This is a genomic window from Acinetobacter sp. ANC 3781 (assembly GCF_004331285.1).
In the GTDB taxonomy this organism is placed as follows: Bacteria; Pseudomonadota; Gammaproteobacteria; order Pseudomonadales; family Moraxellaceae; genus Acinetobacter.
Genome location: NZ_SJOH01000007.1, coordinates 1 through 115,343 on the forward strand (window position 1 = coordinate 1; position 115,343 = coordinate 115,343).

113 protein-coding genes, 3 tRNA genes and 1 pseudogene (1 of these 117 running past the window's edge) are annotated in these 115,343 nt (G+C 39.7%); 40 read left to right on the top strand and 77 right to left on the bottom strand.

The window, feature by feature from the left end:
- From E0H89_RS06555 to E0H89_RS06565, 4 genes and pseudogenes are all read left to right on the top strand, one after another.
- On the top strand, positions 1–240 hold a 240-nt coding region (locus tag E0H89_RS06555), incomplete at its 5' end, for an FAD-dependent oxidoreductase (RefSeq protein WP_165494031.1).
- A 206-nt stretch (positions 241–446) separates the two neighbouring features.
- Positions 447–791 carry a hypothetical protein gene (locus tag E0H89_RS06560; protein WP_131215665.1) on the top strand — a complete coding sequence of 115 codons (345 nt, stop codon included), beginning with the start codon at positions 447–449 and terminating at the stop codon, positions 789–791.
- Positions 792–1,089: 298 nt separating this feature from the next.
- Positions 1,090–1,335 (top strand): annotated as a pseudogene (locus tag E0H89_RS16440) (VIT1/CCC1 transporter family protein); the annotation flags it as partial.
- Between the two features lie 132 nt (positions 1,336–1,467).
- Positions 1,468–2,679: a YeeE/YedE family protein gene (locus E0H89_RS06565; RefSeq protein WP_131215667.1), complete on the top strand. Its 1,212-nt coding sequence runs from the start codon at positions 1,468–1,470 to the stop codon at positions 2,677–2,679.
- A gap of 69 nt (positions 2,680–2,748) precedes the next feature.
- Here E0H89_RS06565 and E0H89_RS06570 read toward each other — a convergent pair whose 3' ends face one another.
- From E0H89_RS06570 to E0H89_RS06580, 3 genes are read right to left on the bottom strand one after another with little or no spacing between them, the layout of a single operon-like run.
- Positions 2,749–3,270, bottom strand: a complete 522-nt coding sequence (locus tag E0H89_RS06570; protein ID WP_424620653.1) for a putative periplasmic lipoprotein — start codon at positions 3,268–3,270, stop codon at positions 2,749–2,751.
- A gap of 53 nt (positions 3,271–3,323) precedes the next feature.
- On the bottom strand, positions 3,324–4,103 hold the full coding sequence (locus E0H89_RS06575; RefSeq protein ID WP_131215669.1) for a TIGR03915 family putative DNA repair protein: 780 nt from the start codon (positions 4,101–4,103) through the stop codon (positions 3,324–3,326).
- Complete coding sequence (locus E0H89_RS06580) at positions 4,103–5,362, bottom strand: putative DNA modification/repair radical SAM protein (RefSeq protein ID WP_131215671.1); 1,260 nt, start codon at positions 5,360–5,362, stop codon at positions 4,103–4,105. Before E0H89_RS06580 ends, E0H89_RS06575 begins: the two co-directional genes overlap by 1 nt.
- A 206-nt stretch (positions 5,363–5,568) precedes the next feature.
- Between E0H89_RS06580 and E0H89_RS06585 the strand changes: the two genes are divergently transcribed.
- Positions 5,569–6,612 carry an NAD(P)H-dependent flavin oxidoreductase gene (locus E0H89_RS06585; protein WP_131215673.1) on the top strand — a complete coding sequence of 348 codons (1,044 nt, stop codon included), beginning with the start codon at positions 5,569–5,571 and terminating at the stop codon, positions 6,610–6,612.
- Positions 6,613–6,696: 84 nt separating this feature from the next.
- On the opposite strand, the gene E0H89_RS06590 is transcribed toward E0H89_RS06585, so the two are convergent.
- Together E0H89_RS06590 and dusB are read right to left on the bottom strand one after the other, a co-directional pair.
- Positions 6,697–7,320 carry a hypothetical protein gene (locus E0H89_RS06590; RefSeq protein WP_131215675.1) on the bottom strand — a complete coding sequence of 208 codons (624 nt, stop codon included), beginning with the start codon at positions 7,318–7,320 and terminating at the stop codon, positions 6,697–6,699.
- Between the two features lie 278 nt (positions 7,321–7,598).
- The gene (dusB, locus tag E0H89_RS06595) at positions 7,599–8,621 is read right to left on the bottom strand and encodes a tRNA dihydrouridine synthase DusB (RefSeq protein ID WP_131215677.1); all 1,023 of its coding nucleotides are present in this window, start codon (positions 8,619–8,621) and stop codon (positions 7,599–7,601) included.
- A gap of 82 nt (positions 8,622–8,703) precedes the next feature.
- Here dusB and E0H89_RS06600 point away from each other — a divergent pair, with 82 nt between their 5' ends.
- The 3 genes from E0H89_RS06600 (at position 8,704) to E0H89_RS06610 (ending at position 10,924) form a co-directional block, all read left to right on the top strand.
- The gene (locus E0H89_RS06600; RefSeq protein WP_131215679.1) at positions 8,704–9,912 is read left to right on the top strand and encodes a DUF1615 family protein; all 1,209 of its coding nucleotides are present in this window, start codon (positions 8,704–8,706) and stop codon (positions 9,910–9,912) included.
- Complete coding sequence (locus E0H89_RS06605; protein ID WP_131215680.1) at positions 9,879–10,529, top strand: HAD-IB family hydrolase; 651 nt, start codon at positions 9,879–9,881, stop codon at positions 10,527–10,529. The genes E0H89_RS06600 and E0H89_RS06605 overlap by 34 nt, the downstream gene beginning before the upstream one ends.
- 191 nt (positions 10,530–10,720) lie before the next feature.
- On the top strand, positions 10,721–10,924 hold the full coding sequence (locus E0H89_RS06610; RefSeq protein ID WP_131215682.1) for a hypothetical protein: 204 nt from the start codon (positions 10,721–10,723) through the stop codon (positions 10,922–10,924).
- 42 nt (positions 10,925–10,966) lie between these two features.
- Here the strand turns inward: E0H89_RS06610 and E0H89_RS06615 are convergent, their stop codons facing one another.
- Positions 10,967–12,061, bottom strand: coding sequence for a fatty acid desaturase family protein (locus E0H89_RS06615; RefSeq protein ID WP_131215684.1), 1,095 nt, complete (start codon positions 12,059–12,061; stop codon positions 10,967–10,969).
- A 14-nt stretch (positions 12,062–12,075) separates the two neighbouring features.
- Positions 12,076–13,143 carry a ferredoxin reductase gene (locus tag E0H89_RS06620; RefSeq protein WP_131215686.1) on the bottom strand — a complete coding sequence of 356 codons (1,068 nt, stop codon included), beginning with the start codon at positions 13,141–13,143 and terminating at the stop codon, positions 12,076–12,078.
- A 139-nt stretch (positions 13,144–13,282) separates the two neighbouring features.
- Here E0H89_RS06620 and fabR point away from each other — a divergent pair, with 139 nt between their 5' ends.
- Positions 13,283–13,978 carry an HTH-type transcriptional repressor FabR gene (gene fabR, locus E0H89_RS06625; RefSeq protein ID WP_131215687.1) on the top strand — a complete coding sequence of 232 codons (696 nt, stop codon included), beginning with the start codon at positions 13,283–13,285 and terminating at the stop codon, positions 13,976–13,978.
- Positions 13,979–14,030: 52 nt separating this feature from the next.
- On the opposite strand, the gene E0H89_RS06630 is transcribed toward fabR, so the two are convergent.
- The 5 genes from E0H89_RS06630 to E0H89_RS06650 all read right to left on the bottom strand — a co-directional run bounded on the left by E0H89_RS06630 (position 14,031) and on the right by E0H89_RS06650 (position 19,902).
- Positions 14,031–14,858 (bottom strand): alpha/beta fold hydrolase, encoded by an 828-nt coding sequence (locus E0H89_RS06630; RefSeq protein ID WP_131215690.1) that lies wholly within the window; start codon positions 14,856–14,858, stop codon positions 14,031–14,033.
- Between the two features lie 157 nt (positions 14,859–15,015).
- Positions 15,016–15,282 carry a PAAR domain-containing protein gene (locus tag E0H89_RS06635; protein ID WP_131215692.1) on the bottom strand — a complete coding sequence of 89 codons (267 nt, stop codon included), beginning with the start codon at positions 15,280–15,282 and terminating at the stop codon, positions 15,016–15,018.
- A gap of 153 nt (positions 15,283–15,435) precedes the next feature.
- On the bottom strand, positions 15,436–18,273 hold the full coding sequence (rapA, locus tag E0H89_RS06640) for an RNA polymerase-associated protein RapA (protein WP_131215694.1): 2,838 nt from the start codon (positions 18,271–18,273) through the stop codon (positions 15,436–15,438).
- A gap of 144 nt (positions 18,274–18,417) precedes the next feature.
- Positions 18,418–19,062, bottom strand: coding sequence for an RluA family pseudouridine synthase (locus E0H89_RS06645; RefSeq protein WP_131215696.1), 645 nt, complete (start codon positions 19,060–19,062; stop codon positions 18,418–18,420).
- A gap of 129 nt (positions 19,063–19,191) precedes the next feature.
- A complete protein-coding gene (locus tag E0H89_RS06650) occupies positions 19,192–19,902 on the bottom strand; it encodes a phosphopantetheine-binding protein (RefSeq protein WP_131215698.1) in 711 nt (236 codons plus the stop codon).
- A gap of 164 nt (positions 19,903–20,066) precedes the next feature.
- Here E0H89_RS06650 and E0H89_RS06655 point away from each other — a divergent pair, with 164 nt between their 5' ends.
- Positions 20,067–20,684, top strand: coding sequence for a trimeric intracellular cation channel family protein (locus tag E0H89_RS06655; protein ID WP_131215700.1), 618 nt, complete (start codon positions 20,067–20,069; stop codon positions 20,682–20,684).
- Positions 20,685–21,037: 353 nt separating this feature from the next.
- On the opposite strand, the gene E0H89_RS06660 is transcribed toward E0H89_RS06655, so the two are convergent.
- From E0H89_RS06660 to E0H89_RS06675, 4 genes are all read right to left on the bottom strand, one after another.
- Complete coding sequence (locus tag E0H89_RS06660) at positions 21,038–21,457, bottom strand: GlcG/HbpS family heme-binding protein (protein WP_131215702.1); 420 nt, start codon at positions 21,455–21,457, stop codon at positions 21,038–21,040.
- Positions 21,458–21,534: 77 nt separating this feature from the next.
- Positions 21,535–22,836 (bottom strand): glutamate-1-semialdehyde 2,1-aminomutase, encoded by a 1,302-nt coding sequence (gene hemL, locus E0H89_RS06665; protein WP_131215704.1) that lies wholly within the window; start codon positions 22,834–22,836, stop codon positions 21,535–21,537.
- A 39-nt stretch (positions 22,837–22,875) separates the two neighbouring features.
- A complete protein-coding gene (gene thiE, locus E0H89_RS06670) occupies positions 22,876–23,496 on the bottom strand; it encodes a thiamine phosphate synthase (protein ID WP_131215706.1) in 621 nt (206 codons plus the stop codon).
- 579 nt (positions 23,497–24,075) lie between these two features.
- Positions 24,076–24,459, bottom strand: a complete 384-nt coding sequence (locus tag E0H89_RS06675) for an Mpo1-like protein (protein ID WP_131215708.1) — start codon at positions 24,457–24,459, stop codon at positions 24,076–24,078.
- Between the two features lie 272 nt (positions 24,460–24,731).
- Between E0H89_RS06675 and E0H89_RS06680 the strand changes: the two genes are divergently transcribed.
- Both E0H89_RS06680 and E0H89_RS06685 read left to right on the top strand, forming a co-directional pair.
- A complete protein-coding gene (locus E0H89_RS06680) occupies positions 24,732–26,192 on the top strand; it encodes a CYTH domain-containing protein (protein ID WP_131215710.1) in 1,461 nt (486 codons plus the stop codon).
- 172 nt (positions 26,193–26,364) lie between these two features.
- Positions 26,365–27,825, top strand: coding sequence for a CYTH and CHAD domain-containing protein (locus E0H89_RS06685; protein WP_131215712.1), 1,461 nt, complete (start codon positions 26,365–26,367; stop codon positions 27,823–27,825).
- Positions 27,826–27,858: 33 nt separating this feature from the next.
- Here the strand turns inward: E0H89_RS06685 and E0H89_RS06690 are convergent, their stop codons facing one another.
- Positions 27,859–28,491: a hypothetical protein gene (locus E0H89_RS06690; RefSeq protein WP_131215714.1), complete on the bottom strand. Its 633-nt coding sequence runs from the start codon at positions 28,489–28,491 to the stop codon at positions 27,859–27,861.
- A 108-nt stretch (positions 28,492–28,599) separates the two neighbouring features.
- Between E0H89_RS06690 and E0H89_RS06695 the strand changes: the two genes are divergently transcribed.
- Together E0H89_RS06695 and E0H89_RS06700 are read left to right on the top strand one after the other, a co-directional pair.
- Positions 28,600–28,995: a DUF3144 domain-containing protein gene (locus tag E0H89_RS06695; RefSeq protein WP_131215716.1), complete on the top strand. Its 396-nt coding sequence runs from the start codon at positions 28,600–28,602 to the stop codon at positions 28,993–28,995.
- Positions 28,996–29,119: 124 nt separating this feature from the next.
- On the top strand, positions 29,120–30,184 hold the full coding sequence (locus E0H89_RS06700) for an amidohydrolase family protein (RefSeq protein WP_131215718.1): 1,065 nt from the start codon (positions 29,120–29,122) through the stop codon (positions 30,182–30,184).
- Positions 30,185–30,525: 341 nt separating this feature from the next.
- On the opposite strand, the gene E0H89_RS06705 is transcribed toward E0H89_RS06700, so the two are convergent.
- Both E0H89_RS06705 and E0H89_RS06710 read right to left on the bottom strand, forming a co-directional pair.
- Positions 30,526–33,297, bottom strand: coding sequence for a M16 family metallopeptidase (locus E0H89_RS06705; protein ID WP_131215720.1), 2,772 nt, complete (start codon positions 33,295–33,297; stop codon positions 30,526–30,528).
- A gap of 138 nt (positions 33,298–33,435) precedes the next feature.
- Positions 33,436–34,257 carry a PhzF family phenazine biosynthesis protein gene (locus E0H89_RS06710; protein ID WP_131215722.1) on the bottom strand — a complete coding sequence of 274 codons (822 nt, stop codon included), beginning with the start codon at positions 34,255–34,257 and terminating at the stop codon, positions 33,436–33,438.
- A gap of 221 nt (positions 34,258–34,478) precedes the next feature.
- Here E0H89_RS06710 and gloB point away from each other — a divergent pair, with 221 nt between their 5' ends.
- Positions 34,479–35,210, top strand: coding sequence for a hydroxyacylglutathione hydrolase (gloB, locus tag E0H89_RS06715; protein WP_131215724.1), 732 nt, complete (start codon positions 34,479–34,481; stop codon positions 35,208–35,210).
- A gap of 24 nt (positions 35,211–35,234) precedes the next feature.
- Here the strand turns inward: gloB and E0H89_RS06720 are convergent, their stop codons facing one another.
- Positions 35,235–35,507: a hypothetical protein gene (locus E0H89_RS06720; RefSeq protein ID WP_131215726.1), complete on the bottom strand. Its 273-nt coding sequence runs from the start codon at positions 35,505–35,507 to the stop codon at positions 35,235–35,237.
- A 486-nt stretch (positions 35,508–35,993) separates the two neighbouring features.
- Between E0H89_RS06720 and E0H89_RS06725 the strand changes: the two genes are divergently transcribed.
- The gene (locus E0H89_RS06725) at positions 35,994–36,197 is read left to right on the top strand and encodes a hypothetical protein (protein ID WP_131215728.1); all 204 of its coding nucleotides are present in this window, start codon (positions 35,994–35,996) and stop codon (positions 36,195–36,197) included.
- 169 nt (positions 36,198–36,366) lie between these two features.
- On the opposite strand, the gene E0H89_RS06730 is transcribed toward E0H89_RS06725, so the two are convergent.
- From E0H89_RS06730 to E0H89_RS06750, 5 genes are all read right to left on the bottom strand, one after another.
- Positions 36,367–36,451, bottom strand: a tRNA-Leu gene (locus E0H89_RS06730).
- 40 nt (positions 36,452–36,491) lie between these two features.
- Positions 36,492–36,565 (bottom strand) — tRNA-Trp (locus tag E0H89_RS06735).
- Positions 36,566–36,598: 33 nt separating this feature from the next.
- Positions 36,599–36,683 (bottom strand) — tRNA-Leu (locus E0H89_RS06740).
- 107 nt (positions 36,684–36,790) lie between these two features.
- Positions 36,791–37,648: a protein kinase domain-containing protein gene (locus tag E0H89_RS06745; protein WP_131215729.1), complete on the bottom strand. Its 858-nt coding sequence runs from the start codon at positions 37,646–37,648 to the stop codon at positions 36,791–36,793.
- On the bottom strand, positions 37,608–39,119 hold the full coding sequence (locus tag E0H89_RS06750; RefSeq protein WP_131215731.1) for a DUF3336 domain-containing protein: 1,512 nt from the start codon (positions 39,117–39,119) through the stop codon (positions 37,608–37,610). Before E0H89_RS06750 ends, E0H89_RS06745 begins: the two co-directional genes overlap by 41 nt.
- A 186-nt stretch (positions 39,120–39,305) precedes the next feature.
- Between E0H89_RS06750 and E0H89_RS06755 the strand changes: the two genes are divergently transcribed.
- Both E0H89_RS06755 and E0H89_RS06760 read left to right on the top strand, forming a co-directional pair.
- Positions 39,306–40,178, top strand: coding sequence for an ATP-binding protein (locus E0H89_RS06755; protein WP_131215734.1), 873 nt, complete (start codon positions 39,306–39,308; stop codon positions 40,176–40,178).
- A 317-nt stretch (positions 40,179–40,495) separates the two neighbouring features.
- On the top strand, positions 40,496–41,062 hold the full coding sequence (locus E0H89_RS06760) for a DUF4385 domain-containing protein (protein ID WP_131215736.1): 567 nt from the start codon (positions 40,496–40,498) through the stop codon (positions 41,060–41,062).
- Positions 41,063–41,235: 173 nt separating this feature from the next.
- Here E0H89_RS06760 and E0H89_RS06765 read toward each other — a convergent pair whose 3' ends face one another.
- Both E0H89_RS06765 and tsaD read right to left on the bottom strand, forming a co-directional pair.
- Positions 41,236–42,186, bottom strand: coding sequence for a sensor domain-containing diguanylate cyclase (locus E0H89_RS06765; RefSeq protein ID WP_131215738.1), 951 nt, complete (start codon positions 42,184–42,186; stop codon positions 41,236–41,238).
- A gap of 186 nt (positions 42,187–42,372) precedes the next feature.
- Positions 42,373–43,389: a tRNA (adenosine(37)-N6)-threonylcarbamoyltransferase complex transferase subunit TsaD gene (gene tsaD, locus E0H89_RS06770; RefSeq protein ID WP_131215740.1), complete on the bottom strand. Its 1,017-nt coding sequence runs from the start codon at positions 43,387–43,389 to the stop codon at positions 42,373–42,375.
- Between the two features lie 145 nt (positions 43,390–43,534).
- Here tsaD and rpsU point away from each other — a divergent pair, with 145 nt between their 5' ends.
- Positions 43,535–43,750, top strand: coding sequence for a 30S ribosomal protein S21 (rpsU, locus tag E0H89_RS06775; protein WP_001136722.1), 216 nt, complete (start codon positions 43,535–43,537; stop codon positions 43,748–43,750).
- Between the two features lie 34 nt (positions 43,751–43,784).
- Positions 43,785–44,231 (top strand): GatB/YqeY domain-containing protein, encoded by a 447-nt coding sequence (locus E0H89_RS06780; RefSeq protein ID WP_131215742.1) that lies wholly within the window; start codon positions 43,785–43,787, stop codon positions 44,229–44,231.
- A 68-nt stretch (positions 44,232–44,299) separates the two neighbouring features.
- Here the strand turns inward: E0H89_RS06780 and E0H89_RS06785 are convergent, their stop codons facing one another.
- The 14 genes from E0H89_RS06785 to E0H89_RS06850 all read right to left on the bottom strand — a co-directional run bounded on the left by E0H89_RS06785 (position 44,300) and on the right by E0H89_RS06850 (position 57,526).
- Positions 44,300–44,662: a hypothetical protein gene (locus E0H89_RS06785; protein ID WP_131215956.1), complete on the bottom strand. Its 363-nt coding sequence runs from the start codon at positions 44,660–44,662 to the stop codon at positions 44,300–44,302.
- A gap of 88 nt (positions 44,663–44,750) precedes the next feature.
- Positions 44,751–45,113, bottom strand: a complete 363-nt coding sequence (locus E0H89_RS06790) for a GFA family protein (RefSeq protein ID WP_131215744.1) — start codon at positions 45,111–45,113, stop codon at positions 44,751–44,753.
- A gap of 46 nt (positions 45,114–45,159) precedes the next feature.
- Complete coding sequence (locus tag E0H89_RS06795; RefSeq protein WP_447053274.1) at positions 45,160–46,599, bottom strand: M48 family metalloprotease; 1,440 nt, start codon at positions 46,597–46,599, stop codon at positions 45,160–45,162.
- A gap of 86 nt (positions 46,600–46,685) precedes the next feature.
- A complete protein-coding gene (locus tag E0H89_RS06800) occupies positions 46,686–47,654 on the bottom strand; it encodes a 2-hydroxyacid dehydrogenase (RefSeq protein ID WP_131215748.1) in 969 nt (322 codons plus the stop codon).
- A complete protein-coding gene (locus tag E0H89_RS06805; RefSeq protein WP_131215750.1) occupies positions 47,651–48,319 on the bottom strand; it encodes a hypothetical protein in 669 nt (222 codons plus the stop codon). Before E0H89_RS06805 ends, E0H89_RS06800 begins: the two co-directional genes overlap by 4 nt.
- A 115-nt stretch (positions 48,320–48,434) precedes the next feature.
- Positions 48,435–50,285: a M48 family metalloprotease gene (locus E0H89_RS06810; protein WP_502698403.1), complete on the bottom strand. Its 1,851-nt coding sequence runs from the start codon at positions 50,283–50,285 to the stop codon at positions 48,435–48,437.
- A 129-nt stretch (positions 50,286–50,414) separates the two neighbouring features.
- A complete protein-coding gene (gene purF / locus E0H89_RS06815) occupies positions 50,415–51,953 on the bottom strand; it encodes an amidophosphoribosyltransferase (protein WP_131215754.1) in 1,539 nt (512 codons plus the stop codon).
- Positions 51,954–51,977: 24 nt separating this feature from the next.
- On the bottom strand, positions 51,978–52,565 hold the full coding sequence (locus E0H89_RS06820; RefSeq protein WP_131215756.1) for a CvpA family protein: 588 nt from the start codon (positions 52,563–52,565) through the stop codon (positions 51,978–51,980).
- Complete coding sequence (locus tag E0H89_RS06825; protein WP_131215758.1) at positions 52,562–53,572, bottom strand: quinone-dependent dihydroorotate dehydrogenase; 1,011 nt, start codon at positions 53,570–53,572, stop codon at positions 52,562–52,564. Before E0H89_RS06825 ends, E0H89_RS06820 begins: the two co-directional genes overlap by 4 nt.
- Positions 53,573–53,662: 90 nt before the next feature.
- The gene (locus E0H89_RS06830) at positions 53,663–54,142 is read right to left on the bottom strand and encodes a type II secretion system protein M (RefSeq protein ID WP_131215760.1); all 480 of its coding nucleotides are present in this window, start codon (positions 54,140–54,142) and stop codon (positions 53,663–53,665) included.
- The gene (gene gspL, locus E0H89_RS06835; protein ID WP_131215762.1) at positions 54,142–55,281 is read right to left on the bottom strand and encodes a type II secretion system protein GspL; all 1,140 of its coding nucleotides are present in this window, start codon (positions 55,279–55,281) and stop codon (positions 54,142–54,144) included. The genes E0H89_RS06830 and gspL overlap by 1 nt, the downstream gene beginning before the upstream one ends.
- Before the next feature lie 30 nt (positions 55,282–55,311).
- Positions 55,312–55,767, bottom strand: coding sequence for a phosphohistidine phosphatase SixA (sixA, locus tag E0H89_RS06840; RefSeq protein ID WP_131215764.1), 456 nt, complete (start codon positions 55,765–55,767; stop codon positions 55,312–55,314).
- Positions 55,768–55,843: 76 nt separating this feature from the next.
- A complete protein-coding gene (locus E0H89_RS06845) occupies positions 55,844–56,917 on the bottom strand; it encodes an NAD(P)H-dependent glycerol-3-phosphate dehydrogenase (protein ID WP_131215766.1) in 1,074 nt (357 codons plus the stop codon).
- Positions 56,918–56,950: 33 nt separating this feature from the next.
- Positions 56,951–57,526 carry a nitroreductase family protein gene (locus tag E0H89_RS06850; RefSeq protein WP_131215768.1) on the bottom strand — a complete coding sequence of 192 codons (576 nt, stop codon included), beginning with the start codon at positions 57,524–57,526 and terminating at the stop codon, positions 56,951–56,953.
- A gap of 222 nt (positions 57,527–57,748) precedes the next feature.
- Between E0H89_RS06850 and E0H89_RS06855 the strand changes: the two genes are divergently transcribed.
- Positions 57,749–58,129: a hypothetical protein gene (locus tag E0H89_RS06855; protein WP_131215770.1), complete on the top strand. Its 381-nt coding sequence runs from the start codon at positions 57,749–57,751 to the stop codon at positions 58,127–58,129.
- 121 nt (positions 58,130–58,250) lie between these two features.
- On the opposite strand, the gene rhlB is transcribed toward E0H89_RS06855, so the two are convergent.
- Entirely contained in the window at positions 58,251–59,402 is a 1,152-nt protein-coding gene (gene rhlB / locus E0H89_RS06860; protein WP_131215772.1) for an ATP-dependent RNA helicase RhlB, read from the bottom strand.
- A 98-nt stretch (positions 59,403–59,500) separates the two neighbouring features.
- Positions 59,501–59,713 carry a cold-shock protein gene (locus E0H89_RS06865; protein ID WP_004648643.1) on the bottom strand — a complete coding sequence of 71 codons (213 nt, stop codon included), beginning with the start codon at positions 59,711–59,713 and terminating at the stop codon, positions 59,501–59,503.
- Between the two features lie 382 nt (positions 59,714–60,095).
- Here E0H89_RS06865 and E0H89_RS06870 point away from each other — a divergent pair, with 382 nt between their 5' ends.
- The 5 genes from E0H89_RS06870 to E0H89_RS06890 all read left to right on the top strand — a co-directional run bounded on the left by E0H89_RS06870 (position 60,096) and on the right by E0H89_RS06890 (position 62,868).
- Positions 60,096–60,329, top strand: coding sequence for a sulfurtransferase TusA family protein (locus E0H89_RS06870; protein WP_131215774.1), 234 nt, complete (start codon positions 60,096–60,098; stop codon positions 60,327–60,329).
- Between the two features lie 136 nt (positions 60,330–60,465).
- Positions 60,466–61,335, top strand: a complete 870-nt coding sequence (rpoH, locus tag E0H89_RS06875) for an RNA polymerase sigma factor RpoH (protein WP_131215776.1) — start codon at positions 60,466–60,468, stop codon at positions 61,333–61,335.
- Positions 61,336–61,482: 147 nt separating this feature from the next.
- A complete protein-coding gene (locus tag E0H89_RS06880) occupies positions 61,483–61,848 on the top strand; it encodes a DUF423 domain-containing protein (RefSeq protein ID WP_131215778.1) in 366 nt (121 codons plus the stop codon).
- A gap of 24 nt (positions 61,849–61,872) precedes the next feature.
- Complete coding sequence (thiS, locus tag E0H89_RS06885) at positions 61,873–62,070, top strand: sulfur carrier protein ThiS (protein WP_131215780.1); 198 nt, start codon at positions 61,873–61,875, stop codon at positions 62,068–62,070.
- 12 nt (positions 62,071–62,082) lie between these two features.
- Complete coding sequence (locus E0H89_RS06890; RefSeq protein WP_131215783.1) at positions 62,083–62,868, top strand: thiazole synthase; 786 nt, start codon at positions 62,083–62,085, stop codon at positions 62,866–62,868.
- A 396-nt stretch (positions 62,869–63,264) separates the two neighbouring features.
- On the opposite strand, the gene E0H89_RS06895 is transcribed toward E0H89_RS06890, so the two are convergent.
- The 3 genes from E0H89_RS06895 to E0H89_RS06905 all read right to left on the bottom strand — a co-directional run bounded on the left by E0H89_RS06895 (position 63,265) and on the right by E0H89_RS06905 (position 64,993).
- Positions 63,265–63,585, bottom strand: a complete 321-nt coding sequence (locus E0H89_RS06895) for a putative quinol monooxygenase (protein ID WP_131215785.1) — start codon at positions 63,583–63,585, stop codon at positions 63,265–63,267.
- A 26-nt stretch (positions 63,586–63,611) separates the two neighbouring features.
- Complete coding sequence (locus E0H89_RS06900) at positions 63,612–64,193, bottom strand: NAD(P)H-dependent oxidoreductase (RefSeq protein ID WP_131215787.1); 582 nt, start codon at positions 64,191–64,193, stop codon at positions 63,612–63,614.
- A 188-nt stretch (positions 64,194–64,381) separates the two neighbouring features.
- The gene (locus E0H89_RS06905; RefSeq protein ID WP_131215789.1) at positions 64,382–64,993 is read right to left on the bottom strand and encodes a glutathione binding-like protein; all 612 of its coding nucleotides are present in this window, start codon (positions 64,991–64,993) and stop codon (positions 64,382–64,384) included.
- Positions 64,994–65,227: 234 nt separating this feature from the next.
- On the opposite strand from E0H89_RS06905, the gene E0H89_RS06910 reads away from it, so the two are divergent.
- The 3 genes from E0H89_RS06910 to trmB all read left to right on the top strand — a co-directional run bounded on the left by E0H89_RS06910 (position 65,228) and on the right by trmB (position 68,138).
- Positions 65,228–66,676: a SulP family inorganic anion transporter gene (locus E0H89_RS06910; RefSeq protein ID WP_131215958.1), complete on the top strand. Its 1,449-nt coding sequence runs from the start codon at positions 65,228–65,230 to the stop codon at positions 66,674–66,676.
- A gap of 94 nt (positions 66,677–66,770) precedes the next feature.
- Positions 66,771–67,199: an EamA family transporter gene (locus E0H89_RS06915; protein ID WP_131215791.1), complete on the top strand. Its 429-nt coding sequence runs from the start codon at positions 66,771–66,773 to the stop codon at positions 67,197–67,199.
- 222 nt (positions 67,200–67,421) lie between these two features.
- On the top strand, positions 67,422–68,138 hold the full coding sequence (trmB, locus tag E0H89_RS06920; protein ID WP_131215793.1) for a tRNA (guanosine(46)-N7)-methyltransferase TrmB: 717 nt from the start codon (positions 67,422–67,424) through the stop codon (positions 68,136–68,138).
- A 60-nt stretch (positions 68,139–68,198) separates the two neighbouring features.
- Here trmB and E0H89_RS06925 read toward each other — a convergent pair whose 3' ends face one another.
- From E0H89_RS06925 to E0H89_RS06950, 6 genes are all read right to left on the bottom strand, one after another.
- A complete protein-coding gene (locus E0H89_RS06925; protein ID WP_131215795.1) occupies positions 68,199–68,873 on the bottom strand; it encodes a class I SAM-dependent methyltransferase in 675 nt (224 codons plus the stop codon).
- 54 nt (positions 68,874–68,927) lie between these two features.
- Entirely contained in the window at positions 68,928–69,707 is a 780-nt protein-coding gene (locus tag E0H89_RS06930; RefSeq protein ID WP_131215797.1) for a Rossmann-like and DUF2520 domain-containing protein, read from the bottom strand.
- Positions 69,708–69,960: 253 nt separating this feature from the next.
- Complete coding sequence (locus E0H89_RS06935; protein ID WP_131215798.1) at positions 69,961–71,439, bottom strand: OmpA family protein; 1,479 nt, start codon at positions 71,437–71,439, stop codon at positions 69,961–69,963.
- Between the two features lie 163 nt (positions 71,440–71,602).
- Entirely contained in the window at positions 71,603–72,838 is a 1,236-nt protein-coding gene (locus E0H89_RS06940; protein ID WP_131215800.1) for a dihydroorotase, read from the bottom strand.
- A 9-nt stretch (positions 72,839–72,847) separates the two neighbouring features.
- The gene (locus tag E0H89_RS06945) at positions 72,848–73,864 is read right to left on the bottom strand and encodes an aspartate carbamoyltransferase catalytic subunit (protein ID WP_131215803.1); all 1,017 of its coding nucleotides are present in this window, start codon (positions 73,862–73,864) and stop codon (positions 72,848–72,850) included.
- Positions 73,865–74,096: 232 nt separating this feature from the next.
- Positions 74,097–74,441, bottom strand: coding sequence for a hypothetical protein (locus tag E0H89_RS06950; protein WP_131215805.1), 345 nt, complete (start codon positions 74,439–74,441; stop codon positions 74,097–74,099).
- Between the two features lie 231 nt (positions 74,442–74,672).
- Between E0H89_RS06950 and rlmKL the strand changes: the two genes are divergently transcribed.
- A complete protein-coding gene (rlmKL, locus tag E0H89_RS06955; RefSeq protein ID WP_131215808.1) occupies positions 74,673–76,877 on the top strand; it encodes a bifunctional 23S rRNA (guanine(2069)-N(7))-methyltransferase RlmK/23S rRNA (guanine(2445)-N(2))-methyltransferase RlmL in 2,205 nt (734 codons plus the stop codon).
- Between the two features lie 41 nt (positions 76,878–76,918).
- On the opposite strand, the gene E0H89_RS06960 is transcribed toward rlmKL, so the two are convergent.
- From E0H89_RS06960 to E0H89_RS06980, 6 genes are all read right to left on the bottom strand, one after another.
- Complete coding sequence (locus E0H89_RS06960) at positions 76,919–77,395, bottom strand: hypothetical protein (RefSeq protein ID WP_165494033.1); 477 nt, start codon at positions 77,393–77,395, stop codon at positions 76,919–76,921.
- Between the two features lie 158 nt (positions 77,396–77,553).
- Positions 77,554–78,831 (bottom strand): DUF945 family protein, encoded by a 1,278-nt coding sequence (locus tag E0H89_RS06965; RefSeq protein ID WP_165494034.1) that lies wholly within the window; start codon positions 78,829–78,831, stop codon positions 77,554–77,556.
- 477 nt (positions 78,832–79,308) lie between these two features.
- Positions 79,309–79,503 (bottom strand): hypothetical protein, encoded by a 195-nt coding sequence (locus E0H89_RS16445; RefSeq protein ID WP_165494035.1) that lies wholly within the window; start codon positions 79,501–79,503, stop codon positions 79,309–79,311.
- Between the two features lie 48 nt (positions 79,504–79,551).
- On the bottom strand, positions 79,552–79,761 hold the full coding sequence (locus tag E0H89_RS06970) for a hypothetical protein (RefSeq protein ID WP_131215816.1): 210 nt from the start codon (positions 79,759–79,761) through the stop codon (positions 79,552–79,554).
- A gap of 500 nt (positions 79,762–80,261) precedes the next feature.
- Positions 80,262–82,844, bottom strand: coding sequence for an ATP-dependent chaperone ClpB (gene clpB, locus E0H89_RS06975; RefSeq protein WP_131215819.1), 2,583 nt, complete (start codon positions 82,842–82,844; stop codon positions 80,262–80,264).
- Between the two features lie 489 nt (positions 82,845–83,333).
- Positions 83,334–83,756: an OsmC family protein gene (locus E0H89_RS06980; RefSeq protein ID WP_131215822.1), complete on the bottom strand. Its 423-nt coding sequence runs from the start codon at positions 83,754–83,756 to the stop codon at positions 83,334–83,336.
- Between the two features lie 146 nt (positions 83,757–83,902).
- Between E0H89_RS06980 and crp the strand changes: the two genes are divergently transcribed.
- Together crp and E0H89_RS06990 are read left to right on the top strand one after the other, a co-directional pair.
- Complete coding sequence (gene crp / locus E0H89_RS06985) at positions 83,903–84,607, top strand: cAMP-activated global transcriptional regulator CRP (protein WP_131215824.1); 705 nt, start codon at positions 83,903–83,905, stop codon at positions 84,605–84,607.
- Between the two features lie 191 nt (positions 84,608–84,798).
- Complete coding sequence (locus E0H89_RS06990; RefSeq protein ID WP_131215826.1) at positions 84,799–85,848, top strand: NADP(H)-dependent aldo-keto reductase; 1,050 nt, start codon at positions 84,799–84,801, stop codon at positions 85,846–85,848.
- 122 nt (positions 85,849–85,970) lie between these two features.
- Here E0H89_RS06990 and E0H89_RS06995 read toward each other — a convergent pair whose 3' ends face one another.
- From E0H89_RS06995 to E0H89_RS07025, 6 genes are all read right to left on the bottom strand, one after another.
- Positions 85,971–86,747 carry a M48 family metallopeptidase gene (locus tag E0H89_RS06995; RefSeq protein ID WP_131215828.1) on the bottom strand — a complete coding sequence of 259 codons (777 nt, stop codon included), beginning with the start codon at positions 86,745–86,747 and terminating at the stop codon, positions 85,971–85,973.
- A gap of 114 nt (positions 86,748–86,861) precedes the next feature.
- Complete coding sequence (locus E0H89_RS07000; protein ID WP_131215831.1) at positions 86,862–87,170, bottom strand: hypothetical protein; 309 nt, start codon at positions 87,168–87,170, stop codon at positions 86,862–86,864.
- Between the two features lie 366 nt (positions 87,171–87,536).
- The gene (locus tag E0H89_RS07005) at positions 87,537–88,856 is read right to left on the bottom strand and encodes an adenylosuccinate synthase (protein ID WP_131215833.1); all 1,320 of its coding nucleotides are present in this window, start codon (positions 88,854–88,856) and stop codon (positions 87,537–87,539) included.
- Positions 88,857–88,924: 68 nt separating this feature from the next.
- The gene (locus tag E0H89_RS07010; RefSeq protein WP_131215835.1) at positions 88,925–90,091 is read right to left on the bottom strand and encodes an ATP phosphoribosyltransferase regulatory subunit; all 1,167 of its coding nucleotides are present in this window, start codon (positions 90,089–90,091) and stop codon (positions 88,925–88,927) included.
- A 461-nt stretch (positions 90,092–90,552) separates the two neighbouring features.
- Positions 90,553–90,870: a hypothetical protein gene (locus E0H89_RS07020; RefSeq protein WP_165494036.1), complete on the bottom strand. Its 318-nt coding sequence runs from the start codon at positions 90,868–90,870 to the stop codon at positions 90,553–90,555.
- Positions 90,871–91,403: 533 nt separating this feature from the next.
- Positions 91,404–92,429 (bottom strand): type I glyceraldehyde-3-phosphate dehydrogenase, encoded by a 1,026-nt coding sequence (locus tag E0H89_RS07025; protein WP_131215837.1) that lies wholly within the window; start codon positions 92,427–92,429, stop codon positions 91,404–91,406.
- Between the two features lie 427 nt (positions 92,430–92,856).
- On the opposite strand from E0H89_RS07025, the gene alaS reads away from it, so the two are divergent.
- The 3 genes from alaS to csrA all read left to right on the top strand — a co-directional run bounded on the left by alaS (position 92,857) and on the right by csrA (position 97,409).
- Positions 92,857–95,550: an alanine--tRNA ligase gene (alaS, locus tag E0H89_RS07030; RefSeq protein WP_171459139.1), complete on the top strand. Its 2,694-nt coding sequence runs from the start codon at positions 92,857–92,859 to the stop codon at positions 95,548–95,550.
- A gap of 65 nt (positions 95,551–95,615) precedes the next feature.
- Complete coding sequence (locus E0H89_RS07035) at positions 95,616–96,896, top strand: aspartate kinase (RefSeq protein ID WP_131215840.1); 1,281 nt, start codon at positions 95,616–95,618, stop codon at positions 96,894–96,896.
- 249 nt (positions 96,897–97,145) lie between these two features.
- Positions 97,146–97,409, top strand: coding sequence for a carbon storage regulator CsrA (csrA, locus tag E0H89_RS07040; protein ID WP_067723263.1), 264 nt, complete (start codon positions 97,146–97,148; stop codon positions 97,407–97,409).
- 66 nt (positions 97,410–97,475) lie between these two features.
- On the opposite strand, the gene rnhB is transcribed toward csrA, so the two are convergent.
- Entirely contained in the window at positions 97,476–98,054 is a 579-nt protein-coding gene (gene rnhB / locus E0H89_RS07045) for a ribonuclease HII (RefSeq protein WP_131215842.1), read from the bottom strand.
- Positions 98,055–98,118: 64 nt separating this feature from the next.
- The gene (locus tag E0H89_RS07050; RefSeq protein WP_131215844.1) at positions 98,119–98,511 is read right to left on the bottom strand and encodes a hypothetical protein; all 393 of its coding nucleotides are present in this window, start codon (positions 98,509–98,511) and stop codon (positions 98,119–98,121) included.
- Positions 98,512–98,734: 223 nt separating this feature from the next.
- On the opposite strand from E0H89_RS07050, the gene E0H89_RS07055 reads away from it, so the two are divergent.
- On the top strand, positions 98,735–99,289 hold the full coding sequence (locus E0H89_RS07055; protein ID WP_131215846.1) for a cytochrome b: 555 nt from the start codon (positions 98,735–98,737) through the stop codon (positions 99,287–99,289).
- Positions 99,290–99,370: 81 nt separating this feature from the next.
- On the opposite strand, the gene E0H89_RS07060 is transcribed toward E0H89_RS07055, so the two are convergent.
- From E0H89_RS07060 to yaaA, 5 genes are all read right to left on the bottom strand, one after another.
- Positions 99,371–99,730 carry a hypothetical protein gene (locus tag E0H89_RS07060; RefSeq protein WP_250697847.1) on the bottom strand — a complete coding sequence of 120 codons (360 nt, stop codon included), beginning with the start codon at positions 99,728–99,730 and terminating at the stop codon, positions 99,371–99,373.
- A gap of 100 nt (positions 99,731–99,830) precedes the next feature.
- Positions 99,831–100,832, bottom strand: a complete 1,002-nt coding sequence (locus E0H89_RS07065; RefSeq protein WP_131215849.1) for an adenosine deaminase — start codon at positions 100,830–100,832, stop codon at positions 99,831–99,833.
- 80 nt (positions 100,833–100,912) lie between these two features.
- A complete protein-coding gene (locus E0H89_RS07070) occupies positions 100,913–102,235 on the bottom strand; it encodes an NCS2 family permease (RefSeq protein ID WP_131215851.1) in 1,323 nt (440 codons plus the stop codon).
- Positions 102,236–102,620: 385 nt separating this feature from the next.
- Positions 102,621–102,848: a hypothetical protein gene (locus E0H89_RS07075; RefSeq protein WP_131215853.1), complete on the bottom strand. Its 228-nt coding sequence runs from the start codon at positions 102,846–102,848 to the stop codon at positions 102,621–102,623.
- Between the two features lie 187 nt (positions 102,849–103,035).
- Entirely contained in the window at positions 103,036–103,818 is a 783-nt protein-coding gene (gene yaaA / locus E0H89_RS07080) for a peroxide stress protein YaaA (protein ID WP_131215855.1), read from the bottom strand.
- Between the two features lie 124 nt (positions 103,819–103,942).
- Between yaaA and E0H89_RS07085 the strand changes: the two genes are divergently transcribed.
- Both E0H89_RS07085 and E0H89_RS07090 read left to right on the top strand, forming a co-directional pair.
- Positions 103,943–104,572 carry an alpha/beta hydrolase gene (locus E0H89_RS07085; protein WP_131215857.1) on the top strand — a complete coding sequence of 210 codons (630 nt, stop codon included), beginning with the start codon at positions 103,943–103,945 and terminating at the stop codon, positions 104,570–104,572.
- Between the two features lie 369 nt (positions 104,573–104,941).
- The gene (locus tag E0H89_RS07090; protein WP_131215859.1) at positions 104,942–105,382 is read left to right on the top strand and encodes a DUF2147 domain-containing protein; all 441 of its coding nucleotides are present in this window, start codon (positions 104,942–104,944) and stop codon (positions 105,380–105,382) included.
- Between the two features lie 161 nt (positions 105,383–105,543).
- Here E0H89_RS07090 and E0H89_RS07095 read toward each other — a convergent pair whose 3' ends face one another.
- The 4 genes from E0H89_RS07095 to pheA all read right to left on the bottom strand — a co-directional run bounded on the left by E0H89_RS07095 (position 105,544) and on the right by pheA (position 110,576).
- A complete protein-coding gene (locus tag E0H89_RS07095; RefSeq protein WP_131215861.1) occupies positions 105,544–105,921 on the bottom strand; it encodes a hypothetical protein in 378 nt (125 codons plus the stop codon).
- Between the two features lie 109 nt (positions 105,922–106,030).
- Positions 106,031–108,277: a bifunctional prephenate dehydrogenase/3-phosphoshikimate 1-carboxyvinyltransferase gene (locus tag E0H89_RS07100; protein ID WP_131215863.1), complete on the bottom strand. Its 2,247-nt coding sequence runs from the start codon at positions 108,275–108,277 to the stop codon at positions 106,031–106,033.
- 3 nt (positions 108,278–108,280) lie between these two features.
- Positions 108,281–109,387 carry a histidinol-phosphate transaminase gene (hisC, locus tag E0H89_RS07105; RefSeq protein ID WP_131215865.1) on the bottom strand — a complete coding sequence of 369 codons (1,107 nt, stop codon included), beginning with the start codon at positions 109,385–109,387 and terminating at the stop codon, positions 108,281–108,283.
- A gap of 79 nt (positions 109,388–109,466) precedes the next feature.
- Positions 109,467–110,576: a prephenate dehydratase gene (pheA, locus tag E0H89_RS07110; protein WP_131215868.1), complete on the bottom strand. Its 1,110-nt coding sequence runs from the start codon at positions 110,574–110,576 to the stop codon at positions 109,467–109,469.
- A gap of 453 nt (positions 110,577–111,029) precedes the next feature.
- Between pheA and E0H89_RS07115 the strand changes: the two genes are divergently transcribed.
- Entirely contained in the window at positions 111,030–112,751 is a 1,722-nt protein-coding gene (locus E0H89_RS07115; RefSeq protein ID WP_131215870.1) for a long-chain-fatty-acid--CoA ligase, read from the top strand.
- A gap of 143 nt (positions 112,752–112,894) precedes the next feature.
- Positions 112,895–113,413 carry a type 1 glutamine amidotransferase domain-containing protein gene (locus tag E0H89_RS07120; protein ID WP_131215872.1) on the top strand — a complete coding sequence of 173 codons (519 nt, stop codon included), beginning with the start codon at positions 112,895–112,897 and terminating at the stop codon, positions 113,411–113,413.
- Between the two features lie 34 nt (positions 113,414–113,447).
- Here E0H89_RS07120 and E0H89_RS07125 read toward each other — a convergent pair whose 3' ends face one another.
- Both E0H89_RS07125 and E0H89_RS07130 read right to left on the bottom strand, forming a co-directional pair.
- The gene (locus E0H89_RS07125) at positions 113,448–114,590 is read right to left on the bottom strand and encodes an acyl-CoA dehydrogenase family protein (protein ID WP_131215874.1); all 1,143 of its coding nucleotides are present in this window, start codon (positions 114,588–114,590) and stop codon (positions 113,448–113,450) included.
- A gap of 152 nt (positions 114,591–114,742) precedes the next feature.
- Positions 114,743–115,343, bottom strand: the 3' portion of a protein-coding gene (locus E0H89_RS07130) for a dicarboxylate/amino acid:cation symporter (protein ID WP_131215876.1). The gene runs 743 nt beyond the window's last position; the window shows 601 of its 1,344 coding nt (coding positions 744–1,344); its start codon lies off the right edge, out of view — the gene reads right to left on this strand; the stop codon is at positions 114,743–114,745.

Below are 115,343 nucleotides of genomic sequence, written 5' to 3' on the forward strand. Positions count from 1 at the left end.
GCCGGGATCTTTGTACAGATCGGTTTGTTGCCGAATACGGATTTCCTGAAAGCGTCAAAAGTTGAACTGAGCAATCGTGGCGAGATCATGATTAACGATCGTAACGAAACCAATGTGAAGGGTGTCTTTGCTGCCGGTGACTGTACTACAGTACCGTACAAGCAGATCATCATTGCAACGGGTGAAGGCGCCAAAGCATCCCTGTCTGCTTTTGATTACATTATCCGTTCCGGGCAATAATGGCTTAATCCCAGTGATTAAATCTGTATAAAATGAACATGGGCTTATATCTATTCATAAATATAAGCCTTTTTTTTCACTCAATTTTTTTCACCAAACGTTACATTTAATTAACAATTTTCGAGCGTTATTTAAAAGATTTTTCGATTATATTCGCTTTATCCCATCTTTTCTTATGGGTAAAACAATTAGAAGGACAGATGAAAATGAATAAATTACTTGTTGCTTTAGGTCTTGCTGCTACTGTTGCTTTAGTTGGTTGTAACAAAGACAAGGCACCTGAGACAGGTGCAACGACTGGTGAACATTTAGAAGGTGCTGCTAATCAAGCAGGGCATGATATTTCTAATACGGCCTCTGAAGCAGCGAATGATACTGCAACAGCGATGGATAATGCAGCTGATGCCACTGCAGAAGCCGCAAATACTGCTGCTAACCGTGCCGAAAATGCTGCAGAAAATGCCAAAGAAGCTGCAAAAGATGCGACTGCAGCAACTGCCGGTGCTGTAGAAGATGGTGCTGCTCACGTTAAAGAAAAAGCCCAACAATAATTTAATTGAGTGAATAAAAAAGCTCCTTTTTAGGAGCTTTTTTATTTTTCAACAATCTTACTTTTAGCTTTCTACTTCTTATCGGGTTGAAGTGCCAATACTTTTAAGAGCATGTTACATGTCATATTCTCATCACTAAAAGAACTGACCTAAATCTATATTATGAGGCTTAAAGCCTGAACTTGCTTATGAAATTGCCTGACAATTAACAGCACAAGACGATTTGCAGCCCCATGCTCGAGATGAAATCGGCATTCATGCAAATACAGCTACAAATCCTTTATAAGCTGCGGGTTCCTCTGCCCTAGCTTTTTCACTCGGTGCATTATTCCCGATGTTATCAATCTTGATTAGCCCGGAACATTATGTGTCTACAGTACTAATGATTGGGGGTATTTTATCCTTGACTACATTAGAAACATTATCCGGTCATTTTGCAAATTCATCTAAAGTTAAGGGAAGTTTGCGTATCACAATTTGGGAAATTATTGCTACGGTTTTCGCTGTCTGTTTTGACTCACTGTTTAATGGGCAACCCGTTTAATCAATTTGTTTTACTGATATGTAAAATCAGTTATTCTCAATTAAATATCCTATAATCTATCCTTTTTAATAATATTAAGGGTGAAGAATCAATTAAAATATCCTGATTAATTTAGTCAGTTTTTATTCTCCCATGTCTGTTATCGCTGCAAAATCCAATCGATCAAATTTATCGATTTGGGTTGCTCTTTTTCTATTGCTGGTGGGTACACTCGGTGCCTATCAAGTAGTCGGGCTGAATCAAGCCTTGTTGTTCCTCGTTGGCGGTGCTTTAGGCATGACGCTATATCATGCCTCCTTTGGTTTTACTTCTAGCTGGCGTGTTTTTATTAAAGAACGTCGTGGTCGCGGCTTGCGTGCCCAAATGATCATGTTAGGTCTTGCGGTATTGCTGTTTTTCCCGGCCTTGGGCGCAGGTGAGCTGTTTGGCAATCCGGTTAAAGGTAATGTCAGCCCGGTTTCCATGTCCGTAATGATTGGTGCATTTATCTTTGGTATAGGCATGCAATTGGGTGGTGGCTGTGCTTCCGGTACGCTGTATACGGTGGGTGGCGGTAGTGCCCGCATGATCGTAACGCTGATTTTCTTCTGCCTCGGGTCTTTAATTGCAACGACACATTTGGATTGGTGGTTTAACCTGCCTCACCTTGAACCCATTTCTATAGTTTCAAGCTTGGGCGTTATTCCTGCGCTAATCGTCAGTTTTATCCTGTTTGCTGTGATTGCATTTGCCACCATGTATTTTGAGAAAAAACGTCATGGTTCACTTGAAGTCGAACCGATTACTGAAACTCAAGGTTTCAAACGTTTCCTACGTGGTCCATGGCCGTTGGTCTGGGGTGGGATTATTTTAACCTTGCTCAACTTTGCTACCTTAGCTTTAGCCGGTCGTCCTTGGGGTGTCACTTCTGCCCTTGCAGTTTGGGCAGCTAAATCTGCAAGTTTAATTGGTGTAGATGTGGCTTCTTGGGCCTATTGGCAACAACCGGGTAATGCCAAAGCTTTGTCGGAATCATTATGGTTCGATATTACCTCCATGATGAACTTCGGCATTATGCTAGGAGCATTATTGGCAGCCAGTCTGGCCGGTAAATTCGCGCCTAATTTGAACATTCCAAAACGCTCACTGATTGCTGCTGTAGTTGGCGGTTTACTATTAGGCTATGGGGCACGTTTGGCCTATGGCTGTAACATTGGGGCTTACTTCAGTGGTATTGCATCCGGCAGTTTACATGGCTGGTTATGGCTGATTTTCGCCTTTATCGGTAACAGCATTGGCGTCAAACTTCGCCCAATTTTCTTTCCCAGTGAACGTCCACAACCTGAAAAACTAACCGGTTGTTAATTTTAAAATGCTGAAATTAAAAAGCCCATCAAGTGATGGGCTTTTTAATACATTCTATTTTTTTAGGATTTAGTTTAAAGCTGCTTTCAAATTACAACCATAGCCCATAATTTCCTGAGCCTGACGATATGTGGTATAACGATTTAAAATAAAATCATAAAACTGGTCGGCATTTGCAAAACTTTTTTCCAAGTCTTTAGCTTGCATATTAGGTAATTGGACTTGCCCAATTAAACTCAGGTTTTGATTGCCCAAATGATACATCTCTGCAAAATATCCATTCATCATTTCACAATAGGCTTGTTTAACTGGTTTTAATGAAGTTCGGCTCACTGCATTCTGATCTAATGTCTTGAGTTGATTAGCATCCAATACCGACTGATCTGAAAAGGCAATATTATTGGTTTTTTTAAATGCCTGATAATTCTTAGATAACTGTTGATTTAAAGTCTCAAAGCGCTGCTGCAAGCTTGCCGCATCTTGAACTTTGTATTGTTGAGGATCAATCTGTGTTTTATACTGTTCAGAGCTTGAACAAGCTGAAAGTAATATAGTTGAAATCAATATCGTAAGAATTAACGGCTTCATCATTACTTGCCCAGTAGTCGCATTATACAACACAACATTATGCCTGAAATATCCAGTTAAATTGACTTTTCATTCATATAGCGCCAATACCGTTTCGGTACATATTGAATATGCAATTTCATATTTTGTCGTGCTTGGATGTTCACACTATGAAAATAGTCTTTCCACAGCTGGTCATACAGCCATTCTTGCTCATCCAGTTCTACGGTAAAGGATTGACTAAAACCAGTGGCGAGCTTGGAATCGACTTGATTGGCATTCATTTCAACTTGATGCACCTGCTGCAAATCATAATAAATCCCATACTTACGCTTTTCATCATAAATTAGCCAGGTCTGATCCTGATAACGCGCTTTAAAATGTCGTTCAATCAATGGCAGAACGTTAAAATCTGGTCGAACCAGACTTAAAAACAAACCATCCTGACATTTCTTAAAACGCACAAAGGCTTCCATACGATGCTTTTCACGCCCGACCTGTTTGGTCCACTGTGATAAGGCCAAAACATCAGGATGTCCATAATTTTCATCGACCTTATATTTATGCTGAAAGATATACAGGCAATAATTAAATAAGTGCTGATAAGCAGTTTGATTTTCGGATAGAAAAGTATAGTAAAAATTGCGCTGACTCTGAGTCGATATTTTTTTCTTTAATCCTTGCCAGACACGCTGCGCCTGCTCATCATTTGAAGCGACCTGAATAAAATCATTAAATAGTCCATTCTGGGCATGCTCGTCGCTGGTGATCCTGACTTGAAAATCTTTAAATTGAAATGCGCGAAATACACAACTGAGCAAGCCAGTCATACTGCCATCGAAGCCATAGGTCGCCATCAGAAACCAAAGCCTAATTGTGGGGAGAGTTGTTGAGTATATTTTGACTGTCCCGACTGTAAAATCTGATGACGAATCTGGCTCGGTAATTGTTCTTTAATAAATTTAGGGGTATCTGCACAACGAATAAAATGTTGCGCCCGGTTATATGCCACCCCAATACGTTTGAGTTGATCAATATGAATTTTACCAAAGCGACGCGCCTGTACAATTTTTTTAGCAGAACGCACTCCAATACCCGGTACACGTAAAATCATTCGATAATCCGCGCTGTTCAAATCGACCGGGAATTGCTCCGGATGACGCAAGGCCCAACTCAGCTTGGGATCAACATCTAAATCCAGATTCGGATGCTTTTCATCGACCAGTTCTGTCGCATCAAAACCATAAAAACGCATTAACCAGTCACTTTGGTATAAACGGTTTTCTCTGAATAAAGGTGGTGCAGAACCAATCGCCGGCAAAGATTTTTCCTGTTCATTAATCGGGATATAACCGGAGTAATACACACGTTTCAGATTAAATTCCTTGTAATGACGATCTGCCATTAAAATAATATCCTGATCCGTTTCACTATATGCTCCCACAACCATTTGTGTAGTTTGCCCTGCTGGAACAAACTTGGGAACGGAGCGTATAAGCTTGCGTTCATCTTTCAATTGAATTAAACGGTCGCGCACAATAGCTAAATCTTTTTGTACTTCTGCATGGTTTTTCTCGGGAGCAAACTTTTGCAAGCCTGCTTCAGTCGGCATCTCAAGATTAATACTCATCCGGTCTACATACAGACCCGCTTCGGTAATGATTTCCTGTGATGCGCCGGGAATGGTTTTTAAGTGGATATAACCGTTAAAATTCTCTTCCAGGCGTAATTTTTTCACCACCTGCAGCATACGTTCCATAGTGTAATCTGCTGATTTAAAAATACCGGAACTTAAAAACAAGCCTTCAATATAATTGCGGCGATAAAAATTCATGGTCAAATCGACCACTTCCTGTACGGTAAATGCGGCTCGTTTTACATCGTTAGAACGCCGCGATACACAATAAGAGCAGTCAAAAATACAGACATTGGAAAATAAAATTTTTAGTAAGGATACACAACGACCATCTTCGGTATAGCTATGACAAATTCCGGAACTGGTATTACCCAAACCTTTATCTTTGTTTTTACGATTACTGCCACTTGAAGAACACGACACATCATACTTGGCAGCATCGGCTAAAATTTGCAGTTTTTCACGGATCCGTTCAGACATGAGCAGGCAACATTTGACGATAAAAACACATTATAAATTTAAATTTTATAACGAGTTGTTCACTGATCTTGGATGCGACAAGGGATGACGTTTTATTTTTAATTCAGGAACTAAGAATCCTTGTTTATTTCACCAGGAAATAACGAATATTATTTGCTTAATTTTCAGGGCTTGGGCAAAGTAATACGGATGAGGAGGAACCGAATATGACTTTATTACAACAACTCGAGATTAAACATCCTATTTTCCTTGCCCCGATGGCGGGTGTTTCTACCCCAAAATTGGCTGCAGAAGTCTCTAATCAGGGAGCTTTGGGTTCACTCGGTTTGGGGGCAAGTTCTGTTGAAGCCGCACGTCAACAAATTTTAGAAACTCAAGCATTGACCCATCAACCTTTTCAGGTAAATTTTTTCTGCCATCAAAGTTTAGAATTAGACCACGAGATTGCACAGCAATGGGTTGAATATTTAGCGCCTCAATTTGAAAAGTATCATGCTGCTCCCCCAACAGAATTAAAATGTATTTATCCCAGCTTTTTAGATAATGACGACTATTTAAACCTGGTTTTGGCAACCAAGCCTAAAGCGGTCAGTTTTCATTTTGGTATTCCACATCCTCATCAGATTCAGGCTTTAAAAGCTGCCGGTATTATCACTATGGTTTCTGCCACCAATCTGGCTGAAGCCCTAGAAATTGAAGCTGCAGGTATTGATATCATTATTGCTCAAGGCATTGAGGCAGGTGGACATCGCGGTATCTTCAACGCTACATTTGACAGTGCGGTTAAAACACCAGATTTGGTTCAACTACTTAAACAATACTGTAGCCTGCCTATTGTCGCAGCGGGTGGCATTATGAATGGACAACAAGCCCAGTTATTAATGAAATTAGGTGCAGCAGCCGTTCAGCTAGGCACAGCCTTTGTACAATGTAAAAGTTCCAATGCAAATGCTACATATCGAAAAGCCCTGTTTAGTAAACCGATCACCCAAATCAGCGCAAGTATTTCAGGTCGTCCTGCCCGGGGTTTAATTAATCACTGGCATACTCAAGTAGATCGTCCTGAACGACCTGCTGTTGCGACCTATCCCTACTGCTATGATCTAGGTAAACAACTGAATGCCGCAGCAACAGCACAAGGCGAATATGGTTTTGGTGCATTTTGGGCAGGAACCAATGTGGCACAAATTCGAGAAATTGAAGCTGCCGATTTAATTAATCAGCTGGTTTTAGAGATGATCCAACACTAGACCTCTACCCTAAACTTATTAAAAAGTCATAAAAAAACCTCTCAAAAAGAGAGGTTTTTAATTTAGCAAGGTATGAGCAAAAGATTAGCGATGAGCACGTAGCCATGCATCCTTAGCGGCAAATTTTGCCTGTTCCCAATTCAGACGGGATTGACCTTTACTACCTTCCCATTGACTTTGTAACTCTGGCTCTACCTGTTCAAAATGGGTATCGCTATCAAATAGAGGACGATTTTTATATCCGACCTCATATGCGCCGCGATAATCCCGATCATAATCTAAATCGTGATGTGTGGTACGTGTTTCATGAAAATAAGGTCTGTCTTTATGTTGCTCACGCCAGTAAGTATCTTCCTCTTCAGGATTAGCCTTTTGTGCGATGTCATTACCAGCAAGTCCACCAACAATACCTCCAACAAGACCGCCAACCACTGCACCTGGGGGGCCACCGACCATACCTAGTGTCGCCCCGAGAGCTGCGCCACCTACAGTACCTGCACTGGTTGCAGCCAAATGATCACCCGCTTCTGCCATATCTGGTACGCGATGGCTTTCAGTCGCTGGTGAATTCAAGTCAGGACGCGCACTCGCATCGGTAGATGGACTCGATTTTATTAAATCATTATTGAGTGAATCACTGCGTTCTGAAGACCGTTCTGTTGAAGCTGCAGGACTAATATCTGAAACTGGTCGATTGGTATTGGTCATTCTTCCTCTCCCTCGATCTTATTTGTTATTTGAAAAAACTGCTTAAACAAAATTACTTGGACAAGATAGGAATTACATCTTGCTATGTAGTGTTTTAGCATAGAGAAAGTTTAGGTAAATAATGTTCAAGTCCTGTCCAGTTTCAGTGAATAAAGTGCTGTGCTATGTATAAGAAGATATTTCATGTAACCGATATATTGAGAAAACATGACACAAAAGAAAAAAAGGTACTGTCTTCACAACAATACCTTGATTTTTTTCTATCAGTATTGATTACATCAGGGTTGCAGCAGATTGACCTGTTCAATTTGTACATCACTCATAATTTCACCTTGAGCGAGTAACTGATTAAAATAGTCTTCAACTACATTGAACTGTTCAGCCGTACTTTCAACTTTATATATGTTCTGACGAAACTCATTACTTGAACGCAAGCCTTTGGTATACCAAGCAATATGTTTACGTGAAATCCGGCAACCCGAATATTCTCCATAAAACTCATACAGTTCAGATAAATGTCCTAACAGTACCTCTTTCACTTCCTGAATATTCGGTGCAGCTAAATGTTTTCCAGTGGCTAAATAGTGGGAAATTTCACGGAAAATCCAGGGACGACCTTGTGCAGCACGTCCAATCATCAAGGAATCTGCACCCGTGTAATCGAGTACATATTTGGCTTTTTCAGGACTATCGATATCACCATTGGCAATCACGGGAATATTCAACATCTGTTTGACTTCTTTGATCAAACTATAGCGTGCAGTATTCAAATACATATCTTCGCGGGTCCGGCCATGCAATGCCAATGCGGCTATACCCGCTTCTTCGGCACGTTTGGCAACCCGCATAATATTTTCATGACCATTTAAATAACCCAAACGGGTTTTTAAAGTCACTGGTACATCCACAGCAGCCACCACCGTATCTAATATACGTGCAACCAGATCTTCATCTTTTAATAATGCAGAGCCTGCCAGTTTATTACAGACTTTTTTGGCGGGACAGCCCATATTGATATCAACAATCTGTGCGCCATTCGCGACTTGATAACGTGCCGCTTCGGCAAGATCGAATGGATCGGAACCTGCAATTTGTGCAGATATCGGCGCAAGTTCACCATCAAAATTGGCACGGTACAAACTTTTCTTACTCATGCGTAAGGTCTGGTCTGAGGTCATCATTTCACTAACGGCATGTCCTGCGCCAAAATACTTACATAACGTCCGAAATGGACGATCCGTAACACCTGCCATCGGAGCAACAATTAAATTATTTGACAGCTGATATGGACCAATATACATATAAATTCATCACTTTTTCGACCGGCATAGTATACTGCATCTGCTGTATTGGCTCATCCTTTTGGAATATGTTTTCATCATTATGAAAAAAACTCATTTTCTTTCTTCTCCTGTTAAATCCTTGAGTATCCTGGCTTTGTCTCTTAGTTTAGTGGCATGTGGAGATAATTCCTGGTGGTCAAAAAATAACGAACCAACTTTAGAAGAAGATCAAATCAAGCGTCTTATTCCAACACGTGTCAATGATCGCAGTTCATGGGCCAAAGATATTTACAGTATTACAGACCAGCTCGACATTCCTCAAACCAAGGAAAATATTTGCAGTATTGTGGCGGTCGTCGATCAAGAGTCTAACTTTGTCGCAGATCCGCAAGTTCCCGGTTTAGGTCAAAAAGCAGTCAAAGAAGTTCAAGACCGTTTAGATGAAAAATTTAAAGATAAATTAGGTGATGCAATTGGCGGAACAGTTGCAGGCTATTTCCAGGAAGTCTTAAAAAATCAGCCAAGCCCTGAAGATAACTATTTAAGCCAAATGCGTCGGGTAAAAACCGAACGAGAATTAGATGAATTATATCGTGAAATTTTTTCCTATATGTCAAAGCACTATCATGTCAGCGCACTAACAGGTGCCGCTAAACTGGTTGGACAGGATATTGGTGAAAAATTAAATCCAATTACGACATTGGGCTCAATGCAAGTTCATATTGGTTATGCTAAAGATCATAAACGTCAAGGTGGCAATATTGCCGAATTACGTACCGACTTATATAGTCAATATGGTGGTTTGTATTACGGGATTCACCGTTTAATGATGTATCCTGCCGATTACGACAAAGCCATATATCGTTTTGCAGATTATAACTCGGGCATGTATTCAAGTCGCAATGCAGCCTTTCAAAGCATGCTGAATGATTTAACAGTAGCTGAGCTAGACTTGGATGGTGACTTATTGCTTTACACTAAAGAGGGTTCAATCCGTTCTGCTGCTAGCCAGTCTGAACGCGAATTGACCAGTGTTTTTGCAGCCAACAATATATTAGTCACACCACGACAAATTCGTTCTGACTTGAAAAAAGAGAAAAATAAAAGTTTTGAAGATACTGCGACCTATCGTGCTGTAACCAAGCTTTACCATGAAAAAACAGGCAAAGATCCTATGTATGCGATTATGCCTGAAGTAGTCATTTCTGGTCCTAAACTAAGCCGTGAATATAATACCAACTGGTTTGCCACACGCGTAAATGGAAGATATCAATCATGTATGCAACGAGCAAAAAGAATAAAAATTTAGCGCTCTTCGATTTTGATGGAACCCTGTGTAAAAAAGACAGTTTCACGGGGTTTATCTTCTATGCTTTATCTAGACGCCATATCATTAAACAAGGCATTAAAATCCTGCCTTGGATTCAGGCCTATTATTTAAATGCTTACCCCGCACATGCCATGCGATCTAAATTATTTCGCGCAATGTTCAGCAATGCAGATGCTTTAGAATTACAGCAAATTGCTCAAGAATATGCCAATAATTTATTATCCCAGTTAAATCCGTCCTTGCTGAAACAACTTAAACAGCACCAAGCTTTAGGCGATGAAGTTGTACTGGTTTCTGCATCAGTTGATGTTTATCTGCAACCTATTTGTAGCTTATTGAGTATTAATTTAATTTGCACCCAGAGTGAACAAATAAATAATACATATACTGGAAAATACACGACTCCAGATTGTAGTTCGGAACAAAAAAGGCAGCGTATTTTAGAGAAGTATTCTTTACACTACTATTCTGTAATTTATGCCTATGGAAATAGCATTGAAGATAGAGAAATGTTGGAGCTAGCTGATCATCGCTATATGGTCGGCGTAGATAAAACCCTCCCTCAATTACCTACAAATATTCAAATTGCAATTTAAAAAATATAAATTTTTTAACTCATGTAGATTATCTTGCGAGTCAATAAGATGAAGAAAATTTAATAAAAAGTAAAACTAAAGCAATGTTTTTGCAATATAAAACATAGTTTAACAAAATAACAACTCTGATTTTTTTAAGATAATTTATTCTTATAAACAAATGATAATTCATAAATTAGGGTATTTATTTCATGAATTTATTTAACCCACCAAAATTATTAAATGGCCTACAGATACGCTTTGGCGAAAATCCAATGGCCTTGTTAGCCTTGTTTACCGGACATGCCAGCAAACAGCAGTGGAGTGAGCAAGAAATTGAGAACGTGCTAAGGACTGCAAAAAAAGGTAATTACATGAATTTAATTAAAACCTTACGTGCACATATCCATCATTAAAAAACCACTTCAATTGAAGTGGTTTTTTATATCCGCTTTTATTTATTTCTTGAATGGAAAAGCGTATTTAGCAATACGTTTAATTACGCTGCCATACTGCTTGATAAGGCTGGCATTATTATAATTTAAGCCATATTTTTCACATACCGCTTGCACTTTCGGCGCCATTTTACGATAACGACGTGCCGGGACATCAGGATATAAATGATGTTCGATTTGATGACTCAAGTGGCCGGTTAAAATATGAAAGGCTTCTGAACCGGTTAAATTCGATGAACCACGGATCTGACGCATATACCAATGCCCGCGACTTTCATTTTGAAGTACAGATTTCGGGAAGACTTCGACATCTTTAGTGAAGTGACCACAGAAAATAATACTAAAAGTCCAAATATTACGCATACCATTCGCTACCAGGTTACCAGCTAAAACAGGTAAAGCTGCCGGACCGGCAATAAGTGGAAAGAACACATAATCTTTAAACAATTGTTTAGTGATTTTGCGCTGCATCGGACGCCATTCTTGTTTCAATTGTTCTTTTGTTTTGCGCCCTTTCAAGACTTTACCAATTTCAAGATTTTGAATCGCTACGCCCCATTGAAACAATAAGCAAAATGGAATTGCATAAATCGGTTGTAAAAGATAGCCGGATTTCCAACGTTGTTCCGGGAAAAGTCGAAGCAATCCATAACCGATATCATCATCCATACCCTTAATATTGGTATAGGTATGATGTTTATAGTTATGGGTTTGACGCCAGTTATCCGCTGTACCAACAATATCCCACTCATAACTTGGACCATGGAATTTTGGATCATTCATCCAGTCATATTGACCATGCATGACATTATGACCGAGTTCCATGTTTTCCATAATTTTAGAAAAACCGAGTAAAGCTGTACCTAAAAGCCAGGCTGGTGGAAACCAACCTGCAAACAAACAGGCACGACCCGCGATTGATGAATAACGAATGGTTGAATAAACACGGCGAATATATTTCGCGTCCTTTTCACCAATATCATTTAACACTTCTTGTTTAATGGCATCCAACTCACGTGCCAGTCCATCTAACTGAGATTGAGTAAGTTCACCATTTTTAGGATTTTTAAAATATTCTATTTTTACGGGCATATTCATTATATTTGACTCACTTATAAATCAATAACAAGATCAGACTGTGCTGAATTGATACAAATTTTTAATACATTACCGGGTTCTGAATTTTGTCCGCCATTCACCAAGTTCTTGGTTGAACCTTCAACTTTATTGCAGACACATTTATTACAGATCCCCATACGGCAACCATGGGCAGGTTTTATGTTCTGCTGTTCAAGGCTGGCTAAAATTGACTGGCCCTTTGGAATAGCAAGCACTTTTTTCGACTTCAATAAGGTTACATTCACAAAGCCAGTTTCAGAATTTTCGACAGGTGTCATGCTGAAAGCTTCACTTTTAAAACTTTGCGCATGTGCAAATAACTGTTCAGCCTGCGCGACAAATCCAGATGGACCACACGCATACACCACGCTATTTTCAATATTTTCTACTAATGCAGCATGAGCCTGATTTAGACGCTCACCGGCATCGGCTTCTTGGGTATAAAAAACCTGAAATGAGAAATTTGGATATTGTGCAGCAAGCTGTTCAAAACGTGCTTTGAAAGCGACATCTGCATATTCTCTAACCCAATACAACAACTGAATAGGTGCTTGAATTATGCGATCTGTTTTAGACAGTGCTTCGAGTAAACTTAGCATTGGTGTAATACCACTACCCGCAGCAAGCAAGACTATCGCTTGAGCCTGTTCAGATAACAGCATATCGCCATAAGGCTGTCCAAATTCAAGGATATCGCCGACTTTCGACTGTTCAACCAACCAAGAGCTGACTTTACCTTGATCGACTTTTTTCACCGTCAACAAAACACGTTGTGAATCAAGTTGCGTCAAACTATAGCTGCGTTCATAGCGAATGCCATCAACTTCTACAAAGATCGGATGATGCTGCCCAGCTTGTCCAACCTCAAAATGACGATTGAACTGAATGGTGAGACTCACCATATTTTGAGCAGAATTTTCTTTTTGAACAATTTTGCCTAACGCCTGGTTAACTGACCAAAGCGAGTTAAATTTTTGCAGCCAAAAGTTTGCTGCATGCTGATCAATAACCGTTTCAGCAAGAGAAACCAAGGGAGATTTGGTTTTTTCTAACACATGCACAGTAAGCACCACGCGATTGAATTTTAATTATTATACACATGTATATATATTTGTATATATATTCGTATTGTTTCTATTCATTTCCCAAGTGAGCTAGCAACCGCTATAATGGCTGAGTATCTCTAATCCTTTGAAAAATATGAATCAGTCTTCAATCAAAAAAAATGTTGATGTCATAACTGCTACACAAGGTCTTGCTCATGAGCTAGTTATAGTCCGTACGGTTGGTCGAAAAGCAACAATTACTAAAGAAGAACTGTTTCAAGCTGCACTTAATTTAATTGGTCCTCAAAAAAGTATTTCATCCTTAAGCCTGCGTGAAGTTGCCCGTGAAGCGGGAATTGCACCTAACAGCTTTTACAGACATTTCAAAGATATAGATGAACTTGCAATTGAATTGATTGATCGTTCAGGGAATGTATTACGTCAAATTTTGCATCAGGCACGCCTAAAAGCGTCCAAACAAAGCAGTATTATTCGCAGTTCAGTAGAAGTCTTCATTGAACAGTTAGATGCAGATGAAGGAAATTTAAGCTTATTACTTCGTGAAGCCTATACCGGTTCTGCTTCCTATAAATTGGCAGTCGAGCGCCAGTTAAATTATTTTCAACAAGAATTAAAAGATGATCTGATTCGTTTGGAACGTCTTAATCACAGTAAATTATTTCATCCTGACATTGTGGCCAAAGCCATTACTCAATTGGTATTCAATATGGGTGCGACAGTAATTGATATGCCCATGACTGAACGCAAAGAAATTGCAGAACAAACCATGATTATGATTCGCATGATTTTAGAAGGTGCACGTCATCTGGATGTAGCACAAATTCGATGATGCTTAAATATTTAAGGACTTACCCCTAATTCATTAAATCCTTAAATATTGTTTAAATGCTTTTCTGCTGAGCAATAATGGATTTAACCAGTTCAGCTGTTTTTTCGGGCTGTTCCAATGGAAACATATGTCCGCCTTGCATTAAACTATAATTAATCCGATAAATCTTTTGCATCGCTTGCGGAAAACCTTGCTTGTAAAAGGGGCTATTCTGCGCACTCATTAAATGTACAGGCACAGCTGGGGCTTTTCTTGGGGTACGCCACCACCATGCAGGCACTGTTCTAAAAATTTCCGCTTCAACTATTTTAGGCACAGCCAACGTCACTCCCCCACGTTTAACATCCTGTTGCAAACCACAGGCTAAAAAATCCTGGAAACACCTTTCATCAAAATGTTTAAATAATGAATTATGCCGCATTGAAGCATAGGCTTGCTCACGGTTTTCCCAGTGATCCGTACGTTTCAAGGTGATTCCTGCGGGTGTAAACCGGTCGATTGACTTAAGTTTTAATTTTTTTGCAATTTCAAACATTGGTGACTTCGCACCAATCACAAAAGGCGGATCCATAATCACCAATTGTGAAAATAAATCAGGGCGCTTATAGGCACTCATGAGGGTAAGTAATGAACCAAAAGAATGCCCAAGACCTATGACCTTTTTTCCATGAAACTTCTGTTCAATATCATTAATAATTTGGTCAACCAAATAACGCCAATCATGGGTAATGGGATATTGAGGATCCATTCCGATCATTGAAATGGACTTCAAATCAAACTCATCTTCAAAGCAATCGAAAAAATTTTGATAACTTGGTGCAGGAATTCCATTGGCATGGGTAAAATGAATCGCTGTCCTTTTAAATAATGAATCCTGCATGGAGTTAAGCTCTTCTTTTATTAAACGTATGAACGTCGTCTAGCTTAAGGAAAAGTCTGCTTAATTCAAATCATTAAATCGTAGATCAGCTGACTTCAAAGTCAGTCTTTCTTTATTATGAAGCCTTATTATAAAAATATTTTTCAATGCATTACCATTATTTCTGTGAAATAACCAGAAATTGATTGCCTAGAAAAGTTGCCCCACAAGTCGTTTTATCTCCAGCAATAACCACTCCCCGTCCTTTCACAATTGTAGATCGATCTCTGGCAATTGCAGACACCACTGCGTGACATTGGGGACAATAATGTTTCATCCCATGCAAATGCACTGCAATTCCATTGATTATAAATGTATTTTCGCATTCGGATACAATGCCGCCATGTGTGGTCGAAGACCCCAGAGTCACTAAAGATTTAGCCATAATTTTTTCTAATTTTATTTATAAAATTTATGCGCCATCTTAGCATGAGATGAATTCCAAGCTCTAATCTTCCATTGTTCACACAAATAAGACCTAGAGAATTTTAAGCAATAAAAAAGCACCCGAAGATGCTTTTTTAAACAAGTTTTGAAATTACGGTTTAACTACAACCAACACCTGAATCGCTTCCGGTGTTACCGATAAACCATCAAGCAAGCTAATGCCTTCTGATTGAAATTTTTGCAGGCGTGCAATTTCGTCTTCACGAATACTTGGATTAAATTGCTTCAAGTAAGTTAAACGGTCAATTTCATATTGCCATTTATTGCCATACACTTCTTTGGCTTGTTGCTTGAAGTTTGGCAGTGCTGTTTTAGCAAGATCAAGCGCCTGTGCATAACGCTGCTCAATCACATCACGGCGGGCTTTCACCACCTGACGACAGCTATTGCTATCCAAATGATGCAAATACGGTTTTAAAATACTCGGATCAATCTTGGCAGATAAGTCCTGTCCTGTTTCGCTGAGCAATACGCGAATTAACTGTTGTGGCAAACTTGAAGGTAGATTCAATGCTTTTGGTGCAATCACATCCACTTTAAACCACACTTCTAACAATAAAGAACCCTGTTTCAAGGCATTCGATTTTAACAGTGCGACGTTGGTGCTACCAAATGACTGGGTGTTAATCATTTCCATCACACTTTCAGTGAATGGATGTTCAAGCGTTAAATACTGTGCATCTTCGCGAACTTGTGCCTGATCACGATAGAAAGTCGCAGTCATGCCTTCTTCATCTAAAGACAAACCTTGAACCTGCATTTGATCAGTTGGCTTAATGATTACCGTACCATTGCTTTGCTCGTCAAAATCGATATTTGTCGATGCCATGAAGCGCTTCATAAACATTGGCAACGTAGTGTTGTCATCATAGTCTTCAAGCGCTTGAACAATTTCTTGCGCCACAATTGGACGACATGAATTGTATTCAAGCAAGCGGTCACGCCCTTCCTGCAATTCAGCTTCCAAGGCTTCACGCTGCACGCTGACTTCTTCAAGCAAATCTTCAAACTGTTGCCCTAAATCTGACAATAAACAATCTTTTAATTTGGCAATGAAGTTTTCTTGCAGCGTTTGGGCAGCGGGTGAAATATTGCTGAAAATATTTAAACCTTCGTTATACCAACGGAACATACGCTCTTGCGCTGTGCCAGCTAAATAAGGCACATGAATTTGAATACGATTTTCCTGACCAATACGATCCAAACGACCAATACGTTGTTCTAAAACATCTGGATTCGCTGGCAAGTCAAATAGGATGAGATCAGAGGCAAACTGGAAGTTACGTCCTTCTGAACCAATTTCCGAACATAGTAAAATTTGTGCACCATAAGAATCTTCAGCGAAATAAGCCGCAGCTTGGTCACGTTCTAAAAGACTCATACCTTCATGGAACATGGCAGTACGAATACCGGCATGTAAACGAAGTACATTTTCCAAAGCTTCGACTACTGGACCACTACGCGCGATGAGCAATACTTTTTTATGTTTAAGCTCGGTACGCAGCATTTCCATCAGCCACATCACACGTGGATCATGCTCCATCCACGTGCCATCCAGCTGTGCTTCTTCAGGCCACATTTGTTCACGCAGCTTGCCGTCTTTCGACCAGTTTGCAGGTGCAGGTAAAGCAACAGGCTGACAGTCACGACCCGGGAAACCCTGAATCGCTTCACGGGTATTACGGAATAAAATACGGCCTGTACCATGACGGTCCAGCAATTCATGAATGGCACGGAAACGCTGTTCTGGCTCATCCTGAATGCTATGCCCTAGCAATCCTTCAATCGCAGCTAAATGAGCTGGTTCCAAAGGCAAATCTGACATCAGCACTTCAGCAATTTTTGCGGTGTGATGATATTGCTCTTCTTCATCCAGAAAACGATTGAGTGAGCTAAAACGCTGCGGATCAAGTAAACGTAAACGGGCAAAATGGCTTTCTACCCCTAACTGCTCAGGTGTTGCGGTAAGCAATAATACACCCGGGGTTTTTTCAGCAAGTTCTTCAACCAGATCGTAACGGTCATTCCCACCTTCTTCTTCGCTCCACATCAAGTGATGCGCTTCATCTACGACAAGAAGGTCAAAACCGGCTTCTAATGCTTGTTCACGCAAATCATCGTGATCGACCATTAAATCGACACTGGCAATAATGCATTGCTCAGTCAAGAATGGATTTAAATCTGGATCATGTTCTTTAATAGACGCAGTACGGGTTAAATCAAATAATGAGAATTGAAGATTGAAACGGCGGCGCATCTCAATCATCCACTGATATTGCAGTGAATCTGGAACCAAAATCAGAATACGTTCTGAACGACCAGTTTTAAGCTGCTGGTGAATGATCAAGCCGGCTTCAATGGTTTTACCCAAACCTACTTCATCGGCAAGTAAAACACGCGGCGCAAAACGTTGACCGACTTCATGTGCAATATACAGCTGATGGGGAATCAGACCAACACGTGCCCCAATCATGCCACGCAATGGACTGGATTTCATATTGGCTTGCATCATCAAGGCTTCAATACGAAGGTCATACCATTCTTTATAGTCCACCTGACTGGCTAGCAAACGGTCCAGCGGTTTTGAAAGCTGAATATGTGCACCAACACGGGTTTCGTTTAAAGCTTTACGTTCTTCAGTGCCATCTTCAAGGGTACGGATTACGTTATAACGCACCACGCCATGACGGTCTTCAAAAGACTCAACCAGCCACTTTGTGCCTTCCTGATCCTGCAATTCATCTTTAATATTAAAAACAATACGTGATAAAGGTGCATTGTTACGTGCGTAAACACGTGTTTCATCACTCTTCGGGAATAAGATGCTAACCGATCGTTCATCTACATCAATGAGAACCCCTAATCCAAGCTCTGTTTCTGTATCCGATAACCAACGCTGACCAATAGCAAACTGATGCAATTTTTCCACCTTTATCTAAAAATGAGGACACTTATTTTCCAGATCAAAACCTGTTTAGTATTTGAGCAAGAAAATAGGTCTTTAAGCAATATATTTTGACATAAAGCCCACTAAAAAGTGCGCAAAATCGATGACGATTAAAAAGTTTTTACCTTAAAAAGGAACAGGATAATAAAACTCCACCCGTTCCTCTGTTTGAGGATGGTAAAAACTCAAGTGTTCAGCATGCAAGCACAGTCGAGGAATCAACTGTTGCTGCTCTGGTGTAGCATACAAGGTATCACCCACAATCGGATGACCGAGATACTGCATATGTACACGAAGCTGATGTGAACGACCTGTAATGGGAGTAAGTTTGACACGCGTTACCGCCTGCCCTTGAATTTCAAAATGTTCGATGGCTTGCCAATGGGTAAGTGCAGGCTTGTTATGATTGGGAGCAGCAATATGTAAAGGTGGATGTTCAGGATCGTAAATGACCGGGACATCAACCGTACCTTCGCCGTCAAGATGTCCGGCAACGACGGCCTGATAGGTTTTTTCTGTTTGGCGTTCCTGAAACTGACGGGAAATGGTTTTTTGCCCCCATTTAGTCAGACCAAAAACCAAAATACCTGAAGTATCACGATCCAGACGATGAATCAGTAAAGTTTTCGGTTCTATTTTTAATAATCTGTTGATCACGCAATCTTGTAAATCTTCAGTTTTACCGGGAACGGTGAGTACACCTGCAGGTTTATGGATCACCATAAAATCTTCGTCACGATGTATCAGGTGTTCGGTTAGAAAATTACTCAATGTTCAATCCCAGGCTGATCGCGAAAACAAGCCGGCAATGATAGAAAGCTTGGCGCAGAATTACAATGCGCAATACTACAATTGGCGACGGATTTTCCGATTTTGCTCAAAAATTATTTCAATCTCGCGTTATGAACGTGCGGATTGCAATATAAAACCCACCAAATCATGTAAAGAAGCATGCTCTACAATATCTTCGTACCTCACATTTGCACCATGCGCACGCCAAGTTCCGACCAAAGTGACGATAGTGATAGAATCCAGACCGTATTGTTTCAAATCGATATAAGGATCAATTTCAAGCGCATCCATATTCAGCTGCTCTGCAACGGCAAGCATGATCCCCTTGGTTGAAAGCACATAATTTGACGGTGCACTTAAATCCCACAGCCGAGCTAAACTATAACTATTCATGTGGTGCAAACCTTGTGCCGAGATATTTTCTATCCACTGTATATGCTGATCTTGATTTGGCAATAAAATTGCATCATCAACCACACAGATCTGTTCAGTCACACTTTGCAGGTGCGGTAAAATCTGTTTCAGCATCGGCGTGACCTGCCCAGCAAAAATCAGTTGTGGATGAGATGATGCATATTCACCGAGTTGTTGCATTCCCTGCATTAAGTCATCCCCATACAAATCAACAATTGGAATATCTAAGGCTTTGGCTTTATTGCTGATCTGGATTAGATTATTCATCAGGTCGCTGTGTTGTATGCCTTGAAGCATCCGCAAATTTTGTAATCCAACAAGTACCAATACTGAATGTGCAGCAGCAAGCTGCCATTTGGCTTGAGATGGAGCAAGTTGAATTTTTTTGGGCATGGGATACAGCATGGGAAAACTACTATTTAGCATATTGCAACATTGCTGTATGCTAGCCTAAATTGTATAAGTTAATAAGTTTTTGATTAACGCTGTAAGATTAAAAACATTCTAAAAATCTGTCCAACACACAAAATAAACAGTAAATTTATGAAATATAATAATTTTTAAAGCCTATGGATATTTTACTTCACTATATTGATTTAGTTGGAACTTTTGCTTTCGCCTTAAGTGGAGCAATGCTGGGTATAGAGAAAAAATATGACATTTTTGGGATATTCTCCTTAACGGCGATCACGGCAATTGGCGGAGGTGTTCTTCGAGATTTATGTCTTTCCGCCACCCCTCCTTCAGGTCTCATTAATGAAGAATATTTCTTTGCAATTTTCCTAGCATTTCTATTAAGTATTTTATTTCAACATATAGTTTTTTCTTTAGATAAAGCTTCTTTATTATTTGATGCCTTGGGATTGGGATTTTTTGCCGCATTTGGGGCAAATAAGACTTATGCACATACCGGTAGCGTACAACTTTCAATTATCATGGGCTGTATGAGTGCGGTCGGTGGTGGGTGTTTACGGGATGTTTTATGTGGACGTACACCGATTATATTTACCAAGGAAATCTATGCAAGTGCGGCAATCATAGGCGCTGCAATCGAGGTTCTAGGTTCAAGTGGTGTTATTTCATCTGCTTATAGTATCTGGATTGCAATAATTACCTGCACTCTAATTCGTCTGATTTCATTGTATTACGGGTTAAATTTACCCACAATAAGGTTAAAATCAAAATAATTTCTAGAAATGCTAAAGCGAACCATCCTAGTTTTATTAGAGGCAGTTTATTTAAGTTCAACAACCTTTCCTAAGGCATTATTTATATTTTTATGGAATAAATCCCCAAGCAGTTGGGGTAGCTTTGAAACGAGGTTATCTCGTGTGTAGGTGAATAGGAAAAGTCCAAAATTGGACTTAAAATATCCCTCTACACACTAACCATAATGAATTTAAATTTAAACAGTAGATCAAAAAAAAAATGATTATCTCTCATGCCTGGATGTTAGGCATTCTTCAAGTTTCATGTTATGCCTTAATTTTAGTTAAGATCTAATTTCTCCCTCTAGTTTTCGAAAAGCTAAAGATGAGTTTTATCCTTGAACCTGCGCTAAAAACTTCTCTATCGCCTGTTGAGCAATCTCCGCATCTTCAAAGGATTTCACGCCTGACACACCCATTGCTCCAACAAGCTGCCCTTGATACATAATTGGCTCACCACCTTCCAACATTCCTGAGAAACTATCCATGGTCAGAAAGCCCATTTGACCGCCTTTGATAATATCTTCAAAAAGCTTGGAAGGACGACGGCTCATTGCCGAGCATTTGGCTTTTTCGATTGCCAAATTTGCAGTCATTGGCGCTGCACCATCCATACGTTTCACCGCAAGCAAAGTGCCTGTTTCATCCACCACAGCAATACTGACATTGAAACTGTTTTGAATAGCGTATTGATGAGCTTCATTTAATAAAAATTCAGCATCGCTTAAAGTCAAATAATGTTTGGTTTGCATTCGTCTTTTTCCCTTTTCAAAATCCCTATAAAAAAGCCCGAACGAATTCGGGCCTGATCTAATGTAAACTCTAAATATTAAGCTTTCATTTCTGCAAAGGTTTCTTTGGCAACTTGAATCGTATAAGCAATATCTTCATCACTATGCGCAGCTGAAATAAAGCCAGCTTCAAAAGCAGATGGTGCAAGGTTCACGCCACGACTTAACATGCCATGGAAAAATTTACGGAACGCAGCAACATTACATTTCAACATTGAATCGAAACTGGTGATGTCTTCTTGATCGGTAAAGTACAAACCAAACATACCACCAACTTGTTGAGTCTTAAACGGAATACCTGCTTCTTTCGCCGCTACTTCTAAGCCTGAAAGTAACTTAGCAAGTTGTGCAGTTAAATTCTCATAGAAGCCTTCGGCACGTAAATGTTTGAACATTTCAATACCAGCCCGCATCGCCAGTGGATTACCAGACAATGTGCCCGCTTGATACACTTTACCCAATGGCGCGATGCATTCCATCACTTCGCGTTTACCACCAAAAGCACCTACAGGTAAGCCGGCACCAATGATCTTACCCAACGTAGTTAAATCAGGTGTTACGCCATAGTGAGCCTGTGCGCCACCCAAACCGACACGGAAGCCAGTCATCACTTCATCAATAATAAACACTGAACCATGTTCATCACATACATCACGAATGGCTTGCAGGAAACCATCAATTGGTTTCACCAAGTTCATGTTTCCTGCCACAGGCTCAACGATTACACCAGCAATTTCAGAACCAAATTTCGCGAAGCATTCTTTTAAAATCGCAATATCATTGTATGGAAGCGTGAGCGTATGCTTGGCAAAATCAGCAGGCACACCCGCCGAAGTCGCCTCACCTTCACCACTGGTCAACATACCTGAGCCTGCTTTAACCAAAAGTGAGTCTGAATGACCGTGGTAGCAGCCTTCAAATTTTACAATCTTGTCACGACCGGTATAACCGCGTGCTAGACGAATCGCGGTCATGGTCGCTTCCGTACCTGAGTTGGTCATGCGAACCAATTCAATTGACGGCATAATTTCACAGATAATATCTGCCAATGTAGTTTCATGTACGGTTGGTGCACCAAAACTTAAACCATCAACCGCAGCATCCTGAACGGCGTTAATAATTGCCGGATGCGCATGCCCCAAGATCATCGGTCCCCATGAACCTACGTAATCGACATAGCGTTTACCATCAACATCGAACAAATATGCGCCTTTGGCTTTTTCAATAAATACAGGCGTACCGCCCACCCCATTAAATGCACGTACTGGCGAATTCACCCCACCTGGAATATGTTTGCTGGCTTGTTTAAACAATTGTTCTTGCTTTGGAGATAAGCTCATGAAGGCACTCGACTAAAAATTAAATCAATCAAAAATATTTTATGCGGTAGCTTGAAAAAGTGCAGACCATTCATCTAACCGCTCAGGAATGGCATGCATAGGAAGTCCCAATATGTCGCTAATTACTGCGCAATAATCCGCCCCGGATTCAATGACTTCGCTGGAGTTCTCAACCGTTAAACCGCCAATCGCACAGAGGGGTACGTTCAGTTTTTCTTTGGCCAGTTTTAAGGTTTCTAAGCCAATGTTTCCTGCTTCAGGTTTAGTGTGGGTAGCATAGATCGCACCAAATGCTACATAATTTGCACCCTCTGCAATTGCCTGTTCAGCCAAATCAAGGGAGTTATTACAGCTGCGACCGATCAACACGCCTTGAGGCAAACGCGCAACTGCCTCGACAATAGAACCATCATCCTGACCTAAATGCACACCCACACCGTATTTGACGGCCATTTCAAGATCATCATTAATCACGAAAGGCACACCGTATTCAGCACACATGGCTTTCATATACTCGATTTCATAAAGTTGATCGTCTTTAGCGACTTTTTTACGACGGTATTGCAAGACCGCAATGCCGCCATTCGCCATTGCACCTTCTAACTTCGCCAATAAAATCTCTATAGGGTCATCATTGGTAATCAGATATAAACCGCGCATAACAAACTGCCAAAACTAAAACTGCCCTATTATAGGCATATCAAGAGCAAGATTCAGCGTATCCGGCTTATTTTCATAAAGATAAAATCAATAAATTCGTAAAAATCTAAAAATATATAACCAACGCATTTTTTTCGGAATAAGTGAAAAAATACCTATGTTTAGTGACAGCTCATGTAGGTATTAAACGGGTTAATCAATCTACAGAATACCGATAAACAACAATACAATGTAAAAATAAAATTTGGAACGACCATCTGACTTTATCATTCTTGGTGAGAAAAACACGCTTAAGGAAGCAAAGGATTAGAGAGAGTCACTTTATTTGCGCTGCACGATCAACTTCTACTAAAATAAATCAATAAAAAAAGCCTAGAGAAAGGTCGCTCTAGGCTTGGAAAACTTAAGATTACAAATTTATTCAATCCGAGAAATTAATTGAATAAGTACAGAACCATTAATAAAATATTCATTATATTTTTGCAAGCACGAGTCAGTCAAATTCTGTATTATTTTATCTTAAGGTAAAATTTGGTTTTTTGATAGAGCAACTTTCGTCCACAAAAAATGTTTCATTCATTAACTTGAAATTTTATCCATTGAACGATCCCTTAGACTTAAATTTCCCCGCAACACATCAGATAACATACGCCAGTCTGAAATAAAACTATATAGGGGTTGTTTAAAACTGGCCGGTTTATTCTTTTCAAACATGAAATGTCCTACCCATGCACAGGCATAGCCGGACAATAAACCATAAGCCAAATATTTTGGTTTTCTTTGGCGAATGGCCTTGCTAAAGAAATACACCCCGACGCTGCTTCCAAATACATGCAAACGGCGACTGCTAATATTACGGTGTTCAGTCAAATAAAAACGGTAAAATTCATGATAGTTCTGAATCGGAAGTTGAAATTCCGGTTCTCGATGATGTTCGAAGTTTAGCTTTACAAGTCCATTCATTGTCATAATCCAGAGTATTTTTATTTAAGTTAGCGCATATTTTATACAAATAAAAGCTTAGTTTGCTAATAGTTTTTGTTCATTTCCAAAGCAATTACTTAAGAATTGCTTCGTCAAGTCTTACATGAAAAATCATTTTCGTTACAATCGGGGACTTAAAATTCAGAATACAAGTTTAGCGCTATAAAAGAATAGATTTCATAACGCATTTGTACCGTAAAGCTGACGCATTTCATTGCTGAAATAACGTCAAAAAATTAGGATGAAAGATCATGGTCGAAGTTGAATTAAAATTTCAAATTCCTGAAGCAAGACGTAATGCTTTACTGAAAGCGTTAGATCCTAAAAAATCGAAAATTATTCAACTTAAAGCAAAATATTATGACACTGAGCAGCGCTTACTTTCACAGCATGGTGTGGCCTTAAGACAACGACTTGAAGGGACTCGCTGGATTCAAACCTTGAAAGCTGCCGGTAAAAGCCACTTACACCGCTTCGAGCATAATTATGATCTGGGTGAACTTGAACAGGCGCCACAGCTTGATTTAAGTATTTATGAACATGATGCTGAAGCGCAGCAAATCTTAAAAAATGCTCTGCAGAACTCACAAGAGCCACTTAAATTACAATTTGAGACGGATATTCAACGCACCTTTCGTGTGATCCAGTTCCAAGAGACTGACATTGAAGTGAGTTTAGATGTGGGTGAAGTCCGCACCGGAACTGCACAGCGTGAAATGCATGAAGTTGAATTTGAACTTAAATCAGGTTCTGTACAATCACTGTTGGCATTTAGCTTTGAATGGGTTAAAAAATACCAACTCTGGCTCGATGTTCGTAGTAAAGCCGAAATCGGTAATCTTTTGGCGATGACTCAAAAAGTTAGTCCGGCAAAATCAGCTAAAGAATTTACGTTAAGCAAAAAAGATCCAGCCAATAAAAACTTACGCCTTCTTATTGCTCAACAATTACAGCATTTACTGCCTAATATTGCCGCTATTTCAGCGGTGGTTTCTGAAAAAGAACATATTCAGCAAGCGCAAATTGCCTTAGATCATTTGAATTTAACGTTATCATTATTTAAAGATTGGAATGAGTCAGTTTCAGATAAATGGGCCATGCAAATTGGAGCATTTAAACAGCAATTTGATCATTTACAGCATTTAGAACATATGCAAACGACTTTGGACGCTTTTTTACAGAACCCCAATACTGCATCAAATTTAACTAAAGATATTCTGTATGCCAAAGAAAAGTTGGCTAATTTAGTTCGCTCAACACAAAACGTGCATCACTATCTAGAATTATTGATGTTTAGTTTGGACACTGAGGAACAGGCTCAATCTCACGATTTAAAATGGTTTGCGCAAAACACACTGCAAAATCAATATAAGCAATTGCAAGACAGTTTAACCAGTGCAGAGATTACTGATTTTGAGAGTCTGGATAAATTAGCCACTAAAATTCATGAATTGAAATTTAGCTTCCCTATTTTGACCTCAATTTATGATGTCAAAAATTTGCAGAAATACAGTAAAGCGTTAAATGATGCGCAACTTGCCGCAAGTGAATATCAGATTTTGGCGTCCTCTGCGGATTATATTCAACAAACTGAGCTTGAAGCCAGTGACTGGTTCGTGTTGGGCTGGTTGACTGCCAAACAAGAAGTTTATGCACAGAATCTACTTGAAGCGACAGAACAATTTTTAGTGAGTCGCAAATTCATTAAATAACAGACGAAATTCAAAAATTAAAGCGTAGGACAGGATATTTCAACAATTGCTATGAAATATCTTGCAATATGCTTTATGAATTTTTAAGCAAAACACTTCTACTCTTTTAGCGAGTCTGGCTTACAATCAAATGTCATAACAACTTTGATTGTAAAGCGTCAGGAGTTTTAACATGCTCGAAGTAGAATTAAAATTTCAGATCCCGCTATCGCATCAAAAACAAATTTATCAATTATTTTTGTCCAAAAACGCTCGTCCGATTTCTTTATATGCACAATACTACGACACGCCAGAACGGCATCTAGCCGAGAAAAAAATCTCATTGCGTCAGCGTCTTGAAGACACGCACTGGATACAAACCTTAAAAGCTCCGAGTGAGCACCATTTAGAACGTTTTGAGTTAGAAATTGATTTAGGTGAGTTAGATCGTCCCGCTTTAGATCTTGAGATTTATCAATCCAACCCTCAAGCAAAAAAATTACTGCACCACATATTAGGCAAACAGGTCAAAAATTTAAGCCAGCAATTTGAAACAGAGGTAAAACGTCTGGTCTATCTGGTGCATTATAATCAGGCCGAAATTGAAGTCAGTTTAGATCGCGGTGAGATCCGTCATGACGATCAAACACAAGTCATTTACGAGATTGAATTTGAACTTAAACAAGGCCCTATAAAAGACTTAATCAAATTTATTCAACCTTGGATTAAACAATATCATTTATGGCTGGATGTCAGAAGCAAAGCGCAACGTGGAGATTTACTCGCACAAAATTTAGAGATTTTTCCTGCTCAATTTGCCATTCCCCTACAACTGAATCAACAAGGCTCAACAGATAGTGCATTAAAACAGATCGTCAACAATGCCTTGCAACATCTGTTGCCGAATGCAACGGCTATTGCAGCTGAACAATACAATAGCGAACATGTACATCAAACACGTGTCGCGATTCGCCGTTTAAGAAGTGCCTTACGCATTTTTGCTGACTGGTCAACAGAGGTCGATCCTGAATGGCAAGAACAGCTGACAACCTTGTTTCGCCAACTTGGTTCAACCCGAGACCGTGATGCTTTAAGCGAAGGACTTTTACCTCAGCTTGAAGCAGCTGGAGCACCTTTCGTGCAACTTCCTAATGTCGCGAAAGAAAACACTGTTCCGATTGATGAGTCTTTACGTTCTTTAGACTTGGTCAACTTGATCTTAGCTTTACTGCAATTCGTGCATCAACCTTGCGCAAAGAAGCAAAAAACCAAATTAAAAAAAGATATAGCAAAAAAACTTCAGAAATTGCATCAACAAATCTGCAAGGATGCCGATCAGTTTTTAGAACTGGATATTGAATCACAACATCGTACCCGCAAACGGGTCAAACGCTTACGTTATTGCATCGAGTTTGTTGCTTCGCTTTATCCGAGCAAAGATGTAAAACGTTATCTGAAAGATTTAAAACCGGCACAAGAAAGCTTGGGTCAATATAATGATTTAATTGTGGCTGAAGACATGTTTCAAAATATAGTCAAACAAAAACAAAAAGTGTGGTTTGCCTTAGGCTGGATTGCGAGTGAAAAAAAATATACCCTGCAACAAGCTCAACAGCATTTAGATACGTATTCTAAAACCCACACTTTCTGGTAAGAGCAAGATAACTCTGGTGAATATCACCCACGATTAGCGATATTTCCCAAAGACTTTCCAAGTATTGTTATCTGCCAATGGATCGCTATAACTGTCATTGCGCTGTTTACGCGGCTTGTCTCGTGCATCTACCAGTTCAAAATGCGGTTCTGTACTTAACACAATGCCATTCACATAAAATCGGGTGCGTGTGTATTCACTTTGCCCATGCTGAAACACATAGGTACGCAAATCAATAAATTCACGGTGTGCAACCAAGGCAGCGGTGTCATCACTGTCTAACCAAAGTTTCATGGCCTGAATTTGCTCTGGCTCATATTGTCCACATTTGTCGATCAGGCTGGCGATGCCACGAAAAGTCTTCGACTCTTTGGCACGGGTTTTATTAATCCGAATGCGATCTACATGAAAATAAAATAACGGTAAGTTTAAATGACTGGGTAAATGAACCGCATCTAGTGTTTCATCTTCCATAAAGGGTTGAAATAGATCTTGCGCCCTTTCAATCAAGCCCGTCCATTGACGGTAATATTCTTCAACTTCTAACTGGGAACCATAATAAATGGGCAGGCCTTCCACATTGGCCAAATTTACAGGTGGCCAAATATTTTGACGCAATAAGGCGATGTCACTTTTTAGACTTTGTACCGCAATAGCATCTTGCATTGGATTATCCATTTTTATACTTAGGCTATTTTTAGATTAATCCAAAGGTTTAGTTTCTGCAAGGCTTTGCCTATAATATGCCATTAGATCGTTTTGCAGGAAAAGTTCATGGTTCAAAAGATTGAAGCAACAGATGTCACCGAAGAAGAAGCGTTAAATGCTGTTTTTTTTGAACGTGCTGATGAATTTATCAAACAAGCAAATGAATTTTGTCGTGTTGAAAAAGGTTCACAAGTCAAGCCCGCGGAAATGCGCGGTCAAGTCAGTGCTGCAATGTTGTTTGCTACTGCCCGCTTTAATACCTGGGTAGCTGCCAACAACTTTAAAGATGGTAATGAAATGCGTGATGCCAAAGATCAGGTCATGTCTTACATCATGCAGCAGTTCCAAATGATGCTCGAAGACAACTATGACGAATATTGCGAACAGTTTGAAAACTATCTTCGCTTCCGTCATAACGAAGAATTTCATGCCAATAAGCATGACCATGATCATAAACACTGATCATGTGATTAAAAGCCCGAAAGGGCTTTTTTTACACCGCTACTTTTTGGATAAAAGGTCATTCAAAGCTTGATGAGTTTGCAGTAAGGTTAATAAAAGAAACCGATGAATTAAGGACAACCCCATGCGACAACTGGATTTTGCAATTATTGATGCGCATATTCACCAATGGGATCCCTATAACACGCCCCATGCGGCAGCTTTGGCAGTTAAGTTATTGGGCAAGCATCCTTATTTACTTGATAAATTCGTTCGCCTGATTAAGTCCGATGATCTCATTGAAACGGTGGGACTCACCAACCACATTACAGCACCTTATTTACCTGAAAACTATATGCAAGATATTGGGCATTATCAGGTCGAACAAGTGGTGCATGTTGAAGCCAGTTGGCATAAAAATAAAGGCAAAGGCGTTATAGGGGAAACGAAGTTCATTGAATCGCTCCCCTTCAATCTGGGAACAGTGAAACTGGGCGGTATTGTTGCAACAGCAGATCCACGAGACAGTAATTTTAAGAAAATTTTACAGCTACACCAAAAAGCCTCACCGCGTTTTAAAGGCATTCGTAAAATGGCGGCAGTACATGAAGATAAAGATATTCATGCCTGGGCGGATGAACCACATTTATATTTGAATAAAAAGTTTCTCAAAGGGTTCGAAGCTCTAGCACAAAACAAGTTAACTTTTGATGCTTGGGTCTATTCAACTCAACTCAGTGACGTGATTGCCCTAGCCAAACAGTTCCCTGAAACCTCGATTGTGCTGGATCATTTTGGAACGCCTGCCGGATTATTCGGTCAAGTCGGAACACTGACAGGACTAACAAAAATAGCCCGTGAAAATATTCTTATTCGCTGGCAAGAAGATATTGCCGAACTTGCCTTATGTCCAAATGTGTATACCAAAATGTCAGGCTTGTTGATGCCTGTTTTAGGTCATCAATTCCACAAGCAGAACCGGCTAGCCAGTAAACAGAAAATTTATGATTTAGCCATGCCCCTGATTAGCCATGTACTCAACTGTTTTGGCACATATCGGGTGATGTTTGCTTCCAACTTTCCGATGGATCGCGTCAGCTCGTCATTGGTGAATATTATTGATGCCTTTAGTGATGCGGTTGTAGCTTATGATCCAAATGCATTGGAGCAGGTGTTTCATCATAATGCAAAGCAGTTTTATCTGCTTTAAAAGACCTCGCCTTTAACTAAGCTGAATTCAAGATGAGTCTTACCTGAAATTAGATACAGATGAGTGTCCTGCACCATTATTCGAGTTAGAATTTCATTTGCAATGTACTGTTTCTGCGATGATTTTAATATAACTCGATATCTTGCAAGTTTTGTGAAGGACAATAGTTTTGCCCACTTTTGCCGAAACAAAAGTGGGTGAACCGAAGGTTAATACTGATCTATGACTAAAACTGTAAGATCCTAATAGTAATGGATTCTTAATGAACTGGAATTTATATAATAATTTATCAAACTCAACTTAAATAGATTCACGGCAATCACATTAAAGTGGATCAAGAGTTATGACTTATTTTGCGGTTTGCCATACTGATCTGCCATGACTTCAACCAGCTGATCCAGCTTTATGTATTTCTTGATCACGGCATCCACATCGGCTTTGGTCAATTTTGCTAGTGCCTGATCACGTTTTTCACGAAACAATAGGTCACGATTACGTTCTAATTGTGGCGTTAACATACTATGAATATTGCGTTCATCTTCTAAAGCAGTAATCCGTTTTTTCAAAATACTGGCTTTTGCTGCTTCCAGTTCCTGCTCGGTCACGCCCTTAGTCAACAGGTCATTTAAGACTTTACGTACACCTTGTGAAACTTGAGCCGATTTACCTGCCGTGTAATTGGCTTCAATGGTTAGCGCACCTGAATCAATCCAATCATCCAGTTCGACACTACTGCCAAAACCATAAACTAGGGCATTTTTTTCACGTAATTCTTGCGCTAAGCGTGAAGAGAGTTGTGAGTCTCCCAAAATATAGCTGAATACGATTAAAGCTGTAGCATCCGCATGATTTGCCCCGGCAGGAAAAGTCAAAATAGATTGATAACTGCCGAATTCCCGCTGTTCAGATAAAGTATGAACTTTTTGTGCGGGATAAGCTTGATAATCCGAGCTTAGACGTTGATATGGCAATTGCGCTTTCCAACCTGAAAACTCTTTTTGCACTAATGCGAGCATGGGTTGAGCTTGATAATCACCGGTAATGGCGATTTGTGCATGGTTACTGACAAAGAAATCCTGATACAATTTCTTCACTTGCTCAACCGTGGCTGCTTTAATTTGTTGTTTGGCAAGATCCGGCTCAAAATGGTAACGCAAATCGCCTGGTTGATAGGTCTCTAATAAACGGGTCATGGTGAGTGCAGCAACGGTTTCAGGCTCGGTATAAGGACGATCCAATGCAGATAAACTTTGCGATTTGATTAAATCAAATTGTGATTGTTCAAATTTCGGCTTTTTCAACACCTGCATCATAAATTTAAAATAATCATCAAATTTTTCTTTTTTTGCCACAATTTGAATGGTAATACTATTGGCGGATGCTGTTGCAGTGGCACCACCTCCCGCTTCAATTGATTTGTCGGCAATATCTTGCAAGCTATATTGATCTGAACCACGTAATAACAAATACGCCATTAAATCGAGCACTTCGCCTTTATTAAATAATGACTTTTCTGTACCAAAATCGACAGAAATAGTGGCGTAGGTTTTGTCATCACGGGTCGATGTTGGATACAATGCGTATTTAATACCATTCTTCAAGGTTCCGCGTTGAATTTTCTTTTCGGTATCCACTAGATACTGTTTTGAGGTCTTCACATATTCAGCAACCTCTTGTTTATAGACACTGCTATCTTTTAAAGGTTCTTCTTTGACATCAGTTTGATCAAGTGTTTTAGGTTGTTCAGCTGCCTGTTTTTGCTCTAGTGCTTTTTTCTGATCTTCTGGTGTCGGCTTAATATCCCCTGAGATACGGTGTTCTGGGACTAAAAACTGGGTTAAAGTTTGATTCACTTCAGAGAGCTTTAATTTTTTCACATTCTCCAGATCAGTAAAATATTGTGACCAATTCCCTTGATAAGACACATAATAATCACTCAAACGTCCACCTAATGCAGCAGCATTACTCTGGATATTGTCTGCCTGATTCTGAATCAGATTTTTTACCCGATTCAGCTCGGTTTCATTAAATGGCTTATTTTTTTCAACCCCTGCCACCAATTCAGATTGAACTTTTTTTGCATCATGATTTGGGGCATAAATAGCACCCATGAAAACTAAATTGAAGTCTTGATCTAACCATGTGGTAGATTGAACTCCGGTACTTACACCTGTTTCCACCACACTTTGGTAAAGATGTCCACTTGGCTGCATGGTATATAAAGACGGTGCCAAGGCTAATGCAGATTTGATCTTTTCATTTTTGCCATTTAGATAAATATTGAATTTAGCCAGGTCACTGCCCTTTTGTACCAGAAAGTTTCTGTTCTTAATTTTGGCTGAATCAAGGACGGGAACTTTAGTTTGTGCCGGAACTTGGCGTGCCGCAATTGGACTGAAACTTTTATCAATCTGTTTTAATACTTCAGCTTTATCAAATTTACCTGAAATCACCATAACTGCATTATTCGGTGCATACCAGCTACGGTAAAATTTATTCAGCTCATCCATTTTAATCGACTGTAATTCGTTTAAGTCACCAATCGGTAAACGCCCTAGATACTGATTACCATAAGCGGACTTCCACATCTGATCCATCATGACTGAAAAAGGTTGATCCATCCGAACTTCACGTTCCCGTTTCACAATCGAAATTTCAGAAGGTACAAACTTTTCTTGCAGCACCAGTTTATCCATTCGTTCCGCTTCGAGATGAATCACTTCATTAATTGCATTCTGTTCTGGACGAATAATATTGGTATATTTAGTCGAATAATAATCGGTGCTGGCATTGGTCATTAAGGTGTATTGATCCAGGCGTCGCTGAAACTCCTCGCCTTTGATATTCTGTGTTCCTTTAAATGCCAGATGTTCCAACAAATGCGCCAAGCCACCTTTACCTTGTGGATCATTTAATGAACCTGTGAGATAAACGGTATTCATAAATACTTTATTTTCTTTGTCATTTTGCGCAAGTACCACACGCAAACCATTATCTAATTTATATTCCTCAATCTTCTGTTGAGATTTTACTAAAACAGGCTGTGACCAAGCGGTTGCACTAAAGCCAACCAATAATAAAGAGATGGTAAGTTGTTTAAACCGCATTAACATAATTATTCCAATTTTATTCAACAATATGAATTTTTATCACCCTCGCCATCTTAGAAAATGCTTTTCATTTTTAGTAGTAGTTTTTTGAAAAAATAGCCGTTTATTTCAACGGCTTTGTAGCAAATTTATTCATACATTTTATAGATACAGCTCTGCCTGCATATATAACTTTGCGTAACCCGAAATTTCGATCCGCTCATTTTCAAGTACTACACAATACAATTCACCACCACGTTTTGATGCCTGATAAGCCAGAATTTCACTTTTACCCAGTTTTTCAGCCCAAAGTGGCGCAAGAGCGGTATGAATTGAACCCGTTACTGGATCTTCATCAATGCCATTGGCAGGTGCAAAATAACGTGAAACACAATCATATTGCTCAGCTTGTGCAGTTAAGGCTAAATCCACATCTGTCCCTTGCGCTGTAATTGCCGTACGAATTCGTCCCAATTGTTTCAACAATTCCAGATTTGGGGTTTCATCAACAACATCTTGCGGGTTTTCATATTCCACAATATAGGCCTGGCTATTCAAATAAACATTTTTAAAGGGCTTGGTTAAAGCCTGATTTAAGATTTCAGGATAACTCTCAATTTTCTCTGCACGGCGAACAGGAAAATTCATTTTGATTTTACCATCAGCCTCTTGGCTGACCACAAAAATGCCCAAATTTTTCACATGAAATTGAATGACGCTTGCAGAAGTGAAATCTTTAAACAGCACAAAACTGCTGGCTAAAGTGGCATGCCCACAAAAGTCTACTTCTATGGTCGGCGTAAACCAGCGGATTTCATAATTCTCTGCATCAATGATTTTCACAAAAGCCGTTTCAGACAAATTATTTTCCAATGCAAGATTTTGCATCAATGTTTCATCTAACCACTGTTCGGTCACAATTACTGCTGCTGGATTGCCCTTAAACAGCTCATTTGTAAACGCATCCACCTGATACATCTTCATATTGATTTACCTGATTTTATTTGTAACCATTTTACTGATTGAAAAACCTTAAGATAGAAAAAGATATTAAGAATAATCTCTATCGATCATTTTTTGATAAAACTCAAATACTCAAGATTTTATTTAAAATTAAGCATTTGTATAGATTTGCGATGTTCTACTGGCAAAAAATTGACTTTAACGATAGCTTATTCATATCTATCTCATTGATCACTTATCTCATGACTTTTCAAATCCATATGATTGATGTCAAAAATCAATTACAAAACTATATTTGGTTGTTAGAACATACGCCGAGTAAAGAAGTGGTCGCAATTGATCCAACCGAAGCACATTTGGTAGAAGCATACTGTACAGAAAACAATTTGAAGCTGGGTCAGATCTGGCTGACCCACTGGCATAAAGATCATACCGGTGGTGTACCCGAACTTTTAATCAATCGCAATATTCCTGTCTATGGTCCACGTGAAGAATTAAGTAAAGTTCCTTTTATCAGCCATCCCCTGCAACACGAAGCCCATATTACTTTCCACGATTTAGATATAGAGATCATTGCCGTACCGGGTCATACCCTAGGACATATCGTCTATTTTATCGAGGCTTTGGAGCTTGTTTTTTGCGGCGACACCCTTTTTGCGATGGGCTGTGGTCGGGTCTTTGAAGGTACATATGAGCAAATGTATCACTCACTTAATCGCTTAGCCGCTTTACCTGCGCAAACCAAAGTGTATTGCACACACGAATATACCCTTTCAAATGCAAAATTTGCATTACACGCGGAACCGGACAATCTGGCGATCCAACAGCGTTTCGAAAAAGTTGAAGCTCAACGTATGCTCGGTCAATGTACACTACCGAGTACCATTGAGTTAGAATTAGACACCAATCCATTTTTACGAGTTGAAAGCGTTGAAGAATTCCAACGCCTAAGAGAGTTAAAAGATCATTTTTAACAGTTAAAGCTGAAAAAACATGATTTACAAAATCTGATGCATTTGTGCATAAGCATTAAGCTCAATTTGAGTCACCACACGTGTCATATTCATTTCATCAACACGAACCAACAGCAAGCCACCTAAAGCAGGTTGATAACGTCGAGCACTACCAAAAGGGGTATAAGACACTTTTGATTGTTCTGCAAAGATCAGCCAATCTTCATGTCCCAACATAGCAGCAACAGGAGTTAAACCTTGTTGCTGCATATTTTGAATTTGATTCAATACATTTTGTTCAATGGTTTGTGAGGTCATTTCAATCTAATCATCTTAATAAGTATTACGCCTAAGATATAATTTAAAATTTCCCAGTACGGCGCAATCTATTTTTTCGTTTTTTAACATAGCAAGTATTGTCATTTTTTTTGCAACTATTCAGTTATTTATAAAATAATAATGATTTCCCGCCCCCCGTTCAGTATTTCTAAACAATCCGAAGCAACAGCTCAAACATAGACACATTTAAACCACATTGAAAATTGTGTATAAATATTTCGACCTCAAAGACCTAAAAAATTCCGGTAAAATAAATAAAATTCATATAGTTATATTGAAATTCAGGTCAAAAACCGGTTAAACCTTATCCATAATTCAGTTTTTATTTATGTATTTATTGCTCATAAAAAATACAAAATATTAATTTTATAAAAAACAACACAAAGTTGCCCTTTAAAAAAGAAGCTGTATCCCTATTATTATTTTAATACTGTAATGTATCTAATATACACAAGGAGTGCTCTCGTGAAGAAAGTTGTTAAAGCAAAAAATTTAATTGCGTTTCGCATCTGGTTAGAAAAATTAGGCTATTCGGTAAAATCATTAACCGACAATCGCGGTTTTACTTTTAGCTTTAAAAAAGAATATGGTTTGGTCACCTGTGATTTGGCGGGTAATTCACTGGCCCTACAACTTGGTGAAGAGTTTGAAGATCACTTAAAAGCTTAAAAATATATCTCACTTTTGAATCGAGACAAAAGAATAAATTATTCAAAATATATTTTTAAAAACATCTTTTCAAACTAATCTTTAAAGCCCTCTTTTGGGCTTTTTTATTTTATCTTTCACTTTTTTTCAGGCAATAAAAAAGCAAGGTATATACCTTGCTTTAATATGATGGTGGGGACGGAGAGACTCGAACTCTCACACCTTGCGGCGCTGGAACCTAAATCCAGTGCGTCTACCAATTTCGCCACGTCCCCATCAGGGTACTAACATACTAGTGTTAGATTTTTTAAAACTTGGCAGAGGATCAAGGACTCGAACCTTGACGAACGGTTTTGGAGACCGTCATGCTACCATTACACCAATCCTCTATAGCCTTATTACCAAACAAGTTTGATAATAATTGGTGGGGACGGAGAGACTCGAACTCTCACACCTTGCGGCGCTGGAACCTAAATCCAGTGCGTCTACCAATTTCGCCACGTCCCCAATGGCTGTGTATATTATAGAGATCGTTTCCCGATGACAAGACCTTTTTATGAAAAATCCACTTGTTTGTTTAAATAAAAAACAAAAGCGGTTTTTTTGTATTTTTCTTAAGCATTTTCAGGGATTAAGCACTGTTTTACAGCGTGAATACTGGTAAATCTTTGCTCTTTTTGCTTTGCCAACATGCCTGATAGAAACTTTTTAAAATGTATTAAATGATCTGGAAGCTCAATACTTAACCGCTGGCAATGTAAATAGGCCCAATCTTGATAATTTTCTGCTGTTAAACGCTTCCCTGCTAGCCATTCATAAAAAATAATTCCTAATGCATATATGTCGGTTTGTACGTTTTTTTCTGTAAAATGAAAAAGTTCTGGTGCCATATAGCGTGGAGTTGCAGTCAGACTTTGCATTTTTTGGGATACCTCGACTTTTTGAGCCTGTTCAAAATCAATCAAACACACACGTTGCTGGTATAGGACAAAATGTTCCTGCTTTAAATCGGCATGAATCCAGCCGAATTGATGTAACTGATCAATCACATCTAGTACTTTTAACAACGTCTTTTTAATCTCATTCAGCGACATGCCAGCACACTCCCCAAATGGTGATTCTGCATGGCTCAAAATCAATGCAGATGATCTTAACCCTTTTTGCTGAGATACAATTTTAAAGTGAGGAATCACTTGAAAGGGTAATAAAAAATCAGGTATGTTGCTTGAAGAATGGGATTGATCTACAAATTGCTGATAAAAAGCCAATTCATTTAAAAATCCAGCTTCACAACTTTGATTCACATTGCATGCTTGTGTTTTTAACCAGTAGTGCTGCTGCTGATATTCAAAGGTATATAAACAACGCCCAAAAGTTAAACTTTTAGGTTTGGTCTTTTGAATCAAATTACAGCTATGAAGGTCTTCAATATTAAACTGCAATAAATTCTGCTTCTTTTTGCGCTGGATCATCTTGATAGCTTAAAATTTCCAAACAGTGCTGAATGGTTTTCCCTACACGGGCATGTGTTTCAATCGAAGATATTTTAGGCCAGGTCGCCCGCTCACCCTCGCGTTGTAACAATTTAAACAAATAGGGTCGCGGGTTTTGAAACATATAACTATAGTGTCGCAAGCTATAGTCACCGACAATATTCAAATCGCCATAATATCCTTGATCAATCACACCAAAACCATGATCGAGCAATCGTCGAACCGGGGGGATTTTTCCAACCCGATCCCGGGTAAAGTCCATAATGCCTTTGGTAATCACCTTCCCCTGACGACGAATAATCCGTTCTGGCCAACTCAATAGATCTCGACGGTGACGTTCTGCATCACTTTGCATAAACGGCACAATATGGGGGTTAACCTGACTGGCGATGGTGTAATTTAAATTATACAACCTAGCCATTTTCTCTTGAGGGAAATCACTACGTACACTGCCGTCTACCCAGCGTGTATCTGCCATATAAGGCGTTAATTGACCATTTTGACGTTTACTGGTGAGTTTAACCGGTGGAAATAAAATCGGAACTGCACAGGAGGCCAATACTGCACTCCAAACCAGCAAATCTGGCGAAGTGTAGGCATTCATAATCCGGGCTTCTTGTGAAGCATCATATGGGGCAACAGCCACATTAATATGCAAACCAGAGCTTTTAAAAGCTTCTTCAAAGGTCACATCTCCCAAATTTTCAACCAAGAATTTCTTTAGGTACATCACATCGGCAAAACCACCGTTACCCTTTAAAATTTCGCTGAATTTACGAAAATGAAAAGCTTCACTAAAAAAGTTTTCACCATTTAAAAGACCGGAAATATCTGACGGTTTTGAGGTTCCCAACATTGCCGTCATAATTGCACCCGCGCTCGAACCCGATATCACCTTAGGCATTAAATCTTGTTCAAGGAGCGCTTTACATACTCCTGTATGAAACAGCCCCAATGTTGCACCACCTGAAAACATGATCGCAGGTTGACCATATGCTTTTTTACAATGCTGAAAAAATTTAATTTTTTCAGTTAAACATAAGCAAGAACAAGCATCTGAAGCGATGTAAGCAAGACTTGCACTGACTTCTTCCACATAGTCTTCTATGATTTTTTTTGTCCCCACATATGTGGCAGTAAACAACATCGGATTTGCAATATTGGCAATATCATAGCTTAAACCTTCACGCAATATGTACATGAGATCTTCAGTACGTTTTTGAAAACGGTAGCGTTTTAAACGGTTTAATCGCTCGGAAATAATTTCAGCATCAAAATAAGGTGAGCAATTATCATATTTCCATTCTTGAGCACCTGTTTCTTCATCTATTTCCAGTGCGATGCTTTTCCATTCTTCATATGTTTCAGCTGTTTCAAGTTGGCGCTTTAATTTTTTTATGCGATACGCTTGATGTGGATTAATATCTTGGGTGAAATCTTTAAATAACATATCTATCCCTCAAACACTTTCATTTTTATTCATTATTCATGATAAGACATCACGCATAACATTGACAGAAAACTCAGCGGATTATCACTGCAAAAATGCCTATTCCCTTGGCAAAACACGACTAATTGATATACAGTTCTTGAATAAAACCATCCTTTTACTTTTACATGTATAAGCTGAACCATCATGGCAACAATTGATTTACCTGAGCATATCTTACAAGCACTTTCTACTGTACTCCAACAACTACAGCAAAATTTACCAGAACTGAAACAAGCGACCGACTTTTCAGCCTCTGCTTATAAATGGCAAGACAAACAATTAATCGCCATTCAACAGCCCAAGAAGATGTATTTGAATGATTTAAAAGGCATTGAAAGACAAAAAGAAAAAGTCATCCAAAATACGCTGCAATTTTTAAAAGGCTTACCTGCTAATGATGTTTTACTTACCGGCTCACGTGGTACCGGTAAATCTTCTATTGTTCGCGCCCTGCTCACCCAATATGAGTCGGAAGGTTTACGTTTAATTGAAATTGAACGTGATGATTTATCCGACCTCCCTCTCATTCAGAAGCTGATTGAAAACCGGCCGGAAAAGTTTATTGTCTATTGTGATGATTTAGCCTTCAATGCAGAAGATGAAAATTATCGTAGCCTAAAAAGTGTTCTAGATGGTTCATTACAATCTGGTTCGAGTAATTTTATTATTTATGCAACCAGTAACCGCCGTCATTTGCTGCCAGAGTTTATGCATGAAAATACGCCGGTAACGCGCGTGGATGTTCCGCAATATACAGAGCTTCACCCTCAAGAAGCGATTGAAGAAAAAATTTCATTGTCAGACCGTTTCGGAATGTGGCTATCTTTTTACCCCATGGATCAGAACTTGTATTTAGAAATTGTTGAGCATTATTTAGCAAAAGCCAATATGCCAATGGATGATTTTACACGTGCTGAAGCATTACGTTGGTGTCAGGCTCGTGGGCAGCGTTCGGGACGTGCAGCGTATCAGTTTTCTAAACACTGGATTGGCTCGCAGCAGTTAAAATCATTATAAGCTTTTATGATTTAGCCACTTTTCAATCCTTTATTAAATACTGAACCAAAATAATGAGCTAAGCTCTACCTCAAGATGACATTAGATTTTTATTGCGGTTCTTAAGGTTTGTAAAAATTCCGGATTATTTATGCTTCCAGATTCTCCCCTAAATGACTTGATTTATTTTATTTGGACAATATAAACAGCGGTTGTTATGTCCAGTGCAATTTAGACATATCAAAGCCCATAAAAATGCTTCAAACTCTGCAAAATCTCTTGAGAGTCATGAATAGTGCTCATTATTCATAAGACTCACACACTTAAGGAATCTCCCAATGACCGATAACCAACAAGATTCATTAACACCTAAGTCTGAAGCTCCCTCATTTTCACGCAGCTTCGACTTTTCACTCGACTTTGAAAAGATTAATTTTAGAAAGCGTCCAGAGTTATATCGCATTGGTCGTGGTGAAGAAGGTGTTTTATTAGTTGAACCCTATAAATCTGAAATTTCACCGTTTTGGCAATTTGAAGATGAAGCTCAAGCCACTGAAAGTAGTAGCAAGATTTTTGCCTTATTTTTAGATTATTTAGAGAAAAATGATTTTGTTGGTGCAGACATGGCAAGAAAGTTTTTGCTCATGGGCTATACTCGTGCGCGTCGTTATGCAAATCATAAAAAAGGTACCCACAAAACCGGCCGAAAAAATAAAGGCGCTACCCCTAAAGTTAAAGTAGCACTCAATGATGCCGTTACAACTGAAAAACAGCCACGTAGCACTGAAGATCAGGTCAAAGCTGCTGTCGCGAAAATTTTTAAAGATAAAAGCGATCAAGCAAAATTAAATCCAAAATACATTGAGCTTAAAGAACAATTCAACGAGTTGATCCGTCAGGATTAATTGAATACTGTAATTGCACTCTCAATGAGAGTTAACTCTTAAAAGAGCAATTTTAAATTTACAAATTGCTCTTTTTTTTATCTAAAAGCATTTTCAACCTGTCTAGGTTTATAGCTTTATTCTACTAATTCAAGTTAAAGGCTGTTTTAACTTTTATGATTTAAACAATTTTTCTAGATTTTATGATATTCAGATTTAATTTGACGTTTATGCTCAAACATTTTTTTATCTGCTTCGGCAGCCGCTTTGAATAGCCCTTGTGCAGGCTGTCGCATGGCTACGCCAATTGCCGCACCGATTTTTGCCTGTGTCAGAGCATGTATAAGACGACTCATGAGTATTTCCACTCCGACCTCATCATTTTCTACGCTTAAAATTACAAATTCATCCCCACCTAGACGTGCCACAATATCATTGCTACGTGCAGTATGTTTGAGTACTTGGGCCGCCTGCTGAATTAATTCATCTCCGTAATCGTGCCCGAGACTGTCATTCACTTTCTTGAGATCATTCAGATCAATAAAGAAAACTGCAGCAGGATGTCCATAACGCTTGCAACGCTCTTCTTCTGTAGTGACCAATCTTTCCCACGCCCGGCGGTTATATAAGCCAGTCAAACCATCCATAAGCGCTTCAGCTTCTAGACGCTCATGCTGACGAATTTGTTCATTTTGACGCAGTTCAGCTTGCAGAATACTGCTTAATAAATTACCGAATAATTCAATCAGCTCTATATCCTGAATAATGGCTTCAGATTTTTCTTGAGGATCGATGGCGCAAAGTGTACCGAACAAGCTACCATCTTCATGGATCAGCGGTTGACCGATGTAGGATTTAATACTGACTTGCTGGTTAATCGGGGCAGTCGCATATAAAGGAATCTCTTTTGAACGAGGCGCAATTTTAGGGCCTTTACCCGCAATCATATGAAAACAAAATGAATCTGCCCACTGAAATACTTGCCCCGGTTGAACATTATAACCATGGTCTTCACTCTGGAGTACAATCCAGTCTTTACCTTCGACTCGGGTAATCATCCATAAATTAAATCCGAAACGTTTATATAAAAACTTGAGAACAGCTTGACCGGCGTCTTGAAAGCTTCTGAAATTTATATTATCCATCCAAAATAAACCTATGCTTATGATCCCAAAAAATTATTTATCTGTTTTAATTCAGAATATTTTCTGAATTCATTAGAACTTATCATGAATATAAAATCTAGCCATATAAACTCATATCGACTTATTCTTCACTAAAATACTTAAAAGTAAAAAGAGGCTAGATAGCCTCTTTTTAAGTAACCCTATTTAAGCTTGTGCAGGATTAGTCAATTCCGTCATCGGCCAACGTGGTGTCGTTGTTACCGACAATCCATCGTGCTGTCCTGCTTTTAAACGTTGGTAACCTGCAAATGCAATCATTGCACCGTTATCGGTACATAATGCAGGTTCTGCATAATAAACTTGTGCTTGGATTTTTGCCAAACCTGCTTCCAAGCGCTCACGTAAACGTTGGTTGGCACTCACCCCCCCCGCAATCACTAAACGTTTTAACCCGGTTTGTTTGAGTGCTTTGATCGATTTTTTTACCAATGTATCCACTAAGGCTTCTTGGAAGGATGCCGCAATATCAGCTTCACGGTTTTGACCTTCAACTTTTTTCAATTGAATTGAAACCGCTGTTTTTAAACCACTAAATGAAAAGTCTAAGCCCTGATGCAACATTGGACGCGGAAAATCAAACGCTGTTGCACTGCCTTGCAATGCCAATTTTGAAATATTGGGCCCACCCGGATAGGCCAAGCCCATCATTTTCGCGACTTTATCAAAGGCTTCACCCGCGGCATCATCAATCGATTCACCAAGCAATTCATATTGACCAATACCGTGCGCAGCCATGAGCTGTGTATGGCCACCGGAGACCAATAAAGCGACAAACGGAAATTCTGGGGGGGTCGCAGATAATAAAGGCGCAAGCATATGACCTTCCATATGATGCACACCAATGGCCGGTTTATTTAAGGCAAATGCTAAAGTACGGCCAAACAATGCACCTGTCATTAATGCGCCCATCAAGCCTGGTCCACGGGTATAGGCAATCGCATCAATTTGTGATTTTTTGATATTACTTTGTTCAAGCAACTGATTCATTAAAGGAATTAATTTTCTTACATGGTCACGTGAAGCCAGTTCAGGAACAACACCACCATATTCTGCATGCAGTTTAATCTGACTATATAAAACTTGTCCTATCAAGCCGACTTCACTGTCATAAAGTGCTAATCCTGTTTCATCACAAGAAGTTTCTAAGCCAAGAACGATCATTAAACTGCCTTTTACCCGTATCTAAATATTGCTAAAGCTATTATAGACTTGTGATATGAGATGTAAATGAGTAAAATACTGTCCTTCACTTGTGATCCAAGGCAATACAGCCTAGATCTTATCCATAACTTAATGAGGATTCTTCATGCCACAAGTTAAATTGAAAGAAGGCGAACCAGTAGACGTAGCTATCCGTCGTTTCAAGCGTTCATGCGAAAAAGCGGGTGTTTTAGCTGACGTTCGTAAACGTGAATTCTATGAAAAACCAACTCAAGAACGTAAACGTAAAAAAGCTGCTGCTGTTAAACGCTACCAAAAGAAATTGGCGCGTGAATCAGTACGTACTACTCGCCTTTACTAAGATTAATTTGTGATTGACTGCCTGGACTAAATAAATGACTACTTTAAAAAACCAAATAACCGATGTTTTGAAAGCAACTATGCGTGCTAAAGAAATGTCTAAGTTAACGGTAATTCGTGGTCTACAGGCAGCAATTAAGCAAATCGAAGTCGATGAACGCATAGAGCTTGGCGACGCTCAAGTTCTTGCGGTCATTGAAAAGCAAATTAAACAACGTAAAGAATCGGTTAAAGCCTTTGAAGGCGCTAACCGACAAGACTTAGCTAGTAAAGAACAAGCCGAACTTGAGATTTTATCTCAATTTCTACCAGAAGCTATGACTGAGGAAGAGCTTGATTCTATCATTGCGCAGACGATTACTGCTCAAGAAGCTACTAGCATGAAAGATATGGGTAAGGTGATGAATTCTCTGCGTCCGCTCATAGCCGGGCGCGCCGATCCTGCACAAGTTTCAGCTAAAATTAAAGCCAAACTTGCATAATCCCACTTCTATATTTTCTTTATCGTTGAACTGCCTTAATTACAAGACAGTTCAAACACATTCTCTTATTATTTCAAATCACACTGCACATTATATTTTTTCAATATCAACATTTCTTTTGATGCCATCACTTGATGAATCACGTCCTGCTTGGTCATTTGTCTAAACTGACGATCTAAAGACGCTCTGTTTTGATCTGCCGCTTGATATAAACGCTCTATATAATTACCCACAATTCCGCAGAATTGGGCTTGCTGCTGTGAAGTAAAACTGCTTTGCTGCGCATCCAGACTACTAAAAAAGCTTCTGGTTTCCTGCTTATATTGTTCAGAAATTTTATCCACGGCTGCCACGTATTGCTCGACACTTGCCAAGGCAACATTTGATGCCGTGCAACCAACTAGAAAACAAGAAAATAATATTTTTTTCATCATTTAATTAATACTGTTCATTATTAGAAATACAAATTCAATCCAATATTATCATAGGCTTAACTCTTACAACTGTAGATTTTATTCATCAATATGCAAAAAAACAAGGTTTATATTGGATATAAGCCTGTTCCGTAGGTGCGGGTATTTCCCCGGAAGTCACTGTACCTAAACGTAAACGAATAATGTCTGGCAAATCCATCCGATAAGAATAAACAGGGCTTCCGCATTCCTGACAAAATACCCGGGCTTTATCAGGGGTGTGAAAATATTCTTTTAGAAATTTAATTCCACTGGTAATTTCAAATTTTGATTTCTGCAAAGGACTGTTCCAGCCAAAGATCGAGCCTTGAGCCATCTGACAGTCTTTGCAGTAACATATGATAGTTTTTTCAATTTCTCCATGGTAACGGTAAGTCACCGCACTACATAAGCATTGTCCTTCTAACATACTTAACTCCTTATTTTTATTATCCTTACAAAATAACAAGATTAAATTAAATTCTGAACTGTCGTTCTTTTTGCATTTCATTAATCCGCATTTTTATTTTTTCAGATAACACTTCATTATTTTTAATCAAGCGCTGTGCATGCAATAGCGACTTAATTGCATTTTCTTCCCAGCCCGCCCAGTATTCCACCTCTGCACGATAACGCAATACATTTACCGTTCTAAACGGAGATTGCTGATCAATATTTGCGGCTTGCTGCATAAGTCGCCAAGCGTTGATATCGCGAGGGTTTTTATTGCTAAAGCGCTGGATCAGGTTTAAGGCTTGGGCAGGCTGTTTTTGACGAATCAATACTTCAGCCAATTTAAAAGCCAAAGCCCGATTTTCAGGCATTATTCGCGCGGCAGACTGAATTGCTTTATAGGCCTCATCGGTTTTGTTTTGTCCCAGATAAATATCGGCTTGGATTAATAGCAATAGATTGTTCAAGCGCTGCTGAACCTTCGCCTGATCTAAAACTTGCTGTGCTAAAACATAGTCGCCCTGTTTGAGATAAAAAGCAGATAAAGCCAACTGCCCTGAGAAACTTTTACGATTGGCTAAAATCTGTAATTGTTGTTCGGTGGCCTGATTAGAAACAACCATGCTGTACAATTTCAGTATTTCAAAATCTTCATCGCGCAAATTCGTTTTAACTCGAGGCAACTGATTTGCCCGTAATCGCGCCTCACTCATCCGTTCTGTACTTAGTGGATGAGTTAACCAAAAGTCAGGTAAAAAACTGACTTTACTGGTTTCTCTGTGCATCACTTCAAAAAAGTCAGCCATACTTTGCGGGTTATAACCGGCTGTATACATATATTGCATCCCAATACGGTCTGCTTCACGCTCTTGATTACGACTGTAATTCAGCTGCTTATCCATTAAGGCGGCCTGCGACCCCAACATTACCGCGGTACCCACATCACCATCCGCTTGCGAAGCAACTAAAGCACCCACTAAAAGTCCCGCCAAAGTCAGTAAACCCTGCCCTTTAAACGCTTCTTGAGAGCGACTGTAATGACGTTGTGATACATGTGCAACTTCATGCGCCATCACTCCAGCCACCTCATCCATATTTCGAGCAGAAGTCACCATCCCTGTATTAATGGCAAATAATCCACCGGGAACAGCAAAAGCATTAATTTGAGGGTCATTGATAATAACTAAACCAATAGGTTGCCCAAGCTGGGTTTGACTTAAAATATGGGAAAACACACTGACCAATTGATCTTCTAACCATGGATTTTGCAGCACAGGCATTTGTTTTTGAACTTCACGAAATACTTTTTCGCCAATCATTTTTTCTTTTTGTTGATCAATTAAACCGACTCCGCTGCCGATTTCTGGAACATTAAACTGGGGTGTGGAATTCACATTAGCACTGTGTGTCAATGCCATTGCTGAAATCAAAGTAATGTTGCAAACCCATAAAAACCGTTTCAATGTTATATTCTCAAACTGCTTTTTTTCAATTTATCTGACTATAACATTGAAAATTGAAGAGATTTGCAATGAAGTGTTATCAATCTTTAAGAAAATGAAGCATTCACCACATAAGCTGGGGTTCGTCCTTCTAGTGCATCGACCAAATTACGATAAGCCAATTCAGCCATTTTTTTACGTGTTTCCTCCGTCGCAGAACCCACATGCGGCAAAGTTACAACATTATCTAAATTAAAAAGCTCTGATTCCTGTAAAGGCTCTTTCAAATATACATCCAGACCCGCAGCAAAAATTTTACCTGCTTTTAAAGTATCAATTAAAGCCTGTTCATCCACTACAGAACCACGTGCAATATTCACAAATACTGTATGTGGCTGCATTTGATCAAACTCATGCTGACCAATCAAGGCTTTAGATTCTGGATTTAAATCGACAGCGACCACTATAAAATCTGATTGTTGTAATAATTCATCTAAACCGCAATATCGTGCATTTAAAGGCTGCGCCAATTCCAACTTTTCACGTCGATTATGATAAAGAATATTCATATTAAAGCCATAAAAACCACGACGGGCGATAGCAGCACCAATGTTACCCAGACCAATAATACCTAAGGTTTTACCAAAAATATCTCGTCCAAATTGAGCTTCACCTACGGTACGTTTCCATTGGCCCTGTTTGGTCCATTGATCCAAATAAGGCACTTTACGCGCAGCACTCATCAACAAGGTAAAAGCCAAATCAGCCGTGGTTTCCGTAAGCACATGAGGAGTGTTAGATAACCAGATTTTTTTCTGATTTAGATAGTCAAGATCATAGTTGTCATACCCCACACTAACACTTGAAATAATTTTAAGTTGCTGTGCTGTGGCCAAATTACTTTCATTAAGTAGGCGCCCTGCACCAATCATGGCATCCGCATCTTTAACCTGTTCGCGGATCTGCTGGTTAACATCGCCCAGTTTTGGATTAATGACTTCAACCTGATATTGAGCTTGTAAACGTTGAAGTATATCTTGATCTAACTGACTAAAAACAACAACTTTCTTCTTCATGTAGCATCCGTTTTTTGGTTACTTTTTTGCATAAATTGCCATAAGCGTTTTTTTAATACGGGCTGATCTAACATCTCTTGCAAGCCCGCTAAATGAATACTTTTTGAATAATTAAAATAAGGGAGTTGCCCTAAAAAAATAATATTTTTATCTGCACTAATGGCATCTATAAAGCCCTGCACATAGCTTTCAGCACCACGACCATCCTGGAAATTGATTAAAGGAAATGGCCATTGCAATTCATAATATTCAGCTTGAAGGGCTTGTTGAATATTATTCCAAAGTTGTTGTTGTTCAGCGCTCAGTTCGGTAGCATTAATCACAATAATACAATGTGGCAAACTAAAAGCCTGTAATTGAAAAGCTTCAATCTGTAGTGCAGCTCGCTCTTCAACAACTTGAGTTACAACTTCAGCCTGAACTTCTTTGACAGCTATCGGTGGCGTTGGTAACTGTTCTGTTCGATCAAGCGTTTTAAGCTGTTCAGTCTTTGGCGCTGGGGCTATGGATGATTGAACTCTCGTAACCACAATCTCGGTCAGATATTCGGGTGCAGCCTGATCTCTCCAAATGGATGAGGATGGCATATCTTGACACGCAGCCCCCTTAGGAATCCAGACATCGATTCCTAATGTTGCCAGTATGTCACGCTGATGCCCTATCATCTTTTTTCATCACCCATTGAATGCTTGGTATTCTAACGAGATTAGTTGTCTTTTGCTGATCTTTTATTACAGATTAGTTTAATCATCACCCATCTATAATTTTATCGCATCCAGTTTATACAATTATTAAACTATTTTTTTTCTGCATTTGCTCAACCATTTCATTCGTTTCAAAACCCAAACGCCAATATAGCAATTGTAAAACATCCAGTTCATCTTGCGTGATAATACGATCATTCCACAAGCAAAGCTCTGCAATACCTAAAATACTCAAGCGATCACGCAGTAGTAAACCGGCAATATCATTTAAAATTTCTGCCAAATCAATTGGCTCATCAGAAATCTCGGTGTACATTTCCAGTTCTTTTGCAGTTAATACACGCTTGAGAATCTTTTCACGAACATCCAGTTGATTCACGCTATTGATTTGCTGCACATGCAATAAGGCATCAATCAGGCGCACAATATGCGGTTTCACTTCTTCCAAGGAAGTAGGTGTATGTAATGGAAGAAGATTTAATTCAAATTTCACGTATTCAAGCAACAAAGCATCTAGCAGACCGATTTCACCATCTTCTTGAATAATACGTGCCAATTTCATTAAAAATTGCCGCGCAATGCTAGCAGGCATTGTTCCAATATTTTTACAAGCTTCATAGAAAATAGAGATATGGACTCGACCATCCAAATTCAACAATGAATCCACAATCGCCCGACTGACTTCAGCATTTGCAGGAATAAATTCACGATACTGCCTAATCATTAAAATCGACACCATCACTTCTCGCGAACCCGTCGCTGTCTGTAATGCCCGTTGTATTAACTCAGGACGTCGCATATTATTTCGAATTGCCGGATTTAAAGGCTTAATCGCGTCATTGATTGCAAAACTAATGGGTGATAAACGTAACAGTGGAAGCGGTTGTGGGGAACTCCACGGTGAGTATATTTCACCGTTCATTTCATCCAGTGACCGGAACAAACTAAATAGCGGTTGATTACGTATTTTTTTTAAATTTTCAAGTTGTAAATCTTGCACCAAACCCGGGTTTAGCTCATAAATACGTTGCTCAATACTCGGATGAATATTCATCCAGTTTTGCGGACTCAGAGAGTTGGCAAAACACATATGTGAAATCGATTCAGCATATTCACTGTGAATTTGTGATCCTGAATGATGCACATAAATTCTAAGTAAAGTCTGTACATTGGCATCATTTTGAATTAAACGCCTAGTTTTTTGATCATTTTTAAATGTCCGTCCGCCCAATGAAATATATTTAATAAAACGGGTAATTAAAACACCGAGACTTCCAATCAGCCAAATCACACCACCCATCGCGACAAAGAAAGTCGCAAATTTATGCGTATGCGCCTGTCCATGCTTGGTAAAACCCAGTTTTGCAATTTTACTACCCCACTGGCTAAAAGTCGTCAGACTGCTGTAAAGAATTTTTAGACGAGTATTTTCTGCTGTTTCACCGGATAAAATTTTATTGAACTCATGGCTTAATAAACCATAAAGCTCTAATTCATCTAGATTTTGTAATGCACCCCAGGTCAAAATAATCACAATATCACGCGGATAGAAACCTGCGGTGAGTGCATTTACGCCTACTTCCCCGGGAAGCACATATACGGCTGGAGTCTCAATTAAAAAGGTATCTGCCAACTGTTCAGTGATTTTAAGAGCAACACTTTCCTCAGGAATACTTTCGATTAGGCTTAAGCGACGCGCGCCTAACTGTTTTGCCAGCGAATGCCCACCGGCACGTAATACATAAAACTCGTACAGGACAGAAATCGTCATCACACTAAGCAGCAGCACGATTAAATAAGGACTCAAAACATGCCAGAATATGGACTGGGTATGATCAATATAAAATACCAGCAACCCCATAATGATATTTAAAATGAATAGTGTGAGCAACACCGCAAGCATGCACACACTTGCAGACCAAACCATATTTTTGTTTTGAATAAAAGAATAGCCCGCACTCTTCAATGTGAAGATCCTTTATTACATTGTATTTGTTCACTCATCATAAATTAAAAAAGCGGGAAATTCCCGCTTTTCATAGAATTAAGAAGAATTTTATTCTTCTTTCACTCCAGTAAGATCCACTGATGCAGCATCAATGTTTACATCAATATAACCACCAATGGATTTTTTTGCAGAGTCGTTACGTTTACGCTCAAGTTCATCCAGATAAGCTGCATCAATTCCGCCTGCCACGTACACACCATCAAAAACCGAACAATCAAATTCTTGCAGTGCAGGTACTTTACTGGTACGAACAGCGCCTTTTAAGTCTTCCAAGTCTTGGAAAATCAAACGATCAGCACCAATAATTTCACGGATTTCTTCCACACTGCGACCAGAGGCAATTAACTCATCTTTCGCAGGCATATCAATACCGTAAACGTTTGGATATTTCACCATGGGTGCAGCTGAAGCAAAGAAAACCTTCTTCGCACCAGCATCACGAGCCATCTGAATAATCTCGTTACAGGTTGTACCACGAACAATCGAGTCATCCACCAGTAAAACGTTTTTGCCTTTAAACTCAAGTTCAACTGGGTTCAATTTTTGACGAACTGATTTTTCCCGCTGTTTCTGACCCGGCATAATGAAGGTACGTCCGATATAACGGTTCTTCATAAAGCCTTCACGGAATTTAACACCCAGGATATTGGCAAGTTCTAAAGCTGAAGTGCGTGATGTATCTGGAATTGGAATCACCACATCAATATCGTGTTCTTCACCCCACTCACGCGAAATTTTATAGGCAAGTTTTTCACCCATTTTTAAACGTGCTTTATAAACTGAAATGCCATCTATAATTGCATCTGGTCGTGCAAAATACACATATTCGAAAATACAAGGGCGGTATTCAGGATTTTCTGCACATTGCTTGGTAAACATTTCCCCTTCTGAAGTAATAAAAATTGCTTCACCCGGCTCAATATCACGTTCAACTTTAAAACCTAAAGCAGTAATTGCCACTGATTCCGAAGCAATAATATATTCCATACCTTTTTCAGTTTCACGCGAACCATAAATCAGTGGGCGAATACCGTTTGGGTCACGGAAGCCCACCAGACCATGTCCGGTGATCATTGCCACAACGCCATAAGCACCTTTGCAACGCTCATGTACCCGTGAAACTACCTGGAAAATATCTTCTGAAGTTGGATTAAGCTTGCGACTTTTTTGCATTTCATGTGCAAAAACGTTTAATAAAACTTCAGAATCTGAATCGGTATTCATATGACGAAGATCTGTTTTAAACAAATCATCGTGAATTTCTTCAGCGTTGGTCAAGTTGCCGTTATGCGCCAAGGTAATCCCATAAGGCGAGTTCACATAAAATGGCTGTGCTTCTGCACTGCTTGAAGAACCTGCTGTTGGATAACGCACATGACCAATACCGTAATTACCTAGCAGTGCACGCATGTGACGCGTATGAAAGACGTCTCGTACCATACCGTTGTCTTTACGCAGGAACAAACGCCCTTCATGACAAGTTACTATTCCGGCTGCATCCTGACCACGATGTTGTAACATCGTTAATGCATCAAACAACATTTGGTTAACAGGTGATTTACCAGCTATACCAACTACTCCACACATAGCAACCTCGCAAACAAGCTAGGATTAATAAAAAGGATTATTTGTTGATTCATCTGTACGCGCTGCATGCTTCTGCGTTTTATCAGACGATGAGTCGGAAGATGCCGGCGCACCTTCATCGGACTTGATATGATTGAGCGCTCCATGCGCAGCTTCTTTGGAAAGCTCGGCGGCCCATGGTGCGTAAGGGATAAGAAGTTGTACAAATTTAGACTGTTTCCAGTGCGGAGAACTTTCCACCCAAGGACCAATGCCTTGCATGGTAATAAGTACAATCATTAAGCCCTTTAAAGAGCCAAAAGCACCGCCTGCCAATCTGTTGAGGGGGCCAAGTTTTAGACTCTTTAATATCTTGTTGAGAAATGCAGTAATAATCCAGGTTAATACCACCATCACCAATACGATAAATGCAAAAGCTGCAATTTTTTGTACTACTGGATCTGCACTGAGTGAGACCATCGAAGGTGCCAGAATGGTTGCATATTTTGCACCAATGATGAGTGCAAAAATCCATCCTACCAAGTTCGCAAAGGCTGAAATCAATCCTTTTCGCAAACCGTTAAGCCCTCCAATGAGCAAAATAATCAGTATGAAGATATCCAGTGTATTCATGGAGTATTTAGCGCATCAACACAATCTTTAACCAGTGTTGGACCTGTATATATGAGGCCACTATAAATTTGTACAAGGCTTGCACCGGCAGCTTGTTTTGCAACTGCCTGCTCACCCGACAAAATACCGCCGACACCAATCAATGGAATTTGACCTTTCAATGCTTTTGAAAATGCTGCAAGACAAGCGGTACTTTTTTCAAAGACTGGCGCACCAGACAAGCCACCCGCTTCATTACCGTGCTTGAGATTTTCCACACCTTCACGTGACAAAGTTGTATTAGTCACAATCAAACCATCAATTTTAAACTGGATCAATTGCTTTGCAATAAATTCGATATCTTCAACCGTTAAATCTGGCGCAACTTTAAGCACCAAAGGTACATAATGCTGATGTTCTTCGGCCAGTTCAAGCTGACGCTTTCTTAACATTTCCAACAGTTCTGTCAGCGCATCACCGCTTTGTAAGCTGCGCAAATTCTTAGTATTCGGCGATGAAATATTGACCGTCACATAAGATGCGTAATTATAAACTTTTTCCAGACAGATCAGATAATCATCGACTGCATTTTCAACAGGAGTATCGGCATTTTTACCAATATTAATCCCCAAAATGCCTTTGAATTTTGCGGCTTTGACATTTTCAATCAGTTTATCTACACCATCATTATTAAACCCCATCCGATTAATAATGGCTTTGGCTTCAGGTAAACGGAATAAACGAGGATGCGGATTGCCTGCTTGTGGACGCGGGGTAATGGTTCCAATTTCAATAAAACCAAAGCCCAGTCTAGCCAAGGCATCAATATAAGCGCCATTTTTGTCTAAACCGGCAGCCAAACCTACCGGATTGGGAAATTGAATCCCCATACAAGTCACTGGTTTAGAGGCAATGCTTTGACGCATCATGCCCATGCGATGAGCTGATTTCAATAACGATAGTGTCAGCTCATGTGCACGCTCTGGTGCTAAAGAAAACAACAAAGGGCGGACAAGAGAATACAACATATCTGTAAAAGTCTACTGCTTTTTAAGTCGCCATATTATAGGCATAGCCCATGGAAAACGCCATGCTTAGCGGATCTTTATTTTTACTCATTATTGCACTATCGCTGTTAATTTAATCTGACCTGCCTCAGAAATTAATTCTATTTTTTCAAGACTTAGTCCCATTTGAGCGAGTTGGGTTAAAAAATTTGCCAAAATGGCGTAATTTTCATGTGATGCCAAAATTTGAATTTGTTCACCTGCTTGTTGAGATGCAACCGATAATCCTTGCTGCTGGGCAACACGTTGCACTTTATCTGCCGCAGTTAACTGCAAATCATTAGCAGGTTTCATAGTCACCGCATTGCTTTGCATCCACACCATCATGTCTTTTAAATCATTAACGCGGTTTTGCTGTTTATTTGCTGCTGCATGCATAAACCAAAGTGTTGAACCAATAGCGACAACCACAACAAAAATAGTGGTAAAAATCACCATATAGCGTTCACGTACAGACAACCGATCTAAATAATCGGTTATTTTCTCTATAGATTGATCAATAGAGCTTTGCAGTCTTTCTGATGTAGTCATTATTGTATTTTCACCAATCCAATTACACCGGTGCCATTCGGCTGGATATTGCCCAATTCAATTTTAAATCCTTGCTGATTCAGTTGTTGCGTTAACGTTTGCAACGCCGTAGCAGAATTGGCTTTTAGTTCCATATTTAGAACTGAAGCATCGTAATTGATACGATTTGCCACAATTTGATTCTGCATTAAAACCGGCCCCACCCGACTGAGTAATTGCAAGGCTTGAGTATTGGCACTTTTATTCAAACGTACATGACTTTCAAACTGGCTCTTTAAATTTTGTTCAGTCACACGGCTACTCTGACCAAACCAGTATTTATATTGATCGATTGCTTGTACTGCAGTCTGATCTGCAACCTTTTTATATTTATACCAGCGCATTGCATCATAGCTAAATTGAACCATTAAAGCTGCGACCAACACAGCAGCACAGGCCTTCCAATAGCCTCCTACACCAGTACTGTTTTTAGCTTTCGGCAGGATATTAAAAGGATGAGCTTTGGCTTTTTTTAAGACCGGCAATTCATAATGAAAAGATTCAATCTGCTCATGTGTGACCATCGCTTCAAGGCTTTGCATTTGTTCAGCAGTAAAATTGCTAATTTTATAACGCTGCCCTGGCGGCTGATAATCCAGAAACAAAGCTAAATCATCAATCGAATTACCTATAAATTCTTTTTCACGCACCAGCAACTTTCCTGAAACATGAGCAATGACGGTTTGCCCTGCTTCCGGGCTAGGTAAAATCAGAAAATCAGGCAACAGGGAAATGACTTTAACTGGAATCAAGCTCAAGGTATGGTTTAGCATTTCTACTGTATTATTTGCCACACCCAAAATAAACAACTGATCTGGATTTTGAAAATGATGCAATACCTTCATTGCATCAATAGGCAAAACCACAAATTCTTCTAATAGATATTTAACCCCTTCCACACCCAGTTTTTTATATTGTGATTTGGCTAACGTCTGTTGCACCATTTGCACATCACGGCTTGGAAAAAATACCACGGCTTCTTCACCATGATAGGTTTGGGTTTCTTGAATCAATTGTTCAAGACTAGAGGTTTGATACCAGCTCTCTCCAGTCGACCATTGCCAAACCCCATTGGCTTCAGGCATCCATAAATACAACATTAATGTTTTTCTGCCGTTTTAATTAATATTTTATGTGTTTGGTATAAAACTTTTTAATTGGGTTGACAAGCCAGCTGCAATGACGGCTTGTTCGTAAATGCGCGCCTCAGCCAGAGCATATGGATTAAATGACTCTAGTGTCAATAACGATGAAATATGAGCCACCACATTCATATGACATACCACTACGATAGACTCATAAGGCAACTGGGCCAACCATTCTACTGCTGATTTCGCATCGTCTTCAGGTTTAATCTTATTACACACCAGCACAGGCACATTATTAAAATAATGTTGAAGATGCGCCAAAGTTTCTTGAGCACGCACCAAAGGACTCACCACAAATATATCGGGTTTAATCATGTCCTTTAAATAGGTTGCTGTTTGTTGCGCCTGCTTGTGCCCTCGCTTGGTTAATGGACGTTTGTCATCATTTCCATTGACCGCAGGAGAAGCTTCACCATGACGGACTAAAGTGAGTTGCATAAAATTTCCTTATTCTCCATCTGCAGCAATTATAACCCAGCTTTATGACAGAGCTCATTCATTCCAATATTTGAAATTAAACTTCATGGTGTGGCAAAACAAATTCCACATCACTACGGTGCCCATTTTTCATCAGTGAAAGTGCGATACTTAAAGGCGGTGCACCTTCAAAAATCACATCATACAAAGCACTGGTAATCGGCATATATACATCCAATTCTTCTGAACGACTGCGCACCTGAATAATCGTATTGATCCCTTCCGCCGTCTGCCCCAATTCCTCAGTCGCCTGTTGCAAGCTTTTACCTGACCCCAAAGCAAAACCAACCTGGTAATTACGACTTAGTGGACTGCTACAAGTCGCAAATAAATCACCAACCCCTGACAACCCGAGGAACGTCAGTGGATTTGCTCCCAATTTCACTGCAAAACGGCTCATTTCAGCCAATGCACGAGTTAAAATCATACTTTTGGTATTTTCACCGACTTTATAAGCCGCAGCCATACCCATTGCAACGGCATAGATATTTTTTAATGCCCCGCCAAGTTCCACACCATGAACATCGTCACTTGCAAATACACGAAATAATGCACTGTGCAAGGCTTGCTGTACTGCATAACGTACCAGTTCGGACTGACTGGCAATCACCGTACCTGCGGGCTGACCTGCCATAATTTCTTTGGCTAGGTTCGGCCCTGAAAGTACACCATAAGGCACTTCAGGTAATTCTTCACGAATAATATCACTCATAAAACTAAAGGTTTTTGCCTCAATACCTTTGGTTAAGGATATGACCGCCTGTGAAGTAATGAATGGCTTAATTTGTTTGAGTACATCACGAAAAGAATGACTTGGAATCGCCACTAGAATAATGTCACGATTACAAATAGCAGTTTCCAAATCCGTTACTGCCTTTAATCCTGATTCTAAATTAAAATCTGGCAAATACCGTTTATTGATATGGGTTTGATTGATTTCATTGGCAGCTACTTCGTCACGAATCCAGATCATGGTATCACAACCATTTCTTACAGCTGTATTCGCCATGGCAGTACCAAAACTGCCACCCCCTAAAACGGTTACCCGTAACGCTGTTTTTTGATCTACCGATACCGGTTGAACAAGATCTGAAAATTTCAATTCTGACATTATTTTTATATCTCAATTCATGATTCAATAAAGTTATTTATTCCAATAACTCACATAATTTTGGCTATTTATTTCTGCACGTGCAGGAATCGCTTTTACGGCTGTTCCAATATAAATAATTCCAGAAATCAAATCTTCGGCTGCAAGACCTAAAGCCTGCTTAAATAACCTTGATTCAATCACTGCACCGCTTCGCCAAATGGTCGAAAAACCTTGAACTTGCAAGGAGAGCAAAAAGTTTTGTATCGCTGCACCGGTACTTAAGGTTTGCTCAAAATCAGGAACTTTCGGATGCGGTTTAAATTCCGTTAATGCTAAAACCAAAAGTGGGGCGCGAAAAGGATGGTTTTTAACACGGTCTAACTGAGACTGATCTGTTTCACCCAGATCTGCGATTGCTTGAGATAACAATTCACCAAAAGCTTCACGCTGATCATTCGGAATGACGACAAAACGAGTCGGTTTGAGGCGGTGATGATCTGGTGCTGTCAATGCAGCCTGAAAGGCTTTTTCCAACTGCGCCGCATTCGGTGCAGGCTCAACCAAATGACCAATTGATTGACGCTGATGAATATTAAGATGAACCGTATCTACCGCTGAATCCGTCATTAACTTCTATATCTATGTACTAAAATATTTGATCAAGATTAGCATATTCTTATTCAGATACTCTAGAGTATTAAATCAATGCTTCCCTCTTCATTTCAGTCTTAAAGGTAGAGTAAACACAGAGTAACCATATAAAACTGCATATTTTATACAAGTCCTTCAAAAATCATTCAAAAAATTATGTTCCAATAATTTTAATTCTTTACGATCTTGGGGAAAACAATGAATAAAGTTTTGGTACTCACTTCAACAATTGCAGCAACTATTATTCTAAGCGCCTGTACATCAAACCCAACCAACTCATTGGCTATTCAAAAGCAAAATAACCAATATGAAGTGACTGGTGTAGGTAAAACCAATCTCATTTCAAAAAATAATGCCATTACTGCCGCCAACAATACCTGCGGTAAAAAAGCCACTGCGATCATCATTGATGAAAAAACTGAATACAACGGTGCTTTAAAAGGAGTTGTGGATGAAAAAACAGGACAAATGATTCAAGCTGCAACCAGTGTTCTAGGTACTTTAGCGGGTAAAAGTGGTAGCCTAGCTCGTGATGACGATTATCAAACAGTTCTCACTTTTAGCTGCCGAGCAAACTAATTTGCTTAGAGAATCAGTCTATTTCATCGTATCACCCAAACAATGATATTTTAACTAATACACTAATCAAAAGCCGCTTATTTTAAGCGGCTTTTGATTTTACATTTTAATTAATGCCAGATTAACAATAACCTTCCATACGGGTTAAAGGTAATTTTTGACCAATAGCTTTTTCAATCTCTGGAAGATAGAACGCATCATCTTCAGATAGGAAACTAATACTTACACCACGCGCACCCGCACGACCGGTACGACCAATACGGTGCACATAATCATCCGACTGTTCAGGCAAAGTAAAATTCACCACATGTGAAACACCATCCACATGAATACCACGACCCGCAACATCAGTTGCAATCATAATATTATGTTGACCATTTTTAAATTGATCTAGCATTTTAGTACGCTTATCTTGTGCAATTTCACCAGACAACATAACTACTTTATAGCCATCTCTTTTTAAATGATCATAAAGTTTACGTACCTGGTCACGACGATTAGCAAAAATCATGACTTTTTCAATCGGTTCATCACGTAAAATTTCTTCCAGTAATTTATACTTATCTGTTTTCGCAACCATATAAACGCGTTGCTCAACATCTGCATTGGTTTTCCTTTCTGGCTCAATTTCAACAGTGATGGGTTCAAACAGCCATTGTTGTGCCAAGTTTAAAACATCATAACTAAAGGTTGCAGAAAACATGAGGGTTTGACGTTGTTCTTTACGCGGTGAATAACGCACAATCCGTTTAACTGAAGGAATAAACCCCATATCAAGCATACGGTCTGCTTCATCAATGACTAAAAATTCGATTTGATCCAACCAGACTTCTTTTTGTTCAACAAAGTCAATTAAACGACCGGGTGTTGCCACAATAATATCGACAAACTGTTTATTCAATTGTGCTTTTTGCTTATCAAAATCTACCCCACCCAATAGGGTAACCACATGCAAATCGGTAAATTTGGTTAGCTCTTTAGCATCACTTTCAATTTGTAAAGCCAACTCACGTGTTGGCGCAAGAATGAGCGCGCGTGCTTCACCGCGATAGCGTTGTTCTTTAATCGGATTATTGAGCAAGTCATTAATTACACTGACCAAGAAAGCCGCTGTTTTCCCGGTACCTGTTTGCGCACGCCCAATAGCATCATGCCCAGCCAAAGTAAATTTCAAAACCTTTTCCTGAATAGGTGTCATTTCTTTGAAACCTAAAGCATCAATAGCCTGTTTCAGTTTCGGATGTAAATTTAAGGTTTCAAAACCAGATGACATATAAATGTGCCCTAACTTAATATTCAGGAAAATTATAGCCTATTATAAACAAAAACGCCCCAAATTACATTGGGGCGTTCTCATGAATAATCAGGCGATTAGTCTAAAGGTTGTACTTCTTCAGCTTGGAAGCCTTTTTGACCTTTAACTACGCTGAATTCAACACGTTGGCCGTCACGAAGTGAACGGTGACCGTCACCTTGGATAGCGCGGAAATGAACGAATACATCGTCGCCGCCGTTACGTTGAATAAAGCCGAAGCCTTTAGTGTCGTTGAACCATTTAACTACGCCTTGTTCACGAGCTGTCATAAGTTAATCCTCATTGTATTTAATAGAAGGACCACCCGGTGTTGCAAACAGCAGAGTAAACAAGGTTTAAAAATATTTATTATTTCTAAGCTTGTAATCATTCTGTATTACTATTAACAAAATCCCGGTTATATCCATTGCTATATTCAACTTTAAGACAAAATTAAGTGTGTCATTAAGTTGAATACGCGACGAGCTTATCATGGGTTTATAACAATTCATACTGTTTTTTTTGAATAATTTTCTTTTTGATTGAGTTTTATTTTACTAATTATTTCTCTATTTTATATCAGTAGTTTTTATGTTGAGATTATATAATTTCATTTAATTTTGGCACCAAATTTGCTAATATTTCAGAACGTATTATCAGAAATTAAATGAGATGAATGATCTAGCCAGTACAGCCATTATTATAGATGCGATGGTTAAACCCTGCCCCATGCCATTATTAATGCTTAAGCGAGCGATCAAAAATAAATCAGAGCATCTGTTTTTATTAAAATCTTCAGATCCGCATAGTCAGCAAGATGTAGTCCGTTATTGCCAAATACATCAATTAAAATGCACTATGACTAAAATAACTGATTTTGAATATCACTACTTAATTGAATCTTAATTATTTTCAATTAAACTAGAGCTTTTCAAATTTGCATAAAAAATTACATTTCTCTACCCAATATTCCTTATTTCAGGAAAATATTGGATTAAGATAAAATTTAAGTGGTTATGTCATCCATTCTGAAGGAGAACACATGAGTGACAGCAGCAATCAATTGATGCCCCTGTCATTATCGGCGCCAGGGGTAAATCTCGGTGCTTATATAAGTACTGTCAATCAGATTCCTATTTTAACGGCTGATCAAGAAAAAGAGTTAGCCGAACGCTATTATTACGACCAAGATCTAGACGCTGCAAAAATGCTGGTCATGTCTCATTTGCGTTTTGTCGTTCATATTGCGCGTAGTTATGCAGGCTATGGTCTACCACAGGGCGACCTGATTCAAGAAGGCAACCTGGGCCTAATGAAGGCGGTTAAACGTTTTGACCCGAATATGGGTGTGCGTTTGGTCTCTTTTGCCGTACATTGGATTAAAGCTGAAATTCATGAATATGTGATTCGTAACTGGCGTATTGTTAAAATTGCGACCACTAAAGCACAACGTAAACTGTTCTTTAACTTACGTAGCCTAAAAAAATCGAGTAAGAAGCTCACTCTCGAAGAAGCAAAATCTATTGCTAACGACTTAAATGTAACACCAGAACAAGTCTTGGAAATGGAAGGTCGTTTAACCGCCTATGATGCAGCATTTGAAGCTCAGGGTGATGACGATGATGAAGGCTCAACTCATGTCGCACCGGCTTTATATTTAGAAGATAATCGATACGATCCCGCACGCTTAGCGGAAGAAGAAGATTATGAGCAACAAAGTACGTCTGCCCTGCATAGCGCAATGGATCAGCTTGATGACCGTTCGCGTAACATTTTGCAGCGTCGCTGGCTCGATGATGAAAAATCGACGCTACATGAGTTGGCGGCTGAATATAATGTCTCTGCTGAACGTATTCGTCAGTTAGAAAAAAATGCCATGGAAAAAATTAAAGTTGCCATGTCTTCTAACTAGGATATCGGACTGATTTTATTCTGTGATAAAGAAAGGGCTGCGTGCCCTTTTTTCATACTTAAACATTTGTATTGTCACATTTGGGCTTTTGTATAAACACTAAAATATGCTAAGTTAGGCGCAAATTTACTCAGGTGATAATTGCTTATGTGGATTGCAATTTCAGCCCTTAACTTGGCACTTGCAGTCATGCTGGGTGCATTTGGCGCGCATGGCTTAAAAGCGCATGCAAGCGAAGCTCAATTGGCTTGGTGGCATACCGCAACTGATTATTTTTTCTATCAGGCCCTTGGACTTTTGGCGCTCGCCATTCTCAGTAAAATTATTCCTCAACTGCCTATTAAAGCCAGTTTTATCCTGATTCAAGTCGGTATTTTATTTTTCTGCGGCTCTCTCTACATAATGGCTTTAGGTTTACCGCATGTATTAGGGGCTATCACACCAATTGGTGGCGCTTTAATGATTGCTGGCTGGCTAGTACTGGCGTGGAATGCGTTAAAATACGCAAAATAAAGTAAGGGTAAAGGAAAAATAAGCATGCATATTTATTTAAATGGCGAATCAAAAAATACCTCATGTACAAATTTACTGGAATTGATTCAAGAATTGGCCTTGGAAGGCAAACGCTTTGCTGTAGAACAGAATGAAATGATCATTTCCAAAAGCAAATTGGCACAAACCCCTATTTGCGCTGAAGATCAGATTGAAATTATTCATGCCGTCGGTGGCGGCTAATTCGGAGCTCCCATGGAAGATACCCCGCTTATAATCGGTTCACGTACCTTTAATTCACGTCTATTGGTCGGTACAGGTAAATATAAAGATTTAACTGAAACCGATTTAGCCATTCAAGCCAGCGGTGCAGAAATTGTTACAGTGGCCATCCGCCGTGTAAACATTGGACAGCACCCTGACCAGCCGAATTTACTTTCTGTTTTGCCACCTGAAAAATATACCATTCTGCCGAATACAGCGGGTTGTTTTGATAGCAACAGTGCAATCCGTACCTGTATGCTGGCGCGTGAACTATTGGATGGTCACAATCTGGTTAAGCTGGAAGTGCTAGGTGATGAAAAAACGTTGTATCCGAATATCACCGAAACTTTAAAAGCTGCTCGCACCTTAATTGACGATGGCTTTGAGATTATGGTCTACACCTCGGATGATCCGATTGTGGCGCAAGAGTTAGAGAGCATGGGCTGTGTTGCGATTATGCCTTTAGGCAGCCTGATTGGCTCAGGTTTAGGCATCTTGAATCCGCACACCATTTCTATTATTAAAGAAAATGCCAAAGTTCCGGTATTGGTGGATGCCGGGGTGGGTACAGCGAGTGATGCTGCAATTGCCATGGAATTGGGTTGCGACGGCGTACTCATGAATACCGCAATTGCGGCTGCACAAAACCCTATCTTAATGGCATCTGCGATGAAAAAAGCGGTTGAAGCGGGTCGCGAAGCATTTTTAGCGGGTCGGATGCCACGTAAACGTATGGCAAACGCAAGTTCACCTGAAACCGGTTATTTCTTTAAATAAAGTTAAAAACCTTAAAAAGGGCTCAACAAGAGTAATGCTGATCAGTTAAGGGGTTCGACCATAAACTCCTTAACTTTTGAGTTATTCACAGCGGGTTCTTATCTTTTTAAATCAAACATTTGGAGTTCGTCAGTTCTTTTGTTTAGCCAAAAGAGAAGTAAAGCTTCGCAAGAAAAGCCTCTTGCGGTGCAGCGCACCTCATCGCAAAACTCGTCCACCACCATCGAGTAGCAAATTCATCGCAGAAACAGTAATTCTTTAATTCCCTCCCACCTCAAATAGTTGCGAATGTCATTTCTGCGTATCAAATAATATGATGAATTTAAATCAAAAATACCAGTCAATTCCTTAACTAACTGGTATTACTCAAAAGAACTCTATCTTTCAAGAATATCGCTAAATCATTAAACCCTTGTGCATAATCCGGATTTTAACATTCAGCACATCATCTTTAACTTGTTGCTGATAAGCTTGCATATGAGGGGTTTGTAAATGAGCATTCAAGTGCTCAATACTTTCCCAATGCTCCAACATGGTAATTGCATCAGGTACTTTAGTTTGATAATCAGCATCCGATTCATGATCTACCAGTAACTCATAGCCGTAACACCCATCTTCTTGTAAAACCGCAGGTGTTATTTTTCTAAATGCATTTAACACGTTTTCACGATGTTGAGCACCTGATCGAATCTGGATATCTGCAATAACAACTAACATAGTTTGCTCCTTAAACACCACTTCTATTAAGCAAAAACATCCATTAAATGCTGCCGATATTTACGTTCATATTCAGCGACATCCGGCATTTTTATTACATCATTTACGATGAAGGTGTCTAAACTTTTCATTCCTAAAAATTGATTGGCTTTATGAAATGGCAGATATACACCATCAACCCCAACACCATGAAAAAATTGATCAGCATCATTAAAAGCTTCCATGGGCGCATTCCACGTTAACGATAACATGTACTTTTTATCGTGAATGAGACCACCTGAACCATATTTTTTCGATGCATCCGACCGGGATCGACCATCACTGGCATATAGAGTGCCATGTCCTTCTGTAAAAATATCATCAATATATTTTTTGACTGTCCAAGGTGCACCCATCCACCAGCCAGGCATTTGATAAATAATGACATCAGCCCATACATATTTTTGAATTTCTTCCTGAATTTCATAATCGCTATCTGCACGAGAAATTTTAACGGTATGACGCAGTTCACCGAGCACAGCATTTGCTAACTCGGTTAAAGTATCATTTAACTCGCCATTTGAGTGTGCAAATTGCTTGGCACCATTCACAATCAGGATATTACTCATCATTTACCTTTAAGGATTTATTTACAGTGGCCAATATACTCAAATATCTTATTGATAAAAATTCATGAGTTTGCAAAACACTATTGATAAAAAATCAATAATAGAACTCTTTAATCATTCAATATTTCACAATTTTAAAACCCCAAAAAAAGCACCCTCAGGTGCTTTTTTAAATCAAGACAAAAAAATTAAGGAATTAGCCCTTCATCACGCATCGCGATTTGTACCGACTGGCGTTCCGCCACTTTATTACGCAAGGCAATAATATGGTTATAAGGGGTTAGATCATGCCCAATACCATTCGACCAGTTTGTTAATACAAAGAGATAGGCATCTGCCGGGCCAAAATTATCATCTACTAAATAGTCGTTATCTGACTCGGCAATGGTTTTTTCAATATAGGTAAGTAAACGATCAATTTCAGCATAGGCTTTTTCTTTTGCTTCATCCGACAAGGGCGCACCGAAAAATACCGCATAAGCATCATGTAATTCAGAGTTCAAGTACCCCAGCCATTCAAGAACTTTGGCACGCCCTAAACCTGATGGCGGAATTAAATCTTGTTTGGGATCATGCTGTGCAAGGAACGGTAAAATTGCCACATTTTCAGTCAGAATCAAGCCTGGATTAATTTCTAAAGCTGGAACATAGCCCTTCGGATTAATTGCGTAATAGTCAGCACCTTTTTCTGTTGTATGGGTTTTTAAATTTACACGTTCTAAATCAAAATCGACATTAATTTCATTTAAAATAATATGTGATGCTAGTGAACACGCGCCCGGGGCATAATAGAGCTTCATATCTGATCCTTGTTATTTAACTATTAACTGTTTTAAATCTCTTCTAACAAACTTTCAAGTGATCGTACCTGTAAATTGCAAAAAAGCATCAATGCGTAAAAAACCTTTACCTTTAGAATATTGTCTAAAATGCTGTCTTTTTCAAGTCAATATTTTTCACATCAATCTAATCTGCTTTTTTCTATAAAACTGTTTTAACATATCCAGCTTTAAAGTTTGATGAAAATTAACGTAGTGATTAGCCTTAAAAAAGAAGAATGGTTTTCCAATATCCGCACCGATGTATTAGCAGGTTTGGTCGTGGGTTTAGCCTTGATCCCCGAGTCGATTGCCTTTTCAGCCATCGCCGGTGTTGACCCGCAAGTCGGTCTATATGCATCATTTTGTATAGCCGTCACCATTGCTTTCTTTGGCGGTCGCCCTGCCATGATTTCTGCGGCTACTGGTGCGCTAGCTTTGCTGATGATTACGTTGGTCAAAGAACATGGCTTGCAGTACTTATTAGCAGCAACTATTTTGACCGGTATCATTCAGGTGATTGCAGGCTATTTTAAAGTCGCCAAATTAATGCGCTTCGTTTCGCAGTCCGTGGTGTATGGGTTTTTAAATGCCTTGGCAATTTTAATCTTTGTGGCTCAACTTCCTGAGTTAATCAAGATGGATAGCTTAGGCTATTTATTTGTAGCTCTAGGCTTGGCTGTAATTTATCTTTTTCCTTATTTACCAAGAGTTGGCAAACTTATTCCCTCTCCGCTGATTTGTATTGTTCTACTCAGTCTACTTGCCTTATTTTTCGGCGGTGATATGCGTACAGTCAGCGATTTAGGGCATTTCCCAGATACGCTTCCCATTTTCCTGATTCCTGAAATTCCACTCAACTTTGAAACTTTAGCCATTATTTTTCCCTACTCCATCACTTTAGCTACAGTTGGTTTATTAGAAACCATGATGACCACGACCGTTGTGAATGAAGTCACCGACACTGAAGGCGACCGTCATCAGGAATGTCGCGGTCAAGGTTATGCCAATATCGTCAGTGGTTTTATGGGCGGCATGGCGGGTTGTGCCATGATTGGTCAATCCATTATTAACGTATCGTCAGGTGCACGTACACGTTTATCAACCTTGGTTGCAGGTGTATTTTTACTGTGCTTGGTGGTGTTTCTTAAAGATTGGCTGGCGTATATTCCGATGGCAGCACTAGTTGCCATTATGATTATGGTAGCTTTCACCACCTTTAACTGGGATTCAGTCCGCAATTTCCAAAAACATCCGAAGCAAAGCAATATTGTGATGCTGGCTGTTGTCATTATTGTTTTAGCCACCCATAACCTTGCGCTGGGTGTCTTTGTCGGGGTGTTACTTTCGGCTTTATTTTTAGTCAATAAACTCGAAAGTGAAGTCAAGGTTCGCTCTACGCTCTTAAACTCTAATACGCGCCAATATGTAATTTCTGGACAAATTTTCTTTAGCAGTTCAGACAAGTTTTTCCAGTTCTTTGATTTTAGAGAAATCATTTCCAAGGTTGAGATTGATCTTACTCATGCCCATGTTTGGGATATTACTTCAGTCAACATGCTGAACAGTGTGGTACAGAAATTTAAAGATCAAAATATTGAAGTAAAAGTTGTCGGGTTAAATGAAGCCAGCAATACATTAATTGATCGCTATAATCCGCTGTAACTTTTGATTAAAATAAAAGTGAGATCATGGTTGCTGTCGTGAATAGATTTCCGAAATGATAGCAGCCCAAAACTAAAAGAATATAGGGAGCACTATGAATACAAATCACTGGTTTATGTGGGCGATATTGTCTGCCTGTTTCGCAGCCTTAACTGCTATTTTTGCTAAAGTAGGTTTGCGACAGGTAAACTCCGACCTGGCCACACTCATTCGTACGGTCATTATTGTATTTGTATTAAGTTTAGTGGTGTGGGGATTAGGAAAATGGCAGAATCCCTTGTTGCTTTCAGGCAAAACCTGGTTGTTTTTAACTTTGTCAGCTTTAGCAACCGGTGCCTCATGGCTGTGTTATTTTCGGGCCTTACAACTCGGTCAAGCCTCACAAGTGGCTCCAATTGATAAACTCAGTGTGGTTTTAGTCACCCTATTTGCTGTAGTTTTTTTAGGTGAACGCCCAAGCCTGCAAGAATACTTGGGTATTGTCCTGATTGCTTTCGGCGTACTGACCATTGCCTTAAAGTAATTTAATTCCCTTCAACATCGTCTAAGCCAATATTTTTTATAAAGCAATCCCTACACAACTTAACCCTGTTATTTGTTAGGTCTCAACTTCTATTTCAGCAAATAATGACGCAATAACAGCATGACTCTGCTGTCTTTACCGCATCTTAAAAATGAAAAAGTTTGACTTGTTAGGCTCAGGACTTAAAATACCGCATTCAAATTTTTTACATTTGCCAAAGTTATGTCGAACGATCAATTAGACCCGCAAGTCGTCGAGCTGGACAACTTGAATGAACATCGCGAAATTGTCACTTTTATGCGTCGTTCATCTCCGCTAAATACCTCTCAACGTACTGCGCTTGAACAATATGGTCACCTAATTTTGGAATATCCGGTGGGTGACTTACGTCAACAGTTTGAACATCCAGAACGCCCTTTAACAGTTGAAATTGGTTTTGGTATGGGCCGTTCACTGGTACTTATGGCAAAAGCCAATCCTGAACGTAACTATGTCGGTATTGAAGTACATGTTCCCGGTATCGCACAATGTGTATATGAAGCAGGTATGGCAGGTATAACCAACTTGCGTTTACTCGATGCCGATGCCATTCAAGTGCTTCGTGAAATGCCTGACAACAGCATTAATGCGGTACAGCTTTATTTCCCAGACCCATGGCAAAAGAAACGTCATTTCAAACGTCGTTTTGTATCACATGACCGTATGCCACTGGTTGAACAAAAACTGGAAATGGGTGGTACATTTCACTCGGCTACAGACTGGGAACCCTATGCTGAATGGATGCTAGATGTATTGGATAACCGTCCGAACCTTGAAAATATGGCAGGTAAAGGCAACAGTTACCCTCGTCCTGCCTGGCGCCCACAAACCAAGTTTGAACGTCGCGGGATTGAGGAAGGTCATAAAATTAACGACTTCCTGTTCAAGAAAATTAAATAACGTTAACCAGCACCTTAAAAAATGGCTCATCAATGTATGAGCCATTTTTATGCTTAGACTTTAAGCTTTTATCGCCAGATAACCTTGATAAGATAAAATTTGGGTAAAGCGTTCTACCGAATCAAATCCACTCAATTTCAATTGCTCCAATATTTCCTGTTCCGACAGCGGATAAAAATCATCTTCCAAACGATCAATCATTGCAGCAGCTTGCGAAGTCGTTAAGCCATTTGCCTGAGAGATATGCTTCAGTATTTCCAATTCCTGATCGGATTTGATTCGGGTTAAATCAAACGTAATGAATAGTCCTTGAGGTTTTAAACGTGAGTAAATCGCTTTAAAGAACTTGGGCTTATCTAAATAATTCACAAAATGCGTGACCAGAATAGAAAGCACAGCGTCGTATGTTTGACCTGTTTTTAACTGGTCTACATCTCCCAACACAAACTCCACCCGATGTGATGCGTTTAAAGAATGGATATGCTGTCTGGCTTTATCCAGCATGGTTTCCGACAGCTCTGTTGCAGTAAATGTCCAGTCTGGAAATAATCGTACTAAATGTCCCAGTTCATAGCCGGTACCACAACCTACAATGAGCACATGTGCATATTCATCAGCATAGGTTTTTAACAAGGCTTGAATTTGCTGATGAACCACTTCATAGCCAGGAATTAATTTACGGATATGTTCATCATAACCATCGACTACATATTGGCTGTTAAAATCCTTTGCCATAAATACATCCTTGTCTTATTTATTCTTCAAGTATATTGATTTAATTTTAAACCACTATTTTTGCTGATGCGATTGCAAAATATGCTGGCTCATCAACCTATAAATATTTTTTAAATCATCCCGATTTGCATCTTGTAGCATCTGTTGATGCATATTCAAGATATTTTGATCCCCTCGCATTGCAGGTCCAGTCTGCATCTGTTTAGGATCATGCTGTACAGCTTTATTGGTTGTTTCTAAAATCAGTGGATAAAGCAAAGAAAAATCGACCTGTTGTGCATCTACCACCTGCTTCGCCATGTCATAACAATAATTGCTGAAATTGCAGGCAAATACCGCAGCCAGATGCAGGCTTAAGCGTTGTGCCGATGTATATTGATAAACTCGACTACTCAATTGATTGGCCAATTGGCTTAATAAAACCAGATCCACTTCAGACTTGGCTTCTACAAATAAGGGTGTATCTGACCAAGGAATTTCCCGATCCAGACTAAAGGTTTGTAAAGGATAAAACACACCAGCACGTGCATGGGTTTTTGCCAAGACTTCAATATCGGTACTACCTGAAGTATGTACAATCAAAACATCAGCTAAGTGTTGATGAGTCTCTGCAATGATGGACGCAATCGCCTGATCACTTACCGCAATGATCACCAAATCAATCTCAGGATTTATTTCGGAGATCTTCGCCGCTGCAGTTGCACCGACTTGAGCAGCTAAGGTTTGTGCAGGCTCGAAACTGCGACTATAGATTTGCATGATTTGATGATACTGACTTAAGGCATGAGCCAAATGATGGGCAACCCGTCCCGCCCCAATCAAACTAATACGCATATATCTGTTCACAATTTCCAATTCACCACAGCATGCCAATAAAAAAAGGACGAATCAATTAGTCCTTTTTTAAATACTCAGTGATATCTTTGATTAAGTTAAAAAAAATCAAACAAATCAGATACCCTCCTTTTTATTAAATATCTATAGCTTCATGTTTTAAAATATTTTTAAACACTGTTAATAAATTAAATGCTGGTTTCCATAAAAAATCTCTGCTTTGACACAGAGACTTTTTATTTTAATAATTCATTTATTGCTGCTTTACGCCCTCTTCATCTACTTCACGAACAGTGCCTGTTTCTGTATTTAACACTTCAAACTCGATACGACGGTTTTTAAACTGACCTTCAGGCGTTGCATTATCTGCCACGGGCTGTTCCGAACCATAACCTACTGCCTGTAACTGAGCTGGATCAACACCTTGTTGCACCAAGTAATCGACAACGGCTTGTGCCCGTTTTTGTGATAGTGCTTTATTTGCTGCAGCATCCCCCACAGCATCGGTGTGACCTTTAACCGTTAGATGCACTTGTGATGCACGTTTAATCAGCGCAGCTGCTTGATCTAAAATCGATTTATTGGCATCAGGAATATTGGCACTTGCGGTATCAAAGTTGATAATTTGCAGATTCAGGGCTGTTGCAATATCTAATGCACGAACTTGCTCTGGATTAATTGCAGCCAAGGCTTTTTCCGCATTGGTATTACCTTCACTAATTGCCATATTGTTATCAATAGGTGTCGAAGCAGCAGTCGTTGCTTGCGTCATTACTGTCATGTTTTTAACCAGTGGCTTAATTTTAGTCGCCAACTGTTCTGCATCAGTCGGATTTGCAGTCTGAATAGAAAGCTGATCTCCCATCCAGATTATGGATGCATTTGGAACCCCTTTAACCAATTTCAAGACACTTGGAATGGCATCTTGGTCAATAAATTCTGTATGATAACTTGGGTTGCTTTCAACACCACAACCAATATTGTGATTAAAAATTTGTTTAATTTCTTTCTGCAGAATATCGATATAACTGACATTGCCAGAATATAACTGACATGTGGTTAAATCTCCTGTTGAACCCGTGCTGAGTTGTAATTTTGCTGGCTCACTGGTAGCAGTCTGTGCAGGCACACCGCTTGCAGACTCAGTTTCCTTCTTATCAGAACAAGCTCTAAACATTAAAGCCAGTAGTGCAGCCAAAATAATGAAACCAATAAGCGGCAATAAAAAACTCGGTTTCTTTTTTTCTTCTACCACTACGTGCGTTTCAGGGGCCTGATGTAAGGAATGTCCAGATGCCAGTCCTACGCCTAAAGCACTTAAAAGCACTGGTGCCCAATGTGGTAAAGCACTCGATACAGCAGGCCAATGCGTTTCAATCAAATGCACAATGGCACTTGGCTCAGAAGAACCGGCTTCAGTTTCTAAAAAATTTAATGTCGGTGCTATAGAATGGTTTAAGGTAGATTCAATTGCTCCAGTCGGAACCGTTCCTGAAACCTGTTCTAAAAACTCCTGCTTTAAACCGGGATTTGTTGAAAATACGTCGCTTAATCTCGGGTTTAATTGACTCTGCAAATTTCCAATAAGTTCTGGCTTAGATTTGAAAATTGCCAGTAGAATAGGAAAAAAACTGCTTAATGCTTGACTCTTCTCGCTTAGATATTCCGTTTCGCCTTCAAGAACAATTGCAGATACTTTCTGCTTCAATAAATCAATCAAATTAATATTCATCCATTATTCCTTTTATTCTGGTCTTATCATGGGTATTTTTAGTTTATCTGCTCATTTTTCAGACAGTGTAATTAATTGTATTATTTGAATACTCTTATTTTTTCAGCAATAAAAAAGTCAGCCGAAGCTGACTTTTATAAATCATAAAAAAATATTAAATCAATTAAGCCACAAAAGTTTGGACCACTTTACCCACTACTTTTTGGTTAATAAGCGGTGTATTTTTACCTTGTGAAAGAATGGAATCTTTAGAAACTATCCATTCAAGTTTAGGATCAACTAAGATCCAACCTGCCTCTTCAGTCCAGCGATTGACCATATTCGCCACTTTTGCCGGTGCAAGGGTAACTTTTTCCACCCATTCTAAAGGCTCGAACAGGCCTTCATTAATCAGTTGAATACCAAACGCCACATAAGTATCAAAAGCAGTTATACCGGGTTGTGTTTCAGCAAACGGAGCTAATTTTGCAGAGCTGCTAAGCGGTTCATGATGGGTACAAATCGCATCAATCACACCATCTTTTACGCCCTGACGTAATAGCTGTTTATCTTTTTCAGCACGCAGTGGCGGGCGTACATGTGCCAAAGAATTAAAGCCGTCGGTTAAACTTTCGGTTAAATGCAATTGATGCATCGCTACATCCGCAGTCACAGGCAAGCCTTTGTCTTTTGCAATTTTGATCAATTCAACAGATGCACCACAAGATAACAACCCGAAATGTGCACGTACTTTTGTTGCTTCAATCATAAGCAAATATTTTGCAATCGCAACGGTTTCAGCCAATGCTGGAATCGTAGGCAAGCCTTGACGTGAAGCAATGAAGCCTTCATGTGCACAACCATCTTTGGCAATTTGATGTTCTTCTGCATAGAACACTACAGTCATGCCTAGACCCGCTGCATATTCTAAGGTACGGATGACCACATCATCATCCGCAAACGGCGCATTGGCATTCGAAACAGCAGTACAACCGCCTTTTTTCAAGCCTGCCATGTTTGCAGGCTGTTTGCCTTGCAAACCTTGCGTTTGTGCACCAATCACCTGTAAATAAATACCGCCATCCAGCATGGCTTTTTCAACCAGACCATGAATCAATGCACCATTATCTTGTACGATTGGTTTTGAGTCTGGCGGCGTAAAGACATGCAAAATACCATTTTCACGCGCAGCCTTTCCTTCAGATTTCAAAGTGCCATGCTGTTGCTGACCCGGCTCACGCAACCGTGCACATAAATCGACCATGGTTGGCATTAACCATTGACCTTGACCATCAATGCTTTCACTAACCGTATCAGTTGCCGCAACCAGTTTGCCGTTTTCGATAAATACCGTTTGTACGCGATCCGTTTGCTTGACTGGATCGAGGACACGGACATTTTCAATTTTTACAATACTCATGACTTTACCTTATCCCGCAATCGCTTCAATTAAACCTTTTTCCTGCAACTGACCTTGCATAGAAAGCGCAAGTACCGCCATACGTACCGCAATACCATTGGTCACTTGCTGCAAAATAACCGCTTGCGGGCCATCAGCAATACTGGAATCAATTTCTACACCCCGGTTCATTGGACCTGGATGCATTACGATGCAATTGGGTTTAGCCATGGCCAAACGCTCTTTGTTCAAACCGTACATTTTGTAGAATTCAGCTTGTGAAGCCAATGCGGGAGAATCAATACGTTCATTTTGAATGCGTAAAGTAATAATCACGTCGCAATCTTTAATCCCTGCTTCCATGTCATTGAACAGGCGAACATCTTCTCCATATTCTTCAAAACCATAAGGCAGCAAGGTATTCGGCGCAATCACGCGAATGTCTTTACAGCCTAAAGTTTGCAATGCGGCTACATCTGAACGTGCTACACGTGAATGTTTAATATCACCAATAATGGCCACACTTAAAGCTTCGAATGGCTTTTTGGTTTCACGGCGAATGGTCAACATATCCAGCATCGCTTGAGTCGGATGCGCATGACGGCCATCGCCTGCGTTAATAATCGCAACATGGGGGCAAACGGTTTGTGCAATAAAATGTGCTGCACCTGAAGATGAATGACGAACAACGAAAATATCCGCTGCCATCGCTTCAAGATTCCACAAAGTATCTCGTAATGTCTCACCTTTTGATGTACTTGAACGTGCTATATCAATGTTTAGTACGTTGGCTGATAAACGTTTTGCCGCTGCTTCAAAAGTGGTACGGGTACGGGTCGAGTTTTCAAAGAACAAATTCATGACCGTACGACCTTCTAATAAAGGAGTCGTTATCAGTTGATTTTGATCATTAAAAAAGGAATTAGCTGTATCAAGAATTTTGGTCAAGGTTTCTTTTGAAAGACCGTCAATGGTCAAGAAATGTTTGAGATTACCCTGTTGATTGAGTTGAATCTGGCTCGGAGTATGCAATGCAGCCAAGTGCATGAGAGATTCCCGTTCAGTTAAGTTGAACTATTATACAGATATTCCCCTAGGGTTGGCAGTTGAAGTTTTCAGCATTTGGCTCATTTTTATGCAGCAGAAAATTTATTGAATAAAAGTAAGAGATTAGTTTTACCAATTTCTCTATTTCAATACCTGTCTGGTTAAACTCAATGGATAGATCGTTGATTAAAATTAGGCTTTAAATCACCTGGAGTATTTAAAGCCTAAAAACTTAACGCAATGCACCAATATAGTGATGTGACACTTGAGCACGATAAATTTCTTCTTCAGTTACTTCTGTTTCATAGATGTCCTGTACTGTTTCATTCACCTCAATTTGATTAGCTGCAACGTCCATCCCCATTAAAGAACGTAAACGTTCAGCTTGCCGTTGTAATTCTGAATCATTCGTAGACAGCGCAACATCAATCACATATTTGGCATATGCATGATTTTCTACCAGATACATGACATCTATTACCCGCCCACTCACACGCCTTAATCGGGTATACAGCATTGTAGCAACAGAAAAAACTTCAGAACGGTTCAAAAAATTATTTCCAGTCATATCTTCCATTCAGTACCCCTTCAAAATCAAAAATGATGACAAATAGCAGTTAAAGTCAAAATCACATGACTCATAACCTATAAGCAGGGTTATCAGCAAAATACATACCACTTATGCAAGCTTAATAGATAAAAATCATATATTTCCCTATCAAGCCCAAGCTTTGCTCTAATTTAAAAACTTTTGAGGACTAAAATACGTTAAAATAATAGATTGCTTAGCTGCTTTTGGAAAATTTGCATGAATTCGAAACTACGTCTTTCTACATACTGGGTCACCTGTGCAGATGGGCTTGAAACCTTACTCCAAGAAGAATTGGAAGGTTTAGGTGTTCAAAATATTGAACGCTTTCCAGGACGTTTAGTTTTTCAAGGCACGCTAGAAAATGCATACCGTATTTGTTTGTGGTCACGTTTAGCCTCTCGTGTACTGACACCTATTCATACGCATGAATTAGAGTTTACTCATGATGCACGTGACGTGGCTGAAGAATTGTACGAAGGTGCAATGAACTTTGACTGGTCACTTATTTTTGCACCACAAAGTACATTTGCCGTTCGTTTACACGTCGAGCGCGATATTAAAGTAAATAGTCAATTCGCAACTTTACGTGTCAAAGATGGTGTAGTCGATTCCTTTATGGAAGCAGTCGGCAAACGTCCAAGTATTGATATTAAACAACCTGAAATTACCTTATATGTGCTTGCAGGTAAAACTCAACATACTTATTGCCTAGATTTGTCTGGTGATTCTTTACATAAACGCGGCTATCGTCATTTCATGACCGATGCCCCAATTAAAGAAAATCTTGCAGCAGCAATTCTGCAAAAAGCCAAATTAATCGAACGAAATCCTGACATTATTTTAGATCCAATGTGTGGTTCAGGGACTTTTATCATTGAATCACTGATGATGCTGACCGATCGCGCACCTGGTCTAGTTCGCCGCTTTGGTTTCAATGGCTGGAGTGGTCATGACCATGATTTATGGATGTCAATTAAAAATGAAGCAGCTGAACGCCATCAAGCAGGATTAGAAAAACAACTTCCTCAATTCTATGCTTATGATGCTGACTGGGAGGCTGTAAAAGCCACCAAGCAAAATATTATTGCAGCTGGCTTTGAATCGATACTTGATCAAATTAAAATTGAAGAACGTACCCTTGCAGATTGGCCTGATTTCCAAGCTGAAGGAAAAACTTCATTTATCGTCACCAACCCACCGTATGGTGAGCGTTTGGGTGAAAAATCGTCAAACCGTGCCTTGTACTTAGGTTTATCCGCTCTTTTACAAAAGAACTTCCCAAATCAATATGCAGCCGTCATTGCTGCACAAGTTGAACAGGCGGATGTACTGGCATTCAATGATCCGCAAATTCTGCGTTTGATGAATGGTAAATTACCTATTTATATCCGTTTCGGCACCATCAAACCGGTCACTGTAAGCCAGCCCTTCCTGGCGACTTGGCAGCCACAACAGTTTGAGCCAATTGAAGGTGCTGAAGACTTTACCAACCGTTTGCAAAAAAATATTCAAGCCTTGAAAAAATGGGCGGTTAAAGAAAATATCTATTGCTTACGTTTATACGATGCAGATTTACCTGACTTTAATGTCGCGGTGGATTTGTATGGTGATCGTCTGCATGTCCAAGAATATGCACCACCAAAAACCATTGATCCTGAAAAAGCAAAAAAACGCTTTAACTTGGCTTTAGCTTCTATTCGTGCGGTGACTGGTTTAGGTCGCGATGCAATCTTTATTAAGACGCGAGCCCGTCAGGAAGGTAAAACACAGTACGAAAAACAAAGTACTGCATCTAAGCGCTTTATCGTTCAAGAAGGTAAAGCCAAACTTTTAATTAATTTGACTGATTATTTAGATACTGGTTTGTTCCTCGATCATCGTCAAATGCGTTTACGCATTGCTGCTGAAGCGAAAGGAAAACACTTCTTGAACTTATACAGCTACACCTCTACTGCCAGTGTTCATGCAGCTTTAGGTGGTGCAGCAAGTACCACAAGTGTCGACTTATCCAATACCTATTTGAATTGGTCAAAAGAAAACTTTGTACTCAATGGGTTAACGGTTGATCATGCCGATGAACAGCACCAGTTCTTCTCTAGCGACTGTTTTGAATGGTTAAAAGAAGGTCATGAACAATATGACCTGATCTTCATTGATCCTCCAACATTCTCAAATTCGAAAAAGTTCTACGGTACTTTTGACGTACAGCGTGACCACAATTCATTGCTTAAACGTGCCATGAACCGTTTAACCACTGAAGGCACCTTGTATTTCTCGAATAATTATCGTGGTTTCGAAATGGATGAAGAAGTTCAAGCCATGTTCGATGTGCAAGAAATTACCAGTGAAACCATTGGCCTAGATTTCAAACGCAATACCAAAATCCATAAAGCCTGGAAAATCAAACATCACCCAATCTAATGATGGTTTGAATGAAATAATACACATTGAGATGAAACAGTTTATCGTTTCATCTCAATGGTAATACCTTCATGATAATTCATTCGCAAATTATCTGATTGATTCACTGTGTCAAATAAGCGAATAGTTGAATGAGTACTGACTTGCTTTTCATTCAACATTAATTGTTCAGCCGCTTTTTTCTTCTGCATCTGATAATCGGATAATGCCGTTTCGTCGATAGTCTGCTTTTGAATATCTTGATTGTTCTGGTCACTTAAAACTTTACTTTCTTTTTTCTGCTTATCAACCGGTTGCTTAACACTATTTTGAACACGTTGAATACTCTCAGCATCAAGATGCTGAGAATCACTCCTTTGCTCTGACAATTTATGGTCAGTTAGAGGAACTTCTGCATAACAGCATGAGCAAATGATTAGCAACCCACTCATGACAACTAACTTTTTCCGAGAAGGGGGATAAAAACTTTTTTTATTTTTCATCTTCACACTGGCCTCTCCTTTTTTATTTTTCATCATGAACGCTAGCAATTTTTATATATAACAACAATGTGCTTTCGGTACTTCCCGATATTCTGTATACAACAAGAATATACTTATTTCTTGCACTTAGAATAAAGTAGCGCTTTGTTGTGGTTTAGGCGGCACATCTGGCAAACTTTTTTTTAGATCATGCCTTAATTTAAAAATTTCTTTTCGCCATATTTATATTCAACACCTATCTTTAAGACATCACCCTCTCGTTTGGCTTGCACCGCTTGCTGCATGCTATTCAGCATGTGTTCAAGTTCTTGATCAGATAATGTTTTACTGCCTTGTTGCAAATAATTACCCAGCAGGGTCTTCATGATCTGTTTATCATATTCAATATTGGCCTGATACTCGATTAAACTGGGTGCCATTTTAACCAAGCTGGTAAATGAAGTTTGATGACCGGGCATCACCTTGCCACTCAAGCTTGCTTTAGCATACCCTTCACCCAAATTAATCTGATTATCTTGCGATTCAAAAGTAAAACCTTCATTTATAATAGATAAAAAGCTGTCTGCCAATTCTTTCGAAAACTCATCTTTAACTATACATACCTCACTATTTTTTTCCAATAAATCGAAGAAAGCCTGTATTTTTTGCTTGTTCAATGCTTTCAGATTGAAATTCATTTGTAACTTTTGAAAAGTCGGTATTTTGTGCATGACCACTTCTTTAATATTCAGTTGGGTATCAAAATTCACCTTATGTTTATCAATATCCGTATTCATCAGCAAAGCAAAATCCTTAAATTCACCGCTGCCGAATTGTTGCATATTTCGATCAGTGCGTTTAATCGAAGCAATATTAAGACGGGTTTCCCCTTCATCAAAGGTAGAGTTTAAGCCCTGAGTGGTTTCAAACTCTACTTCTCGTATCTCTAGATACCCCAATTTATCACTAACAGTCATATTCGGTATTTGCAGTTTCGCATTGAGTATTTTTAATTGATCGCCTTTTGATTTTGCATCCATTTTAAAAGTCATTGGATCAATTCGGGCCTGTATATCTTCATTATTTTTCTCAAACACGGGTGTCGTCAATGAGGAATGCACCACACCCAGCCAATCAATCTTGGTTTGAGCAGTTAAAGGCTGGTTGAGCATTTTTTGAAATATCTCATTGCCTTGCTGTAAATTAATTTTAGATTCAATATGATAACCATTCCAACTGCGTTTAATTTTATCCGTTCCTGTAAGACTCAAAACATCTTTAGGTTTACACGGATCAAATATGAATTGAGCTGCCCAGTCTGCAGAACCCTGCATTGCACCCATATTGAAATTTTTATATTGAATCGAAACTGAATTGGTTTTCTGATTCTGCTGATAATATGAATTTAGACTTTTATCTGCATATAAACTTCCCCCTACAGCAGCGGTTGCAAATACAATCAGACCACCTAAACCCCATATTAATTTTGACATCAGCTGTCTCATTTTTTGCTTATTTTGTAAACGAGTATAAATTAAAAAATGAGAATTAATATGATTTTTTCAACCAACTATTCATACCCAGTCACATTGCATGATTGAATAAGACTAAATCCCTATTAAATACTAAATACGTCCCACTTCAAAATAACTACTTTTACTACGATCAAAGGTAGTATAGGGATTGCCTTTAAAACTATGAAAATAATGTTTGGCTTGAATCATCTAAGAGATGGTATTGCCCATCCAATAAATACGCGGATCATTATTTTCCCAAGTAATAAAAAGGCTTGTTTACGATACAATTTAGTTTGTTGCTTAGCATGCAAAATCGGAATGGCAAATACATGTTGTGGTTCGCAATGACATAAAGCACTATGAATCATCAAATATTTAAAAGCATTATTTTTTCAGCAAAGATAAAACCTCTTTGAATGCCGACATAAACATTATAAAAAGGTTAAATGACTTTTACAGGCAATGAATAATCGATGAGACGCGTTTATTTAAAAGCTTTTTGATTCTACAAGCCAAACCGACTACCTGATTATGCTGCTCATACATGAGATAAAAATTATTCATGTTCATGCCCCGCCAAAAGGGATGATTGAATTCAGGCAAACCTGAAAAATCATCATTCGGTAAAAATTTATAAGGCTGTTTCATGGGTCAGATAAATGCACCGACTGTATTTACTTAACTCACATTCATTTGCTAAAAACAATAGAATTCAAGTTTTTCCGGTTTTTTCGCTTGCCACACCGTAAGGGTACGAATATCGTCATAATAAAAGGGTTTGGGAAAGCCCTTATGCTCATGGTGCAAAATATTGCATGCGACAATATTACCTTCTAAAACTATACTTTTAAAAATAGTCTCCAGTGGAGTTTCATCATAGACATCATCCATCAGTAGACGCAACACTTTATTACCGCAATGCTAGATACGGTCGCAAATCTGCAACAACCTCGGGTTGACCAGTGATCAAAACGCTCGCGCCAACCCAGCTTTCTCATACTGACCACTTGTGCAGGATTTCCCTCCGGTACAATCAACTTGATATCTGGACGATTGTATTGGGCATGACGAGATAACTTGGATAACGTTTAAAAGCCAAAGTCATGCCATTACTCGGCATGATTTCCGCAATCAATTATACCCGTTGCTTATAATCAGCTGCCGCAGTTGTAGAACGCACCAAAAATTCGGTTCATTTTTCGAGCATTCAATTAATTATCCTTACCGTTGTATGCTTACACCATGTTTAAGCTCATCATATAAATCCATATATTGAAGAAATTACAATCAAGTTAAATCATCTTCCAAGAAAAAGACTCGGATTTAAAAATCCGAGTCAGGGATTATTTCAAGCGCATAGTGGTGCACTTCAAATACTCATCTAGGCATTAAATTTAATCAGGTCATTAATTTAATTTCATTTTTTCAAATTCAAGATGACCATGTTCACCTTTAATCAAAATCGTGTCGCCAGGTAGAAAATCTCCGCTCAATATTTTTTGTGCCAAGGTGTTTTCCACTTGTTGCTGAATCGCGCGTTTCAGTGGACGTGCCCCATATACCGGATCAAAACCAGCATCAATCAATTGATCAAATGCACTATCATCCACAGAAAGACGCATGTCTTTTTCGCTTAAACGCGAACGTAAACGATTCAACTGAATATCTGCAATGCCACGAATTTGTGCTTTTTTCAATGAATGGAATACCACCAATTCATCAATACGGTTAATGAATTCTGGACGGAAGTGTTGTGATACAGCATCCATTACAACTGCCCGAACTTCATCATCGGTTGCACTATCACCCAGTTCACGCACGTCCTGCGAACCCAAGTTGGAGGTCAAAACTATGACTGTATTTTTAAAATCGACCACTCGACCTTGAGAGTCAGTCAAACGACCATCATCAAGAACTTGTAGCAAGATGTTAAACACATCCGGATGCGCTTTTTCTACCTCATCAAACAACACTACACTATAAGGTTTACGACGCACAGCTTCGGTTAATACGCCGCCTTCTTCATAGCCAACGTATCCTGGAGGCGCACCGACTAAACGACTGACAGAATGCTTCTCCATAAATTCACTCATGTCGATACGAACCATGGCATCGTCACTGTCGAAAAGGAAATTCGCCAAGGCCTTGGTCAATTCAGTTTTACCCACCCCTGTCGGTCCAAGGAACAGGAATGAACCACTTGGACGATTTGGATCAGACAAGCCAGCACGTGAACGACGTACCGCATTAGAAACTGCAACTACCGCTTCATCTTGCCCAATTACACGGTTATGTAAGAAATCTTCCATTTGAAGCAGTTTTTCACGTTCGCCTTGCAACATTTTCGCCACTGGAATGCCGGTTGCAGCGCTAACTACTTCTGCAATCTCATTCTCGGTTACTTTCGTACGTATGAGTTTTGGCTCTTCATTGTTTTCTTCAGCCACTTCTTCAGCTTCAAGCCGTTTTTGCAATTCAGGAATCACTCCATATTGCAAACGGCTGGCTTCAGCTAAGTCACCTTCGCGTTGTGCTTTTTCAAAAGCCGTACGTGCTTTATCCAATTCGACTTGTGCCTGGCTTGTGCCTTCAACCAATCTTTTCTCAGCAATCCACTGTTCTTCCAAATCACTATATTCACGCTGCACTTCTTCGATTTGCTTTTCCAGATGCGATACTTCGGCTTTACTGACTGAATCAGCATCCTGTTTTACCGCTTCCAACTGCATTTTCAACTGAATTAAACGACGATCTAAACGGTCAAGCGGCTCAGGTTTTGAGTCAATTTCCATTTTTATCCGTGACGCAGCTTCATCAATCAAATCAATGGCTTTATCAGGTAATTGACGGTCGGTAATATAACGATGCGACATTTTTGCAGCAGCAATAATAGCTGAATCCAGAATCTGTACACCATGGTGCGTTGCATATTTCTCTTTCAAACCACGAAGAATCGCAATGGTATCTTCAACACTCGGCTCATCGACCAAAACTTTCTGGAAACGACGTTCTAACGCAGCATCTTTCTCAATGAATTGGCGATATTCATCCAAAGTTGTTGCGCCAACACAATGCAGCTCGCCACGTGCCAATGCGGGTTTCAGCATATTCCCTGCATCCATGGCACCCTCACCTTTACCGGCACCGACAAGGGTATGCAATTCATCAATAAAGAGAATAATTTCGCCTTCATATTTGGCCAGATCTTTCAGGAGCGCTTTTAAACGCTCTTCGAACTCGCCACGATATTTTGCCCCGGCCAATAATGAACCCAAGTCCAAAGATAAAACACGTTTACCTTTTAAGCCTTCCGGGACTTCTCCATTGACAATTCGTTGGGCTAAACCTTCTACAATCGCAGTTTTACCAACACCCGGTTCACCAATGAGTACCGGGTTATTTTTAGTACGTCGTGACAAGACCTGAATGGTACGACGAATTTCTTCATCACGCCCAATCACTGGATCCAATTTGCCTGACATAGCACGTTCAGTTAAATCAATGGTGTATTTATTGAGTGAATCACGTTGATCTTCGTGGGTATTACTCATGACTTTTTCACCACCTCGAATATTTTCAATTGCTTTACGTAAGCCTGTCGATGTTACGCCTACACTATTCAGTAAAGTTTTGGTTGCACCTGTTTCAGCTAAACTGAGCAATACCCAGTCGGTCGATAAAAATTCATCCCCGGCTTTTTGTGCATAGCTGTCTGCAAGATTTAAAGCACGTACCGCTTCAGGATTAAGATTGATATCTCCTGTTGGATTGGCAATGGTTGCTGCATCATTCAATGCTTGTTGCAGCTTGGTCTGAAGATCGCGTAGATTTGCCCCAGCCTGTTGTAACAAGCTGATATTGGCAGGCTCTTGTAATAGCGCTGATAAAATATGAATACCTTCGATTGAAGTATTGTCTTTACCCATTGCTAAAGATTGAGCATCTGATAAAGCTTGCTGCAGGCGATTTGTAAATTTTTCAAAACGCATTCTTATTTTCCTCACAACAAATTTTGTACTTGGATAATAGATGGGAATGGTTTGATATTTTTCAATATAATTTCTTAAAAAATATTTTAATTTTCAAAGACTAAAGAAATAAAAATAAAACTTGGACCTCAATTATAATATGGGTATGTATTTGTTTTTTTTCAAGCTGAATTTGATATCTTCTGTATCAAATTCTATTCAAAGCCTCTTTCATCACAATGTTCAAGATATTTCAATAGATTACCAGATATCTATAAGACGCAAGTTTAAAAAAATGATATAGGTGATTTTAATTTATATAAGCAGCTTATTGGATTGATCCAAACTTTATTCAGTGAAAATTCAAAGATGCAATTAAACGAAGCAAACAACATAGTAAGTCTTTTTAAATGGTGGATTTGAAGCACACAAATTATTTTTTATAAAATATTCTTCAGTTTTACTATTCATGTAAAACGGCAATTCACTGATGAATTGCCGTTATTTTTATTATACTGCTTCAATAATTTCAAAATCGTGGGTGATTTCAACGCCGCCATCAGATAGCATTTTACTGGCTGAACAGTATTTTTCAGCAGAAAGTTCAACTGCCTTAGCCACCTGTTTTTCTTTTACTGCTTTACCTGTTACAACAAAGTGTAAATGAATTTTGGTGAATACGGCAGGAATCGTATCGGCACGATCAGCATTTAACTGACATACCACCCCTGTCACATCTTGGCGTGATTTCTTTAAAATAGTCACAATATCAAAGGAAGCACAGCCACCAAGTCCCATTAATATCAGCTCCATGGGACGTGGACCACGGTTTTCACCCCCATATGCCTCAGCACCATCCATGACAATTTGGTGACCACTTTCTGATTTTGCTTCAAAAGCAACATTCTCTAGCCAATGTACGCTTGTTTGCATTGCAACTACCTGAAAAAAGCTATAAATTTACGAAGTACCTGTACACTAACATAAATTGAGTTGATAAGGAATTTCATCTCTTCTATGTGACAAGTTCATTTTAGGTCTGTGCGATCTATTACTTATCCATATTCGGAACCGTTAGCATGACTGCAAGCTTTTCACAACTTAGTACCGATGCACTTTCTCCTGGTCAATTACCAGAGTCAGTGAAAGCATTATTAAAACGTGCATATATTAATCGCTATCCAAAACGTACTGCCATTATCGACGCAGGCACTGAATCAAAATCACTTTATTTAATTTTAAAAGGTTCAGTATCCATTATTTTACGTGAAGATGATGACCGTGAAATTGTGGTTGCGTATTTGAATGCGGGAGACTTTTTTGGGGAAATGGGTCTTTTTGAAGAGAATCCACAACGTACTGCGGAAGTTCGTACCCGGGACGTCTGTGAAATTGCCGAAATCACCTATGATAACTTTCACGAGTTAAGCAAACAGTATCCAGATCTGAGCTATGCTGTATTTGCTCAACTTGTCCGTCGCTTAAAAAATACAACTCGTAAAGTGACTGATCTGGCATTTATTGATGTCTCTGGCCGTATTGCACGTTGTTTAATCGACCTTTCTTCGCAACCAGAAGCTATGATATTACCAAATGGCAGACAAATCCGTATTACACGTCAAGAAATTGGCCGTATTGTCGGTTGTTCTCGTGAAATGGTGGGTCGTGTTTTAAAAACGCTTGAAGAACAAGGCATGATCGAAACGGATGGTAAAGCCATTCTTATTTTTGATGTTTCAGCTGAAGATGCAAATGTAGTTACAGATGAGCTTGAAGAAGAATAATTTTTTTTGATTGGTTGCATATAAAAAAAGCAAATCTTAGGGTTTGCTTTTTTTATACATTGATTTTTACCCTGACCCTTTTGTAAATTTTATGACAATTTTAAAACTATTCATGATTTAACGATGATCAAAAAATCAGTTAGGCTTAAATCATTTAAAATTTCCTGATAAATATTCAAGGACCACGCCATATGCAACTCAAACCTTTAGCCAATACAGGCATTCTAGTTCCTGAGATTTGTTTAGGCACGATGACTTTTGGTGAGCAAAACACCCAAACAGAGGCCTTTCAACAACTTGAATATGCTTTAGACCAAGGCTTGTTTTTTTGGGACACTGCTGAAATGTATCCCGTCCCACCAAAGCCTGAAACGCAAGGCGCAACGGAAACTATCTTGGGGAATTGGATTGCAGAGCGCGGTAATCGAGATCAGCTTTTTATTGCTTCAAAAATTGCGGGCCCTTCACAAGGCGGCAGTCACATCCGTGATGGACAAACTCGCTTTACCTCTACAGAGATCAGCTCTGCCATAGATGGCTCCTTAAAACGCTTGCAAAGCGATTATATCGACCTCTATCAACTGCATTGGCCACAACGCCCGACCAATTTCTTTGGCAAGCTCGGTTATGGGAATGAGGAAGCCCAAAACAACAAAGAAGTTACCGCGCTAGAGGAAACCTTAACAGCCCTAAGTAATGAGATTAGGAAAGGGCGTATTCGTTATATTGGTCTTTCCAATGAAACGCCTTGGGGAACTATGAAATTCCTACACTTAGCAGAAAAACTAGGTTTGGAAAAATTTGTCAGTGTACAAAACCCATATAACCTATTAAACCGGACTTATGAAATTAGCATGTCAGAAATTGCCCATTATGAAAATGTGGGACTGCTTGCCTATTCACCTTTAGCGTTTGGTTATTTGACTGGAAAATTCCGTAATGGCGCTCGCCCTGCAGATGCACGTGTCACCCTTTTTTCGCGTTTTAGCCGCTATAGCAATCCAGAAAGTGAATGGGCAACAGAACAATATGCGCAGCTTGCTGAACGGCATGGCTTAAGTCTGACCCAACTGTCCTTGGCATTTATCAAACAGCAGTTTTTTGTGACCAGCACCATTATTGGAGCAACAAGCCTGGATCAACTCAAAGAAAATATCCAAGCGTTTGAAATTGACCTATCTGCAGAAGTTTTACAAGGTATTGAAGCTATTCACCGTCAACAGCCGAATCCTGCGCCCTGAACAAAGAATAAAGCACTGCTTTATTCTTTGTTCAGTATTTAAATAAATACTTTTAAACTAATTTAAAAACTACAAATAAAAAGGATGCATATCGCATCCTTTTTTAATGAGCCAAGAACCGATTAACGTTTGTTATAAATCGCTTGTGCGGCTGGCAAGTTTTTACGCATAGCTTCAATACGCTGGCTATTTGAAGGGTGAGTAGACAAGAATGAAGTACCGCCCGCACCGTCCAATTTATTCATTTTTTCCCACAGGGTAATAGCAGCTTGTGGGTTATAACCGGCACGCGCCATCAGCATTAAACCGCCTTGATCTGCACGGCTTTCCAGACTACGCGAATATGGCAAACCTACGCCCACTTGCGCGCCCAACTGAGCAGCTGCACTGCCCAACTGACCCACATTACTTCCCGCAGCGCTTAGGCCAATGCTTAAAGCCAAGTCAGTTAATGCTTGTTGACCAATTTTATTTTTAGAGTGTTCCTCTAAAGCATGCACCATTTCGTGACCCATGACTGCCGCAATTTCTGCATCAGTCAGGTTTAATTTATTCACGATACCAGTATAGAACACCACTTTACCACCCGGTGCTACATACGCATTCACCTGATCCGATTTTAGAACAGCCAGTTTCCAGTCAAACTTTTGACCTGTTTGATTGATCTGATCGCCATAAGGTTTTAAACGTAAAAATACCGCATTAATGCGTTTATAAGTCGCTGAAGTTGTATCTAAGGTTTTATTGGCACTCGCTTCCTGAACTGTTTTATTAAAGCCTTGTGCTGCCGCTACATTTAATGTCGATGAATCCGCCCCTGCCATTTCTGCTACAGTAGTACAACCTGAAATAGTAATCACACTAGCTGCACACAAACTTAAAACGAGTTTGCTGTTCATTATAATAATCTCCACCTTGAAAACAGATATCAGTTTTAAGCAGATTATAGGGCAATAATAGATAAGCTTTAAATTATTATTCCATCCATATTCATATCATTTATGTAACTGTAGTTATTTAAGAAACTGAAAACTAAGCCAATAAATAAGACATAAAAAATTCAAAACCAAATATACTTGGCATAATGGTTTAATTTTTTGTTCAAGCTGCTCATTTTTTCTTTTAAAAAATAAAATAGCATTTTGTATGAGAATTAATGGAACTAAAATGCAGGCAATAATTACACTTAAACCAATAAATGCATTATAGATAATATTGGGATCTTGCGTTTGTGCCTGAATGATCAGCATCGCAATAGTCGGTGCTCCGCCCATAGCAAATAGTAAGGAATAAAATATTGTTCCTGAAATATTTTTATGCATCTAGCATAACCTTTCATTTATCTTATGAGGGGTATTCTAACAAGCACCAGCTATTTAAACAGTCTTCTCTGATGCAACTTTAGTCTTGGCAAAATTTCCCTCATCAATTTAATGCCTGCTATTTAAGAAATTGACTGACATTTTTTGGATTCATCCTGTGATTTGATAAGCAAAAACATCATTCGCAACTTGAGCAAGAACAAAACCATGCTTTGCTTACAGCGCAAGGCAAAACTAAATTTAAACAGTAAAACCTCTCAGCTCATCAGCATTAGCTCACTGGTTTGCCTCATATGTCTCGAAATAATTCATACAAAAAAGCCTCGTATTTAGCGAGGCTTTTTTGATCTATTTCAATATTTTAAATTAAGCATCAAACGGATGTCGCAGTACAATTGTTTCTGCACGGTCAGGACCTGTTGAAATGATATCAATTGGACATTCAATCAACTGTTCAATACGTTTGACATAAGCAATCGCATTCGCAGGTAATTGAGCAACATCAGTTGCACCCACTGTAGACTCAGACCAACCTGGCATAGATTCATAAATTGGTTTTAAGGTTTCAAATGCAAGCGCATCGGAAGAACCGACACAACCAGAATCTGCCGCTTCGTAACCCACACAGATTTTTACTTCTTCTAAACCATCAAGAACGTCAAGTTTAGTTAAGCAAATACCTGAAAGTGAGTTTACATCTACTGAACGACGTAAAATTTCAGCATCGAACCAACCACAACGGCGTTGACGACCAGTTGAAGCACCAAACTCATGACCAATCGTACCCAAATGTTTACCAATTTGGTCGCCTGTGTCATTTGCAGCATCGTAAACCAATTCCGTTGGGAATGGACCCGCACCTACACGCGTTGTATAAGCTTTGGTAATGCCTAGTACATAGTCAAGATGCAAAGGACCAAGACCTGAACCTGAGCTTACGCCACCAGCAGTTGTGTTTGAAGATGTTACATACGGGTACGTACCGTGGTCTACATCAAGGAGTGAACCTTGCGCGCCTTCAAACATAATGTTGTCGCCGTTTTTACGGTAATTGTGCAATTCCGTAGTTACGTCCACAACCAGTGGAGTAACGACTTCACGCCATTGGTCGCAAAGTGCCAGCACATCTTCTAATTTAACCGCTTCAACACCATAGTATTGAGTTAACTGGAAGTTATGGTAATCCAGAAGTTCAGCAAGCTGAGCTTTAAGATGCCCACCACCACGAACAAGGTCCGCAACACGGATTGCACGGCGTGCAACTTTGTCTTCATAGGCTGGACCAATACCACGCCCCGTAGTACCGATTTTCGCATTGCCACGTTTCTTCTCACGCGCTTGGTCAAGTGCAATGTGGTTCGGCAAAATTAACGGACAGTTTGGAGAGATGCGTAGACGTTCTTTAACTGGGACACCTTCTTTTTCAAGAATATCCATCTCTTTGATGAGCGCTTCAGGAGAAAGAACCACACCGTTACCAATTAAGCACAATACGTTTTCACGTAAAATACCAGATGGAATGAGGTGTAATACAGTTTTCTTACCACCAACCACAAGTGTATGACCTGCGTTGTGTCCGCCTTGGTAACGAACTACCGCAGCCGCTTGATCTGTGAGCAGGTCAACGATTTTACCTTTACCTTCGTCGCCCCATTGGGTACCAAGTACCACAACATTCTTGCCCATAATAGCCTCATTGCATCATGCTGTTAAAATTGAAAACTTGAATTAGTTAATCATACCAATTCACATCATTAAATCTTTTCGACTGTCCACTCACCTGCCACATTCACCAATTGATGCGTTGCATGCGGTACCGAGTTTAAACTGTCGTTGCCGAGTAATTGAATTACACCAAAGCCTTGTGTACGCGCATTTGAAATTGCCTTAAGCAAATCTGCGTCTGTACCCTTCGGTGCAACAACTACATTTAAATCTTTAAATTGACCTGCGCTTAAGGCATATAAGTCGCACGAAAAACCGGTAGCAGGACGTGCACGACCAAAATGCTCACCAATCCCATCATAACGTCCACCTTGAGCCAGTGGTGCTGCACGGTTTGGTGCATATACTGCATACATTAGACCAGTGTGATAATGGTATGAGCGCAACTCTACAACATCTATACCAATATGCAGATTTGGCCAACGTAACTGAATCTCGACTTGTGTCGTTTTCAAAGCCTCAAATGCTTGCTTGAATGCTTCATCGGCAAAAATTTCAGCACTTAAATTGGCTCGTAATGCATCCAGGTCACTTGAATAACGACCTAGGGTATAAAAATCTGCACCAAATTTTAATTCTTGGGTAAATTCTGCAAGTTCAGGTAAGGCTTTACGTTGATAAAGGTCTGAAAGACGACTTTCAACAGCTTTGGTCAAACCCGCATGTCTCACTAAACTACGGAATAGACCGACATGACCCAAATCCAGATGGATCCCATCTGCCAAGCCCGACGTTTCGATCAGACTCAGCATAACGTCAACCATTTCAACGTCTGCATCAATACTGTCTGAACCGAAAAGCTCCGCACCTAATTGCAGGGGTGCACGTGTGGTATTAAACCCTTGAGGTTTAGTGTGTAAAACCGTGCCAGCGTAGCAATAACGCGCCACCCCTTCGACTGGATGTACATGCGCATCAATACGAGCCACTTGTGGTGTCATATCGGCACGCACACCAAGTAAACGACCTGATAATTGATCGATGACTTTAAAAGTGGCTAAGTCTAAATCTTGATTCGATTCTGAAAGAGAAGATAGAGATTCGATGTATTCAATAAATGGCGTGTACACCAATTGATAACCTCGAGATGCGAGGAAATCTAGTGCGTTACGACGCAAAGTTTCAATCACTTGCGCCTGTTCTGGTAATACATCAGCTACACCATCAGGTAATAACCATGTCTCTGAAATGGGCATGTTGTAAACCTAAATTCTGTCAGAGCGGAAGTTATCCGCATAAAAAAATCGGGAGCACACCCGATTTCTCCTAGTCTAGCACGATAGTTTTAGCTGTGCATCTGACTTTTTCACAAAAAATAGCGGAATACTTATTGTTTAATCAGACAAAAATACTCCAATTCATTTAAAGCGGCTATAGCGCTCAAAGATGACGCTAAAAATGTTTATTATTTTATTATCATCTCAAAAGCAATTCAGTGGTTTGTTTAAACTTTTGTAATGGAATTTCAGTTTTTACATTTTGTATCTGCTTTCTTTTTAATAAGAGATGAATAATGATTCACTCCGCAATGCTGCTTGCAATTGTGATTACTTTAATAGCAGCTTCACGTTTTTCATTACTGCCTACGGTTTTGATGAGCATGACATCGGCCGCGATTTTAAGGTTTGTTATTCTTTAGAGCGCAACGAGGATGAACTTATCCCGAGGGTCTGTCCGAGGAATTGACTGCCCTTGTCAACAATCCAACCAATTCGGCATTTTGCAACTCGACCTGCTTTAATTTAGCGCTGGTTTTATCAAGCACTTCTTGCTGAATGTGCATTTTTTTGGCCAAGTCCTGCATAATTTCCAAGGTTTTCTTTAGGTTCTGTTCCAAATGAATCACTTTTTCTTCGAGTTGCAGGTTCATTTGAATGTCACTGACCGCATCATTTTGATTGGTAAATTGTGCCCAAATCAGAAAAATCACTGCTATGGCTAATAGCAGAATAAAACCCCATATAAATATCAACATAGGTAGATGCTCTTATTTTATTTAGTTATTATTCAACATCATGGCGAATTAATGAAGTGAATTTTTTAAAAGCCTAATTTAAGCAATGTATTTTATATATAAAAGATTACTGTAAACAAGCTCAGTCTTTTCCCAAACCTATCAAAAATTATTTCAACTTGCTTTGTAGATTAGATTTTTAGCAAGTTAAATTTTATATGTATTGATCGATCAAAAGTGATTAAAACATCATTTTATCGTTGTTTATATGATCAGTTTATTAAGATTTGTTCTATTTCTAGAACCACATCACCATCTAAAAAACAAACACTTTAAGCATAAAGTAATGAATCAATGAAATGCCTGTTCAAGCCATTTCATGATACTAAAAATATTCAAATGAGCTGCGGTTGCCCTTCATTTTATCCAAGGCAACCCCTCGCTCACGCCTTAGCCAATCAAGGCCAGCTCATGCAATGATGTGACCCGATAATAAAAAACAAGAAATTACTTCTCAAAATCAAGACACACGAGATATCTAATACACATCAGTTTTATGATGTAAATGACTCGCATAAATCCAGCAAGCGATTGGCATAACCCCACTCGTTATCATACCAGGCAAATACTTTTGCTTGATGTCCAACCACCATGGTTTGGCTTAAATCCACAATTAAAGAATAGGGTGAATGATTAAAATCAGATGACACCAAAGCTTCATCTGTCACATCCATAATTTCCGCATAGCCATGCCGTGCCGACTTGAGCAGGACTTCATTAATTTTATGCACGGTAACATGTGATTGAGCAACAAAAGTTAAATCAATGGCAGCGACATTAATGGTCGGTACACGAATGGAATAACCATCAATCCGGTCTTCCATTTTTGGCATAACACGTTTTAATGCAGCCAATGCTGAAGATGTGGTGGGAATAATATTTTGCCCCGAAGCTCGTGCACGACGTAAATCACGATGTGCATGATCCAGTACCGACTGATCAGCTGTGACCGCATGAATTTCTGTCATAAGGGCGGTATCAATGCCAAAAGCATCATCAATGATTTTAACCAGTGGCACCAAAGCTTGCGTGGTACACGATACGCTGGAAATAATTTGATCTGTTGCTTTAACTTCATGATGATTTACACCATACACAATAGCCGCATCCACACTGTCAAAAGGCGCAGCCCCAATAATGACCCGTTTCGCCCCTGCGGTAACATGTCTGGTTGCCGCTTCACGTGAACGGAACAAGCCCGTACATTCAAGCACCACATCAATATTTAAATCATTCCACGGCAAAAGTTCAGGCTGTTCCTGACAAAATACCTGTACTTTTAATTGCGCCAAACCGGCTGAAATATGCAAAAAAATCTGTTCATTTTCCAGCAAGACTTCGACTTTGCCTTTAAAGCGTCCGTGGGTAGTATCGTACTTAAACAAATGAACTAAAGTCTCTACATCTGCAACATCATTAATCGCAACAATATCAAAATGAAAATCCTTGGGATTTTCAAACCAAGCACGTAATACATTGCGACCAATTCGCCCGAAACCATTAATGGCTACTCGTTGCATCAGATATCCTTAATTCTTGAGGAGATGTAAACACAGGGTATGTTAATGGATTTCAACCGAAATCCGATACCATTTCTTCACGTGTCTTTATTTAATACAGTACGTCAACCACATTATATTGCACTGATAAAGTGGTTTTATCACAAATCAGCATCAGAAAAAGCAAGCTAAAAATATTCATTCAAGCATTCGTTAAACTTTAATTGCAGTTTGATGATATAAATTAACACTTGGATTTACCTCAAGATGCCTATATCGCGAATACATAGAATTGTCATGAATTCGCCTTAAAGTGATTGGTGCATGCAGCTTTTTCCGTTATAATTTGGCGTTTTAAAATTTTAAGCCCGGTGTACTCAGGCAGTTCATCTTCTATGAAAATGCTCGGTATACTTCTAGCCAATACGAAATATGGAGTGACTTGGTTGTGAGTACTCGTTTTATGACATCAGCTGAAATTCGTGAAGCATTTTTGCGTTACTTTGAATCGCAAGGGCATACACGTGTCGCGTCGAGTTCACTTGTACCCGCCAACGACCCGACTTTATTGTTTACCAATGCCGGGATGAACCAGTTTAAAGACTGCTTCCTGGGCTTGGAAAAACGTGATTATGTTCGCGCGACATCGTCACAAAAGTGTGTACGTGCCGGTGGTAAACACAACGACTTGGACAACGTCGGTTATACCGCACGTCACCACACCTTCTTTGAAATGTTGGGTAACTTCTCATTTGGTGATTACTTTAAACGTGATGCCATTAAATTTGCCTGGGAATTCCTGACGGGCGACGAATGGTTAGCCCTTCCTAAAGATAAACTCTATGCCACTGTTTATCACACCGATGATGAAGCTTTTGACATCTGGAACAAAGAAATTGGTCTAGATGCCAGCCGCATTATCCGTATTGGTGATAACAAAGGCGAAAAATACGCATCAGATAACTTCTGGGCAATGGGCGACACCGGTCCTTGTGGTCCATGTTCTGAAATTTTCTTTGACCATGGCGACCATATCTGGGGTGGTTTACCAGGCACACCAGAAGAAGATGGCGACCGTTTCATTGAAATCTGGAACAACGTATTCATGCAGTTCAACCGTACTGCAGATGGCGTATTGCATGAACTCCCTGCGCCTTCGGTTGATACCGGTATGGGCTTGGAACGTATTTCTGCAGTTTTACAACACGTAAACTCAAACTACGAAATCGACTTATTCCAACACCTACTCAAATCAGCTGCAGAAATTATTGGCATGGATACCACTGCCATTGAAGCTGAAGCAGCTGAGAAAAACACGCCGGTTCAATATCCTGCGTCTTTAAAAGTTGTAGCGGATCACGCACGTTCATGTTGCTTCCTGATTGCTGACGGGGTAAATCCTTCTAACGAAGGCCGTGGCTATGTACTGCGTCGTATTATCCGTCGTGCTGTTCGTCACGGTAACAAATTAGGTGCAACTGGTTCATTCTTCCATAAAATGTTGCAACCTTTGATTGAAGTGATGGGCGAAGCTTATCCTGAACTTGCCGCGCAACAAGCACGCATCGAAGCACAATTACTGAAAGAAGAAGAGCAATTTGCGAAAACTTTAGAGCAAGGTTTGAAATTGCTTGAAGGCGAATTGGCTCAACTTAAAGGTAACGTGATTCCGGGTGAAACCGTATTCAAACTGTATGACACTTATGGATTCCCGACTGACTTGACTGCTGACATTGCACGTGAACGTGATTTAAGCATTGATGAAGCTGGCTTTGAAGTTGAAATGGCTGCGCAGCGCCAACGTGCACGTGATGCAGGTAAATTCGCAATTGATTACAACTCGATTGTAAATGTCGACAGCGAAACTCAATTCGAAGGCTATGAAGCCACTCAAGGTCAAGGTCAAATTGTTGCGATCTATAAAGATGGCGAACAGGTTGAAGAAGTGGTTGAAGGCGATGAAGCTTTAATCGTACTCAACCAAACCCCTTTCTACGCAGAAAGTGGTGGTCAAATCGGTGATACAGGTATCTTTAAAAATGATACCGGTATTTTCGAAGTTCAAGATACCAAGAAATCAGGTGCTGCATTTGTACACCAAGGTATCGTGACCATGGGCACCTTAAAAGCGACCCAGTCTGTTGAAGCAATTGTAAAAGCAGATATCCGCGCTGCAACCGCACGTAATCACTCGGCAACTCACCTTTTACATGCTGCGCTTCGTCAAGTGTTGGGTTCACATGTACAACAAAAAGGCTCATTGGTTGCCAGCGACATTTTACGTTTTGACTTTGCCAACGACCAACCGGTTACGTTCGAACAGCTTCAGCAAGTAGAACGCTTGGTAAATGCAGAAGTGATTGCCAATACTGCAGTATCCACTGAACTTTTAGACATTGAATCCGCCAAAGAAAAAGGCGCGATGATGTTGTTTGGTGAAAAATACGGTGACGAAGTACGTGTATTGTCCATGGGTTCAATCATTGAGGAGAAAAACTTCTCGATCGAACTATGTGGTGGTATCCATGTGAAACGTACCGGTGATATCGGCTTGTTCAAAATCACTTCTGAAGGTGGTGTGGCAGCAGGTATACGTCGTATTGAAGCGGTAACAGGTACTAAAGCAGTTGAAATGGTGCAAAAAACTGATCGTGATGTTCAATACATCAACAGTTTATTAAAAGCACAAAATCATCAAACGGTAGAAAAAGTTGAAGCTGTAGTAGACACTGCACATCAACTGCAAAAACAAATTGAACAATTGAATCAAAAACTTGCGAACTTCCAAGCAGCTGAACTTTTAAGCCAAGTTCAAACTATTGCCGGTCGTTCGACATTGATTACCACTGTACAAAACATGGATGCGAAATCACTTCGCAACCTGCATGACGGTGTGAAATCTAAATTAGACAATGCAGTGATCGTGCTTGCGGGTCTAGAAGGCGACAAAGTTAGCCTTATTGCCTCTGTTGCAAAAGATTTTACTGCCAACATTAAAGCAGGTGACATCATCAAACACTTGGCTACCGAACTCGGTGGTAAAGGCGGTGGTAAACCTGACTTGGCACAAGGTGGCGCGCCACTTAACGAGAAGTTTGCAACAGTGATGGTAGATTTAACTGCCTGGCTTGAGGCAAAATAAGACTTCACTTTTTGTGTAACGGACCCTGATAGCTATATCAGGGTCATGGCTTTTATGGAACAACTATGGCATTAATCGTTCAAAAATATGGCGGTACCTCTATGGGTACTCCGGAGCGCATTTTAAATGTTGCTCGTCGTGTAAAGCGCTGGCATGACCATGGCCACAAGTTAGTGGTCGTAGTTTCGGCAATGAGTGGCGAAACCAATCGCCTACTTGCTTTAGCGAAGGCCATTACCGAAATTCCTGATCCGCGTGAACTTGACCAAATGGTCTCTACAGGTGAACAGGTTACGATTTCCATGTTAGCGATGGCACTTAACTCTATCGGTGTTGAAGCAAAGTCGCTCACTGGTCGCCAGGTTGGCATTAAAACTGACAGTGCATTCACTAAAGCGCGTATCGAAGCCATTGATACTGATGTTTTAACTGAAAATCTAGATGCAGGTCGCGTGCTGGTTGTTGCTGGCTTCCAAGGCTTTGATGAACAAGGCAATACCACCACTTTAGGTCGTGGTGGCTCAGACACTTCCGGTGTTGCACTTGCTGCTGCACTCAAAGCAGATGAATGTCAAATTTACACAGATGTAGATGGTGTTTATACCACTGACCCTCGTGTTGCACCTAAAGCAAAAAAAGTTGATCGTATTTCTTTTGAAGAAATGCTTGAAATGGCATCTTTAGGTTCTAAAGTTCTTCAAATTCGTTCAGTTGAATTTGCTGGTAAATACCAAGTGCCTTTACGTGTATTATCAAGTTTTGATAATGACAATGATGGCGCATTTGACGAAGACTTTAAACAAAACGTCGGCACTCTTATTACTACTGAATTGGAAGACAACATGGAACAGCCAATTATCTCTGGTATCGCATTTAACCGTGACGAAGCAAAATTAACGATTCTAGGTGTACCTGATGAACCAGGTATTGCAGCTAAAATCTTATGTCCAATTGGTGATGCCAACGTTGAAGTGGATATGATTATCCAAAACGTTGAAGAAGACGGTACAACCGATTTCACATTTACAGTGAACCGTAGTGAATTAACCAAAGCCAAAACAATTCTTGAAAATACCGCGAAAAAAATTGGTGCACGTGAAGTTGCAACTCGCTCAGATATCGTAAAAGTATCGATTGTGGGTGTTGGTATGCGTTCACATGCTGGCGTGGCAAGTAAAATGTTTACTGCTCTAGCTGAGGAAGGCATTAATATTTTGATGATCTCCACCTCAGAAATTAAGATTTCCGTGATCATCGAAGAAAACTACTTAGAGCTTGCTGTACGTACCCTTCACACTGCTTTCGGTTTAGACCGTGAACATGGCGAATCAAGCGTACGTACATAATATCGGAAAAGATGTCAAAAATTGTCATTGTTAGACACTTTTTAAAAAAGTAGAAAAAAACAGAGCCACTATAGTTTTTCTTATAATGGCTCTGTTATATTAGCCCTGTGCTTTTAAGAAAATTTTAACAAAAAGGTATATAGGACGAAGTTTGTCACATTGCTTTGTTAAAATTTTCTTTGATATTTAAGGTTGTGGTTTTTACATTTTAGATCAATTGCAGGTTTAGCATTTTGCAAGGAGATAAACATGCTGATTCTGACTAGACGTGTCGGAGAAACATTAATGATTGGGGACCAGGTCAGTGTAACTGTACTTGGTGTTAAAGGAAATCAAGTTCGTATTGGCGTAAATGCTCCAAAAGAAGTATCCGTTCATCGTGAAGAAATTTACCAACGAATTCAACATGAACGCGCTATGCACGAACATCTTCAACATCTCGATCAAGATTATCAACCTTCTTTTGAAGAAGATAATTTCCCACAGAATACCCAGAATGACTTTAATCGTTAAAAATTAAATGTTTTTTCCCTAAAGCGGCTTACATAAGCCGCTTTAAATTTATCTGGCTATTCGTTTTTAGTTTTGTTCAAGCAAAGCCAGGGCTTTTTTCACTGGCGCATAACTGCGACGATGCTGATCAATAACACCATGTTGCTCAATCGCCTCAAAATGGGCTTTGGTTGGATAACCTTTATGTTTAGCGAAACCAAAGTGCGGATACTGCTGATCAAGTTCTACCATCTGATGATCACGCGTGACTTTGGCTAAAATGCTGGCAGCTGAAATTTCTGCATGTAAGGCATCGCCACCCACTATTGCATCACAGCTCATCATTAATCCTAGTGGAACTTTATTACCATCCACCAGTACATGTTCAGGTTGAATGCTTAAAGCCTCTACAGCGCGACGCATAGCCAATAATGATGCCTGAAGAATATTAATCTCATCAATTTCTTTATGACTTGCTTCAGCAATAGCCCAAGCCAAGGCTTTCTCCTGTATTTCTACAAATAACTTTTCACGTTTTTTTTCAGTGAGTTTTTTTGAATCATTTAAGCCCTCAATAGGATTATTGGGATCTAAAATGACTGCAGCTGCAACAACTGAACCTACAAGTGGACCACGTCCTGCTTCATCTGCACCAGCAATTTTCATAATTTGTCTGCCTACCTAAAAAAAGAGGCTGAACAAGTCAGCCTATTTATTACTTTATTAACGATTATTGCACTGCTTCCGCAACACAGGCATTAATTGTTTTAGTCACTGCATTTGAAACAATGGTATTACGTGCCGCCGGGTCAATTGCTGCGGTTGCCAAATCTACCGCTGTTACACTTTGCGGTGCTTTTTCACTAACGCAACCACAAATTTCAGATTGAATATTTTGTTTTTGAGTTGCAGTCATCAATTTAGTGGCCGTTTGCCATGCCGCAATATTATTCAACTCAGTTGTACATTTTGCATTGATGGCAATTTTAAGTGCAGCATTACCCAGTTGCTGAGTTGCGGATTGCGTACCTGTTGCACCCGCTGTACCTGTCGTTGTGCCAGTTGACATACATGCACTAAGAGCTAAAGTTAAAGGTGCAAGCACAGCAATTAATTTTTTCACAGTTAAATCCTTTGTTATAAAATCTGTTGGGCATATTCTGCCGAAACTTTCCCCTAGAAGAAATCTATATTTCAAATGAATTTTCCATGTGCGGCTTGTCTGTCTAAAAACCATGCAGCTTTCAGCGTTGCAAGAATTATACGCTTCGTTCCATCTTCCCCATTTTTTTAAATATGTTATTTGATTAGGATACGCACACTTATAAATTACATGTTGGTATAACATGACAAACACTTCACCATACTATACGCGTACAGCCCAAATGCTTCATTGGCTGATGGCTATTATTTTTATTGCCGCATGGTTAATTGGTTTTTATAGCGGAAATTTTTTAAGCTATGATGTGAATGGTAGTTTTAAAGGTCAAGTCATCACCTTACATAAGAACATCGCGACAACAATTATATTTCTGGTATTGATTCGTCTGTTTTGGCGCTATACCCACCCTGTTCCACAACTGCCAGACACTATGTCGCCATTCATGAAAATTTTGGCACATCTTGGGCATTTGGCTTTATATTTAATGTTGCTTGCGTTACCGATTACCGGCTGTTTGTTTAGCTGGAGTGCCGGACATCCTGCACCTGTTTTATATTTATTTGAAATTCCGCGTCTTGTTCAAGATAATCCCGAACTTTTAGCCATTGTTAAGCCTGTACATATTTATTTGTCGTGGTTTGCCGGTTTTCTGGTGATAGGTCATATTGCCGCTGCGTTAAAACATCATTTTATAGATAAAGACAATATTTTACGCAGTATGATGCGACAAGAAAAATAGTAAACCTATTTCAGGACTAGACACATTCAATAAAAAAAGCCGCATTCTTTTCACAGATGCGGCTTTTTCTTGTGTTCAAGCTTATTTCAGGGCTGCTTGAGCACAACCCTTCACGCTATTTAAAACGGCTTGTTTAATCAGACTATCTTTTGCAGCTTCGCTGACGGATGCCATCGCCAAATCTTTCGCAGACACATCATTCAGCGCATTGTCACTGACACAACCACAGATTTGTCTTTGCACAGAACTTTGACGCTCCATACTCATAAATAAGGCAGCTGATTGCCAGATTTTTGAATCATTCAATTCACTTTTACATGCCTGCTCTACCACTGGCTTTAACATTTTCTGGGTTAAAGTAGAGTTTTTATCCATTGCAAAAACTGCTACAGAACCAATCAACAAAGCAATAACAACTATCCAGCAAAGACTCTTTTTCAAAATATAACCTAACGCTTTACACGCAATATTCTTTACATAATAATTGAGCAGATTAATGAATAAATCTACTCAATCTTGAAGTACTTTTTAAAAGAAAAGATTAGGCCAAAGCATCAATCTGTTGAAACCATTTTTGTTTTTCTGCATCAGAAATAAATGATGCTTCGAACGAATTTTTAGCCAATTGCTTCAGTTCATTATTGGATAAATCTAAAGCTTCAGCAATCGCAATAAAGTTGTCGTTCATATATCCACCAAAATATGATGGATCATCTGAATTTACAGTTACATGCACACCTTGTTGCAATAAACGACGAATATTATGTTTTGCCATATCATCGACGACGCAAAGCTTTAAGTTACTTAAAGGACACACCGTTAAAGGCATTTTTTCAGCAATTAAACGTTGCATCAGTTTCGGATCTTCTTCTGAACGTACCCCATGATCCACTCGATTTACTTTAAGCAGATCTAAAGCCTCCCAAACGTATTCAGCTGGACCTTCTTCACCGGCATGCGCTACCACTAAAAAGCCTTCTTCACGTGCTTTGGCAAATACTCGTTCAAATTTAGCAGGTGGATGCCCTACTTCGCTTGAATCCAGCCCTACAGCAATAATTTGATCTTTAAAGGGCAAAGCTTGTTCTAAGGTTTTAAATGCCGCTTCTTCACTTAGATGGCGCAAGAAACACATAATTAAATGCGATGTAATGCCGAATTTTGCTTTTGCCTCATCACAGGCACGTTGCAAACCATTGATGACTACTGCAAATGCAATCCCACGATCAATATGTGTTTGTGGATCGAAGAACATTTCAGTATGCACGACTTTATCTGCAGCGCACTTTTCAAAATATGCCATCGCTAGATCATAAAAGTCTTGTTCGACCACCAAAACATTTGCACCTGCATAATAAATGTCGAGGAACGATTGCAGGTTATGGAAATTATAGGCCTGCTTCACTTCATCTACAGATTTATACGGAATATCAATATGGTTACGTTGAGCAATTGCGAACATCAGTTCAGGCTCAAAAGTCCCTTCAATATGTACGTGTAACTCTGCTTTTGGCAGCGCTTGGATAAGCTCAATCTGATTCATATTTTATCCTTATAAAACTTTTTTCAAAAAATAAAAAAGGGTGCAAACTTGAGTTTACACCCTACTGTGAATTTGGTGAGTTAGCCACCAAATGCAGCAAATTTCAATGCCCAAAGTGCAGCAACAATCCATACCATATATGGAACAGTTTTCGCTTTACCTGTAAATAGTTTGATCAACGCATAGCTGATGAACCCCATTGCAATACCATCTGCAATTGAATAAGCAAATGGCATAAATACAATGGTTAAAAACGCAGGTACTGCTTCAGTAATATCATCCCATTCAATATGAACGATACCCTGAATCATCAATACACCGACAAATAGCAATGCAGGTGCTGTAGCAAAACTTGGCACTGACTGCGCAAGTGGTGCTAAAAACAGGCATAACAAGAACATAATGCCCACTATAACCGCTGTTAAGCCAGTACGACCACCTGCCGCAACACCAGCAGATGACTCAATATAAGGCGTTGTTGAAGATGTACCGAGTGCCGCACCTGCAACAATTGCTGTTGAGTCCGCAAACAGTGCTTTTTTCAAACGCGGTAATTTGCCATCTTTTAATAAACCTGCACGGTGCGATACACCCACCAAAGTTCCTGTTGAGTCGAACAAATCGACCAGGAAAAATACAAAAATGACTCCGACCAGGCTTGCAGTAAACAAACCTTCAAAGTCCATTTGCAAGAATGTTGGAGCAAGAGATGGAATTTGTCCTACCACACCTTGGAACTGGTTATAACCCAATGCTGTAGCAATGCCAGTAATCACTAAAATACTGATAATAATTGCGCCACGCACCTTAAACTGGTGCATTACTACAACCATTAAGAAGCCAAGCAAAGCCAGAAGTACTGAAGGTTGTTTTAAATCACCCAAACCGACTAAGGTTGCAGGGTTATCAACAATAATACCGGCATTTTTTAAGGCAACCAGCGCAAGGAACATACCAATACCGCCACCAATTGCCAGTTTTAATGACATTGGTATCGCATTGACAATGGCTTCACGAATTTTAAACATGCTGATGGCAATGAATACCAAGCCTGAAACAAATACCGCAGCAAGTGCAGTTTGCCAAGGCACGCCCATCCCCATACATACTGAATAGGTAAAGTAAGCATTCAAACCCATACCCGGCGCGAGTGCAATTGGATAATTTGCAATAAGTCCCATCACCAAACAACCGATTGCGGCTGCCAGACAGGTTGCAACAAAAACAGCTCCATGATCCATGCCTGTTTCGGACAAAATCATTGGATTGACAATAATGATGTAACACATCGTTAGGAAAGTGGTTACACCTGCAAGAACTTCTGTACGAAAACTGGTTTTGTTTTCGCTTAACTTAAATAAGCGTTCAAGCATATTCTCTGAAGATGGATTAGGAGTCGTCATGACTTTACCCCGGTAAGTAAACTTTATGCTGTCAGCACGCTATAAAATTAATGATCTGCTAAATTGAATCATCATTAATTTTATAGATATCCAAGCAATTGATATGCCATATTTTAATTTTAAAACAAGTAGATTGAACAACTTTTCATCGGGTATAAAACAGCCAGATGACAAAAACTGTAAAACAAAAAAGCTGCATAAATGTTATGCAGCTCTACTTGTTTCAAATAAATCATATACTTAAAAAATAAATAGAATGATTTAATTATGGTCGCGGCAAATTATAGCACAATGATTTTTTATTGTTTCTAAAATTTATTATTCTATAAAGTTCAACAAGATATCTATCGTTTTAAATTTATTAATCAGCATTTAACGACTAAAGTTAACTGGATTTAGCAGTAAAGTGAGCTGAAGAATGAACTGAAACGGGTTCACTGTCATTATTAAGAATAAGATTATGGAGAGGGGCATCGACAATATTGAATGACTGATGGGCATCCTGCATCAGCTGATTAACTTCTTTCTTTTTTTTCATTTCCGAATCCTGATAGACCCAATATCCGAGCACTATCACGGCAAAAATGATGATGGAAATTAATAACTTATTCATAAGAAAATTTTATTATTTAGAAAGCTTTTCATCATCATAACAAATAACCACAATAAAGTGTGATTAAAATCACACTTTTAAAATCATCTTTTTTACTTTAATATCCATATTTAATAATTAAATACGTTATTTCTAAACCAAAAAATCCCGATCAATTTCAGGATTTTAATGACTAACCCAAACAAACTTAAGCCGCTTGTTTTTCATCACGCTTAAATACCAATTCGCCTTTGAGTGAACTTTCAGCATCAAAATAATAACCTTCGCTATTAAATGCTTTTAAGTCTTCTGCCTGATTTAACTGGTTTTCGATAATATATCGCGCCATCAAACCACGTGCTTTTTTGGCATAAAAACTAATGACTTTGTATTTTCCATTTTTTTGATCAAGAAAAACTGGCTTAATAATTTCGGCCTTAACTTTGCGTTCAATGATCGATTTATAATATTCATCAGATGCAATATTCACCAATAATTCCGAATTCGCCTGCTCTAGATCATCATTGATTAAGTGGGTAATTCGATCGCCCCAGAATTGATACAAGTTATGACCACGCGGATTGTTCAATTTGGTGCCCATTTCTAAACGATACGGCATCATCAAGTCTAAAGGACGCAATAAACCATAAAGCCCAGACAACATACGCAAATGATTTTGTGCAAATTCAATATGTTGCTCATTTAGATTATAGGCATCTAAACCGGTATACACATCTCCTTTAAAGGCAAATAAAGCCTGACGTGAGTTAGAAAAGTTTAACTCAGATTGCCAGTCATTGAAGCGTTCAACATTCAATTTGGCAATTTTTTCACTCACGCTCATTAAACTGGATAAATCTGCAGCAGTCAGTTTACGACTTACGTCTATAAGTTCTTGTGAATGTTCCAGCAATCTTGGTAAGGTATGCATATCAGTGGGTAATGCAGATTCATAATCTAAAGTCTTGGCAGGAGAAACTAGGGCGAGCATAAACAACCTGATCAAAAAATAATTAAACAGACTATAACAGTAGACTTATTTTATTTCCAATCTGTGTTTTTACTGAACATTATCGGTAAAATACCTCATTCTCCTGTTATTCATCGGTTGTTATATGTCCGAGCAAATTTTCATTCAAGGTCCTGCTGGTCAACTTGAAATTTTTGTTGATTATCCTCAGGGTGAAGTGAAAGGATTCGCGATTGTATGTCATCCCCACCCATTACAGGGCGGAACGCCGCAGCATAAGGTCCCTACACTTCTTGCTCAAATGTTTCTTGAACGCGGTTGTATTGTGTATCGTCCTAGTTTCCGTGGTTCAGGCCAAAGTGAAGGCTTGCATGATGAAGGTTTTGGCGAAACTGATGATGTTCTAGAAACCATTAAACAAATTCGCAACAAGCATATCAACCTGCCTTTTTATGCCGGCGGCTTTAGTTTTGGTGCCCATGTCATGGCGAAAAGCTACCACAGTTTGCAAGATGAAATAAAGCCTAAACAATTGATTTTATGCGGCTTACCGACAGCAACCGTGGCAGGTTTACGTCACTATGTCACCCCCGCTATCAAAGGCGATATTTTGTTTATTCATGGGGAAGCCGATGAAGTTACTTTATTGTCAGATTTGATTGAATGGGCAAAACCACAACGCCATTTGTTAACGATTTTGCCGGGTGCAAACCACTTTTTTACTGGATATTTAAAGCAATTGCGTATCGCGATTTCACGCTATCTGGTGGCTTAACTACCTCTTAATAAACAACTCAGCAGTGTTATTGCGTGCCAAATCAATTTTGGCATATGCTGATATTTATTTATTGGAAAAAGACTTAGAATACTTCTGAGTCTTTTTCTTAGTGTCTAAAAGAAAAATTTTATATCAAACTTCCTCCCAACTGCATACACATCTCACAAATTTCTTAAAAAAGCTATTATTCCCCTTATTTTCAATAAATTACTTCCTTTATTTCAATAATATAATAAAATGCTAAACAGCTTAATATTTAAGCTTTATTGCAATTCATAACACAATCCATGAATAATATAATCACTGCATGAGTCGGATAAGGCTCCTGTTTAGACGTAAATTTGATTGCTGTTTTAAAGGGATATTATGAAAACTATTTTTGGGATTATTGCGCTTAGCTTGTTCTATTCTTCAGCTATGGCACAAAATATTGAAGGTGTTTGGCGCTATATGGATGATAAAACAGGGGAAGCCAAGGGTTTGGTTAAAATTGAGCAGCAAGTCGATGGCACATACGCAGGTAAGGTACTCAAAGCCACTCCTCGCCAAGGCTATACACCAAAAGAATTTTGTACCAACTGCCCTGCTCCCTATACCAATCAGCCCATTATTGGCATGCAAGTCATTAGTAACTTGAAGTCTGTCGACCAAGTTAACTATACAGATGGAAAAATTCTCGATCCTGTCTCAGGGAAAATTTATAAACTTAAAGGTAAACTGAATGTTTCTGGGAAAAAATTATTTCTCCGCGGCTATATGGGGGTTTCTGCCGTTGGACGCAGCCAAACTTGGCTCCGGGTGGAATAAAATGCCAATGAAAATATCATATTAATAATCAGTTTTACTAAAAATTCTTGATTTTTATATTATTAATTTTAATACTGTTGATCTCAAATAAAAAAGTGGCAGATATCACACCTGAGCTATATCTGCCACATTTAATTTTTAAACTGAAAATTCAGCTTAAATTAACCTTTCCATTCAAACCCACTAAAAGATTCATCTTCTTTCAAAGTATTCTCAACTGCTTGCGCCAACTGGTTCAATAAACTTTGTTCAGTAATCCGCTCTAGCCAATCCTGCTCTTCATCTGGGTACGAAGTAATTTCACAGACTAAATGCCCTTCTGCATCATGACTCTGGCAAGTGACCGATAAAGGCAAGGATTGATTGTCTACACTAACCGCAACCTGATCACCACTTTGTGACAAGGTTTGAAAGCCATATTGCCCTAATTCTTTAGATAAAAGATCTGCGACATATTCCTGAGTCACATGACAATCGTTGGACTGGTGCGACATATGATTATGCTTTTCACAGTTTGCAGTAAATTGTAATTTTCTCATCTTTCTATCCAAAGGCATTCTTGTTGTAGGGTTTTAGAATAAGCAATAAAAACAAAACAGCCAAGCAAAAGCTTGGCTGTTTTCTAACAAATATACAAAATTAGACTAATTACTCACTGACTAGAATCTCTAATCCGGCTTGATTGGTCAATTCAGTGAAGGTCGGGAAACTGGTGGCTACCGTTTCTGTACCAACAATTTTGATTTCACCTGAGGTACGCAAGCCTGCCATACTAAAACTCATGGCAATACGATGGTCATGATGGGATTCTATTTCACCGCCAGTGAAAATTGCAGACCAGTCACCTGATTTACCCTTACCTTCAATGATGATGCCATCATCGGTTGGTGTGCAGTCGATACCCATGGTTTGCAAACCATCAGCCATCACTTGAATACGGTCTGACTCTTTTACGCGAAGTTCAGCAGCACCGGTCAAAATGGTTTGGCCTTCTGCACATGCAGCCGCGATAAATAGTGCCGGAAATTCATCAATGGCTAATGGCACTTGATCTTCCGGCATATGAATACCTTTTAAAGTACGCGATCCTTTGATACGAATATCTGCAATTGGCTCACCACCAGCAATACGTTCGTTTTCTACCGTTAAATCTGCACCCATTTGTTTCAGAATTTCAATAATACCGGTACGCGTCGGGTTAATCCCTACCGCTTCTAAGGTAACATCAGAACCTTCGGTAATGGCTGCACCGACCATAAAGAACGCCGCAGATGAAATATCGGATGGCACTTGAATATCGGTACCCACCAACTTGCCGCCACCTTGCAATGAAATGCGGTTACCTTCCGTTTTCACCTCATAACCGAATGCACGAAGCATACGCTCAGAGTGATCACGGGTCGGTTCTGGCTCTGTCACTGAAGTTTCACCATTTGCCCAAAGACCTGCCAGTAAAATACCTGATTTCACCTGAGCCGATGCCATAGGTAAGTCGTAGTGAAAACCTTTCAGGTTTTGGCTACCGGTAATTGATACTGGCGGTGTACCGCGTTCACCTGTAGTTTGAATCTGCGCACCCATTTCACGTAACGGTTTGGCAATACGTTCCATTGGACGTTTAGACAGTGATGCATCACCGGTCATCACAGAATCAAATTTTTGTGCACACAACATCCCGGCGAGCAGACGCATTGATGTACCCGAGTTACCCATGTATAAGGCACTTGCAGGTGCTTTCAAACCATTCATACCGACGCCATGAATAGTCACTTCACCATTTTTAGGCCCTTCAATGCTGACGCCCATGTCACGGAATGCTTGAAGCGTTGCCAATGCATCTTCACCTTCCAAGAAACCGGTCACATGCGTAGTACCTTCTGCAATCGCACCAAACATGATGGAACGGTGTGACACAGATTTGTCACCTGGCACGGTAAATTTACCTTGGAATTTTTTAGCACCCGGCAAAATGGTAAATTGTTGTGTCACTTTATCGTTCTCCATCAAAGGTTTCTTAGAAAGCATATGATTGAAATGCTGACGTGCCGCTTGAGCATGTTCAAGCAATCCTATCAATGCTTTGGAATCTTCATTTTCAATCAGTTTACGGATTTGAGTCAGTTGCAGCTCGAAACCATCGACCGCATTTAAAATCGCTTTTTTATTAGCAAAAAAGATGTCATGCCACATCTGTGGATCACTGGCGGCAATGCGTGAAAAATCGCGGAAGCCCCCGGCAGCATAACGGAAAATATCGAGATTATCTTCACGGTTGGCCAGTTGCTCAACCAGGTTAAATGCCATTAAATGCGGAAGATGGCTAGTATGGGCCAGCACTTCATCATGCTTGTCCACATCCATGCAAATCACTTCTGCTTTTGCAGCTTGCCACAGTTGAATCAGTTTATCCACGGCCCAGTCGCCACTACTTGAAAGCGGTGTCAAAATGACTTTATGGTTGGCAAATAAATCAACCTTACCGGCATGTACACCAGTATGTTCTGCACCTGCAATTGGGTGACCCGGTACAAAACCTTCTGGCAGGTTTTCACCATATACCGCTTTTGCAGCATCGACTACATTGCCTTTGGTGCTACCGACATCGGTAATGATGGTTTTTTCTGACAGATACGGCTGGATAATTTCCAGTACTTTTTGCGTTGCGCGAACCGGCAAAGCCAAAACCACCAGATCGGCACCTTGCACGGCATCGACAGGATTGCTATAGCCTTCCTGAATCAAGCCAAGTGCTTTTGCATCATCCAGGGTTTTTTGCGAACGCGTTGAGGCAACAATTTGCTTTGCCAATTTTTCAGCAATCATCACACGAGCCAAACTTGAGCCAATCAGCCCAAGCCCAATAAAGGCAACTTTTTCAAACAGTGGCTGAGACATGACTTAGGCTTTTTCCTCTACCGCACTGCTGGTCAAATCCAATACTTTGCCAAGTGCTGTCAAGAACTTGGCATTTTCAGCTTCAGTACCAATCGATACACGAAGATGATTTGGAATTCCAACTGGACGCACAATGACACCTTCTTTCAACAATGCAGTGAAAGTCTGCGCAGGGTCAGCCTGTACATCGACTAAAATAAAGTTGGCGCGTGAAGGCACATAATTTAAACCTAGCGCATCAAAGCCTTGCTCTAATTGCTTCATACCCGCTTTATTGACAATACGCGATTGTTCAATAAAATCTTCATCTTTCAATGCGGCTACAGCTGCGACCATTGCCAGATGATTGACATTAAACGGCTGACGGATACGGTTCAGGTAATCGGTCACTTCTGTCGATGCCAAGGCAAAACCAACACGTAATGCTGCCAAGCCATAACATTTAGACAAGGTACGGCTGACAATAATGTTTGGATATTGTTCTAAGAATTTCAGGCTATTAAAGTTTTCGGGGAAATATTCCACATAGGCTTCATCCAGAACCACAATCACATTGGCCGGAACTTTTTGCATGAAGGCTTCAAATTCAGCTTCTTCAAACCAAGTTCCCGTCGGATTGTTTGGATTGGCAATAAATACAAGTTTGGTATTGTCTTTAATTGCCGCTGCCATAGCATCCAAGTCATGGGCAAAGCCTTTTGCAGGCACTTCAATCGCTTCTGCATTAATCGCTTGAGTCACCAAAGCATATACCGCAAACGCATGCTGGCTATACACTACAGAATCGCTTTCTGACACGAATGCACGGGCAAACATTTCAAGCAAGTCGTTTGAACCATTCCCTAAAGTAATCCGGTCAGCAGTCACGCCAAACTGTGCCTGAATCTGGTCTTTTAAGATAAAACCGCCACCGTCCGGATATCGTCCGATTTCTGCCAGTTCAGCAGCAACTGCCGCTTTAACCTTGTCAGAACAACCCAATGGATTTTCATTCGAGGCCAATTTAACGATATCAGTAATCCCTAACTCGCGCTCAAGTTCACTAATGGGTTTACCTGGTTGATAAGGCTTTAACTTTGAGATGCCTTCATTGGCAGGAACAAACGACATGTTACTCTTCCAGTTATTTCAAGTGATAAATGTGGTCAACTTCAATGCAAAAATTGACCATCGCTTTGATGGATAAGATTTACAATACTGCAATCGGGTAAGAACCCAGAACTCGCACTTCTTTTACCAAAGGACGAATTTCTTCAATTGCCGCCTTCACATTTTCCTGATCGACATGGCCTTCCAGATCAATAAAGAAAACATAGGCCCATTTTTCAGGCAAAGCCGGACGGGTTTCAATACTGGTTAGACTAATGTTGTGTTTTGCAAAAGGTGCAAGAATTTCCAGCAATGCACCGGCACGGTCATGCGCAGAAATCAATAATGAAGTTTTGTCATTACCACTTGGCGGCACTTTTTCACGGCCAATCACCAAGAAACGCGTGGTATTTTCCGGATTATCTTCGATGTTGCCATGTAGAATTTCCAGGTCATAAATGCTTGCAGCCACTTCAGATGCAATTGCTGCTGAATGCCATTCATTGCGAATACGGCGTGCCGCTTCGGCATTTGAACTAAGGGCAACACGTTCTACACCCGGATAATGTGCATCTAACCAGCCACGGCATTGCGCCAATGTTTGCTGATGTGCATAAATCTGTTTGATGCTGTCTTTACGGGTATTGGATGAAACAAGAAACTGGTGATGAATACGCAGTTCCACTTCACCAATGACATTTAAATGTGAGGCTTTAAAACAGTCTAAAGTATGGTTCACCACACCTTCAGATGAGTTTTCAACCGGCACTAAACCATAATGTGCACTGCCCGCTTCGACTTCACGGAATACTTCATCAATGGTTGGCAGTGGACGGACAATGGCATCTTGTCCAAAATGCTTAAGGACTGCTGAATGAGTAAACGTTCCAACAGGACCCAAGAACGCAATACTTTGCGGAGCTTCAAGCGCCAGGCATGCTGACATGATTTCGCGGAATAAACGCGCCATGGTCACATCAGACAATGGCCCTTCATTACGCTGCATAACATTACGTAAAACTTGTGCTTCACGTTCAGGACGGTAAAACAACGGATTCTCTTCAGAAGCAAATTTTGCTTTTGCCACTGCTTCTGCCAATTTCGCTCGACGATTGATAAGTTGTTGAATCTGCTGATCTACAGAGTCAATATCCTCACGAATTTTAGCCAGGTCAAGAGAAGTCGTGGTGTTTTGATCGTCGTGGATCATTGTTATGTCGCCCTTCGAAAACATTATGCAAACAGTATAACAATAGTTAGCTTTCAAATGTTACGCAATAAGACTTTGATTGATTCAGTCTTAAAAACATACAGTTGATTTAATCAGTAATTTTATTGCTGAGGTTTTTGCCATGAATATTTAAAATTGATGACTTTTTGCCAATTTGCTCAAAATTTCGCAGCAAGTGTAGATTTTTAAATACACAACAGTCATGCCGATTTTATGGCATTTGATTAAATTCATTTATCGGCATTTGCAAATAAGGTCAGATTTCAAAGCTCTTAATGATAATTATTTTTCTCTAGTTTTTTTCAGTTTCCATCCCACTGATTGGCAGACTTGATCATTGCGAAAAATACCTGTTTACTCGATGTTAAAAGACCAATGTCAGGACTGACATAAATAATCAAAACGAAGTTTAAATAAATTTAAGGATAATCAATGAGTCATTACGCACAGCGCCCATGGGAAAAACATTTACCTGCATCATTACATGGCTACCAACTTCAACCAGAGCAAGTTCGAGCTAATCTGGCAGAATTACTCACCCATACCACGGCGCAATTCCCCCAATCCCCCGCATTCAGTGTGGTATTGCCGGTTGGCTTAAGCAAGACTTTAACGTTCCAGGAAATTGATGATCTCTCGACTGCATTTGCCAATTATTTACAACATCATCTTCAGCTTCAAAAAGGTGATGTGGTCGGTTTGCAAATGCCGAATTCCCTGCAATACCCAATTGCAATATTTGCCTGCTGGAAAGTCGGGCTGATCATTACCAATATCAATCCGCTGTATACCCCACGTGAGCTTAAGTACCAATTGACAGACAGTGGTGCAAAAGCGCTGATTGTTTCCGAGCTGTTTTTAGCGACTTTCGAACAGGTAATTCAAAAAAACCCTAAACTTCAATCGCTTGCCTTAGTCACAGCAAGTTTAAGTGAGTTTTTTGATGAACCGTATAGCGGCATGATTGCACAAAAGATGCAGGCAGATGCCGAAACTCAAGGTCGCTCACTCAAACTAAGTATTGAATATGCCACCTTCGCAGATGCGTTAGCCATTGGCAAAACTTTAGAGCAATACATTCCTATTCAACATGGTATTGCCCTGTATCAATACACAGGCGGCACCACTGGACGCAGTAAAGGCGCGGTGATCAGTCATCAAAATGTAGCGTCACTGATCAAAATCACCGGTGATTATTTACGCGCACATCAATCTGGATTTAATCAGCAGGACTGTATTTTAACTGCCATTCCGCTGTACCATATTTTTGCTTTTAGTGTAAATTTTCTGATGTTCTTTGAAGGTGGTTCACATAATTTACTGATTCCATCACCACGCCCAGTCAGCAATTTAAAACCCGCTTTTGAGAATTTTAATGTTACTTGGCTAACAGGGGTAGATACTTTATATGCAGGTCTTTTGGCAGAGGACTGGTTTGTACAAAATCCACCAAAACTTACCTGTGCGATTTCAGGTGGAACGGCACTGCGCCCTGCAACTGCTGAAAACTGGAAGGTCAAAGTCGGCACAATTATTGAAGGTTTTGGCATGACTGAAACCAGTTGTGCAGCGTTACTGCATCCCCCGATCAGTGAAATTCGCCAAGGTTCTGTCGGTTTCCCACTCCCCGGCTCAGACATTAAAATTGTGAATGCAGAAGGTCAGGAAGTTCCATTGGGTCAAGCCGGTGAACTTTGTGTGAAAGGACCACAAATTGTCTTGGGTTATTTAAACCGCCCAACTGAAACCGCTGAAACTTTTGTAGATGGCTGGTTACATACTGGCGATATCGCAAAAGTTGATGAAGATGGGTTTTGTTACATTTTAGACCGCAAGAAAGATATGGTGATTGTTTCAGGTTTTAATGTTTATCCTAATGAAATTGAAGCCATTCTTGTAGAACACCCTGATGTCATTGAGGCTGCAGTTATTGGCATACCGGATAAACAAACAGGTGAATCAGTTAAAGCTTTTGTTGCGTTAAGCAACCCTCATCTTTCTATTGATGACATTTTAAAGCACTGCAAAGAAAACCTGACGGCCTATAAAATCCCAAAATTCATTGAGATACTAAGTGAATTACCCAAGTCAACCGTCGGAAAAATTCTACGTGCTGAACTTCGACAAACAGAGCAACAAAAAAATATCGCTTAGATTCGAATCATTACACGCTTAAATCCGGCCCTGAAGCCCTGTCTTCGGGGCTTTTCCTTTTGCAATAGCTCTTTACTAAAGTGCATCACAAAAGTTTAAGCTTTGATCTATATTCTTTTAATAAAGCAATTCGGAGAATAATAATGTCAAAAAGAATCGCCGTTTTAGTGACTCATGATTTTGAAGATATCGAATACTCAGAACCTGTACAGGCCTTTCGCGCAGCCCGTCATAGCGTTTTAAATATTGAAAACAGAGCAGGCAATATTGTCTACGGTAATAAGCGTAAATTTGCAGTGACCATCGACCAAAGTATAGATGATGTTTCAGTGCATGATTTTGACGCCTTACTTATTCCTGGTGGCCATTCACCTGACCGACTGTGTAATGATGATCGTTTTATTCATTTTATACGTAATTTTGCCCATGCAAAAAAGCCAATAATGAGTATTTGTCATAATCCCCAGCTACTGATTACCGCAAAGGTAGTCAAAGGACGATTAATGACTACGCTTAAAACTTTCGCTACTGATCTGATCAATGCGGGTGCGGTGTATTACGACGTAGAAGTCGTGAATGATAATAATCTGTATATCTCTTCACGTTCGCCTGAAGATTTACCCGCCTTTATCGAAGAAAGCCTGATGGTCTTGAATCAATAAAAAAGAGCCATCTGGCTCTTTTTTATTGTAAAACTTAGCGACCCAATATACTGCGAGCCACAATCTCTTTCATAATCTCATTGGTTCCACCGTAAATGCGCTGAATACGGGCATCAACAAAGAAACGTGAAATTGGATATTCAGTCATATAACCATAGCCACCGAACAGTTGTAACAGGTTATCAGCAATTTTCATTTGCATATCCGTTGCAAAACTTTTTAGTGCCGCAGCAGTTTCTACATCAAGTTTACCTTGCATGTAGAGTTCAACATTTTGATTATAAAACGCGGCTGTCGCCAGTTCATCAATTTTCGCTTGTGCCAAAACAAAGCGGGTATTCTGAAATTGACTAATTGGCTGACCAAACGCTTGACGCTCTTTTACATAAGCAACAGTGACATCAATTGAACCACGAATCGCACCAATCGCTGTTGAGGCAATCGCTGTACGTTCACGTGGTAACTCTTGCATTAAATAGGCGAAACCTTGACCCGGCTGACCGAGTAATTGATCCTTTGGCACTTGGATATTATCAAAGAATAATTCGGAGGTATCTTGCGAATGCAAACCGATTTTGTTCAGGTTGCTGCCCTTTTTAAAACCCTCCAGATGCGTATCGAGTAGCAATAAGGACACACCTTTTGCACGTGCTTGCGGGTCAGTTTTTGCGGCCAATATCACTACATCTGCATGTTGACCATTTGAAATAAAGGTTTTCGAACCATTTAAAAGGTAATAATCACCCTGCAAAATGGCATTGGTACGCATAGCTTGCAAATCTGAACCCGCTCCCGGTTCAGTCATGCCAATGGCACCGACCACTTCACCAGAAACCATTTTCGGCAACCAGTATTGCTTTTGCTCTTCACTACCAATATGCAAAATATACGGCGCTGCAATTTCAGAATGACAGGAAATACCGGTAGATAATGCGCTAAACCCTGCGCGTGCAGACTCTTCAACCAGCATCAGTGAATAATGGGTTGGAACGCCGTAACCACCATATTCCTCAGGTACATCGACACACAAGAAACCATTTTCGCCCAATGCATTCCAGATCGAACGCGGCATAATGCCTTCTTGCTCCCACTGTTCATAATGAGGTGCAACATGTTCATTCATAAAACGTTTAAAGTTATCGCGAAACAGTTCTAAATCTGCATCATAAGCCAACATATAGCATCCTTGTATGTGGTTGTTGTATTTATTCCTCTCCCCCCATCCTATTCATTTTATAAAGATCTGTCATGTTCTATAGCCTCCCTATTTCATGACTTTTGGGTCAATAAAAAAGGAAGCCGAAGCTTCCCTTTTAAGGTCAAAGAGAATTAAGCGTGGGGCTTAACTTCTTCTTCCATCATGTTATCAATTTCAGCTGGATTTGCTAATGCATAATCAAGCTTGTTTTTGTCTAATTGTCCGACCCATTTTGCAACCACTAAAGTTGCCAATGAGTTGCCCACCAGATTAGTCAATGCACGCGCTTCTGACATGAAACGGTCAATACCGAGAATCAATGCCAGACCTGCAACCGGAATATGTCCTACCGCAGACAAAGTCGCAGCCATCACAATAAAGCCAGAACCTGTTACACCCGCCGCACCTTTAGAAGAAATCAATAACACTACAAGTAATGTAATTTGATGTTCAACATCTAACGGCGTATTGGTTGCTTGAGCAATAAAGATTGCAGCCATGGTCAAGTAAATAGACGTACCATCCAAGTTAAATGAATAACCTGTTGGAATGACCAGACCCACCACCGACTTTTCCGCACCCGCAAGTTCAAGCTTCTTCAACATACGTGGCAATACTGATTCTGAAGATGATGTACCCAGTACAATCAACAGCTCTTCACGAATCAGGCGAATCATTTTCATGATACTAAAGCCTGAGATACGCGCAATCGTTCCTAAAACTAGGAAAATA

What these genes read in the sequence shown, in the direction of transcription:
- E0H89_RS06785 (WP_131215956.1), bottom strand. Translation starts at nt 44,662, where the DNA reads ATGAAAAAAATATTATTTTCTTGTTTTCTAGTTGGTTGCACGGCATCA.
- E0H89_RS07085 (WP_131215857.1), top strand. Translation starts at nt 103,943, where the DNA reads ATGTCCGAGCAAATTTTCATTCAAGGTCCTGCTGGTCAACTTGAAATT.
- E0H89_RS06560 (WP_131215665.1), top strand. Translation starts at nt 447, where the DNA reads ATGAATAAATTACTTGTTGCTTTAGGTCTTGCTGCTACTGTTGCTTTA.
- thiE (WP_131215706.1), bottom strand. Translation starts at nt 23,496, where the DNA reads ATGCGCGGTTTATATCTGATTACCAATGATGACCCTATAGAGATTTTA.
- E0H89_RS07125 (WP_131215874.1), bottom strand. Translation starts at nt 114,590, where the DNA reads ATGTTGGCTTATGATGCAGATTTAGAACTGTTTCGCGATAACTTTAAA.
- E0H89_RS06915 (WP_131215791.1), top strand. Translation starts at nt 66,771, where the DNA reads ATGAATACAAATCACTGGTTTATGTGGGCGATATTGTCTGCCTGTTTC.
- E0H89_RS06655 (WP_131215700.1), top strand. Translation starts at nt 20,067, where the DNA reads ATGGATATTTTACTTCACTATATTGATTTAGTTGGAACTTTTGCTTTC.
- E0H89_RS06650 (WP_131215698.1), bottom strand. Translation starts at nt 19,902, where the DNA reads ATGCTGTATCCCATGCCCAAAAAAATTCAACTTGCTCCATCTCAAGCC.
- E0H89_RS07005 (WP_131215833.1), bottom strand. Translation starts at nt 88,856, where the DNA reads ATGGGCAAGAATGTTGTGGTACTTGGTACCCAATGGGGCGACGAAGGT.
- E0H89_RS06950 (WP_131215805.1), bottom strand. Translation starts at nt 74,441, where the DNA reads ATGGAAGATATGACTGGAAATAATTTTTTGAACCGTTCTGAAGTTTTT.
- gloB (WP_131215724.1), top strand. Translation starts at nt 34,479, where the DNA reads ATGACTTTTCAAATCCATATGATTGATGTCAAAAATCAATTACAAAAC.
- E0H89_RS06605 (WP_131215680.1), top strand. Translation starts at nt 9,879, where the DNA reads ATGTATGCAACGAGCAAAAAGAATAAAAATTTAGCGCTCTTCGATTTT.
- gspL (WP_131215762.1), bottom strand. Translation starts at nt 55,281, where the DNA reads ATGTTGTATTTATGGATGCCTGAAGCCAATGGGGTTTGGCAATGGTCG.
- E0H89_RS07000 (WP_131215831.1), bottom strand. Translation starts at nt 87,170, where the DNA reads ATGCATAAAAATATTTCAGGAACAATATTTTATTCCTTACTATTTGCT.
- pheA (WP_131215868.1), bottom strand. Translation starts at nt 110,576, where the DNA reads ATGATCCACGACGATCAAAACACCACGACTTCTCTTGACCTGGCTAAA.
- E0H89_RS06930 (WP_131215797.1), bottom strand. Translation starts at nt 69,707, where the DNA reads ATGCGTATTAGTTTGATTGGGGCGGGACGGGTTGCCCATCATTTGGCT.
- E0H89_RS06630 (WP_131215690.1), bottom strand. Translation starts at nt 14,858, where the DNA reads ATGCAGGATTCATTATTTAAAAGGACAGCGATTCATTTTACCCATGCC.
- rhlB (WP_131215772.1), bottom strand. Translation starts at nt 59,402, where the DNA reads ATGTCATCTGGTTTTGAAACCTTAAATTTACATCCGAAACTGAAACAG.
- E0H89_RS06600 (WP_131215679.1), top strand. Translation starts at nt 8,704, where the DNA reads ATGAAAAAAACTCATTTTCTTTCTTCTCCTGTTAAATCCTTGAGTATC.
- E0H89_RS06980 (WP_131215822.1), bottom strand. Translation starts at nt 83,756, where the DNA reads ATGCAAACAAGCGTACATTGGCTAGAGAATGTTGCTTTTGAAGCAAAA.
- E0H89_RS06695 (WP_131215716.1), top strand. Translation starts at nt 28,600, where the DNA reads ATGGTTCAAAAGATTGAAGCAACAGATGTCACCGAAGAAGAAGCGTTA.
- E0H89_RS06570 (WP_424620653.1), bottom strand. Translation starts at nt 3,270, where the DNA reads ATGATGAAGCCGTTAATTCTTACGATATTGATTTCAACTATATTACTT.
- E0H89_RS06855 (WP_131215770.1), top strand. Translation starts at nt 57,749, where the DNA reads ATGAATAAAGTTTTGGTACTCACTTCAACAATTGCAGCAACTATTATT.
- E0H89_RS06685 (WP_131215712.1), top strand. Translation starts at nt 26,365, where the DNA reads ATGCTCGAAGTAGAATTAAAATTTCAGATCCCGCTATCGCATCAAAAA.
- E0H89_RS07075 (WP_131215853.1), bottom strand. Translation starts at nt 102,848, where the DNA reads ATGAATAAGTTATTAATTTCCATCATCATTTTTGCCGTGATAGTGCTC.
- E0H89_RS06720 (WP_131215726.1), bottom strand. Translation starts at nt 35,507, where the DNA reads ATGACCTCACAAACCATTGAACAAAATGTATTGAATCAAATTCAAAAT.
- E0H89_RS06700 (WP_131215718.1), top strand. Translation starts at nt 29,120, where the DNA reads ATGCGACAACTGGATTTTGCAATTATTGATGCGCATATTCACCAATGG.
- E0H89_RS06690 (WP_131215714.1), bottom strand. Translation starts at nt 28,491, where the DNA reads ATGCAAGATGCTATTGCGGTACAAAGTCTAAAAAGTGACATCGCCTTA.
- yaaA (WP_131215855.1), bottom strand. Translation starts at nt 103,818, where the DNA reads ATGCTCGCCCTAGTTTCTCCTGCCAAGACTTTAGATTATGAATCTGCA.
- E0H89_RS06825 (WP_131215758.1), bottom strand. Translation starts at nt 53,572, where the DNA reads ATGTTGTATTCTCTTGTCCGCCCTTTGTTGTTTTCTTTAGCACCAGAG.
- E0H89_RS07055 (WP_131215846.1), top strand. Translation starts at nt 98,735, where the DNA reads ATGACAAACACTTCACCATACTATACGCGTACAGCCCAAATGCTTCAT.
- E0H89_RS06905 (WP_131215789.1), bottom strand. Translation starts at nt 64,993, where the DNA reads ATGAAGCTCTATTATGCCCCGGGCGCGTGTTCACTAGCATCACATATT.
- E0H89_RS06850 (WP_131215768.1), bottom strand. Translation starts at nt 57,526, where the DNA reads ATGACGGATTCAGCGGTAGATACGGTTCATCTTAATATTCATCAGCGT.
- hemL (WP_131215704.1), bottom strand. Translation starts at nt 22,836, where the DNA reads ATGAGCTTATCTCCAAAGCAAGAACAATTGTTTAAACAAGCCAGCAAA.
- E0H89_RS06895 (WP_131215785.1), bottom strand. Translation starts at nt 63,585, where the DNA reads ATGTTAGTTGTTATTGCAGATATCCAGATTCGATCAGGTGCTCAACAT.
- E0H89_RS07035 (WP_131215840.1), top strand. Translation starts at nt 95,616, where the DNA reads ATGGCATTAATCGTTCAAAAATATGGCGGTACCTCTATGGGTACTCCG.
- E0H89_RS06705 (WP_131215720.1), bottom strand. Translation starts at nt 33,297, where the DNA reads ATGTTAATGCGGTTTAAACAACTTACCATCTCTTTATTATTGGTTGGC.
- E0H89_RS06965 (WP_165494034.1), bottom strand. Translation starts at nt 78,831, where the DNA reads ATGTCAAAATTAATATGGGGTTTAGGTGGTCTGATTGTATTTGCAACC.
- thiS (WP_131215780.1), top strand. Translation starts at nt 61,873, where the DNA reads ATGCATATTTATTTAAATGGCGAATCAAAAAATACCTCATGTACAAAT.
- E0H89_RS06660 (WP_131215702.1), bottom strand. Translation starts at nt 21,457, where the DNA reads ATGCAAACCAAACATTATTTGACTTTAAGCGATGCTGAATTTTTATTA.
- trmB (WP_131215793.1), top strand. Translation starts at nt 67,422, where the DNA reads ATGTCGAACGATCAATTAGACCCGCAAGTCGTCGAGCTGGACAACTTG.
- E0H89_RS06880 (WP_131215778.1), top strand. Translation starts at nt 61,483, where the DNA reads ATGTGGATTGCAATTTCAGCCCTTAACTTGGCACTTGCAGTCATGCTG.
- E0H89_RS06615 (WP_131215684.1), bottom strand. Translation starts at nt 12,061, where the DNA reads ATGAATATGCCCGTAAAAATAGAATATTTTAAAAATCCTAAAAATGGT.
- E0H89_RS07120 (WP_131215872.1), top strand. Translation starts at nt 112,895, where the DNA reads ATGTCAAAAAGAATCGCCGTTTTAGTGACTCATGATTTTGAAGATATC.
- hisC (WP_131215865.1), bottom strand. Translation starts at nt 109,387, where the DNA reads ATGTCGTTTGTTCCTGCCAATGAAGGCATCTCAAAGTTAAAGCCTTAT.
- E0H89_RS07065 (WP_131215849.1), bottom strand. Translation starts at nt 100,832, where the DNA reads ATGAATCAGATTGAGCTTATCCAAGCGCTGCCAAAAGCAGAGTTACAC.
- E0H89_RS06585 (WP_131215673.1), top strand. Translation starts at nt 5,569, where the DNA reads ATGACTTTATTACAACAACTCGAGATTAAACATCCTATTTTCCTTGCC.
- E0H89_RS07115 (WP_131215870.1), top strand. Translation starts at nt 111,030, where the DNA reads ATGAGTCATTACGCACAGCGCCCATGGGAAAAACATTTACCTGCATCA.
- E0H89_RS06635 (WP_131215692.1), bottom strand. Translation starts at nt 15,282, where the DNA reads ATGGCTAAATCTTTAGTGACTCTGGGGTCTTCGACCACACATGGCGGC.
- fabR (WP_131215687.1), top strand. Translation starts at nt 13,283, where the DNA reads ATGAATCAGTCTTCAATCAAAAAAAATGTTGATGTCATAACTGCTACA.
- E0H89_RS06580 (WP_131215671.1), bottom strand. Translation starts at nt 5,362, where the DNA reads ATGTCTGAACGGATCCGTGAAAAACTGCAAATTTTAGCCGATGCTGCC.
- clpB (WP_131215819.1), bottom strand. Translation starts at nt 82,844, where the DNA reads ATGCGTTTTGAAAAATTTACAAATCGCCTGCAGCAAGCTTTATCAGAT.
- E0H89_RS06890 (WP_131215783.1), top strand. Translation starts at nt 62,083, where the DNA reads ATGGAAGATACCCCGCTTATAATCGGTTCACGTACCTTTAATTCACGT.
- E0H89_RS06745 (WP_131215729.1), bottom strand. Translation starts at nt 37,648, where the DNA reads ATGATCCAGCGCAAAAAGAAGCAGAATTTATTGCAGTTTAATATTGAA.
- E0H89_RS06830 (WP_131215760.1), bottom strand. Translation starts at nt 54,142, where the DNA reads ATGACTACATCAGAAAGACTGCAAAGCTCTATTGATCAATCTATAGAG.
- E0H89_RS06675 (WP_131215708.1), bottom strand. Translation starts at nt 24,459, where the DNA reads ATGAATGGACTTGTAAAGCTAAACTTCGAACATCATCGAGAACCGGAA.
- E0H89_RS06810 (WP_502698403.1), bottom strand. Translation starts at nt 50,285, where the DNA reads ATGGTTTGGTCTGCAAGTGTGTGCATGCTTGCGGTGTTGCTCACACTA.
- sixA (WP_131215764.1), bottom strand. Translation starts at nt 55,767, where the DNA reads ATGCAACTCACTTTAGTCCGTCATGGTGAAGCTTCTCCTGCGGTCAAT.
- E0H89_RS06870 (WP_131215774.1), top strand. Translation starts at nt 60,096, where the DNA reads ATGAATGATCTAGCCAGTACAGCCATTATTATAGATGCGATGGTTAAA.
- E0H89_RS06805 (WP_131215750.1), bottom strand. Translation starts at nt 48,319, where the DNA reads ATGATAGGGCATCAGCGTGACATACTGGCAACATTAGGAATCGATGTC.
- E0H89_RS06590 (WP_131215675.1), bottom strand. Translation starts at nt 7,320, where the DNA reads ATGACCAATACCAATCGACCAGTTTCAGATATTAGTCCTGCAGCTTCA.
- rnhB (WP_131215842.1), bottom strand. Translation starts at nt 98,054, where the DNA reads ATGAAAATTGCTGGTGCAGATGAAGCAGGACGTGGTCCACTTGTAGGT.
- E0H89_RS06610 (WP_131215682.1), top strand. Translation starts at nt 10,721, where the DNA reads ATGAATTTATTTAACCCACCAAAATTATTAAATGGCCTACAGATACGC.
- E0H89_RS07070 (WP_131215851.1), bottom strand. Translation starts at nt 102,235, where the DNA reads ATGACGACTCCTAATCCATCTTCAGAGAATATGCTTGAACGCTTATTT.
- csrA (WP_067723263.1), top strand. Translation starts at nt 97,146, where the DNA reads ATGCTGATTCTGACTAGACGTGTCGGAGAAACATTAATGATTGGGGAC.
- tsaD (WP_131215740.1), bottom strand. Translation starts at nt 43,389, where the DNA reads ATGATCGTTCTTGGCTTAGAAACTTCTTGTGATGAAACAGGATTAGCA.
- E0H89_RS06760 (WP_131215736.1), top strand. Translation starts at nt 40,496, where the DNA reads ATGACCGATAACCAACAAGATTCATTAACACCTAAGTCTGAAGCTCCC.
- E0H89_RS06575 (WP_131215669.1), bottom strand. Translation starts at nt 4,103, where the DNA reads ATGGCGACCTATGGCTTCGATGGCAGTATGACTGGCTTGCTCAGTTGT.
- E0H89_RS06935 (WP_131215798.1), bottom strand. Translation starts at nt 71,439, where the DNA reads ATGAATATTAATTTGATTGATTTATTGAAGCAGAAAGTATCTGCAATT.
- E0H89_RS07020 (WP_165494036.1), bottom strand. Translation starts at nt 90,870, where the DNA reads ATGTTGATATTTATATGGGGTTTTATTCTGCTATTAGCCATAGCAGTG.
- E0H89_RS06845 (WP_131215766.1), bottom strand. Translation starts at nt 56,917, where the DNA reads ATGTCAGAATTGAAATTTTCAGATCTTGTTCAACCGGTATCGGTAGAT.
- E0H89_RS06990 (WP_131215826.1), top strand. Translation starts at nt 84,799, where the DNA reads ATGCAACTCAAACCTTTAGCCAATACAGGCATTCTAGTTCCTGAGATT.
- E0H89_RS07090 (WP_131215859.1), top strand. Translation starts at nt 104,942, where the DNA reads ATGAAAACTATTTTTGGGATTATTGCGCTTAGCTTGTTCTATTCTTCA.
- purF (WP_131215754.1), bottom strand. Translation starts at nt 51,953, where the DNA reads ATGTGTGGAGTAGTTGGTATAGCTGGTAAATCACCTGTTAACCAAATG.
- E0H89_RS06865 (WP_004648643.1), bottom strand. Translation starts at nt 59,713, where the DNA reads ATGACAGCTCGTGAACAAGGCGTAGTTAAATGGTTCAACGACACTAAA.
- E0H89_RS07095 (WP_131215861.1), bottom strand. Translation starts at nt 105,921, where the DNA reads ATGAGAAAATTACAATTTACTGCAAACTGTGAAAAGCATAATCATATG.
- E0H89_RS06940 (WP_131215800.1), bottom strand. Translation starts at nt 72,838, where the DNA reads ATGAGTATTGTAAAAATTGAAAATGTCCGTGTCCTCGATCCAGTCAAG.
- E0H89_RS06780 (WP_131215742.1), top strand. Translation starts at nt 43,785, where the DNA reads ATGACTACTTTAAAAAACCAAATAACCGATGTTTTGAAAGCAACTATG.
- E0H89_RS06960 (WP_165494033.1), bottom strand. Translation starts at nt 77,395, where the DNA reads ATGATGAAAAATAAAAAAGGAGAGGCCAGTGTGAAGATGAAAAATAAA.
- rpoH (WP_131215776.1), top strand. Translation starts at nt 60,466, where the DNA reads ATGAGTGACAGCAGCAATCAATTGATGCCCCTGTCATTATCGGCGCCA.
- E0H89_RS06750 (WP_131215731.1), bottom strand. Translation starts at nt 39,119, where the DNA reads ATGTTATTTAAAGATTTCACCCAAGATATTAATCCACATCAAGCGTAT.
- E0H89_RS06945 (WP_131215803.1), bottom strand. Translation starts at nt 73,864, where the DNA reads ATGCACTTGGCTGCATTGCATACTCCGAGCCAGATTCAACTCAATCAA.
- rlmKL (WP_131215808.1), top strand. Translation starts at nt 74,673, where the DNA reads ATGAATTCGAAACTACGTCTTTCTACATACTGGGTCACCTGTGCAGAT.
- E0H89_RS07010 (WP_131215835.1), bottom strand. Translation starts at nt 90,091, where the DNA reads ATGCCCATTTCAGAGACATGGTTATTACCTGATGGTGTAGCTGATGTA.
- rpsU (WP_001136722.1), top strand. Translation starts at nt 43,535, where the DNA reads ATGCCACAAGTTAAATTGAAAGAAGGCGAACCAGTAGACGTAGCTATC.
- E0H89_RS06565 (WP_131215667.1), top strand. Translation starts at nt 1,468, where the DNA reads ATGTCTGTTATCGCTGCAAAATCCAATCGATCAAATTTATCGATTTGG.
- E0H89_RS06680 (WP_131215710.1), top strand. Translation starts at nt 24,732, where the DNA reads ATGGTCGAAGTTGAATTAAAATTTCAAATTCCTGAAGCAAGACGTAAT.
- crp (WP_131215824.1), top strand. Translation starts at nt 83,903, where the DNA reads ATGACTGCAAGCTTTTCACAACTTAGTACCGATGCACTTTCTCCTGGT.
- E0H89_RS06900 (WP_131215787.1), bottom strand. Translation starts at nt 64,193, where the DNA reads ATGAGTAATATCCTGATTGTGAATGGTGCCAAGCAATTTGCACACTCA.
- E0H89_RS16445 (WP_165494035.1), bottom strand. Translation starts at nt 79,503, where the DNA reads ATGAAACAGCCTTATAAATTTTTACCGAATGATGATTTTTCAGGTTTG.
- dusB (WP_131215677.1), bottom strand. Translation starts at nt 8,621, where the DNA reads ATGTATATTGGTCCATATCAGCTGTCAAATAATTTAATTGTTGCTCCG.
- E0H89_RS07100 (WP_131215863.1), bottom strand. Translation starts at nt 108,277, where the DNA reads ATGTCTCAGCCACTGTTTGAAAAAGTTGCCTTTATTGGGCTTGGGCTG.
- E0H89_RS06800 (WP_131215748.1), bottom strand. Translation starts at nt 47,654, where the DNA reads ATGAAGAAGAAAGTTGTTGTTTTTAGTCAGTTAGATCAAGATATACTT.
- E0H89_RS06790 (WP_131215744.1), bottom strand. Translation starts at nt 45,113, where the DNA reads ATGTTAGAAGGACAATGCTTATGTAGTGCGGTGACTTACCGTTACCAT.
- E0H89_RS06755 (WP_131215734.1), top strand. Translation starts at nt 39,306, where the DNA reads ATGGCAACAATTGATTTACCTGAGCATATCTTACAAGCACTTTCTACT.
- E0H89_RS06765 (WP_131215738.1), bottom strand. Translation starts at nt 42,186, where the DNA reads ATGGATAATATAAATTTCAGAAGCTTTCAAGACGCCGGTCAAGCTGTT.
- E0H89_RS06925 (WP_131215795.1), bottom strand. Translation starts at nt 68,873, where the DNA reads ATGGCAAAGGATTTTAACAGCCAATATGTAGTCGATGGTTATGATGAA.
- E0H89_RS06710 (WP_131215722.1), bottom strand. Translation starts at nt 34,257, where the DNA reads ATGAAGATGTATCAGGTGGATGCGTTTACAAATGAGCTGTTTAAGGGC.
- E0H89_RS07025 (WP_131215837.1), bottom strand. Translation starts at nt 92,429, where the DNA reads ATGCAACGAGTAGCCATTAATGGTTTCGGGCGAATTGGTCGCAATGTA.
- E0H89_RS06820 (WP_131215756.1), bottom strand. Translation starts at nt 52,565, where the DNA reads ATGAATACACTGGATATCTTCATACTGATTATTTTGCTCATTGGAGGG.
- E0H89_RS06995 (WP_131215828.1), bottom strand. Translation starts at nt 86,747, where the DNA reads ATGAACAGCAAACTCGTTTTAAGTTTGTGTGCAGCTAGTGTGATTACT.